Consider the following 115,343-nt stretch of genomic DNA (forward strand, 5'->3'; position numbering starts at 1 on the left):
GGAGTCCACCAGCCTCACACCGGGGATGGATTGCAGCCTTTCCTTGATATTGATATTGACAAAATCGGTCACGTCTTCGAGCGTCTTGGTTTTGCTCTGCACGGTAAGGAACACCAGGATATCCTGCGGACCGGCCTTTTCGACGATCGTCGGCTCGATGTCCGTCGGTAGCTGTTGGCGGGATTTGGAAACTTTGTCCCGAACATCGTTGGCAGCCGCTTCCAGATCCACATTCAATTCAAACTCGACGGTAATAATGCTTACCTGCTCGCGGGAGGTGGATGAGACCGAACGGATCCCGTTAGCTTCGGCAATGGCCTCTTCCAAGGGCTTGGTTACCTGGGAGGCAATAATATCGGCACTGGCACCCGGATACACCGTGGTCACCATCACGATCGGCGAATCGGTTACGGGATATTCCCGCGTTCCCAGAAAATTGTAGCCGACTATCCCGAAAAGTATAAGCAATACGGACATAACCCCGGCCAACACGGGCCGGGAGATACTAACTTGTGAAATCGCACTCATGTGTAGTAGTATAAATTTTTAATGGACTGAAACCAGCTGTACAGCCGTACCTGGGGCCAGACGAAGCATATTGCTGGTAATAATGGTATCACCGGGAGACAGACCTTTGGTCACATGCACCGAATAGGCATTCCGCTGCCCTACCTCTATGGACTTGAAAGCGGCTGCGTTGTGGTTAACCACAAAAACGCTGTACCCTTTCGAGGAGGGAATAAGTGCCTGGTTAGGCACCATTAAAGCGTTAACGGTGTTGCTTAAACGCAATTTCAGACGGGCGCTTTGCCCTGGTAGCAGCTCACGGCCCGTGTTGTTGGTCACCGCGCGCACCAGCAGCGTGCGGGTCTTCTGGTCGAGGCCGGCTTCATGAGCGATAATGCGGGCTTTATAGACTTTATCGTCGGATTCCACATTGTATTCCACCTCGTCACCGGGCTTCAATGTGTTGACGTGCTTTTCCGGAACTGCAAAGTCGATTTTCAACCGGCTGTTATCGGTGAGTAAAGCGAGGGGGCTGCCGGGTGTCACGTATGCGCCCGGATGCACGTTCACGATTCCGAGATTACCGCTGAACGGCGCCCGGATGCTGGTCTTGCTGATCGTCACTTTAAGTTGCTCAATCCTGGCCTGCAATACTTTCAGGTTGGTAAATGCCTGATCATAATCCTGTTGAATAGCGGCCTCCTTATCGATCAGATCCTTTAAACGCCTTTCGTTGAGCAGCGTTAGCTTTTCCTGTTGTTTCAATTGTTCGAGCTCTGCGAGCAGGTCGGCGTCGTCGAGCTTGAAAAGCAGCGTTCCGGTCGAAACGGCCTTGCCTTCCCTGGCATACACTGCCACCACTTTGCGGCTGAGTTCGCTGCTGATGCTCACTTCCTGGTAGGCCAGCAAAGTGCCTGAAACGGCCATTTCATCATCCAACGACTGAGAGCGCAGTACTTGTACGTCCACTGGAACGCCAGCGGGCTTGGCGGCCGCTACGGCCACTTTCTCGGGAGCTCCGTCTTTTCCATCCTTCGAAGTATATCCCTTAATAAAAACCGAAAGCAGGATAACCCCGGTGATCGCCAGGCCGGATACGATTTTAGCAGATTGGATTGTCTTTTCCATTATTTATTTATTTAAATATTTGAATATATTGATTTATCAAACTGAATGATTCCCAGAATTTCCTGATTAGCAGGTTACCATCGGACACATATTAATATATAGAAATGTATCGATGTTTTTAGGCAAAAAATTTTTTAGACTTTTAACGTATTCAGGAACTCCACATATTCATCCAGTACCGATTTATTCAGCTTGTATTTCACATTCCTGCCTTCTTTCTCCGTAATGATCAGATCCGCATCCGCCAGTTGCTTCACGTGATGCGAAATGGAAGGCTGAGTCAGGTCAATAAAATCCGAAATTTCGTGACAGTACAGGCAATCCTCTTTCTGTTTCAATTGCTGTAATATCAGAATCCGGCTTGGGTCGCTCAATGCCTTCGATATCCTCTCCACTCTCCTCGCCTCCATATCCGTGATATATTGATGAATTTAAATATATTGACTTACTGCGCAGTGCTGACATTACAAATGCTTTAATAAAATAATTCCGCGATCAGGAAATATTTTCTTGAAACCATTGCAGTGTCTTCAAAAGGCCAACTCTCATCTGCGCAGGCACAGTTATTTTGAAGTCGCATATGCAATACATATTTCATCAAAACAGCTGGAAATCATGGATATCTATCAAATGGCAAACGAGTACCAGGACATTGTACAGGGAGGCGGTGATCCTACCGGCCCGCGCGAAACACCGCCGTTCGACCCACGGCCCGAAGTCCCCGCACCGGACGTACCTGAGGAAACGCCTCCCTATGAGAAAGAACCGGAAACTCCCCCGGTCAAGCCGGAACCTGAACTGCCGGATGTGGAGCCGGTCGTCCCGGAAATAGAGCCCCTTCCTGGTGAGGAACCCGGAATTCCGGCATTCAAATGACCTGTTAGTCTTCGTCCCCATCGGCAACCGGCGTTCGTGCCACCTTCCCCGCATTAGTTTGGGAACAAATAGTCTGTAATTCGATCGCAGACCGATTCCTTATCGCATTACATTGACAGCGAGAAAAATAGCATGCTGAAAGCTTCGGTATGGAATCTTTTTGCGCCTATCTTTAAAATGTGTTTTATACAGGGGCGAACAAAAACGATGGCATTTTTGAAGTTATTTCAGGGCAGCGGGATTATCTCTCAATATCGACATCAAAAAGCTTCTACAAAATTTGTAGCAAACATTAAACTAGTTGTATCTTCCCTAAATTTTTGTAAACCCAGGGAATGAAAAAACTTTTAGCTCTTTGTTTCTTCGCATACTCCTTCTCCATTCACGCTCAATCTAATACGTTACTTCCCGGAAAGATCGAGGCAGAAAGTTATGCTTCCATGCAGGCCATCGCCACCGAATCCACTGCGGATGCCGGTGGTGGTCAGAATGTAGGCTGGATAGCGGATGGCAGCTGGATGGATTACGCGGTACAAACCCCATCAGCAGGCTACTACACATTCCGTTTCCGGATCGCCAATGGTTATAGCCCCGAAGCAACCCTGGCATTGAGATCGTCCGACGGCCATACGCTCGGGCGGATCGTTTTGCCTCAAACAGGTGGAATGCAGGGCTGGCAGACGGTTTCATTCGTTGCGCTCCTTCCACAGGGAAATCAGACCATCCGTATTTATGCCGAAAAAGGCGGCTGGAACTTCAACTGGTTTGAAGTATCCGCGTCACGGCCCGCATCGGGCAAAGTCGAAGCAGAAAGCTTCGATGCAATGTGGGAAGTCCGGACAGAGGAAACAGGCGACGAGGGTGGCGGGCAGAATGTTGGCTACATCGACGACAACGACTGGATGGATTACAATATCAGTCTGGCCAACGCCCGGGATTACGAAATCCAATTCCGGGTAGCCAACGCATATGGAAACGGAATCATCGAAATTCAGAACGCCGCGGGCACTGTACTCGGGCAAGTGAATGTACCACAAACAGGTGGCTGGCAAAGCTGGGTAACGATTACTACCACCGTTCCGCTTCCGGCAGGTAGCCAGGTACTGCGGCTTTTCGCCAAAAACGGCGCGTTCAATCTCAACTGGCTTGCATTTGTCGCAGCCAGCCAGCCCATCACCGGCGTGATCCTACCTGCGAAAATCGAGGCTGAAAACTATGACGATTCGTACAGTGTACAGCTTCAAAACACGGAAGACGCGGACGGCGGACAGAATGTGGAATGGATCGTCGATAACAGCTGGATGGACTATGACGTACATGTGCCAACAGCCGGGATATATACCTTCAGTTACCGCATTGCCAATGGGTTCAGCCCGGAGGCGACGCTGACGTTGAAAAACAGCGATGACCAGGTACTCGGAAGCATTCTCCTGCCGCAAACGGGCGGAATGCAGGGGTGGAAAACGGTGAGCATGCTTGTTCAACTTCCCGCGGGGAACCAGAGATTAAAAGTTTTCGCTACCAAAGGCGGCTGGAATTTTAACTGGTTAGAGGTAAAAGAATCCAGGCCATTGACGAGCCGCATCGAAGCAGAAACATTTGATGTGGCTACGGACGTTCGTACGGAAACGACGGGTGATGCAGATGGCGGCCAGAATGTCAATTATATCGACGATGGCGACTGGTTGGACTACAATGTCAATGTTCCGGACGCAGGAACCTACACTGTCAATTTCCGTGTCGCCAACAGCTGGGGCAATGGTCATATTCAGTTTAAAAACATCAGTGGCAATGTTCTGGGCAATGTAGACGTGCCGCAAACCGGCGGGTGGCAGAATTACACAACGGTACGCACTACCGTTCAACTCGACGCTGGCAGCCAGGTATTCCGTATTTATGCCCACCGCGGCGCATTCAATTTCAACTGGTTTGAAGTAATACCCGGTTCGGTTCAGGGACAATCCATTATTGCTTTCGACCCTATTTCGGACAAAACCCTGACCGACGGCACATTTAACCTTGCCGCAAGCAGCACCAACCCCGAGACACCTATAGCATTTGCTTCTTCCGACCCGTCGATCGTTTCGGTATCCAATGTAACCGGCATATGGAAAGCCTCCATTCATGCGGCTGGCCAGGTTACGATCACAGCTTCCCAGGCAGGAAACAATAACTACCTGACGGCGGAGAACGTGGCGCGGACATTTACAATCAGTGATAATTCAAATCCCAATAACCCCTCCCTCGGAACAAAAATCCCCATCGATCCCAAACGCTGGTACCAGCTTACCAATGCAGCCAACGGTCTCGACGGCCTGTTTGATGGCAACACACAAGAGGACGTGCTGACCGGCTGGGGCAAGGTTATCAACAATTACGAAGCCTATTATCCATTGAAAGAAGGGGAGCAGATCACGCTCAACGGTATTAAGCTCTTTGACTTCACCGGTACTGCCCAGGATTTTCCGCTCACGCTTTCCGTTATCACCGATCAATGGGAGCGTATTCCGGTCGCCACGTTTACGGGCGAAATCTACAATGGCTGGGTAGGCCCCTACCCCGGCCGCCAATTGTCTGGCGATGCCCAGTTTAAACTCGATCAACCTCTCAGTAACATCCGGTACCTGGTGATGACCATGTCGAACACCTTACCGACGGAAATCGAGTTTTACGGTAGCTATACACCCGGCACTCAAACCAGCAACCCGGCGCGAACAAAGCATATCAGGCTCAATGATATGCTCGGTATTAATGGTTACGAATGGAATTTTCAGGACGGCGCACATATCGAATCGCTGGTGGAAGCCAAGGTGCAGGCCGCCAAAAGTTTTACCGGCCTGCGGCATTACATGGACTGGGAAAAGCTGGAATCGTCGGAAGGCGTGTATTCCTACAATCCGACATTGAGCGGCAGCTGGAATTACGACCTCATTTACGAACGTTGTAAACAGGAAAACATTGAAGTATTGGCCTGCCTTAAAACACAGCCAGCCTGGATGAGGGAAACCTACCCGGAAGATCAGCGTGACCCTGAGAATGTGCCGGTGCGTTATGGAAAGAATTTCGCCGATCCGCTTTCTTACATCGAACAGGCCAAAGTCGCATTCCAGTATGCGGCGCGCTATGGAAGCAATACCAACGTCGACCCATCGCTTCTGAGCGTTTCGACCACGCCAAGATGGACCCACGACCCACCTAACACAATCCGGATCGGCCTAAACCTCATCAAATACATCGAATGCGACAACGAGCGTGACAAATGGTGGAAGGGACGCAAAGGCTACCAGACCGCACGCGAATATGCGGCCAACATGTCGGCATTCTACGACGGGCACAAAAACACGATGGGTGCCGGCGTGGGCGTCAAGAACGCCGATCCCAATATGAAGGTAGTAATCGCCGGTTTGGTTACCGGTTCCGATTTTGTGAAAGGAATGGTCGATTGGTGCAGGGAATTCCGCGGTTACAATGTAGATGGCAGCGTGAATCTCTGCTGGGACGTGGTGAATTTCCACCTTTATACCGACAATGCGTCGTCGAGCCAGAGCGGTACGTCTACCCGTGGCGCGGCACCTGAGGTTACCAATGCCAATCAAATTCTCGACAATTTCGTGAAAGTAACGAGAGAACTTTCCAATGACCTTCCCGTCTGGATTACCGAGGCGGGTTATGACGTGCATCAGGACAGCCCTTTGAAAGCGATCCCTGTTGGCAGCAAATCGGCATTGCAAACACAAGCCGACTGGATTCTTCGCTATTCACTGTTCTCGGCCCGTCACGGTATTGAAAAAGTGTTCTTTTATCAGATGTACGACGACAATGGCGGCGGTGGAATGTTTGCCTCCTCCGGATTTGTAAATAATGACCAGACACGCCGGCCTTCGGCGGATTACTTCCTGCAAACGCAGAAGCTGTTCGGCCAGTATGAATACAAGGAAACGCTTCACAACGACCCGATTGTGGACCGCTATGAATTGAATGGCAGGTCGCTGTTTATCCTGACCGTACCGGATGAAGTCGGGAGAACCTCAGCATATACCGTCGATCTGAACCAATCAGGTGTTGCGCAGATTTATACCCCAACCGCGGGTGCCGATAACATGGCTATGACCGAGCTGCCGATCGTCGATGGAAAGGTGACTGTGACGGCAGGGGAAACCCCGGTTTTCGTGATCGCAGCCGACGGCCAGAATGCGAGGCAGGCAGCCGTAGAAATGGCCCTTCCCGCATTATCCGAAACAGAAGTGCCCCTGCATGCCGATGTCAACGTGTACCCCAATCCAACTTCGGATTTCATCCGCATCGATCTTGCCAACAATCATATCGATCCGATCGAAATCCGCGTTTTCGACGCCAAATCGGGTACTCTTTTCAAAGATCTGCGGGTTATCAAAACTGCGAACCGTTTCTCGCACCAACTCAACATTACCCAGCTTCCGGCGAGTATTTATATTGTGGAGATCAAACAGGGAAATGACCGGGCGTTCCGGAAGATTGCCAAGGCTAATTAGAATATCATCAAAAAGCCCGGAGCACTGAGTTCCGGGCTTTTTGACAATTAATCCAGGTAAGAGGCTCCCGACATGCGCCGGTCGAGTCGTCCCCCGCTTTCCAGCCGGCCCATATTAAACTTGTCGCGATATTCTTTGGGAGTTACACCCGTACTTTTCTTAAAAAGCTGCCTGAAGGATTTCAGGTCGTTGTAGCCCGAGTTGAGCATGACTTCCAGCACGCTCTGATCCGTTTGTGCAAGCATTTTCTTAGCCGCCTCGATGCGCGTCCTCTGCAGGTACTCGATCGGCGTTACGCCTATGGCCTGTTTAAAGCGCCTCACCACATTCCGCCTGCTGGCCGGGATGTCCTGGATCAATACTTCAATGGTACTGCCTTCCTGATATTCTTTTTCGATTTTCTTCTGAGCCATATTCACCAGGCCGTCGCCGTGGTTTTGCGGTGGTGCAAATGTTCCGAAATAGGTCTGCTGCTCCCGATCCATGTCGATCGCAAACATCTTGGCGGTTCTTAATGTGAGGTCTTTGCCGCAAAAGCCCTGGATCAGATAGAGCATCAGATGAAAACTGCTGGTGGCCCCGCCGCTGGTATAAATTCCCTTATCCTCCGTTACCACTGCATTACTATTCATGATCACATCGGGGAAATTAGATGCCAGTGCCTCCGCCGCATCGATATGGGTGGTAGCGTGTCGTCCATTCAAAAGCCCTGCCGCGGCCAGAAGAAACGCTCCTGTGCAAAAGCTCGCCAGTTCGGCTCCGTTTTTATACTGTTCCCAAAGCCAGGGAATGCATTTCTGGTTACTCATAATGGAAAGCTGCAAATCGCCGGAGCCAAATGCAGGAATGAGTATCAGATCCTGTTTGACAAATTCATTGATCGATTGCATCTGATAGGCACCATAAAACTGCCCGGGCTCAGGGTCAGGGGAAAAAAGCGTAATCTTGAAAAAATGGGGCTGATCGGCCCGTTCGTAAAAGCTGTTCACCGATTCGAATACATCCAGAATCGCCGCGACGCTCAATAAACGGTGCCGGTTGCTAATTAAGAGACCTAATTGTATCATGTTGTTGATGGTTAAACCTTTGTCATTTGGACAAAGCGGCCACCAATATAGATATTTTTGTCCCAAATACCCCTCACATTTAGGATTTTAGCCCGTACTTTTCTAGTTACCGGATTCTTATTTTTGTTTAAAATTACAACCGTATATTACCAATACAGCTATTGCCGCGAATGCTCCGCAATAGCAGACCACGACTTTTCACAAATGCATTCGTCTTGATTCACGGACATTAAAAAAACGATTATGAGCCAGAGCAAATTTGAAGTATCTATGGAATCGGGTATCCATCATGAACTGCAGTCGCTGACCGGGACCTGGGAGGGAAAAACCAAAACCTGGTTCGAGCCTGATGTCCTTGCCGATGAATCCGATATGAAGGGCACGATCAGGCCGATTCTCGGAGGTCGGTTTCTACTACACGAATACCAGGGTAGCCTGAGTGGCAAACCTTTCGAAGGCGTTGCGATGATGGGTTTCGATATTCCCAACAATAATTTCCAATGCGCCTGGATAGACAGCTTTCACATGGGAACCGGTATCATGCTGTCCGGTGGGAGTCACGTCGGCAATGGCTTTTCCGTCTTAGGCAGTTACAGCATGCCCGAGTTCCCTGAACCGTGGAACTGGCGCACTGTCGTCAAACTGACCGACCCGGATACATTGGTCATTACAGCCTACAACATTTCTCCCCAGGGCCAGGAAGACAAGGCGACCGAAACCATTTATCGCCGGGTTGCAGAATAACGCTCCCCGGCTCTTTGTATACTTTATCAAAGAATAGGCCGGCGCTGTGGCATAACTTTATTACGCAGAGATCTTCAAACCACGCACACATGAAGACCCTGCAACAGATCACAGCAACGGCGTTTCTCCTGATTGCCCTGGCCGCGTGTAAGCCGGTGCCTGTCTCGCATTGGTTTCCGGCTACGCCGCAGGAGCATTATGAAAGAGCGCTGTACAAAGCAAAAATGGAAAAGACCTCCGCCGGACAAACCTGGCTACGAATGAGTACTGCCGTGCTTTCCGATTCAATAGCAGCTGCCGCGCCACATCAGGAACGGCTTTTCCTCGGTGATTCGATACCCGCACAAGCCTTCCGACTGACCGTTCCCGAAGGCCGCAGGCTGGTCATCTCTCCTAATCGTGCGAATGGGGACAGCACTTCGAGACTCTTTATGGAACTCTTCAAAATAAAGCGCAATGGAAAACCGCAGCGTCTGGAGTATTTAAAAGACAATGCATCTTCCATCACCTATGCCAACGTTCACCGGGATACGCTGCTGTTGAAAGTGCAGACCGGGCTTAGCGAAGTTGCAGCCGTTTCCATTGCCATATCAACCCAACCTACCCTGGCTTTTCCGGTCGCCGGACAAAGTATGTCGGGCGTGATCAGTTTCTGGGGCGCTGACCGGGATGCAGGCACCCGTTTGCATGAAGGCATTGACATCCGAGCTAAACGAGGCACCCCGGCCATCGCTGCCAGAAGCGGCTTCATCACGCAGGTAGGCACCAACAGCCTCGGCGGGAAAGTGATTTTTCTTTCAGCAACTGACAGTCCTTACTCATTTTATTACGCGCACCTCGACAGCCAGTTGGTCAGCACGGGACAACACGTAATGATGGGTGATACGCTCGGTTTGATTGGCAATACAGGTAATGCGAGCACCACTTCACCTCATTTGCATTTTGGAATTTATTCAAGAGGTTCCGGCGCTGTGAACCCGCTACCGTTTATTGATGACAGAGCAGAAAAATTACCGGGCATACCTGAACATTCACGATGGCTCGGCGACACCGTAATCATTAAAAAGAAAGCGAATCTCTATGCCTCTCCCCGATTCGACCCGGATCAGAAAATCGCTACGCTTTCGGCCAATACCGTGGTGCGCGTAGTGGGTGAAATGGCCAGAGGTTACCGGGTAAAAACGGCCGGCGGCAAAACGGGCTATGTTCCCACCGTGCCCCTGCAAAAGCACTCGGGGAAGCCAGTCGGTATCAGCCAGGTCTATTGATCAGGGATTGAACTTCGACTCGAAACCCTTTCCTTGATTGATCTTCGCCCAATCTTCCACGCCCACGCTTTTGGCCCATTGAGCATACAGATCTTCCAATTCAGCGGCGACGTCAGGATGCTGCGCGATCACATTATTCGTCTCCCCGCGGTCTGCCTCGATATCATAAAGTTCCCAGCGGTCCGAGCGAACGGAAATCAGTTTCCATTTGCCCTTTCTGACCGCCTTATTTCCCGCGCGCTCCCAGAAGATAGGTTTACTCCTAACCCATTCCTTACCTGACAAAACCGGCAAGAGACTTTCCCCCGCCAGCGGATGAATGGCGTTACCGCTATACTGCGCAGGATACCGGGCACCTGCAATGTCATACAATGTGGGCGCAATATCAATCAAATGGGCCGTGCCGTCTACCAATGTGCCAGGCGCAATTTTACCGGGAAAACTGGCGATGAACGGACTGCTGATACCTCCCTCGTATTGAAATCCTTTAAACGATTGCAACGGTGTGTTCGAAGCATAAGCCCAGTTCCGGCGATAGGAATCGTACGAACCGGCCGTCCCCAGCGGACCCCAATTCCGGACCGGCTGGTTAATCACTCCGCTGGTCACATCCTCTCCCGCTGCGCCATTGTCCGAAATGAAGATGATCAGCGTATTATCGAGTTTTCCAAGATCTTTGAGTTGTTGTACTACCCTGCCAATGTTCTGATCGAGATTGTCGACCTGCGCCGCGTAAACCTCCATTCGTTTGGCCCAGAGTTTCTGCTCTTCATATGTCAGGTTTTTCCAGGCAGGCAAATCCCTGTTTTTGATGCTGATTTGCTGGTCAGCACTTGCTATGTTCAGCTCCCGCTGTTTTTTAAAGCGAAGCGTCCGGAGCGAATCCCAGCCGATATCATATTTCCCTTCGTACTTTTTGATATCGACCGGCAGTGCCTGCAACGGCCAATGCGGAGATGTGTAGGCCAGGTACAGGAAAAACGGCTTGTTTTCAGCACTCTGTTCTTTCAGGAAAGCGGTGGCGTTCCTGGTTATTTCGTTGGTATAGTAAAAATCCGCGTCATCTTCCGGCCGGAACTTCGTGTCATCTTTCACAAAGAACGCCCGGCGGTTTTTCGGCTGCTGCTTCACGACATAGTAATCGCTGGCACCACCGATGTTTCCATAAAAGCGGTCGAAACCGCGCTGCCTCGGCCAGCGTGTGCTATCGTCTCCCACGTGCCATTTGCCTGACATCAGCGTGCTGTAACCCGCCGTTTTCAGGACTTCTGCCAGCGATACCGTTTGTTTGCTGAGATATCCCTGGTAGGCAGGGATGCCAAAATCAATATTGAAATAACCCATTCCGGCTGTGTGCTGGTACTGCCCGCTCAGCAGGCTCGCGCGTGTAGGCGCGCAAATGGCATTATTATAAAACTGCCGGAACCTGATCCCGTCCGCGGCCAGCTTGTCGAGATTTGGTGTTTCAATTTCCGACCCATAGCTGCCGATATCCGAGAAGCCGAGGTCATCGGCCATGATGAGCACAATGTTCGGTTTTGGGGCCGGAGTCGGAGACACTTTCCTCTTTTGGGCTGATAAAGAGATTGATATAAATAGAAACAGGAGCACAGCGCCCCAGGAAATTACAATTCGCATACGGTGGTTGACTATCAGATGGAAAATAAAAAAGATGACCATCGATTGAATCAATGGCCATCCCGATCTATTGAATTTTAAGCGACTGCAATGGTCGTAGCATTATCCGGTTTCAGGGTAATGGGCTCCTCCTCCGGCACGGCATCTCCTACCACCGGGCCATTGTGCGCCAATTCACTGCCCTCTTTCTTCGATTTAAAGATCGGCCACAAAAACTGCGCGTACCATTCTTCCTCTTTATAGTGTTTGATACCAAAAGAGGTGGGATACCTGCGGGTGATAATGCCTGTACCGAAGATAATATCCCAGATAAAGAACATGTTTCCGAAGTTGCCCTTGTAGTGACCTACCCCATCATCGCTGGTATCCGCATGGTGTGCATAGTGCGTGGCAGGTGTCGAAATGAGCCTTTCCAATACCCAACCGACCGGGTTAAGCCATTTGATCTCATACAGGGGCTTGTCCCAGGGAATACTCGAATGCGCCCCGGTCGTGATCAGGGATTTGATGACTTTCACAAACAATGCGGCATAGCCTAATCCCAGATAAGTCAATGCGACGGTCAGGTAAGTCTGCGAAAAGAAAAGTGTGTAAATGATATTCTGCCGTCCGGCCATGGCCATGCCCATGTAAGGTGCCGAGTGGTGCGTGCGGTGGAAGCGCCACAACCAGGGCACCTGATGATGTAGGCGGTGGTACCAGTACTGCGTCAGGTCGTCGGCCACGGCGATGATCAGGAACGCCCACCAGAACGGCACCCAATTGAAGCCGTCTTTGGCGTGGGGCAGAATGGCTGGCAGTAATTTCAGTCCGAAATAGGCTACGAAAGGTTTCACTACCAGCTTGGGCACCACGAAGCAAACGATATCCAGCGTCCGTTCGTTTTTGGTCCATTTGTTTTCATACAAACCCACCGCGAACTCGATCACCCCTAATACCAATACGATAACGGGTAATCCCCAACTGCTGAGGTTTTTGAAAACGGCTTCGATGAAACCCGGTGCCTTGAATGGAAATTCGTTACTGCCTTCCCAGGGGCGGTAGCCGAAAACCTGAAAGCTTGCGAACATCAACACAATGGGCGTAAGATACAGCAGAACGCTGAGCAGGCCGTCTCGGGAGATTTTCCGGGCCAATGCATTGTCCAGTTTCATGTATAAAAGGTTTTGAAGGTGAAAAAGAGACCGTTACCGGAATAGCTGCCACGCGAGCCAGATGCCGCCGGCGATCAGGACAAATGGGATCAGCGTAAGCAATATGCCGACGGCAATCTTACGAACCAGCAATACAACGTCCGAAAATGTGATCATATGGAACAGGAATTTATAAACCGGTTAGCTATAAACGCAGTGAGATTTTATAGTCCGGAAATACCCCGGGGCAGGACGGCCGGCACCTGAAATCGCCAACCACCGAAAATTTCAGACGATCAGCCATGACTGCCTGGCGGGATATTTCCGAAAAAGACTGAGGAACTTAGCCGTTTAACAACAGCTTTCGGGATGAAAACGGGAGACACAAAGCGAAGAAATGTCCGCTACCCTGCCCCTGTCTACCGACGGGACCCTACAAAGTAAATTAACCGCTCTCATATCAGAATGCCTTGGATTAATACTCAGCTCAGGGTGGTTCAGAAGCTTTGCTTAATAGTATAGTTATTTGATAGACAAAGTAAGTTTAATGTTTTTAAAAAAGCAATACGCCGCGGCAATTTTCTTAAAAATAAAAAAACGTGGCGACAGGAACACGCTGCCGGCCACGGAAACAGACAAAAAGGAGCCATTGACCCCTTCCTGTCGATTTGTATATAAACCAATTTATTTCAACTCGGTCAACCATTGCTGCGCGAAAGCGCGTGCTGCATTCGTGGGCGTTGCGCCCATGCGGAAGCAAAACTTCCAGACATCGCTTTTACCCTCATACCCTGCATTCACAAACTTCTTTCTCCCATTCGATTCCTTCGTCTGCGCCGCGAAGTCTACGCCCTTGCTCTGGTTCAAAAATTCCGTGAGGCGTGCAATCAAAACCTCTTTAGGATCTTTCCATTTTTCGTATTCAGCTGCATTCTCCTTATTGTGCCGGGCTACGGTCTCTTCCGACTGGCGGATCTCGTCATTGGCGAGATAGGTTGCATACTGTTTCTTAAACTCCTCCATATCCGTTTTCAGAAGCGGCTTGATCTTTTTGAAGAATGCGGCATTGCGTTTTCCTTCTTCGATCTGCTTTTTCAGTTCACCCCGCTGCTCGGCCGGAAGGCTGGTCAGCATACTTTCCATACCCGCGAATGTCTCGCCCGACTGGATCTGCATATCCACGACCGGTTCCATGTCTTTTGCATTCAATCCCTGTACTCCTTTCAGACGATTGGCGCGGATCTCTTCCTTCCTTTTCTCGCTCACGGTCTCGTCAGTCTTGCTAAAACTTTTCGTAAGCCAGTCGTTGTAACGCTTTTTAAAATCGTCCGAATTGAAGTAACTCTTTGCAAATGCACCGGTTTTCTTTATCGCCGCCGCCTGGCCGTCTGCCGAAATCGCCCGGCAAGCCGTTTTTACTGAACTACTGAAATAAGGAACGCCTGCTGTCTGGCTTTGCAAACTGTTCCAAACCCGGTTTTGGATGTCATTTTTTGAAATGCCATACTCCTCGAACTCATCAGAAAAAGTGAAATTCAGGAAGCAAATACAAACGACGTATAGCAGGATGGGTACTATTTTATTTTTCATGGCTGGTCATTGTAAAAAAGGCACAGTTATTGTTTTTCGGCTATTATTTCAAGATCTTCTCCTTCGTACACGACAAAAATGCTCATCTTGCCCGATTTGACATTCCCTACCTTCTCCGCGCCTTCGTAAATGTCGATGCCGGTGCTTCCTGCATTTTTGAGGTTCAGCGTTCCCAGGTTTTCATCCGGTTCCGAATCACCGTCAATCTTTACTTTCATCTTGCCTGTGACGGTTTCCGACGCGAACTTATTCAGTTGAACGATGATCACCGCGTCTTCCAGAGAGCGCTCTTCCCCATCGACTGTCAGCTTGGTAACCTTATAGCTGCCTTCCACCTGTGCGCTCAATTCCGGGGAAGGGTCCTTGTCCTTATCTTCGCAAGCGAACATAAAGGTTGCGAGGATCATCATAACGAAAATGTTTTTCAAAGCATTGATCTTTTTCATGGCTGTTTTTGATTTAAATGTTTTAAAACCGGATGTGATAATTTGCCTTTCGACACAACAAAGGTAGCCTGGTGAAGAAGCCGGGGGCAATCCTGTAAAAGCATGATTTTTCAAAAATCGTACTTTCATAGGATATTATTAAAAGGTTTTATTTCAGAGCTTTGCCACCGTAATTTTCCAGCCCATTCTACTCTCCGGATCCGATGAAGTTATTATTCAGAACCATTTTTCTATTCTTTTTACATACCCAGTTATTCGCCCAGAGCACCGATGTCCATGCAATCCTGGAACGTATCCGCAAAAGCAAACAGGACACCAACCGCGTGCTGGCTTACATTGAATACGGACAATACCTGGAAAACCAGAACCTCGACAGTGCCGCCAAGTATTATCTCAAGGCCGACGCACTGAGCGAAAAGCTGGACTACCAGATCGGCAAATTCAAGTTCCGGTCCAACTACACCTACATTCTGAATTTGCAGGGCAAATTTGAAGAAGGCCTGAAACTCAACCGGGAAAGCCTGGAAATCGCCAAAAAGCTCAACCACAGGGTCAACATTGGTAAAAGCCTGAACAACATCGCCGCCAGCTACACTTACATGGGCAACTTTACCGAAGCCATCAAGTACTTCCAGCTATCGGCCAGCGAGTTCGACAGATTGGGTATGAAAGAGTTCCTGCCGAGGCTTTACATTAGTATCGGCAGCGCATTCGAACAAGCCAAACTGTTCAACAAATCACTGATTTATAAACAAAAAGCACTGCAACTAACCCGTCCGATGAATGATAGCCTAACATTGGCCGACATTCTGACGAATATCGGAGGTTGCTATTTCAACCTCAAACGATACGAGGAGAGCCTGGCGCATTTCCAGGAAGGGCTGGTAGTGGCGGAAAAAATACATTCAGATATTTTCATTACACAGGCTTATGCCGGGCTGTGTCGTACAAACCGGCTTTTGAAGAACTTCGACGAAGCCTGGGGGTACGGACAGAAAGGATTGGTGCTCGCCCGAAAGTCGGGCAGCGTATTTCTGGAACTCGACTGTCTCCGCGCATTGATGTTCCTGGCTGAGGACAGTAAAAAGTACGATTTGTCGGCCCAATACACCAAAGAGGCACTCACTATCGCCGAATCCAATGACATGACCGACCACCTGGTGGAACTTTACGAGGATTATGCAACCGATCTGACCCGGCAGAACAACTATAAGGGCGCCTACGATTATCTGATGAAATACGTCATTCTGAACGACTCCATTCAGGGGATCGATGTTCAGAAGCAGTTACAGGAACTGGATACCAAATATCTCACGGCCCAAAAGGAAAAGCAGATCGTGACGCTTGAAAAAGAAAAACAAACCCGTAATACATTAATATACAGCCTGATCGCCGGCCTGGTCGGACTAATGGCCATTGCCATTCTGGCCTACCGGAACATTGCGTTTCGCAAACGTGTCGCCGAGCAGGAAGTATTGCAGCTCCAGCAGGAAAAGCAGCTGGTAGCGACCAATTCCATTTTGAAAGGACAAGAAGAAGAACGCACCCGCGTAGCCCGTGACCTGCACGATGGACTGGGCGGATTATTATCTGGTATCAAATTAACTCTAAATTCCGTGAAAGGAAACGTAATTCTGCCCGAGGAAAGCGCCAGGACGTTTACCAGGGCCCTGACCCAACTCGACGGTGCCATCAGCGAAATGCGCCGTGTAGCCCATAGCATGATGCCGGAAACACTTGTACGGTTTGGTCTGATCGACGCACTGAGCGATTTTTGCGAGGGGATCAGCGAATCGGGCAAATTGAAAGTGACAATGCAGGCATTCGGCTTCGACGAGAAGCGCCTCGACTCTCAGGTAGAAGTCGTACTTTACCGGGTTGTTCAGGAGCTTCTGAACAACGTGCTCAAATATGCAGACGCTTCGGAAGCGCAGGTACAGCTGACCTGGGTGGAAAACAATGTGAGTGTTACCGTGGAAGACAACGGAAAGGGTTTTGACATTAAAAACCTGGAACAAAGCAAAGGCGCAGGACTCCGTAATGTACAGGCGAGGGTGGATTACCTGAACGGAACACTGGATATCCAGTCCAAGCCAGGCGAAGGCACCTCGGTCCTCGTTGAAATCGTACTCTGACTTATTACGCCGCCGAGCGGCTTAACCTATAAAAAAGAACTTTATGAGTGTCAAAATTCTGATCGTAGACGACCACCCGCTGGTACTGGAAGGGCTGAAATCGTTGCTTGCGGATAGTGAAGGAGTACAGGTCGTGGGTACCGCCACGAATGCGATCGACGCCATTGCATTTCTCAAAGCCAACAAGGTAGATATTGCTTTCCTGGACATTAATTTGCCAGACATCAGCGGTATCGATCTCTGCAAAAAGGTGAAGGAACAGTTCCCGGAAGTAAAAACCCTCGCATTAAGCACATTCAACGAGCGTGCTTATGTTTCCCGCATGATCCAGAACGGAGCGTCGGGCTACCTGATCAAGAGTTCGGGGAAGGAAGATATCCTGGAAGCCATTCAGCAGGTTCAGGCCGGAGGCTATTTTATGAATGTGCAGTTTGATCAGGTAACGCCCACGGTAGCACCTAAATCGGTCCCCTTCCTAACCAGGCGCGAGAAAGAAGTGCTGGTACTCATTGCGGAGGGAATGACCAACCCGCAAATCGCCGAGCAGTTGTTTATCAGCGTCACGACTGTCAACAGCCACCGCCAAAATCTTTTAATGAAATTCGAAGTCTCCAATACCGCCTCACTGATCAAGCTGGCCGCCGGATTAGGATTGATTTGAACTGTTAGCACTTTTTAAGATGAATCCGGCAGGCCGGTAAGTGGCTGCCGGACTCGTTCGTCAATCAGTTTGTTGCCAGACTTCCAAACGGAAAAATTGCTGATGATACGTGTGCCCGATTCATGATCTGGCCGAGTTCTTTGGCTTTTTCCGGAAACTGGGGAGTCAGATTAGTCTTTTCTTGCGGGTCCCTGGACAGGTCATAAAGTTCAACCAATGCATCGGGGTTTCCCGCTGCTTTCAGTCGGACGGCCTTCCAGTTCCCCTGCCTTACAGCCTGCCTGCCGCCCTGCTCGTGAAATTCCCAATACAGGTAATCATGTTTCTTTTGAGACGGCCGGCCGCGTAATGCGTCGGTGAACGAGATACCGTCGATGTGCGCCGGGGCCTGCGCCGTGGCCAACTCGGCAAATGTGGGCAGGATATCCCAGAAAGCACCGATAAAATCGCTCTTGGATCCGGGTTTGATCCCCCCCGGCCACCTCGCCGCGAACGGTTCACGGATCCCTCCTTCATATAAATCCCTTTTGACACCACGGAAACCTGCGCTGCTGTTGAAAAATTGCGGGTCGGCACCACCTTCGATATGAGGACCATTGTCGCTCGTAAATATCACCAATGTGTTTTTGTCAAGCCCTTTTTCTTTTAATTTCTCCATAACCTGTCCTACATATAAATCCAGCCTTGCCACCATCGCAGCAAATGTCGCATGCGGGAACTCCTGAGACGTATAACCACCGCCCGTGGCATGGGGGCCATAATCGGCTCCCTTATATGGCTTTTCTTCAAATTTGCCTTTGTAATACCTGAACAGGCTGTCACCAGGAACGATCAGTTCGGCATGAGGCAAAATGTAGGGTAAAAACAAAAAGAAAGGCTGCTTGCCATCTTGCGCGTCTACGAAGCTTAATGCCTTTTTCTGGATCAGATCGGGCGCATATTCCTTATTGTGAATTAAATTCCGGTTGCCTTCCAGCACTACTTTTTGATTATTATCCCATAGGTGGTCCGGATAATAGCGGTGTGCCAGGCTCTGGCAGTTATAACCATAAAATTTATCAAATCCCTGCTTTCCGGGCTCTCCTTCGGATCCGACCGGCCCGAGGCCCCATTTACCAAATGCCCCCGTCACATAGCCCGCCTTCTTCAATACTTCGGCGATCGTCACCACCGAATCGGCAATGGGCTGCTGGCCTTCCGGCTCAACACCTTTGTTGCCACGAATGTACGTATGCCCGGTATGCTGCCCGGTAAGTAGCGACGATCTGGAAGGCGCGCATACCGAAGTGCCTGCATAAAACTGGTTGAATATCATCCCTTCCCGGGCAAGCCGGTCGATGTTAGGCGTCTTGATTAATTTTTGCCCATTGAAACCGACGTCGCCATAACCCAGATCATCGGCCAGGATAAAAACGATGTTCGGACGGGCAGGCTTGGGCGCCTGGGCTTGGGAACGGTGGGACAGGAACGAAGCGCTTAGGAGGGTAACCAGAAACAAATACTTTTTCATTTTTGTGGAGTAGGTTAATATACTTCAGAAAGACAATGCAACCCTCGGATTACTTGAATCTAACGAGGCCGGTGCCTTTAAAATTGGGAGAAAGTGCCTGCTAAGACCGTTTTAAGGGCAGATTTACAAAAACCGGGAGTGTGGAAGACAAAAAGCGAAATGCAGTGTATCTTTGTTCCCGATACCCTACGACAGCCCGGACGACCGGCATGAATTGACAACCACCGAAAATTCCGGCAAGTCGCGCCAGGACTGTCTTTTAGGGTATCGGAAAGCAGATACGTTCTGAATATTGCGAATCGGAAGACCGATATAATCTACTTATTTGATAGACAAAGTAAAGATAAAACGATTAAACAAACAAGTCCAAAATGAATTCGTTAAAAAATATTTATCGGGCACCGGCCGCGGGTGTAATTGGGTGAATGCCCTGGACCCGCCCGCTCTTCCTGACGCGCCAGATATCATACTTTTTCTGCATGTCCAGCCAGAATTCTGCACTTACCCCAAAGCCGCTTTCCAGCCTCACCGCCATTTCCGCCGATATCGCAGCTACTTCATTGACAACTTCCGAGAGCTGCTTACGACTAACATTCAGCTCCCTGGCCGCCCGCGTGACGGAGATATTCATTTCCTTCAAAATGTCCTCCCGCAAAACGGCACCGGGATGCACAGGTTTCATTTCATTTTCCATAGCTTAATGATAGCGTGTCACCCCGAGGGTTACAAATATTTTCAGCAGCAATACTTCCATTACTGCTGAAAATACTATCCGCTATTTTTTAACGGCCCGCCCGATCTCCCGAACGTTTTTCCCTGTCTTCTGCTGCAAATCATCCCCCATATCTTCCCGTGCCGCATCGGCAATTTTTTCGAGTTCGGCTACGATTTCCGGGTTTTGTTCCAGCACGTCGTAGCGCTCGCTTGGGTCGCGGGCGAGGTTGTATAATGCTTTGGGAAACTGATGGTCTTCCGGCGCCGGGCCAGGTTGACCGTTTTTGCCGGGCAACGAGCCTTCATAGGTGCGGCCCGGATGTGCGAATATGAGTTTCCAATTACCTTTACGGACGGCTTCCAGGTTGTTTTTGCGATAGTAGTACAGGAAACTTTCGCGTGGGGTCTGGCTTTCGTCGCCTTTGAGCAATGCGGTGAAATCGAGGCCGTCGATCTTTTCTTTGGGCAGTTTGGCACCCGTTAGTTTGGCAATCGTGGGCAGCACGTCGAGGTTGGAGAGCAGCTTGTTCGACACGCGTCCTGCGGGTACTACGCCCGGCCAGCGGATAATGCATGGCTCGCGCTGGCCACCTTCGAATGAGGTTCCTTTACCTTCCCTGAAACCGCCGGCTGATCCTGCATGGTCGCCGTAGTTGAGCCAGGGGCCATTATCGCTCGTAAAAATGACGAGGGTATTGTTGTCCAGTCCCTGTGCTTTCAGCTCTTTCATGATCTCCCCTACCGACCAGTCGAGTTCCATCATCACATCACCGAAAATACCACGCTGACTTTTGCCGCGGAATTTCGCGGATGCGGCCAAAGGCACGTGCGGCAGCGGGTGCGGTACGTACAGGAAGAATGGCTTGTTTTTATTTCTTTTGATAAATGAAATAGCCTTTTCAGTAATCACCGGCGTCAGTTCGCTGGCATCTTCGAGGTTCTTGATCTCTTTCACCTGCTTGTTGCCGTCGATCCAGTGCAATGGCGGGTATTTGGCGCGCTCCTGCCATGGATGCAGCGGCCACATGTCGTGCGAGTAAGGCACGCCGTAATATTCATCGAAGCCCTGTTGCAACGGCAAAAATGCTTCGTCGCTGCCCAAATGCCATTTCCCGAAAATACCGGTCGCGTAGCCTTGTGCTTTCACAAGTTCCGCAATCGTTTCTTCCTTAGGATTCAACCCAACACCCGCATTTGGCCCAAATGCCCCTGAAATACCCAAACGGTTGGGATAACAACCTGTAAGCAATGCGGCACGCGATGCGCTGCACACGGCCTGGGCCGCCATGAAATTGGTAAAACGCGTGCCTTCCGCCGCCATTTTGTCCAGATTGGGGGTCTTGTAGCCCAATGCGCCGTTGACGGATAAGTCGCCATAACCAAGGTCGTCGATGAAGAACAGGACGATGTTGGGTGTTTTTGCCGCCGGTTTTTCGGATTGGAAGGCCATCAACAGGCAAATGCCCATCGATACCAGCAACACAGAAAGTACTCGAAACATATCTAAAAGTTGGTTAAGGTAAATGATAGCGTCGCGATGGCGCCAGCGTTCCGCCGGCGCCATCGCGCTATTCCAAAAGTAATTACCAATTCGGATTTTGTTTCAGATTAGGATTCAAATCCCGTTCCTTTTGCGGGATGGGCCACAAATAATGACGGCTCGCATCAAACACACGGTCGGACGAGGCAGCCTGCACTGTAATCAGTTTACCGTCGGCCTCCGGGTAAGTAATGCCGAATACCGGCCCGTTCATCACCTGCTCCCCGATTTTCCAGCGACGGATATCGAATATCCGCTGCCCTTCAAATGCCAGTTCCACAGTCCGCTCGCGGCGCACGATCTCGCGCAATGCAGCCTGTGTGCCTGTTGCTACCGAAGGCTGTTTCACGTCCGAACGCCCGTTCCGTACCTGATTAATGGCAGCCAGCACGCTCGCGTCAATTTGCCCCAGCTCGATTTTCGCCTCGGCATAAGTCAGCAATACTTCCGCGTAACGGAGCAGGATGATGTTGATCCCGCTGTTGGTCGGGTTCGCAAAATCTTCGGTATTGATATACTTTTTAATGTTAAAACCCGTGGTAGAAGCAATGTAAGTACTCCCGATCGCATCGGCAGTTCCGCTCGTCGGGCGCGGCTGGAAGGTAATGCCGCTGGGCAATGCATCGCCTTCGAGGAAAACGGAAAATTTCAGACGCGAATCACGGTTCGCGTAAGGTTTCGCAGGATCGTAACCACTCGAAGGATCGGTGATTTTCTTACCAGCCAGCGTTTCGTAAGTATCTACCAATGTTTTTGTAGGAACATAAGTACTCTGCGCATTCTTCTGGCTGTAAGGTGCGAGCAAGTTGAAGACATTGTTTTGAGACACATCTTTCAAATACTGTTTGTCCATCAAAACCTCCTTATTGTTCTCCGCCGCATAGCTGAACAGTTTTTCATAGGAATCATACAAACCATACACCCCCAGCTTGATCACCTGATCGGCTGCGTCGGCGGATTTCTGGTAACGGCCCGCATACAGGTCTGCACGGGCGAGCAGGCCCAAAGCGGCACCTTTGGTAAAGCGTCCTTTGTCCGCAGCACCATAAGTAGCCGGCAGCAACGCCGCAGCTTCGGTCAGCTCTTTTTCCACAAAATTCCAGATTTCCTCCACCGGCGTGTTCGTCAGCGCGCGGCCTTCATCGATGCTGATCGACGACGTTACCAACGGCACCGGACCGAATAATCCGGCCAGTTTCAGATAATGATAGGCCCGCAATGCTTTCGCTTCGCCTTTCAGCTGATTAAGCAATGCGGTGTTGGTGCTAGGCACCTTATCGACGTTTTCCAGGAAATAATTCACGCCCCGGATGCCGCGGTAAGCACGTTTCCATTCATCATAAATCACAGAGCTCGTGGCGTCGTAGCTCCCTGCCTCAATGTAGGCGGCCACGTTGAAGCTCTGGTTAGTATGCGCCAGATCGGTAATGCCGTCCCAGGTAACGGCCGTCGTACTGTCAAGATCCGTGTAAAGTGAGTTGACGGCCAGTTTGGCATCATTCTCCGTTTTCCAGAACAAATCTTCCGAAAGGCGGTCGTTAGGCACAGTTTCGAGCAGGCCCGAGTCGCAGGAAGCCAGACTGAGCGTCAAAACAGCGATCCCTGCGTAAATGGTATGTTTGAATGTATTTGTTTTCATAAATGGGTCATAATGAGAGGTTCAAACCAAATGTGTACAAGGCCGTCTGCGGGAAATACACGGCACGGCCTGACGGAACTTCGGGGTCGAGGTTCCAGTCATTCAGCTTCGAGAATGTAAGCAGGTTGGTCGCCGAGGTATAAACCCGAATGCGGCTCACATGCAGCTTGTTCACGATTTCGGAAGGAATGTTGTAGGCCAGCTGCACGTTTTTCAGGCGCAGGTAAGAGCCGTCGATCACGAGCCGGTCCGAAGTAGCGACATTGCGCAGGTCAAACTTCACCGGGCGTGGGAAACGGGCACCGGTATTCTCGGGCGTCCAGTAATCGTTGGTATAAATCTCGTGGGTAAAACCTTCCTGGTTACCCATTTCGGCCAATGCTCCGGCCAGACGCGCATCCACTTTCGCTGCTCCCTGGAACAGAATGCTCAGGTCAAAACCTTTGTATGAAAAGTCGCCGTTCAGTCCGAATGTATATTTCGGGAACGAGTTACCGATTGCGGTCATATCGTCGGCGTTGATCTTGCCGTCACCATTGCGGTCCACATATTTCACATCGCCCGGCTTGGTATTGGCAATATAAGTCGCTTTGTATTCACTGATTTCCTGCTGGGTTTGGAACAATCCGTCGGTCTGGTACCCCCACAGCGTGTTGATCGGCAGCCCTTTGGCAATAATGTAGCGAGGGTCAATGTCAGAACCGGTAATGTACGGCCCGGTGCCTTTCAAATCCACGACTTTATTTTCATTAATACTCAAATTACCTCCCAGGCTGTACCGGAAACCCGACGAGCTGGCTGCGCCGCGGTAATTCAGGCTGAACTCCCATCCTTTGTTTTCCACCGAACCTGCATTCTGCGGCGGGGCTTTCAAACCGATCGTGGCCGGAATGTCGAGGTTCAGGAGAATGTCGTCGGTTAATTTGCGGTAGTAATCGGCGGTCAGGGTCAGGCGCTTGTTGAGGAATGCCGCGTCGAGACCGAGGTCAAGCTGCGTGGTCGATTCCCAGCCGAGGCCCGTGTTCGCCAAAGTCGTAGGGCGGTAACCCTGCACCGGCACGCCGCCGAAGCTGTAACCCAGGGAAGTCAATGCAGAATAATAGCTGTACAGATCCACCGACTGGTTTCCGGTGATACCCCACGAACCGCGGACTTTCAGATCATTCACAGCCTTTTCAAGCCCCTGCCAGAAGTTTTCTTTTGAAATACGCCATCCCGCCGAGAAAGAAGGGAACACGCTGTATTGCTTCGAACCGGTGAACTTGGAAGAACCGTCGTAACGGGCATTGGCTTCGAAAAGGTATTTTTCTTTATAATCATAATTTACCCGACCAAAGAAGGATCGCAAGCCATATTCTGCGTCATTTCCGCTGTTGCTCTTCGTGCCGTCATTTGCACCCTGACCAATCGAACCAATATCATTATTATAGAACCGCTCCCGGTAAGCAGAAAGGAAAGTTTGCGTATTCCCGATCTGCGAATAGCCTACCAATGCTTTCAAACCGTGATCACCGAAGCTTTTTTCGTAAGTCAGCAAGTTGTTGAGCGTGTATTCGCGCAACGTGTTGCGAACCTCGGTCAGCGAGTTGATCGCGACGGTTTTGGTGATGTTCGTATTCTTATCGGTGTTCGTGTAGGCGTTGGTATAATTTTTCTGATTGGTAAATGTTCCGCGGCCTGCGATCTGGGTCGAGAAGGTAAGGCCTTCTGCAATGTCGAAATCGGCTTTTACGTATCCTGCCAGGTAATCGGTCACCTGTCGCGATTGCCCGCCGATCTCATTAAACATCAATGGATTATTACCCTGCGTACTCAAACCGTAAGTACCGTCCGGGTATTTGGGAACCGCCCACAACGTACCGTGGAAGAAGTTATTCAGTGGCTGGGGGTTGTTGCCGGTGTTGTTGACCGTCGGGTTCAATGCACGGGCATAGCGGTAATTGATATCGCCGCTCACGCGCAAACGTTTGGAAACAGTATAGTCCGTGTTGAGGCGGAATTCGCCTATTTTATTGGAATAACCGTCAATGACACCTTTCTGATCCTGAAAACGGGCACTCAGCCTCGTCCGGATCACATCCGTGCCGCCGGCCACCGAAATGGTATGGTTCTGCTGGGGCGCCGAGCGAAGCATGGTCTCGAACCAGGTGTTCGGCATCGGGTATTTCTCCCGGTCGGTCGCATTCACGTACGCTTGTATGGACTCCTCCGTGAAGCGCGCCGGCACAGCCAGGCCCGCATTCGTGTACGCAGCCACCTGCTCGCGCATGTAAGCCTCTATACCCATCATTTTGGGCACATTATTGGATTTTTGAATGGCGTAATAACCGTGGTAATCGACTTGTACCTTGCCGCCTTTCGCACGTTTGGTGGTGACGAGCACGACCCCGTTCGTCGCACGTGAACCGTAAATGGCCGTGGAAGAGGCATCTTTCAAAACGGAGATGGATTCAATATCGTCCGGGTTAATGTCGCTCAAACGCTGCTCGATCCCGTCGACGATGACCAATGCATCGTTTTTACCCAGATCATATCCGCTCGTGCTGCTGCCATTGATATTGAATGTGGTAATACCCCGAACCCGGATATTGGTATTCGATTTACCCGGCGAGCCGCCCTGGTCGAGCACGGTTACACCCGGCATAAGCCCTTGCATTGACTGCTGAATATTCGATACAGGCCGTTTGGTAATCGCTTCCCCACTGATCTGCGACACGGAGTTGGTCATCGCATTGCGCTTCTGCGTACCATAACCGACCACCACGACTTCCTCCAACTGCTTCGTATCGGCAGCGAGTCTGATGTCGATCGTCGTGCGGCCCTTCACGGCCACTTCCTGGGTAACGTACCCGATTCCGGAGAAAACAAGGGTACCGTCGGACGGTGCATTGATTTCGAATTTCCCGTCCACATCGGTGGTGGTACCGGTAAGCGTGTTTTTAACAAGAATGTTGACGCCCGGCAAGGAGCCATTATCGGCAGCGGACGTGACGGTGCCCTTCACCGCGATGGTCTGGGCGTAGGCGCTGAGGCCAAAGAGCAGGAATGCCACAAGTAGCCGACCTCTGCTCACGAGAGAGTTTTTGGATAGATTTTGGAACATAGTATTAGTAAAAATGGGGCTGGGTTCTGGTAATCAGTGCATACAGCTGCGTTAAGCCATTCTTGACAACCGACCAGCGACCGCAAGAATGTTAGAACAATGGATCGCCGGATCGGCGGGTCGCGGATCGCCGGATCGTGACTGAAATCCTTAAAAGGAGAACACGTCGGGAAATAGTGCCGGCTAGCGGCGACAACAGCAAAAAGGGAATGTTTGGGAAAGGTTCATGGGGTAATTCGGGTTGTGGTTGTCAATGGGCTAGAAATACACTATAAATCCTATTAAATAAATAGGCAAAGTAAAATACAGAATTCTCAACAAGCAATCTGAGTTAACTTATTCTTAACAAATATGTCAAATATTAATATTTACTTATATTATTCATACAAAAAATCCAACAAAAGATTATCCCTGCCTGCCGTAGATCGTTTGAAGATATTGCCTCTGTAATGTCGAGAAATACAACACACCTCCTATGAGCGCCGCCCAAATCAGAAATAGCAATGTAGGATGCGGGAAATAGTGATAAGCCGTGATGAAGATCAATGCCCCGCGGGCAAATTCCAGGTAAAAAACCCAGCGGCGCTGTTCCATAATGGCCCCGCAGTTGATCAGCGTCACAAAAATGACCAGCGCGACCATGATTTGCAGGAAGGTTTCTTCCTGGTGTTCGAATAGCAGCAGAAAGAAGAGCGTGATTACGGTAATGGTGAACTGCACAAGCACGTACCTGCGGAACTTTTGCGATCGTACCCGCACTTTGTTTTTGGATAAAAAACGTTTCTCCACAATGCGCCGGACGGCCGGATCGAAATCGGACGGGCTCCCGAAAATAACCCTCAGCTTGGCCAGAATACCTTTTTTCTGTTGTGCGGAATACCATATTTCTACGAGGAAATGGAAATGCTGCCAGAGGAAACTGTAACTGTCGAGCTGCTTGGTGAGGCCGTAAACCGGTTCCTCTTTTTCCTCAGCGAAGGTTCCGAATAGCTTGTCCCAGATGATGAACATATCGCCGAAATTCTTGTCGAGGTACGCCTCGTTGCTCGCGTGGTGAACCCGGTGGTGCGAGGGCGTTACGAGGATGTATTCGAGAAAACCCAGCTTGCCGATCACCTGCGTGTGTGTAAAGAACGGATAGAGCCCGTGGACTATGAGCATGGTCGTGATCATCGGAGCGGGGAAGCCGATCAGCGGCAGCACCGACCAGAAGGCAGTCCTGACCACCGCCTGAAAGACCGTAATGCGCGTCCCGGCTGTATAATTGAACTCCTCGCTGGTATGGTGCACGACATGGAAACCCCAGAAGAGATTGATCTTGTGGCCCATCCGGTGATACGAGTACCAGACGAAATCGGTCGCGAGGATGAGCGCGATCCAGACCAGCAGGCCCGGCCGGATCTCAAACAGCCCGTAGTTTTTTTGCAGATAATCGTAAAAAAAGAAGAACGAACCGGCCGTAAACATGTCGATAAGCCGCTCTGCGACACCGACATTCATATTAGCAATGGAGCTGCTGAAATTGAACAACTGCCGCCCAAGACGCCTCGAAACCCAATATTCGATCCCGATCAGCAAAAGGAACAATGGAACGGCCAATGCCATGTAGTTCAGCGCCATAAGCGATTCTTTTACTATATTTAATTAATAGATTATATATACAAATATTGGATACGCGATTGTATTTGCCAAAAATTTGAGCGAAAACCGTTAAATAAAATCTAAAACCCTTTTATTCGTGGTTTTACAACGCAGGCACGTCCGCTTGCAGGATTTAGCTACTGATACCAAACCGCCCTTTTCCGGATGGAAAAAGAAAATATCTATTACGGGGTGAAAGAAATCGCCCGTCGTGCTAACGTCTCCATTGCAACCGTCGACCGCGTGTTACATAACCGGTCGGGCGTTTCGGAAAAGACCAAGAAGAAGATCAACGACATTATCAAGGAGCTGGATTACCAGCCTAATATCCTCGCCAGTCGGCTTGCTTCGAAGAAAATCATCTCGCTGGCCGTGCTGCTCCCGCGTGTTTCGGAGGAAACGGATTTCTGGGAAGCCCCTATGAAAGGCATTACCCGCGCCGATTCGGAGATCAAAAAATATGGCGTACAGGTCACGACTTTCTATTTCGACCTCAACGATCCGGCCTCATTCAACGGGCAGGCTGCCGCCATTCTCGATGGTAATTTTAAAGGTGTGCTGCTCGCGCCTTCCTTTATAGAAGAGTCCCGGAAGTTCATCCGTACCTGCCGGGAGAAAAAAATACCCTTCGTTTTCATAGATTCCGATCTGCCGGATGAAGATAACCTTTGCTACATCGGCCCGCATTTGTTTCAGAGCGGTTATGTAGGTGCCAAGCTGTCGACCTACCGATTGAAAGAGAAGCACAAAGTGGCCGTAGTGAACATTTCCAAAGAGACCGATAGCTACAATTACCTGCAAATCGAAGAAGGCTTTCGTTCCTATTTTAAAGACCATAACCTGCCGATCGAGATCGTCCGGATCGATATCAAAGACACCGACACCCTTTCCGTCACCCGCGACCTTACCCGCGCACTACACGAACACGATGATATTGAAGCAATTTTCGTCACCAACTCCCGCGTATTCTCCGTCGCCGCATTCCTCGAAAAAAGTAGGCGCACCGACATTTCGCTGATTGGTTATGATTACTTAAAAGAAAATATCGCCTACCTAAACAAGGAGGTCATCGATTTCCTGATCTGCCACAAACCCGAAGAGCAAGGTTATCGAGGGTTGATGGCACTTTACCAGACGCTCGTCCTCGGCGCGCCGGTAGAAAAGACGCATTTCATGCCGATTGACATTGTGACGAAGGAAAACCAGGCGTTTTATCAGAACTGATTTGTATCAAATGTTGCTCTGACACCAAAAAGCAGCATTTAATAATCAGATTCTTTTTCAAATCGAAATTTTTTGTAAACAATAACGCGGATTACTTGTAAATTAAAATATGTGTGTATATTTACGGGTACGTACCCGAAATCAAAATCGGATCGACTATTCCTGAACTCTTTTCCCCTTGTTTTATGCATTCGCTTAGTAGACGAAAGTTTATTCTCCAATCCGCAGCGACCGGTGTCGGTCTGGGTTTAATAGATTATTTGCCTGCACTGGCGCGGCCTGCGCTGGCCAAACCAGCCGATGGCAAAAGAGTCGGGATTATCGGGCTCGATACTTCACATGCCATCGCATTTACCAAAGCTTTGAATGCCGAGCAACCTAACGCGGTTTACGACGGTTACAAAGTGGTGGCCGCGTACCCCTACGGCAGCAAGGATATCGAATCAAGTACCAAGCGCATTCCCGGTTATATTGAAGAAGTAAAGAAAATGGGCGTCGAGATCGTCGGCTCCATTAAGGAACTGCTGGGCAAAACGGATGTCATACTACTTGAAACCAACGACGGCAGGCTCCATTTAGAGCAGGCGCTGGAAGTTTTCAAGGCGGGTAAACGGATGTTTATCGACAAACCGATTGCCGCTTCCCTTTCCGATACATTGAAGATTTACGAAGCTTCTAAAAAATACAACATCCCGATCTTCACGGCCTCGTCGCTCCGCTACATTAAAGGCATCGAAAGTATTGATAAGAAAAAGGTACTGGGCGCGGATACGTATAGCCCTGCCGTTCTTGAAAAAACACACCCGGATTTCTTCTGGTATGGTATCCACGGTGTCGAAACGCTCTATACGGTAATGGGCACGGGCTGCAAAAGCGTAACCCGAGTAAACACACCGAATACCGACATTGTGGTCGGCATTTGGGGCGACGGACGCACGGGCACGTTCCGCGGCACACGTACCGGCAAGCATGACTACGGCGGCACGGTTTTCACCGAGGATGGCAACAAAGTTCTAGGCCCTTATGGTGGTTATGAGCCGCTTTTAGTCGATATTATCAAGTATTTCAAAACCGGTGAAGTGCCGGTGACACCCGAAGAGACGATCGAAATTTTCGCTTTCATGGAAGCAGCCGATGAAAGCAAGCGCCAGGGCGGCAAGAGCGTGACGCTGGAAAGCGTGCTCAGCAAGGCGGGCAAAAAATAGGTTCCTGAAATCCAACCCAAAACCGATTGTTCCATGAAAGCATTCAGTTCCAAATTGTCGCGAAGAACGTTTCTCAAACAGAATTCAATGGCAGGGCTGGGTGTGGCCCTCGCTTCCTCATCGGTAGCAGCGCTGCCGGTGATCGGCTCGAAGGCCGCGCAAGTGCCGGCGATACTGGGCGGGGCTCCGGCCTGGGCGGCGGACAAATGGCCGATCTGGCCGCAATGGAACCCGGCAACGGATGAAAAACAGGTACTGGAAGTATTACGGAGCGGAATCTGGTCGCGGGCGGAAGTGGTGACGCAATTTGAAAAGGAATGGGCGGCTGCTTTGGGTGCGAAAAGGTGCCTGGCGGTTGTAAATGGCACAAACGCGCTGGTAACGGCCATTCATCAGCTCGGTATCGGGGCTGGCGATGAGGTGCTGGTGCCACCTTATACCTTCATTGCGTCGGTTTCTTCTATTCTTTCCAATGGCGCGATGCCGGTTTTTGTGGACATTGATGCGGAAACTTTCCAGATCGATCCCGCGAAAATCGAAGCTAAAATCACGCCGCGAACCAAGGCGATTCTGGCAGTGCATATTCTGGGGTTGCCCGTGGATATGGACCCGATTATGGTCCTTGCGAAAAAGCATAAGTTACTCGTGATCGAGGATGCTTGCCAGGCGCATTTGGCGGAATACGACAAAAAGAAAGTCGGTACGATCGGCGACGCGGGCTGTTTCAGTTTTCAAAATTCCAAAAACCTGCCCATTGGCGAAGGCGGGGCTATTGTGAGCAACAACGACCATTTTATTGACCTTTGTTTCTCCTACACCAACTTCGGCAACCCTTATGGCAGCGCGGTGGGCGCCGTCAGCACCGGGGCTGTGATGCAGGGCACTAAACTGCGGTTTTCGGAATACCAGGCGGCCATTGGCATTGCACAACTGAAACGCCTCGACGCCCAGACAACGACACGCAACGAAAATGCCGCGTACCTGAAATCACAGATCAAGGACATTCCGGGCATTGTTCCTTACAAATTATACGACAAAGTCACGCGCGGCGCGTTCCATTTGTTCCCTTTCCGCTATCAAAAGGATGGTTTCAAAGGTTTGCCAAGAGAGGCATTTTTAAAAGCATTGAAAGCGGAGGGCGTCCCCTGTTCGAGCGGGTATGCCACTTTAAATACACAACCCTATTTGAAAGACACCTTCGAATCGGAGAACTACAAGCGGATGTATTCGAAGGAAATACTGGACATTAACCGCTACAATGAAGCGAACAAATGCCCGGTCAACGATAAGGTTTGCAACGAAGAAGCCGTTTGGTTTACCCAAAATATGCTCCTCGGCACGAAGGACGATATGAAGTCCATTGCTTCGGCGATCGAGAAAATCCACCACAACGTCGACAAGATCAAAACTTTGGGACAGAAATGAGGATAGCTTTTGCATGGTCTTTGCTGCTTTTGTCCTTCCTCCCCGCACATGCGCAGGGCTGGAAAGCGGGCGTAGCCAAAGTGGCGATTACCCCGGCCGAGCCGATGTGGATGGCCGGTTTTGCTTCGCGCACGCATGCGTCCGAGGGCAAACTGCATGATCTTTGGGCAAAAGCATTGGCGATTCAGGATGCGAATGGTAAACAGGCCGTACTGATCACGACCGATCTGTTGGGTTTTCCCAAAGCAATGTCGGACGATATTCGTGCCAAAATCAATACGCGATACAAGCTGTCGAAAGCGCAAATTATCCTTAATAGCTCGCACACGCATTCTGGGCCGGTACTTGGCGCGGCATTGTCGGATATTTATCCTTTGAATGAAGGGGAACAAAAAAAGATCGACCAATATTCTGCTAAGCTCATTGAACAGATCGTGACGCTGACCGGCGATGCATTGAAGGCATTGCAGCCGGCGACGATCGAAGCGAAAAACGGCGTGACGCGCTTTCAGGTGAATCGGAGGAATAATGATGCGGCGACATTGGAAAGATTAACGGAAATCACCGGTCCCGGCGATCCTGCCGTGCCCGTACTGAAAGTCTCCGATGCAAAAGGTAAAATCATCGCTATTGCATTTGGTTATGCCTGCCACCCTACTGTTCTCGACGGCCTTCGATGGTCGGGGGACTATCCCGGCTGGGCGCAGATCGAGCTTGAAAAGCTGTATCCGGGCGCTACCGCATTGTTTTTTCAGGGCGCGGGAGCCGATCAGAACCCATTGCCACGGCACACGGTTCCGCTGGCCATTCAATATGGAAAAACACTTGCAGCGGCTGTGGAGCGTGTTTTGAGCGAAGAAATGAAGCCATTGGAACCACAGCTTGCTACGGCATATAGTGAAATTAACCTTTCCCTGACCACCGCTCCTACCCGCCAGCAACTTTCGGCAATGGCCGAAAAAGCAACCGGTTTCCAGCAGAAGTGGGCCAAACGGATGATCGCGCAGATCGACCAGGGCAAACCTTTTCAAACTTCCTACCCATTTCCATTGCAGGTGTGGAAGCTCGGCGACCGGGCCATTATGACTTTGGGCGGTGAGTTGGTCGTCGATTATGCGATTAATCTCAAAAAAATATTCGGTCAGGACACATTTGTAATGGGGTATTCCAATGATGTGATGACTTATATACCAAGCACGACCATTCTCCGCGAGGGTGGCTATGAAGGCGAAGTCGCGGCGATTGTGTACGGGCTGCCTGCAACCTGGGCATCCGATGTCGAAATAGAAATATTGAATGCGATGGTTCAACTCGCCAAACAGGCCGGGGTTGTCAAGCCGGAATCGCGGGTTATCAAGAATTAGCATTAATCAACATCAGCATTACCGTGAACAGTATCGATTATTCCATTGCTTTTGAAGCATTAACCGATCCGCAACCCTTGATTGCCAGGCATTATTATTCGGGCTTTTCGCGCGCGCATGACACCTACAACGCGCTGTCGGCCGCGAGCGACGGGAAGATTTACTACCTCCTGTCGTCGGACAACCATGAGATCGGCGGGCAGATGTTTGTGTACGATCCGGCAACCGACAGCACCCAACACCTCGCCGACCTGACCGACATTTGCGGTGAAACGCATTTAAAAGCCATTCCGCAAGGCAAAAGCCACGTCCGCTTTTACGAAAGAAACGGAAAGCTCTATTTTTCAACGCACGTTGGCTATTACCAGCTCATCGACGGCATGGATCGCCTTCCCGAGCAAGCACCGGAAGGTTACGCATTGTACCCCGGCGGGCATTTCCTTTCCTACGACCTGCAAACGGGCGCATTCGAGGACCTTGCATTGGTACCCAATGGCGAAGGCATGGTATCGATGACCATGGACCGCGACCGGGGGCATTTGTACGGCATTAGCTGGCCTTACGGCAACTTTATTCATTACGATACGGAGCAAAAAACCCTCAAAAACCTCGGCCCAATTTCCCACAAAGGGGAAGCAGGCACGCCGGGTTCTGATTTCCGGTCGCTTTGCCGCTCGCTGTTTGTGGATGCGGAGTTAGGCGATGTTTATTTCTCGGTGGCGGACGGTGATATTTTTACTTATAACCCTGAAACCCAAATCCTGCACAAACTCGAAAACGTAGACCTGCGCCTTGATTACTTCGGCAAATACGACCCGACCCGGCCTGGCAGCATGTGCTACAACTGGCGGAAGATTTTCTGGCATCCCAAAGAACAAGTGGCTTATGGTGTGCACGGCAATTCGGGTTACCTTTTCAGGTTTGATCCGCGAGCCGAGAAAATAGAGCTGGTCGAGCGCATTACTTCGGAGCCTTCCAGGAAAAGCGGCTTGTTCGATCAGTTCAGTTATGGTTATCTTGGCTTTCAGCTCGGGCCAGATGGGGAAACGATTTATTACCTAACCGGCGGTCCGATTTACGAGCATGGCAAGCGTGTGAAAGGGGCCAACACCATCGCCAAAGGCGCGGCGAAAGGGCTGGAAAACCTGCATTTGATTACCTACCATTTACCTACTAATACCTATAAAGACCACGGGGCGATTTTTTACGAAGACGGTGAGCGCCCGACTTATGTCAATTCCATTGCGGTAGGCGCCGACGGAGCAGTTTACACCCTCGCCCGCTTCGAGCATGAAGGAAAGATCATTCAAGACCTCGTCAAGATCCCGAACCCATTTTAATACTAAACCAGACATTAACTTTTTTCTTCATGGAAACTTCAAATCAAAATAACCAACCTGGCGGCCATAGTGGCAGCGACCATAATGGAAACAACCGCCGTGAATTTCTCAAAAAATCACTGGCCGGAAGCGCATTGCTGACTTTTGGCGGCGTATTGCCTGGTTTTAGTCCGAAAAGTTATGCCAAAATCATCGGTGCGAATGAAAAGGTACGCATAGGCATGATGGGCGTGAACAGCCGTGGGCTAGCGCTGGCGACGAACTATGCATTGCAGCCGAATTGCGAAGTAATATCTATTTCGGATGTCGATACCCGAGCCGCCGAGAAATGCATCGGCATCGTGACCGACACCCAAAAATCAAAACCCGCTAACATCCCCGACTTCCGCAAGGCGCTCGAAAACAAGGACCTGGACGCGCTGGTCGTGGCCGCGCCCGATCACTGGCATGCCCCGGCGGCCATTCTGGCTTCCAAAGCTGGCAAGCACGTGTACCTCGAAAAACCATGCAGCCACAACCCGCACGAAGGCGAATTACTGGTGGCGGTGGCTAAAAAATACAAGAATGTAATCCAGATGGGCAACCAGCGCCGTTCCTGGCCGAATGTGGCTGCTGGTATCAAGGAAGTGCATGACGGTGCCATTGGTCGGCCTTACTTTGCGAAGGGCTGGTATACCAATAACCGCGCTTCCATCGGCATCGGTAAAGAAACGGCTGTGCCCTCCTGGCTCGATTATGAATTGTGGCAGGGCCCCGCACCGCGCCGTGCATTCAAGGATAACCTCGTGCATTACAACTGGCACTGGTTCTGGAACTGGGGTACCGGCGAGGCGCTCAACAACGGCACCCACATGCTCGACCTCATGCGCTGGGGCCTGCAAGTCGATTTCCCGACCCGCGTAACATCCTCGGGAGGCCGTTTCCGCTACAAAGACGATTGGGAAACGCCCGATACGCAAGTCATCAACCTCGAATTTGCAAACAATACCGCCATGACCTGGGAAGGCCGCAGCTGCAATGGTCGGACGATCGAAGGCAGCAGCGTGGGAGTTGTTTTCTATGGTGAAAAAGGCTCGCTGCAAATCGGTGAAGGCAATAACTATAAGATTTACGACCTCGATAACAAGCTGGTAAAGGAGATAAAGAACGACCTGGTCATCGATCCGCGCAATAAAATGAACCCGTCGCAGAGCCTCGATGCATTTCACATCCAGAATTTCTTTGATGGTATCAAGAAAGGTGCGCCCCTGGCGGCTGAGATCGTGGGCGGGCACCAGAGTACGTTGCTCGCGCAGTTGGGTAATATCGCCATCCGTTCCGGAGAAACGCTGAATATCGATCCGAGCAATGGGCACATCAAAGGCAGCAAAGCCGCCGAGAGATTCTGGAAGCGCGAGTACCAGAAAGGCTGGGAGCCGACCATATAAGCCGTATCACCATAACCCAGGGTTTAAACCCTGGGTTCACAGCCAAACACTGAAAGCTCAATGAAAAGCGAAGCCATTGCCATCAAAGTACAAGACCTGACGAAGCGGGAAACGATGATCTCGATCTTCCTGATCGGGCTGATGTTCTTTATTTTCGGTTTTGTGTCGTGGGTCAATTCCATTTTGATCCCCTATTTCAAAATCGCCTGTGAACTCACCAGCTTTCAGGCTTACCTCGTCGCGTTTGCATTTTACATTGCCTATTTCGTGATGTCGGTGCCTTCGTCGTACCTTTTAAAAGCAGTCGGTTTCAAAAAAGGGATGATGATCGGGTTCTGGGCGATGGCTTTGGGGGCGTTTATTTTCGTGCCGGCTGCTTTGTCACGCACGTACGAGATCTTCCTCGCCGGCCTATTCACTATCGGCATCGGGCTTGCAATCCTGCAAACGGCTGCTAATCCATACATTACCATCCTCGGAGCCAAGGAACGTGCGGCGCAACGGATCAGTATTATGGGTATTTGTAACAAAGCTGCCGGGATACTGTCCCCAATTGTATTCGCAGCGGTGATCCTGAAACCCACCGACACAGACCTTTTCGCCCAGCTAAGCTCCATGACGGACGTGGAACGCAGCGCTGCCCTGGACGAACTGATCAGGCGGGTGATCAACCCGTACATTGGCCTTGGAATCTTTTTGTTCACATTGGGGATCCTCGTTTTCAAATCCCCGCTCCCCGAAATCGACACCGAGCATGAAAGCCAGGAAATAGCCTCTGCCAATGCAGGTAAGAAAAGCATTTTCGACTTCCCACACCTCATCCTGGGAGCGCTGGCGATATTCCTGCACGTAGGCACGCAGGTGATCGCGATCGATACCATTATCGGTTATGCCAATTCCATGGGTATTGATTTGCTGGAAGCGAAGGTCTTTCCCTCCTACACGCTTTTCTGCACCATTTGCGGGTATTTGATCGGGATTACGGTTATTCCAAAATTCATCAGCCAGGTAAATGCGCTGCGGATCTGCACGGTGCTCGGGACGATTTTTACACTATTAATCATCTTCACGCACGGTCAGGTAACCTTCCTGGGCCACACCACCGACATTTCCATCTGGTTCGTAGTGCTGCTCGGACTGGCCAACTCGCTCGTATGGGCGGGCATCTGGCCGCTGGCGCTAGATGATCTGGGGCGTTTTACCAAGCTAGGTGCGTCGGTGATGATCATGGGGCTTTGCGGAAATGCGATTATGCCCCTTTTCTATGGACATTTCGCGGATGTTGTGAATGTGAGAGAGGCTTATTGGGTGTTGTTACCTTGTTATTTGTATCTGGTTTTTTATGCGGTGAAGGGGCATAAGTTTCGGAAGTGGGGTTTTTAGGGGAGGAAGGGAGGATGGAGGAAGGGATCATTAGAAGTTGGATATGAAAAATATCAGTCTGAGCGCACGGGGCCACTCGGCGGTCGAAGACAGTCTGAGAATTGTCACCCTGAGAGATGTCAGCCTGAGCGTAGTCGAAGGCAGTCCTTACCGAGAAATGTAAGTGGCATCGTGCATGCGCTTCGACCGCCGGGCGGCCCCGTTCGCTCAGCGTGACAGTGCGGCCAATTTGGCAACATCAAACATTAAAAACAAGCATGAAAGTAAAAATCATAAACGGAACCATCATTACCCCGTACCGCTACATCCGGAATGGGACGGTTTTGGTTGAAGATGGAATCATCATCGGAATTGACACGCGGGATGTGGACTTTCCGGGGGCGGAGGTTATTGATGCGGGTGGACATTATGTAGCTCCCGGCTTTATCGACCTGCATATTCATGGCGGTGGCGGGCATGATTTCATGGACGGAAGCGTGGAGGCGTTTCTGAAAATCGCGGAAACCCATGCGCAGTATGGCACCACGGCGATGGTTCCTACTACATTGACGGCTGAAAAAGAGGATTTACTCGAAACGCTGGATTTCTATGAAAAGGCGAATGCGACCAACTTCAACGGCGCACAGTTTCTGGGAATGCATTTGGAAGGCCCCTATTTCGCATTGAGCCAGCGCGGCGCGCAGGACCCGCGTTATATCCGCAATCCCGATCCCGCAGAATATGAGGAAGTGTTGGCATATTCCTCTTCCATTACCCGTTGGAGCGCTGCGCCGGAGCTGCCGGGGGCTATTGATTTTGGGAAAAGATTAAAACAAAAAGGCATTCTGGCGGCCGTGGCGCATACGGATGCCATTTATGAAGACGTGCTGGAAGCCTACGAAAATGGCTACACACTCGCGACGCATTTGTACTCGGCCATGTCGGGCGTGACGCGCAGGAATGCATTCCGGTACGCGGGGACGATTGAAAGCGCCTTTTTGCTCGATATGGATGTCGAGATCATCGCCGATGGCGTGCATTTGCCCGCGCCGCTTTTGAAACTCATTTACAAAATCAAAGGCCCCGACCGCATTGCATTGATCACCGACGCCATGCGTGCTGCGGGTATGCCGGAGGGCGAAAGCACGCTTGGTTCGCTCAAAAACGGGTTAAAGGTGATCGTCGAAGATGGCGTGGCCAAGCTGCCCGACCGTACTTCGTTTGCCGGAAGCATTTCCACGGCCGACAGGCTGGTGCGCACGATGGTCAATATGGCCGATGTGTCGCTGCTCGATGCGGTGCGGATGGCGAGCGCCACGCCTGCACGCATTATGGGCGTACACGACCGCAAGGGCACATTAGTGGCGAGCAAGGATGCCGATATCGTCATTTTCGACGCCGACATTTGCGTTCAGAGGACCATGATTAAAGGAAAAACAGTTTACCATAACGCTATACAAAATTTAACTACCACATAAAATGAAAGTTGACCAGCTTGAAATAAAGATCTTCGAAACGCGCCAGGAAATGGGCGAAAACGCGGCCAAAGCCGTTGCCGACAAGATCCGCGAGATTCAGGATACCAAGGAATTTGTGAATATCATTTTCGCTTCCGCTCCCTCACAGAATGAATTTCTGGCCGCATTGAAAGAGGAAGCGGGCATTCAATGGGAGAAGATCAATGCATTTCATATGGACGAGTACATCGGCATCGCTGCCGATGCGCCGCAGAATTTCGGTTATTTCCTGAAAGTACGGCTGTTCGATCATGTGCCTGTGCGTTCTGTTTCGTACCTCGACGGTAACGCTACCGATCCGCAGGAAGAATGCGACCATTATGCGAAACTGCTCCGCGAGAACCCGATCGATATCGTTTGTCTGGGTATCGGAGAGAATGGACATTTGGCATTCAACGACCCGCATGTGGCGTTTTTCGATGATCCATTGGAAGTGAAAGTGGTGGAGCTCGACGATGCCTGCCGCCAGCAACAGGTGAACGACGAATGCTTCGATGCCTTCGGCGAAGTACCGCAAACGGCATTGACCCTCACCATTCCAACTTTGATGAAGGCCAAATATGCCTTCTGTATCGTGCCGGGCGAGAAAAAGGCGCAGGCGATTTACCATACCGTGGCCGAGGACATTCAGGAAGCATTCCCGTCGACAATCCTGCGCACGCACCCGAATGCGATCCTTTTCATCGACAAGGCAAGTTCAGGGAAACTCAAAGAAATTTCGTCATACTCGCAGGCATAGTTCCGCACCGGAGCTATCTTGCATGTATTACCTCAACCCATTCAAATGAGAAAAGAACTCTTGACAATCGCTTTATTGAGCGCAATGGTATTCAATCAGGGATGTAATTCGAAAAAGGAGGAAGCAAAGAATGAGGAGAAGAAACCGCTGAGCCTGATCGTGGTGGAACCCGGCCACTTCCATGCGGCGCTGGTCCAGAAATCCATGTACGCCGACGTTGATTCCGTCGTGCACGTGTACGCGTCCGAAGGCCCGGATGTGAAGGCTTACCTCGACAAGGTGGAGAAATACAACACCCGCCCCGAAGACCCGACGCATTGGAAAGAAGAGGTTTACACCGGCACCGATTTCTTTGAAAAAATGATTTCGGAGAAAAAAGGCAACGTAGTCGTGCTGGCGGGTAACAACCAGAAGAAAACCGATTTTATCAAAAAATCCGTCGACGCAGGCCTTAACGTCCTCGCCGACAAACCGATGGCGATCGATGCGGCTGGTTTTGATAAACTGAAAGAAGCATTCACGAGCGCCGACAAGAATAAGGTGCTCCTGTACGACATCATGACCGAGCGTTATGAGATCACCAATACCCTGCAACGCGAACTCGCATTGCTGCCCGACATTTTCGGCGAATTGCAAAAAGGCACACCCGGCAATCCCGCGGTATCCAAAGAGAGCGTTCACCACTTTTTCAAATACATTTCCGGCGAGGCGCTGGTACGTCCTACCTGGTTTTTTGACGTGAACCAGCAAGGCGAAGGGATGGTAGACGTAACGACCCACCTGATCGACCTCGTTCAATGGAGCTGTTTCCCAAATGTAGCGCTGGATTATCAAAAGGATATTCAACTACTGTCGACCAAACGTACTGCGACACAGTTGACGCCGTCACAATTCAAACTCGTCACCAAAAGCGAAACCTATCCTGATTTCCTCAAAAAGGACGTGAAGGACTCTCTGCTGAATGTGTATTCCAACGGCGAGCTGAACTACACCCTGAAAGGCGTGCACGCGAAGGTATCCGTGATCTGGAACTTCCAGGCCCCCGAAGGCACCGGCGACACGCATTACTCGATCATGAAAGGCTCGAAAGCCAACCTGATCGTCCGCCAGGGCAAAGACCAGAAGTACAAGCCTGTTCTTTACATTGAAACTACCGACAAAAGCAAAGCTTATGAAGATGCTGTTGCGGCCGCATTCAAATCCGTGCAGGAGAAGTTCCCAGGCGTAGAGCTGAAAAAGAATGCTGCGGGTTGGGAGGTTGTGATCGATGCCAAATACGATACAGGCCACGAGTCGCACTTCGCGCAGGTAGCTAATAAGTATATGGAGTATCTCAAAGTAGGGAAGTTGCCTGAATGGGAGGTACCTAATATGATTGCAAAGTATTGGTTGACGACGTCGGCGTTGAAGCAGGCGAAGGGCGGTAAATGATTTTAGCCGTCGTCTTAAGACGACGGGAATAGATTTGATTTGAGAAAAGACGAGCGGGATTTGCCGTTCGTCTTTTTTATATTTGTTGATCTCGCTCAATCCATGAAGCCAATTGCACTACGGGCAGCGGAACCCATTCTGATCGTTTGGATATTCCTCACCATCATTCTTATAGTCTCTGATTTGATGAACTTATCCGAGGCCAGCTTCCAGGATGACCCACTCAACGCTTACAGGAGCAACCCCGGAGTCATCAAGATTTCCATTGCATCGCTCCTTTCGAGGTTATTGTTTGTGGGTTGTCTGAGTCTTTTAAGATTCAAGCCGCAACACATAGGCAGGGTTCTCCTGTCAATATTCATCCTTTCGGGCCTCACTGCTGCCTTTATGCAATGGTACGAACTCTATTATGGCTCGACATTCTACTACGGCGAAGTCAGGGATAAACAGGGTTTGATGTTCCCATTGCTGGCATCCTCCATAGTTACGCTGATAATCTGGGAATGCTCTTACTCTTCTAATGAACGCAGAGACCTGCTGTTGAAAGCAATTTTGACCGTCCTTGTTAACCTTGGATTATATGTTCTATGGTTGAATGTTTATGAAGCTTGGAATCTATTTCAATCATGAAAGATTGACGTCCAGGGCAGCCATGCGAAACGCACTTCTCCCCCGAACGAACCGGGCGGCTAGGCGGTCGAACAGCATTCACCCGACGATTCTTCATCATTTCGCTTCCCTATCGATGACATTGCTCAAAGCTGCTTGAATCTCGTCGTTCCTCGCTCCTCCCGTCAAATCCAAAATGACAACCGTTTCGATCTCAAAATCATCATCATGCGCCGCGACGATTGAAAACCAGATTCCCTCGGCGAAATCATGGTGAAAAGTCGTCATAATATCGTGCTTCGGTAAATACAGCGGTTCAATATCTACCTGCCGATAAACAATCTCTTCGTCAATCAGGTCATGCACCCATTCACATTGGTTGCCGATTGTCGCGACCCAGCACACATCCTTCGCAATGATTTTACTGATTACCTCATCCAGATATCGCCGCTCGCGATCGTCGCTGACCAATACACAAAGCCAGTTGGCATGTGGAAGGTGGTCCGACCAGTTGGTTGCAGTATCGTATTCAACGAGCGTTACCTTTCGGCCGTGGAGAAAGTAGTCTGGTTGCATTGTTATACGTTAGCTAAGACTTGAAGTTCGTTCCCATCATGGGAAGCTCAGCAATGACATCGAACTGCTTTCTATCGTCGTTGAATTTTCGAATGGCGAGGGAATTGCACCAAAATTGGGCGTTGAAATCTTTAAAAAGCGAATATGCTATGTCGATCCAATGCGGTTGCAGCCGCCTGCCGATAGTCATGTGCGGTGTTTCGAACATGTCGGTCCAGCCTTCGGTGTGGATACTTAGAATCTCGGGACTGAATGTCTGCCGGAATTGAATGCACCGGTCAATAACCGAGCTCGACGATTCGCTGGTCAGATGCACGTAAAATGCTCCGCTCTTCAAGAAGTGATGAAAGCCCTGAAATTCCAGTTCGAATGGTTCCAGACTTCCAGCCGCCCTTGTACCTTCTTCCAGCAATGCCGGATATTGCTCGTCAAATGCATAAAACTCAAAGAGCGTAATGTGCGCTTCTGAATTGACGCTATTGTAGAATCCGCCAATGGCTCTCTTCAAAGCCAGCTTCATTTCTCTCACTTCCGCAATGATGTCCGCGGGCGGGCGAATGGCGATGATATAGCGGATCGGCTGGCTCATTTGTGAAAAACACTTATTTCTCGTGAAAAGTAATTATTTATTGACTGTTTTCTTGAAAAGTGATTATTTACACGCTGCCACGGATGTCCCGTCTCACACTTATGCCAAACAAGCACCTTTACATCATAGCCGGTTGCAATGGAGCGGGTAAAACAACCGCCTCCTTCACTATTTTGCCTGAAATTATTGAATGTAGAGAGTTTGTCAATGCCGATGAAATCGCAAAGGGTGTATCGCCATTTCAACCTGAAAAAGTAGCTTTCGAAGCCGGACGGATTATGCTGAACCGGATTAACGACCTGCTGGCCAGTGATGAATGCTTTGCATTTGAAACTACGCTGGCTACCAGAAGCTACAAATCCAAGATCGAAGAGGCAAAACTGAAAGGATACAGGGCCACTATGATCTTTTTCTGGCTAAATAATGTTGAATTGGCCAAAGACCGGGTAGCAATTCGTGTCTCAGAAGGTGGGCATAATATCGAGCCTGAAGTAATTGAACGAAGGTATCTTAAAGGAATCAAGAATTTGTTCGATATTTACCTACCCATTATCGACGTTGCACTCATCTTCGACAACTCTTCAGGAAACCACCAACTAATGGCACAAAAGATGTTAGACGGGAGTATGAATGTAGTGGACGATTCAAAATTCAATCAATTAAAGAGCTACTATGACCACGGTTAAAGAGCAATTGGAATTCAGGGACAAAATTATTGCTGGCCTTGAAAAGGCCTATGAGAAGCTCATCGAATTCAAGAAGCAAAAAAACAGCGTACTCGTAGTAATGCGAGACGGCAAAATCACGCATATCAAGCCCGAATAGAGCCCTCCCCTCTCCCAATCCGCTCCACCTCTGCAAAAAACGCAATCAACTCCTTAAACGAAAAGTAGGTATCACAAAGCTCCGGCGCGTGGCCTTGTTCTTTGAGGGAGATGATGTAGCCGGTAAAAATCGTCCAGAGTTCGTTGGACCAGCTTTCGGCGCTGCTGCTGCTCAGGAGCTTGCCTACTTCCCTGCCATAGGCCAGCAAGGTCGGGTCCGAGGGGGCGAGTGCGTGTGTTTCTGTGTTCATGGGGTTGGTTTCAGATGTGTGGGACAAAACTTGCCTTTACGTTTTCAGTAAAGCACGCATTCCCGCCAATTGTATTCAATACAGCGGCCCGGTAACTTACGCCGAAATACCTGTAAATTACCCGAAAACTTCCCGCCGGATTTATATAAATTGCCATTTCAACGAAATCGCTTTCTGTATGACACATACTACCTCCAACCCGAAGATCCACGAAGGCCGCAACGTTAAGCGCTTTCGAGAAATGCTCGGCATCAAACAGGATTTCCTTGCCTTCGAGCTCGGCAGCGATTGGAACCAGCAAAGAATCTCATTGCTCGAACAGAGAGAAAAAATCGATTCCGACATCCTGGAACAAGTATCAGCTATACTCAAAATACCCGTGGAAGCGATTCGGAACTTTGACGAAGAGTCGGCGATCAATGTCATTTCAAATACATTTCACGACGGCGCATTCATCAGGAGTTCTGAAATAACTTACCATAACAATCCTCTTGCTGAAATTACGAAGCTACATGAAGAAAAAATGGAGCTTTATGAGCGGATGTTGAAAGAGAAGGATGAGATGATGGGACGGTTGGAGAGGTTGATTGAAAGAAAATAACTATCCATAGCCAAACGCAACGCTTATACAATGAAATGCCCTTGAATGGCTTCTTGCCTCACAAGGGCATTTTTGTATCATGCTCCATATGGTCTACTCCTTCTGACAATCCAACCATATGACAAGCACCAAAATAACCATGAATCCTATATCAAAAATTAAAATTTGCCATTTTTTTGCAAATTTTAATTTTTGATATATATTTGCTATACCAAACGATCCAACCCATGCTTATTGAATTCCAAGTAGAAAACTTTCTTTCCTTCAAGGACCTTACGACACTCTCTATGGTAGCCGTAAAATCCTTCAAGGAGCACCAAGCGACGCACACCACAGTTACTCCATCCAAACTAACATTGCTAAAATCAGCCATAATTTATGGTAACAATGCCAGTGGAAAGAGCAACCTGTTGAAGGCTATGAGATTCATGAAGGCCGCAGTTCTGAACTCCTTTCGTGATGCGTTGGTCGATAAATCAGAGAAAAAATTCCCATTGGAGAAGTTTTCTCTTAGCACGGAAACTGATGAAGCTCCGTCATATTTTGAAGTATCATTTATTTTCGCAGAAACTAAGTACAGGTATGGTTTTGAGATTGATGCAGAAAATATAGTTGCTGAGTGGCTTTATCACACAACTTCGAAGGAAGTATACCTATTTAAAAGAGATCATCAAGACATCGAAGTAAACAAATCGGCGTTTAAAGAAGGTCTTGGCAAGGAAACTGATGTTAAGAATAACGTATTGTTCTTGTCGCTTCTGGCGACACTTGGCAAAGAAATCTCGTCCAACGTTGTGTCTTGGTTCAAAACATTTAACCAAATCAGCGGCATTTACGACAGCTCGCACAGGCGCTATACGATAGATAAGCTCAAATCAGACCAAGCATTTTCAGACTGGATTCTCTGCTTTATCAAATATTTGGAGATTTCGAACCTTTCTACATCCGAGGAAGATGTAAATGAAATTGATTTGGATTTACTGAGACAGCAAGAAAAAGATGAAGAAATTATAAACCTGTTAACTAGCATACAGAAAATTCAAGCTAAGCAACCCAAGCGAGACCGCTTAGTAACCTACCATAGAAAATATGATTCCGATCGTACATTGACAGATACTGTACCTTTCGATTTTGACACTCAGGAATCGGAAGGAACTAAAAAGTTGCTTTATCTACTTGGCCCTTGGTATGATACACTTCAAAATGGAAAAATCCTGGTTATAGACGAAATGGACTCGCGGCTCCACAGTCATCTAACAACAAGGCTTATCGACTTCTTTCACAAATACAATAAAAGAGGAGCACAATTAATCTGTGCTGTGCATGATGTAGCGCTCCTAAATAAAGATATATTTAGGCGTGATCAAATATGGTTTATTGAAAAAAACCAATTTGGAGCATCTGAACTAATTTCACTATCCGATTTTAAGACCGATAAGGTACGAAACAAATCGGCATTTGATAAGAACTATCTAGAAGGCAAATATGGTGGCATTCCTTACTTTGATCTTGATGAAAAACTTATAGACCTTTTATATGGGGCAGAGGAAAAATAACTTTAACGAGCGCACCTCCGCTTCATACAAAAGGTCGCACGGAGTAAGAGAAGTAAAAGAACCGAGAGAAACACTTATTGTACTAAGTTTTCGGAACTTTGACAGAAATCAAGGACAGAACTTTGAAGAATGGCAGCAGGACGAGCTCTTAGCTTTGGCCATAAGCAAATTAAGAGAAATCTGTAACCTCACCAGGATGGAGGCAACGAAGCAGCAGATTATCAAAGAGTACGAAAAGGGGCTTTTCCCTCCGAACTCCGACTTCTACCATCCAAAACACATTGCCAATGACATTGCATGGTGTTCAATGCATATTCAGGGCAAAGAATGTGTTATCGGCTTCTTCGAGGAAAATATCTTTCATATAGTTTTTCTCGACAAGGATCATCGTTTCTGGATAACAGAGAAAAAGAATACATGAATTCCTATATGGTTAGTTTACCCGTAAATCCACATAAAATTCTATCATTTTAAATCTGTTGCATGATGACTGAAAAAGAACGTGAACTCAAATCCTTTAACCAATGTGCTGATGCGCTAAGCGTTTTGGACAAACGCTCGATTCTGAAAGTGTTTCATATGCTTTCAATACACTTTGAAGTGGTTGATAACCTCACTAATCCGAGCATACTTGACAAAACTGAGACCAACCACTATACTGATCAAGATACATCTACCTCAACACCGCTCATTGATGAGCGTTCCAAACCAAAATTAATAAGCACTCCTAAAAGGAAAACTCCTGCACCCAAAAAAGGTAGAAGTACGAATGGATCCGAACCTATATATTTGGTAAATTTTGAATTTGCGCCGCAAGGGCATGAAAGTCTGCGAGACTATTACAAAAAATTTGCCGTTAAATCGAATTTCGAGAAGAATCTAGTTTTTGTACACTATTTGCAAGAAGTAATAAAAACGGAAAACATAAGTAAAGACCATATTTACAGTTGTTATCGCGAAGTCGGAGAAAAAATTCCAAACGTACCTCAAAGCTTGAAAGATACAAAACACAATAAAAGTTGGATAGACACATCTAACATGAATGACATAAAGATAACACGTGTAGGGTTAAATTACATATCACAAGATTTGCAGCGTAATGATTGACAGTATTGCAGACTACATTCAAAGGGTGGACAAGTTTAGCGACCTAAAAGCCTCGGAGATGATTGATCATTTTGTTTATTATCTCCAAATCCACAAAGCACAGGTCAGTGTATTCCCTAAGCAGATAGCAGAATGTTTTGATTGTTTGCATATTCCTAGATACTCAAATGTATCGAGTTATTTATCAGCTAATTGCAAGAAAGTCCGCGGCCAACAAAAGTTTATTAAAAATAAGGACGGAGGGTATAAGCTAACACGGAAAACACTTGATCAATTGGAGAAGAGCGCCTCAATTGACTCGCCGGTTATTGTGACTAATGTTTCACTTCGTGAACTCGCAGATAAAATCCAAAACCCAAGCGAGAAAGTTTACTTAGAAGAAGCTATCTTAACCTTTGAAGCCGGAGCATATCGAGCGTCCATATTAATGGTCTGGTTACTCGCAGTCGATCATTTATATGAATACATTCTCTCAGGAAGGGTGCAAATATTTATTAACGCGCTAAGGAAAGCCAACTTAAATAAGTCAATACATTCGAAAGATGACTTTGGAGAGTTAAAAGAGAGCCAGTTCATTGAAGCTTGTAAAAGCGCGGGGATAATATCGAATGATGTGCGAAAAATCTTGGATACTAAATTAGGTATCCGAAATTCGTTCGCACATCCATCTACAATTACGTTGCCGAGAAGCAAGGCCTTAGAATTTATCGACGATCTTATCGAAAACGTCCTGCTCAAATATTGAAGTAGGCCATAGGCTTTAACATCTTGGCTGCTAAATTTATTCTGGCATCACCCTGTCCACTCCAACTCAACCCCCTCCCCTCTAACAAACCCCTGAAACCCCGCCAACAACCCCTTATCCTCCCTAACACCCCGCGGAAGCACCTTCTTCTCAGAAGCATACTTCACCAACAACCCCACAGCCTCCCCAATGCTCCACTCCACCGGATGCAACCGATAACACCCATTCGTAATATGCGTAGTACCAATATTCTTGTTAGCAGGCAAAATATTCTCCATCCGCACAGGCAGCAGCGCGCCCAGGGGAATCTGAAACGGCAGTGACCCGAAATCAATGTAATTATCCCCGCCGGTACTCGGATGCAAATCAATGTGGTAGTAGCCGATGCCGACGCTGTCCTCAAACTTAGCAGCTTTCACGCCAGCAGATTGGCCGGTGATGCTCGCGCGCTGGTCGGCGCCTACGTGTTCCTCCTTGATAGTGAACAGGGCCTTGATGCGGCGGGATTCGCGGACGTAGGGGTATTTGGCGAGGCCGTCTTCGGTGCCCATTACGTCTTTGCGGAGGCGGATGCCGGGCCAGCCTTTGCCGCCGTCGGGGCGCGGGGCTTCGGTTTGGAGCCAGTAAAGGAGCGAGAGGCTGAGTTGCTTGCCGCGCTCGAAATGCTTGTCGAAATCCTTTTCGCTGGGGCTGATGAGGTTGCCGAGGGTGTAGTCGTTTTGCGGCCAGTTTACGATGGTAATGTCGCCGGCGTAGGTGCCGGGGGCGAAGTTGGCCTTGTTGATAATGCGGCGGTAGAGCCAGAGGTTCAGCTTGTCGCCCGTCGGGATACCCTCCGGGTGGAAGCCGAGCTCTTTCGGTTCCAGGGTTTTGGGGTTGGAATACGAGAGGTCGAGCAGCCTGCCCGACCATGGTTTGGCCATTTTGGGGACGTAGTTCTTCCAGAAATCATATTCGCGCGGCTTTTCGATCACGTGGTTTTCGCCCGGGCGGTAGTCGATCGCGTAGCAGACGGTGAATGCCTGCACGTTTTCGGGATCGGCCTTTTCGGGGGCGTGGAATTCGCCGGTTTGAGCCTTGGATTCGGCTCCGGTCACGTATTCGGTGCCGGTCATGGGCAGCAGGTCGCCGAGCTCGGTGGCGTCCGCAAAATAGGGCGCGGTGAGGGTTACCTGGGTTTTGTTGCGGCGGTTGAGGGCGGTGAGCGATTGTACTTTGTTGCCTTTTACGTCCGCGGAGACGATTTTATGTTCCAATAGCAATGTCAGCTTGCCGGAGCTGAGGTAGGGATTGAGCAGGTCGGTGAGCACTGCTACGGTTACGCGTGGTTCGTGGCAGAGCTTGGATACCGACCCGTCACCCGGATTGAGGTTTTTGCGGGTTTTGGCCTCGGCGGTGAGCGGGTAGTTTTTCTGGTAATATTCGCGCACAGCCGTGCGGAAATGCCGGTAAGCCTTCGTGGCGCCGTGCGTTTCGATCCACTGGTGCTCGTCGGGCGGGACGCCTTGCTGGGAAATCTGCCCGCCGATCCAGTCGGTTTCTTCGGTGAGGATTACCGACAGGCCATTTCGCAATGCAGCCAATGCGGCCGCGCAACCGCCGAGACCGCCACCGGCGATGACGAGGTCGGTATTGAGCGTGGCTTTGGCTTTGTTATCCGGACCGGGAGCTTCATCTACGGACTTTTTTGCATTCGAAGGTTGGGAAAGCAAACTGCCGCCGATTGCGACACTTCCCAGAAAATTACGGCGTTTCATAAGGGTTAAGATGTTGTTTAGGAATCAAAAAAGAAAGCTCATTGCAAGGCTTTTACCCCGCAATGAGCGTGTATTGTTTTACAAATCAAATCACTACACCACTTTCCCCATCACGTACATTTCGTCCATGGTCGGAGTTGGGTTGCCGCCTTCTTTTTCCAATGTAATGGCAAATGCGGCGGAACCGGCTTTGGTGTTTTTCATTTTCAAAACTTTACCTGTGAATGCATTGTCGATCATTCCAATGTCGACAGGCTTGCCATCCACAATGCTCCAAAGCTGGTATTGCTTTCCCTGAGGCGCTGCGGGCAGGTTTTGCACGTCGATCAGCACTTCATTCGTTTGCTGGTTCCAGAATGCGGATACCGCACTTTCGGGCGACTTCGGCAGACCGGCCAAATGTATGTGCTTATAAGTTGGGCTACGGAAAAGTGTGGCAAGTGCCTGGTTGTATTCAACCTCTTTGTCGAGACGAGCCATATCCAGTTTCATTCTGTTCGTTTCGGCTGCCAACTCTTCCTGATTGGCTTTCATATCGGACATCCTGATAGAGGACCATCCGGCGAACAGTGCCAGCAACACGGCGGCGGCTACGGCGAGCTTCGACCAGAAAGGCGTCACTTCCCTCGTTTCCACGCGCTCGAATGCATTATCGATCACACGGGTATTGCTATCCGCCGGCTGTACAACCGCTGTTCCATCAGCAAGCGGAACAATCGTTTCACCGGTCGTTTCGTAGGACTGAGTGTCTTCTTCCGCAGCAGCTTCGAAATCCATTTGTGCAAAAATCGACTCTTTCAAAGAAGGAGGAGGCAATGTCTGATGTTTCAGCGCATATTCTTCCAAAGCGCTTTCGGTACGCAATAACTCTTCCCTGATCTCCGGATAAATGTGCGACATACACTCCACTTCCTGCTTCTCCTGAGGAGAAACAGTGCCCAATACATATTCCTCTAATATACCGGACTCTATATAGGCTTGGATATTCATACTGCAAAGTATTGTTTTAACTCTTGTAATGCGGTCCGGATCCTAGATTTTACGGTACCCAGCGGGATACTCAGTTCCTCCGAAATTTCTTCGTGTGTATAGCCCTGAAAATAGGCCATATCGATGAGGATTTTTCTCTCAGGCCTGAGCATATCTACAATGGCCTTCATGTCCGAACTGACAGTCTGTGAATCGTCGTACGTATCCTTTTCATTCAGGACCACCGTGTTTTCAATATCATCCATTGCCGGTTTCCGGCCTTCCGCCCTGACTGCATCTATCGCGCCATTCCGTGCGATATTCATAATCCATGTAAACAGTCTTCCCTTTTCCGGGTTATAGGAAGCAATATTCTTCCATATTTTCAGAAAGGATTCCTGCAAAACATCTGCGGCCTTCTCCTCATCCTTCAGCGTTTTCGAAATGATATTAAACAAAGCTCCTGAGTAATGGTCGTACAGGAATTCGAAGGCGCTTCGCTCGTTTCTTTTTAGAGCTGACACCAATTCCTCTTCCGAGTATTTTACCTTGCTGGTAGCCAAGAGTCGCTTAACATTTAGTTGTAAATTACTTACCGGCAATCTAATGAAATTTCCCAAATACCGGGTAGAGCCATAACAAATTATTGGCCGGCTCCCAGGGGAGAAGGATATTATCAGAGAAGGGGGTATAATCGGCGCACCGAGCCGTCTGCCTGAGGTCTTCATCTTAGTGTGTTTTTTCAGTCATATACGACAGCCACACCCGATTGGATTGACAGACGGTTAGTTCACATTAGAAGCCGTTTTATTTCCGGAGGCCTTCTACACGCCAGAGTGTCAGGAAGATAAAAAATACAATGAGACTGAGCAGATAGATGACATTCCGGGAGTCGATGAGCCCTTTGCCCAACGCCTGGTATTGCACATCGAGTGCTACTCCGGACAGCAGATTAGCAGCGAAACCATCTCCAAACATCCCGGAAACAGCACTGAACCCGACATACCAGATAAAGGCCAGGAAAACGCCCAGTATAAAAGCTACGATCTGGTTGTCGTTCAGAGACGAAGCCCAGATTCCCATGGACACCAGCACGCCGCTGAAAAGCAGCAAACCGATGTAGGATCCCAGCACAGCGGCCGAATCGACGTCACCGACCGGGTTTCCGAGTTTGTAAACACTATAATAGTAAATGAGTGTCGGCAGTAAGATAAGGACTACCAGCACCCAGTTGGCAAAAAACTTGCCGAGAATGAGGTCGATGTTCCGGAGCGGCTTGGTGAGCAGTAGCTCCATGGTCCCGTTACGCATCTCTTCCGCCAGCGAGCGCATGGTAATGGCGGGAATCAGGAAGATAAGGACATAGGGTGCGAGACCGAAGAAAGAACCCAGGTCAGCATAGCCATAATCGAGGATATTGGAATCCGGAAAAACCCAAACGATCAACCCGACGGCAGTCAGGAAAACCGACATCACAATGTAGGCGATCAGGGAATTGAAAAAACTCGCTATCTCTTTACGGAAGATTGCTGACACTATCGGGGAGATTAAAAGTCCTTCGGGAATACTTATTCGAATACCGGCTTTTCCCGGCGCATAATAGCTGCGATGATCAGCGAGACAATGAAACCCATCACGAGATAACCCAGGATCACTGTTACAAACACAATACCGGGCGACATGAATTTTTGGGAGATCTCAATGGCTTGTTCGATCTGTGCATCATCCTTACCCTGCCTTTCCATGTCCTCCCGGACCTGGTCCAATCCCTGTGCAAGCAGGGTATTATCTATGAATTGGATATAAAATATCGTAAAAGCCGAGCTCAACACGCCCAGCACAGCCGAGGTGAGTGACCCGAGGCCGAGCCCTTCTCCGTAACTGATAAAGCCCTTGTTCTTTTCGCGAAAATCTTTCATTGCCCAAACGATGGCAACGATCATAAAGATGTACGATAGGGATGAGAGTATCCGGTTCTGTCCCAGCCCGGAAACATACAGGATCGTCGAATAGATGATGGTCACTACGGCGACCAGGACACCATATTTCAATGCAACGCGGGCGGTAGATGTTTTTTCTTCCATGAGTTAAGGTTTATTCTGGAATACGCTGTAATCCTGTTTTCTCAATATCAAAGAAATCACCAGGATCGGAATGATCGCCATGACCGTTTTCTTTCCCACTTCATCCATAATGATTTCAGAAGTTTTCATTTCTCCAACGCCGTTATACATTTTCTGGAATTCAGCCAGTCCGATATTTTTGACAAGCTCTGCTTTTCCTTGCAGCATCAGGGACTTCATTTGGGCAATATATCCGGCAAAAACCGATGGATCGATATAAGTCACAAAAAAGTAGATCAGCCAGCCGGCGATCAGCGCACCCACCGTATTCACCACGTAACCGATCGTCAATGCCTCCCAAAGGTGCAGAAACCCATTTCCTACTTTCTTCCTGAAATACCAGCAGGCTGTTGCAATCAGAATAATGTGGATTCCGAAATCGAGTATCTTATTGTTTCCGAGCGGCACGATCCCCATGGCATACAAGCACAGAAAGAATGCAAAAACCAGTATTCCCGTCGCTACACCAAACAGCAACGACACTTTCAATATAGGCTTATTAAAATATTCAATAATCGATTTCATCAGTACCAATCCTGTTTTCCGTTATTGATCACGCCTCTTACCCTGCCTTTCAACGTTTGTCCCAGGAATGGTGTATTTTTTGATTTGGAATAACTCTTCGTGAAAACCCATTCGCTATCGGGCTCAAAAAACGTAAGATTTGCCTCTGCGCCCTCTTCAATCCGGACTTCCGCAAGCCGCAGTATCCGTCGCGGTGTGTCGGTCAGTTTTTCAATCACATCTTCGGTACTCAGCCCGCTGTGCATCAATGCCAGCGAAAAAGCAGTTTCCAGACCGGTTATACCGAAATCCGCATGATCGAATTCCAGGTTCTTGCTTTCCTCATCCTGAGGGCTGTGGTCGGACACGATCGCGTCGATCGTTCCGTCGGCCAGGCCAGCCCGGATGGCGGCAGCATCGGCTGCTCCGCGGAATGGCGGGTTTACTTTCAGGTTCGTATCAAATCCGATCAGCTCCTTGTCTTCATACGCCAACTGGTGTGCAGCAACGTCGCAGGAAACCGGCAAGCCTTTCGCTTTGGCCTCCCGGATCAGTTCCACCCCGCGGACGGTTGATACCAGTGATATATGCAACACAGGAGAAGAGGTATCATAAGTATTCTTTTCCAATGCGTATTCCAGCAATTTCAGATCGCGGATCAGCATCATTTCTTCCGCCAGGGAAGGCATTCCTTTCATTCCGATCAGCGTGCTGGTAATCCCCTCGTGCATCTGACCATACAGTGTCAGTTGCCGGTCTTCCGGGCGGTTCATGAGGAGGGCATTCAGGGGCCGCAGATACAAAATTGTTTTCAGGAGCAGGTCTGCATTCTGTACCGGATGTTCACCATCTGTAAAAGCAATGGCTCCCGCTTCGTGTAAGTCCATCATTTCGGTAAAGTCGACGCCCTCCGTCTTCCTGGTGATCGCCGCCGCGGGCCGTAGCGTTACCAATCCTCCCCGGCCGCTATGCCGGACGTAATTCAGCGTATCCTTGCTATCGATGACGGGTTGCGTGTTCGGCAGCAGCACGACTTCCGTAAACCCGCCACGCGCCGCAGCCTCCCGTATCGATCGGAGATCCTCTTTGTGCTCAAAACCGGGGTCGCGTCCCTGGACACGCATATCGAGCCATCCGGCCGACACACTCAATCCTTCTCCGCTGATCTCTTCGGCATCACCGGTTTCCAGACCTTCACCGATTTTACTTATTTTGCCATCTTCGACCAGGATATCCTTCACCTGACCATGGAATGGCGATTTCTTATCAATTACCCGAACCGAGCGAACTAACAATTTCATATTATTATCACAAACTAAACGCCGGTATAAAGTTCATCGGACCGGCTTCAAAAAAAAAGCTCCGGATGGAGCTTCAACCTAATATCAGGCACCTATAAATTTCTCGTAGTCCTCTGCGGACAACAAGCCGTCTTCATCACCTGGGTTAGCCAGACTGATTTTAACCATCCAGCCTCTGCCATAAGGGTCGGTATTAACCAGCTCAGGTTCTCCGTCCAGTTCTTCGTTCACTTCCAGGACAGTTCCCGGTACCGGGATAAACAGATCCGACACTGTTTTTACTGCTTCAACAGATCCGAAAACGTCTCCTTTTTCAAGCGCGTCTCCAACCGTATTAATGTCCACATATACAATGTCACCTAATTCGTTCTGCGCGTGGTCGGTAATGCCGATAACCGCTGTATCTCCTTCAATACGAATCCATTCGTGATCTTCTGTGTATTTAAGTTCTGACGGAAAATTCATGATAAAATCAGGTAAGTAGTGAACATCTTTGAAGCGCAAATTACACGATGTAGACTGTATTTTCCAAATCAAAAAATTATTCAGCCAAATTGAACTTCAGCTGCACGCCTCCCGCTGTATTGGCCCGGTAAAAAGAGTTGGATACCAGCGGGTCATTGAATGTCCGGTCGAAATAAAACTGCACACTCAGACGATTGTTAACCATGTAGTTAATGGTCGGTCTCAACTGAAAATTGATATTTCCGGCAATAGGAATGTTTTCTCCGTCGAACTTCCGCTGGATCGACCGGGTGTCTCTGAAGGTCATCGCCAGTTGCATGGTCATATCATTCTTGAGTTTCTTTTTTACCCCGTTGAGCTTGAAGGGAAGCGGCACATTGTTTTTTGTAAAGCCGATATTGACAGTAATGTCCTGGTTGAATAGCTCCGCGAGCTGTGAATTGGAAAGGTTCAGCGCAACGGTGCGATCCCGGTTATACTCGATCCTGGCGGTAATGCGGCTTTGCGTGCGCATTTCCACACCGACCAACGGCTGGAATTTCTCAGAAAGCGTGATCGTACTCATCGCGAAAACAGGAATGTATTGCCCCAGGTCGTTTAACCTCGACGATAAAGGATAACCCGTTACTGCCAGATTTACGTAAAGGGCCTCATAGTCGAGCGAAGAGGTGAAATTCCCTACGCTGTAATTAGACATATATTTATGCCTCAATGTGAACGAGCTGAAAAGTCTTTTGAATGCCGGTATATTGGAAAGACCGGTATAGCTCAGATCCCAGTTCGGCATCGGGAATTTCAGGAACGGATTGGTCCGGACCGTTTTGGGGTCCTTGCCCGTGTAGGCTGCGAAAAATGACGAGATCAATACATCCTGAGATGTCTCATTGTACTCTCCACCGCTCGGATTCTCTGCATTCAGGCGGTCTCTGAGAATAGCACGATAAGCGCGGAACTTGTCAAATACCGGCGAAGAATTATCACGCCGCATTTTGGCAAAAGCCGTCCGGAAAGACATAAACGACATGCTGAATTGGCCGTTCCTCAGCGGGCTTTGCGAAACAAAATTCCCGGTGGAATCGGGCCGGTAAAATTCCTGATAAGCGTCCTGGCGGGTCAGGCGCGCTTCGATGATCAGTCTGAAATCTTTGAACGGCTCCAGAGTGGTGTTGGCAGAAAAGTTCTTGGCGATAGTCTGCTGGAAAGGCATGTTCTGCTGCTGGCTCCTGGTGATCCAACCCTTCTCGGCCGCCTTCACCTGGAAGTTCCTATCCTGCTGACCGAGTACAAAACCGAGCCCGGGTGCATTCGCATTGTCCAGGCCAAAGTATTTCGGGGCACGCAGGTAACCTGGCAATGCCGTAGTTTCAAGAACCGAATAACTCACATTAATGCCTCGCACGGTCATCAGCACACGGGTAATGTTCTTGACTATGTCCGTGGTCCGCATATCGATCTCCTCGATATCTCCCGGGCTCCTCGCGAAATTTTTGCGGGCTGCAGAGGGGGTATTGGCGAATTTCAGATAGCGCAGCTTGTTATAAAGCAACACAAAGTCGACTTTCCCGGTTACTCCCCGTTCGCGGCTGTTACGGATGATATCCCCGAATGGCAAGCCGGTAGTGTCTTTCAACCCCAATGCATTGGCCTGGTATTGATAGGCGACCGAATGTTTATAATCCGCCGACATCCAGTCTAAAACAGGAATTTTGTCCAGCGGCAAACGATAGGTCAGGTCAATCTTCTGATCGAAGTTTTTGATACGTCCCAGTTTTTTGAAGTTATTCCAGAGCGAATCTTTCTTTTCACCTGTATTGATATCTCCCTCGGGCTCATCCACAATGGAATTCGCAGAAGCAGCGTAGGTCAGCGTCATGTTACGCGTCAGGTTCCATCCAAAATCGTAATATCTGTTAAACCAGAAATACTTTTCATAAAGCGGTTGGATACCGTCGGTTGTCAGGTCGGCATTCCTGAGCTGTGTTTTAAGAAAACGGCGGTCCACATCGGTCCGGAGCGCCACCATATTCGGCAGCAGGGTTACGTTAAACTCCTTGATGAATTCTGCCCAGCGGCTGGTGGCCTTCCATTTTTTGAATGGCTCGAATGCCTTGGGCTGGCTGCTGTACATGTAAGAGATCCCCGCCTTGTACATCCGCTGGTTATACTCCTGTGTCAGAACGTTTCTCCGCTTGTCATCACTAAATGCGTAGGTAAAGGAGAAGTTCTCGAAATCATAGAAGTGGTTTTTGGCACCCGGCTTGGTCTTGATCTTTCTGACATTGGAAAAGTTAAAGCCTCGTTTGACCGCATTCTCTTCCACCATTCGCCTGTATCCGTCCCGCTCCTCGTCCGTTAGCAGATTGTCCAGTGAAGTGTTCAATGGCGTATCCGGATCCAGCGGATTGAAATGGGGCTTCACATTGCGACGGTCATAGCTTACAAACAGCGGAATCTGGAAACCCCAGTTGGCGGGGAGCAGCTTATCCAGTGCGATGTTGGACGATACCCCGTACTCTGTAGTGAAATTACGGGAGCGCTCTCCGATTCGCTGCTGTACGGTTCCAAAACCAAAGGTCTCTAGCCTGCCCGACGCGGTGACGGTCGCGAAATCGGCCAGCTTCGCGTTCAGCTGAGCAATGGCCGCGATTCCACCTTTATCGTCAAAACCTTCGACGTGCATTTCATCCACCCAGATACAAAACGATTTCGAGCGTTCATCCGCCGATTTCGGGTTGCGCATACCGATCATCATTACGCGCACGGCGCTGAGATCCGGGTTACCGACGACGGTCAGCTTGAAGCGCCCGTCGGCTGTTGTAATCGTATAAGGTACGCTCAGATTCTTGTCGAGCTGCCTGTTCCGCAGCGCTTTTGCCTGTATCAGGTCATCCAAAGCGATGTTTATTTCATTGCTTTCAGGCCACACTTCCTCGGCAAGGCTGGCCGTCGGCCTGGTCGCTTTCAGGCCCGATAAATCGATCTCATAATAATTCTGGGTAAGATCTGTACCGATACGCATGAATGCACCCACCATATTATCCTCGCTTTGCTCGTTCTGCATGTGTACATACATACGCAGGCGCTTGCGGAAAAGCATGTCGAGATTTACGTTTTTGAAAACGGCACGAGAATCACCATCGCGCAGGTCGGTTACACAAAGGCTCATGGACTGTTCGTTCAGCTGCAACGGAGGACGCTGCGTATTATCCTGATCCCGTTTCCAGCCTGGTGGAATCGTGTAAACATATTTGTTCCCATCGTTATTAGCCTGGCTGTTTTCCTCAATACTTACCGTTCCTACCGTAAATTTTGCGTCATAAGGCTCGGGCACCTCCTGCAAACCGGGAGCATCGAGGTTGTATGTATACTTGCGGTATTGCTGACCTACCATCTGCAGTTGCGCGAAGCGAAGGACTACCGGTTGCTGGAAGTCCGTCATATACATGCGCATGAAGCGGATGGATTTGAATCCATTCATGTTCCCCACGACCCCTGAAAATTCCTTGATTGGAATTCTGAAAAGGTACCAGTTCTGTTTGTCTTCTGTATTTACGGTTTTATCGACGATGTAACCTTTACCGACGGCGAGCTGCCCGGGTTTCAGATCGATTTCATATTCATAATAAGATTCATTATCGTTGATGGTGTTATCCACATTCATATCCTCTCCGTCGGGAATATTGGTCGAGGCGGGTGTCACGTCCACCGATCTTCCCTGACTTTCGGGAGAGTTGTTCTCCATCCCGATATAGTTTTTGTAACGTTCCAGTACTTTGAGCCTCGCGCTGTCAGCCTCGGCGCCCAGGAAGAACTTGAAGTCATCTCCTGAAGGGTCGGCAAGGATCTTCTCCTTGGCTTCCGCGGTAAGGTTAGCCGGCAGGCGATCCAGGTATTGCTTGAAGAACCTGCGCTCTTCTTCATTTGACAAACCGTCGAGGCCGACGTCCTGTTTTTGCCGCGCGCCCGATTCATTGCTGAATGCATTGATCAGGTATTGCGATTTGGTCGCATACCCCCAGGCAGTCGAATCGACATTCACGCCTACCTGCTTAGGCACAAGCGGAAGTCCGTTTTCGAAGTTGTAACGTTCGTCGGGAATAACATCCTCTGAAATATCTCCCAGGTTGAAGACAAGTTTACCTCCGGTAGTGTTCGGAACACCTGAGAAACCGTCCCTCACTGCTCCGTATTTCTCATCATTGATAAAAGGATCCAGCATCCAGAACTCGATACTTTCAATATTCGCATTATCGAAGTCGTTGTCCGAAGTAATGGCCCTGCTGATAGCCCCGAAGTTAGTACGCGGCGTTTTCAAACGACCATTGACGTCAAGATCGGTGTTGTAGTTGTACATACCGCGCTCGCTGGGGTAGTACGCGATGTCCAAAACCTGTTGCGGATAAGTTACCAAACCCGCGATGGCCCTGTTCGGGAATATCTGGTTAGGGAGATAGAGTCGCTCGTAATAATTTTTCCGGTCGTCATCGTCGAAATTCGCCGGTGGCTGATACCCCCCTCCCAGCCCCTGGGATCCTCCGAAAATATTGTCTACGGTATATGCCGAAATTTTGGCACGCTTATAACCATAATTCAGATTTTTGCCGTCGAAACCATCCCGAAACTTGGTTGGAACCGCAGCCAGACGCCATTTCTGAGGCTGACGTGCCAGGTCGTATACAGTACGGGCGGCCTCAAAGTCGTCGACCAGCGACCGGTTGTTAACATCCTTCGTTACGCCCGGAAACAGTTTTGCAACCTCACCTTTGAACTGAATGCTTGACATTTCCTTTGTCTGCAAAAGCGGTAATGCGTCAAGCCATTTTGTAAGGAATGGGACATCTTTGCGCAGGTTGACGTCGAAGCCCAGCATGGTATTGTTCACAGGTTCATTACCTATTGATACCCGGGAAAGAAATCCTGCTGTACGTTCCTTGTATTTCATCGCAGTGAACCCTATGCTCAGGTCACGGTTCACCACGTAGTCGAGGCGGGTTCCGAGCAAGGTCCTGATCTGGTTCTGGAACATATCCGGACGCTCATATTCGATCACGATTTCTCGCCCTGAGTTCAGCACACTGCTGTTCAATATACGTACTCTTCCTATTTGTGCCTCTACAATATAATCCGACCCGGGCGAGAGCGGGACGCCACCAGAAGTAACGGTTACCGAAGTCTCCAGGACACCAAATGGCAATTGTACCTCAGCGCCACCACTGGATTGGTAAGCCCCTTTGATAAAAAACTTATTGCGCTCCGACACCTGTTGTGCGTCGATCATCGTGGTCCGGTATAGTTCATTGAACACATACTTGTTACGATACTGATCTTCGCCCGGCCCGAATTTTTTTGAGAGATTACTACCAAATGGCTCCAAAACCGGAAAAATAATCCGTCCCGTTTTGCTGTCTACTGTAATACCTTCTACAAAGTCAAAGTTGCCATCCGGTTGCAGATCATTCACCGGGTTCAAACGGTCGAGACCCGAAAGGCGGATGAGAGGAATGTTGGCAATGCTACTTTCCTGCAAATTAGGGTTATCGATACCGGTCTGGTCATCTTTGTAAATAATTCTTAACTGAAATCCCTGCTTATCGATCTGGCTGGTTCCAAGCGAGTAGACGTTCTTCATCATCAAGTCCCACATCGGCAACTTTGTGTTGTTCCGGATGGTCGACGACTTCAGCAATTTCAATGCAATCACTTCATTGTCCTTCCTCGCCTGATAGTCTTCTGTCAGCTCCCCTACTTTGAACGCCCGGCCATTGAGCGTATATTCATAGGATACCGCCAATACCTCGTCATTCCGAAGGGCGTTCGTCAATGAGATGTATCCCAGCTGCGGGTGGAACGTATAATCCCTGTCCGCGATCAGGCGCTTCGCGCCACGCAACAACTCATAATCAACAGCCCTTTCCAGTCCCAATCCCGTGATGGAGCTGTTTGTATTGTCGACCTGCCGGAATGCATCGCTGCTGGTAAGTGTTTTGTAAAGACCGTTGGCCGCATTGTCTGCCGGAGAAGTGGAACGCACCGGCTGCAGGTTGGGATTTCCGGCACGATAAGGCGCCGGCTCCCCAAGATCCGCAAACCCAACTACGTTTCGTAAAGATTCGGTAGTTGTGGTTCTGTTAGTAACATACACTTCAATACGCGTTACCGTTACACCGGATGTAATGGTAGGTGTATTCTGAAGAGAGCTTTCGTAAATATTTCTGAAATATTGGGAGAGGAAAAAGTTGCGGTTCTCATCATAGGTGTCGGCCCGCAGTTCAAAATCCCTGCTCTGCGCGCCGCCCCGCAGCGTGATCCTCTCCTTGCTTGATTTCTGCTGAGAAGCAACGAATGTGGCACTGAGACGACCAAACTGAAAATCCGTTTTTAAACCAAACAAATTCTGGACACCGGGTATGAGCTGACTGTTAATCGCCCAGTTAATATTACCGGCCTCTATTTTCCGGATAAAGCTTTCCTCCGGGTTTTTGTAGTTCAGCTTGATCGCATTCTCAAAGTTGAAGTTAGCCTTGGTATCGAAATTCGTTTGAAAGCCCAGCATGTCACCAAGCTTTGCATCGAAATTGATATTGATCTGCTCGTTGAAAATAAATTGAGTGTTCCTGCGCTGACGAATGGGAATCGACGGGTTGTCCAGGAACTGATGCATCAGTCCCAGGTCCAGCGACACGAAACCGGTTGGCTTGAAGTTCACGAAATCGTCGCCGAGCAATTTGGACAAGCCCGGAGGCAGATCCAGCTTGGGAAGCAATCCGCGTGCACCCATCGCACTGTTTCCGTCCTGCCTGCCTGCATATTCCCTCAGAAGGCTTTTGAATGCCCGGTCTTCCTGAATTTTGTCATAGGTTTCCAGGTCCATCCTCTCCGGCGCACGGTAATTCAGATTCCCGGTCGGTGTCTGAATTTTTTCCGTTACCGCAACTTTACCCGCACTGTCGAGCGTAATGTTAGTGGAGATATTAGAAGGATCTCGAAGATAAAAAGGCGAGCGCGGACGGGGTTCGGAAATACGATTGGAATAATAATCCTTCCATCTCATGATCAGCTGGCTACCCGAGCGATCGATGTTTTTCTTGGTGGTGTCCTCTCTGAGTGTGTCCGCAAGCATGGCCCATTCCTGCGCTTCACCTGAGTATGGCTCATCCCTGTCAGCGGAAACGTTTACGAGTAAAACCGCTCCTGCCGAAATGCTTAATACCTTAAAAAGGAAAGAGTAAATCGTTGATGACAAGGTAATATACTTATTTAGAGAAGGTTGTATTTACAAAAAAATCCATCAACACGATTTTACTATTGTAAAATTTTTCACCCGATATCATTTTGGTTCCGGTTATCGTAATGCCAGTTTAATCAGATTTTCAACGGAAATAGATTGCCCTTCGCGTTTGATAATCACATCCAGGCTTTTCTCCGCCGTTGCCTTCGGTATACCCAAGGTTACAAGGGCAGCCAGTGCTTCACTCCTCAGTGTACCAGACGACGTTTCAGCAGTTTTTGTCCCTGTTGAAACCAGTTCTTCCTTCCGAATTTTATCTCTTAGTTCGAGGATTACGCGTTGAGCCGTCTTTGACCCGATGCCTTTAATCGACTGAATGAGGCGAAGGTCTTCGTCAATAATTCCTTGCCGTATTTCCGAGGAGGATAGTGAGGAAAGCATTACGAGCGCCGTGGAGGGCCCTATTCCCGAAATCCCGACCAGGTCCAGGAAAAGCTTTTTTTCATCACTTCCCCAAAAACCGTAAAGGACATGGGCATCTTCCCGTATATTGAGATACGTTACCAGCTTGCAACGTGCACCGAGTTCGGGCAGGGAAGTATAGGTTTGCAATGATATACGAACCTCATAACCGAGCCCATTGACATCGATGATAGCGTACGCTGGGTCTTTATAAGTTACAATCCCGTTAACGTAGGCAATCATAAAAATAGTATGTGTATGTTAAAGCGTTAATTTTTAGGTAGAAATGATCAGTTTCTGACCAGGCTTGATTGAATTGCCCCTGATTTTGTTCCGTTTTTTCAACTGACCTATTTCCAGACCGTAGCGCTGCGAAATAATCCATAATGTATCTCCTTTTTGTACGGTATGATAACGTTTCCGGGTGTGGCGCTGCTGTTTCGCCAATTGCTCCTCGTCCTGCCGCGGCCGCGCTTTGACTGCTATACGTGTCGCTGGTACGGTCTCCTTCACCTCTTTGTAGATCACCAGGCGCTGTCCCCTGCGGATATTGTTGCGGCGGATGCGGTTCCATTTGCGAAGCGACACTACCGATACCCCGTATTTTCGCGCAATCCCGACTACATTGTCACCACGGCGTACGGTGTAGGATACGCGTTTGGTGCGGTTACGTTGAACCACTTCTTCTTCGCCGTCTTCTTCATAGCTTTCGTCGTCCGATACATTCTGCACGTTCGACGCGAGCACGTAAGGGAATGAACCGGTGCCGCCCAGCGAATCCGTTTTGGTGCTGTCGGCTTTGGCCACCATTACCCCGGAAGAAAGATATTTTCTTGTGCAGGAGTCCATGATTGATGCGCGATTGCTCATCAGGTAGGTGAACCGGACACTTGGTACCTTCAGCACAAAATCACGGGTCTGATCCGGAAGGACCGTTTTAGTGATCTGCGGGTTCAGCTTTTTGAGGACTTCGAAATCGATGCTTGCATTGTTACAAAACGTCGCGAGATCGATATAGCCATTGATATGAATGGTGTCGTTCGGAATCTGGAACTCCGTGTTTTCGGGAAAAATACCGTGATCGTAGCCGTAATTCATCATGTAGTTCATGGCTACATACTGCGGCACGTAAGAGCGGGTTTCGCGGGGAAGGACATTGTAGATCGTCCAGAAGGTAGTCCCGCGGGAGCGGCGCATGGCGCGTTTCACATTGCCGGGACCCGTATTATAGGATGCCAATGCAAGCTCCCAGTCACCGAAGATATTATAAAGTTGTTTCAGATAAAGACAGGCCGCCTCGGTTGCTTTGGCAGGCTCGAAGCGCTCGTCGATGTATTTGTCCTGATAAAGACCGAATTCCCGTCCGGTAGCAGGCATAAACTGCCAGAGACCGCCTGCGCGTGCATGGGAAATAACGGTGGGGTTCAGCCCCGACTCAATCATTGAAAGGTATTTCAGTTCGGTAGGCAGCCCGTGTTTCGCCAGCGCTTTTTCAAAGAGCGGGAAATAGATCGGCATGCGCTCCATCATGGTTTGCGTGAACTTGGCTTTTTTGTAGATGAAATATTCTACAAATTCATGCGACGATTTGTGGTAAGTAAGCGGGATTGCTTTTTCAAGCTTCGCAAACCGTTCTTTCAAAAGCCTCTCCGGCACAGCGGGGTTAGCTCCGATTTCCTCCACTTCCGGAAGCGACGGCATCAAATCATCTTCTTCCTGAGCAATAGTCTCAACTGTATCCTGCCCGGACATCAAACTCTCCTGTGGAATCATCGCCCCAACAGGCGCATTCCAAAACCCTGCACACATGGCTCCGAGCCACAATACTCTTTTCGAAATCCTCATTAATAAATGTTTTTTGAAGGTTAATCAATTCACGGTTTTCAATGGCTTATACCTGTTGATGATGGTACTGACAGATAAAAAGGTCCTTTTTTGCTTGAATTGCCCTGATGAATCAGAATAATCTCTAACACATTTTTTTAATACTCACACAACTCCCTCATTCAGAATAACGTAACATGTTGCCTGTTATTCTGGCATGATAATTTCCTTTAAAACATCGGTTGTAAATACAACTCATGCCATCTTGTTAGGCTAAAAATAGGGACCTAACGGCTTTCGCTGTATGCTACGGCATCTTTCCCATTCAGTTCTGTCAGATAACTGGCAAAAGCCAGCATCTTTTCCTCACCGAAATAAGGCGCCATGATTTGAATTCCGATAGGCATCCCCTGACCGTCCAACCCGTTCGGAATTGAAACCGCAGGATTACCCACGACATTCGCCTGCACCGTGAAAATATCAGCCAGATACATTTGCAACGGATCTTCCGTTTTTTCACCAATCGTAAAAGCAGTGGTAGGTGTTACCGGGGAAATAAGAAAATCAAACTGTTCAAAGAATTTGTTCGTTTCTTCCCGCACCAATCTTCTAACGCGTTGCGCCTTGGTATAGTATGCATCGTAATAATTTGCACTTAATACGAAAGTACCCAATAGTATTCTTCTCCTTACCTCATCCCCAAAACCTTCCGTACGCGTTTTTTTGTACATGCTTTCCAGGTCCGTCGATTCCGGGCTGCGGTAACCGTACCGAACACCGTCGAAACGCGACAGGTTGGAGCTTGCTTCCGCAGTGGTAAGGATATAATAAGTAGGCAAAAGCGAATCCAGCAATGGCATATCGATCGGAACGACCTCGTGCCCTTCCGCCCGCAGGCGGTTGAGCAGATCGGAAGTTTGCCTACGGATTTCCGGCGCAATGGCTTCGTTTTCTACCGCATCACGAATGTAACCGATTTTGGCTTTATTTGTCCATTCTAATTTTTCAGAATAGGCCGGAACTGCCCGTTCGGACACCGTACTATCGAAATCATCGGCACCCGCCATTACTTCCAAAATCAAAGCAGCATCTGCCACGCTCTTGGTAATCGGGCCAATGCAGTCGAAAGACGATGCATAGGCAATGAGACCATAGCGGGACACACGGCCGTAAGAAGGTTTCACACCGATTACACCGCAGAATGCAGCTGGCTGACGCACGGAACCACCCGTATCGCTTCCCAACGAAGCATGACAAAGTCCTGCCTGCACGGCTACAGCCGAGCCGCCCGACGAGCCGCCGGGGACTTTAGCATTGTTAATGGCATTCAGCACCGGACCAAATGAGGAGTTTTCATTGGAAGAACCCATCGCAAATTCATCACAGTTTTGCCTGCCAATAACAATGGCGTCCTCATCGAGCAATCGCTGAACGGCCGTTGCGGTAAAAGGGGCCTGGTATGATTGAAGGATCTGGCTTCCGGCCTGCAGACCATGGCCTTTCAGGGAAAGCACATCTTTAAGCCCGATTACCAATCCGGCCAGCTTTCCGGCAGTTCCATTGGCAATCCGGGCATCTACGGCCAGAGCGGCCTTCTTTGCCTCTTCGATATATACTTCGACAAAAGCATTAAGATGCTTGCCCAACTCTATTTGCTGCAAATAGTGGTCTACCAACTTGACGCACGTCAAACCTTCTTCACGTATATCTTTCTGAATTTCGGCCAGCGTCAGATACTCTTTCAAGGTAATTTCTTTGTGGGGTTGTAAATAAAGAATCAGAGCCGCTAAGTGGTAGCTTAATGGCTCTGGGTCAGACCTTCGATAAGATGGAAGCGTTATTTGGGGTCCTCCATGCTTTTTTCAATATTTTCCTTAACGTCCTTAGTAGCGTTCTTGAATTCATTGATACCTTGCCCCAAACCGCGCATCAACTCAGGAATTTTCTTCGCACCGAAGAAAAGTAAAACGAACAAGGCAACCAAAAAGATCTCTTGTCCACCCAATCCCATAAATGCCAAAACGGTTACTGATTCCATATCTGTTTCTTTTTTAATGTTTACAAAAATAATTATTCTTTTTTACAAGAACTAGACCTGCCTCCGGTTTATCCTATATTAATTGTCTTCGTAGCCTTTTCCCACTCGGCAAATTTTCGCACATCGTCACCCAGGGTCTTGACGAGCCATACAACCAGCGCCACATCGTCGGTGATACCGATAACCGGCAGAAAGTCCGGGATCAAATCAATAGGAGATACGAAATAAATAAGGACAGCGATGATCGAAACCAGACTTTTCCAGGGCAAATCCTTATACTCGCCCGACGCGTAGGCTTTCACCATCCGGATGAGCAACTGCACGCTGGCCTGAAACTCGCCCAGATTACCTTTGAAACCGACGGTCTGCAGCTTCCCTACCACGTCCTTGACCAGCTCAAACAACCGGGTCGAATTCCGTGCATACCGACCTGCTTTTCCCTTAGCATTTCTAAAAAAAATGGATTGTAGGATCCGAGAAATCATTGACTCATCATTCATTATACAAAGCAGGAAAAAGTGGTTTATAACGCCATTATAACTATCAACTTACAGAAAAAATTGCATTCGGGATGCCTCCCCGGACATTTGCGGCAAAAAATCAAATTCCGCTTGGTTTAAACAAATTATGTATCATACTTTTAGGGGAAAATATAAAAAGCATCAATTTCTATACAATTAACCATATTTCCCTATGAAGATTACTGTTGTAGGTGCGGGTGCGGTAGGCGCAACCACTGCCGATAATATCATTCGTCGTGAGCTGGCAGAAGAAGTGGTGTTACTGGATATTAAGGAGGGCGTCAGCGAAGGCAAGTCTTTGGACATGTATCAGACAGCCGCTTTACTGGGGTTTAACACCAAGCCCATCGGCTCGACCAATGATTACGAAAAAACCAAGGGATCGGATGTGGTTGTGATCACTTCCGGATTACCCCGTAAGCCCGGCATGACCCGTGAAGAGTTAATTGGTATCAATGCAGGAATTGTCAAGGGTGTTACTGAAAACATCCTGAAATACTCGCCCAAAGCGATTATCATCGTCGTTTCCAATCCAATGGATACAATGACGTACCTGGCGCTGAAAGAATCGGGTATTCCCAAAAAGCGCCTTATTGGTATGGGAGGTGCATTGGACAGCGCCCGTTTCAAAACTTACCTGGCCCTGGCCATGGACGTATCCCCCCTCGACATCCACGGAATGGTTATCGGCGGACACGGTGACACGACCATGATCCCGCTTACCAGGCTGGCAACCTACAACGGCATTCCCGTTAGCCGTTTCTTGTCCGCTGACCAGCTCGAAAAAGTTGCTGCCGATACGATGGTAGGGGGTGCAACCCTCACCAAACTGATCGGAACCTCCGCTTGGTATGCGCCCGGCGCCGCAACCCTGCTGCTTGTAGAGAGCATTGTCCGTAACCAAAAACGCATCGTTCCCTGCAGTGTTTACCTGAATGGCGAGTACGGCCAGAAGGATATCTGTATGGGTGTCCCCGTCGTGCTGGGTCGCGGTGGCTGGGAAAAAATCATTAACCTGCGCCTGAGCGATGCCGAAAAAGCTGCGTTTGAAAAGTCAGCCGAAGCCGTTCGCTCTATGAATGCGGCATTGAGCTTGTAAGCGTTTCCTAATTGATTAAAATACAGGCCGGTCCGGTTATCCCGGGCCGGCCTTTTGTTTGCCCTGATATTTGGTTTTAACCATTGCTTGTTTTAATTTAAGTATATATAGTACAATAATTAGTCAATATTATACTATCTAAGCAAACTATTCACCTTTAAACACACTGTTATGAGAAAAACACTATTACCACTGCTCTTCATTATCGCCACAATCCAGGCAATCGGGCAATCCATTAAAGGTCACGTAAGCGAAGAAAAAAATGGTACTGCACTGCCGGGCGTTTCCATTCTCGTCCAGGGAACCAACACCGGAACCGTAACCGATTCGGACGGAAATTTCGCTCTGACGATGCCAGACGGCAACTACAATATTGTGGTTTCATTCATTGGCTACACGTCAAAGATCATTCCGACAGTCGTCAGTGCGGGTCAGTCGCCAATGCTTAACGTAGGATTGAGCGAATCCTCCGAAGTGCTGGGCGAAATCGTAGTCACCGGGTCGAGAAGCGGCGGCCGGTCCCGCATCGATTCCCCCGTGCCGGTCGATATCATTCCGGTTTCGCAGATCACTAATAGCGTCGGGCAGGTGGATATCAACCAGATACTGACCTATGTGGCGCCTTCCTTCCAATCATCCCGTCAAACGATTTCGGACGGCTCGGACCACATTGATCCGGCGCAGCTTCGTGGTCTCGGGCCCGATCAGGTGCTGGTGCTCGTGAACGGTAAACGACGCCACCAGTCATCCCTGGTGAATGTGAATGGTACGGTCAACAGGGGCACCGTAGGGACAGACCTGAACGCGATCCCGGCGACTGCAGTTGAAAAAATCGAAATACTGCGTGATGGTGCTGCGGCCCAATATGGTTCCGACGCCATTGCCGGCGTGATCAATATTATCCTGAAAAGCCGGACAGGATTTAGCGGCAATGTTTCGTACGGCAGGAATGTAACAAGCTATGACAAAAACTACATCATCAACCAGAACAAAGACGCTTCCGTACACATTTCTGACGGCGGTACCGCCCAGGTCGGGCTCAATTACGGCTTAAAAATAGGCCAAAAAGGATTTATCAATATCACGGGTGAGTATGTCAACCGGGAAGCTACAAACCGGACCGGGACATACACGGGCCAGATTTTCCCTTCCGTGGACGGTACGGTAGTGGATGAGGAACTTCTGAAACAGAAAAACCTCACCCGCAACGACTTCGACATGCGCATTGGTAACTCGGAGGTGAAGGGAGGAGGCGTGGTCCTCAATGCAAGCATTCCTCTGAACCCGCAACTCGAACTCTACGCATTTGGGGGTTACAACAACAAAAAAGGCAATGCGGCAGGTTTTTACCGCTATCCGAACTCGGTACCCGCGGCGGTGAGGCCCAATGTATTCGCTGTATATCCCAATGGTTTTCTACCCGAAATCAACAGCGACGTTACGGATATCTCGGCGGCGGTTGGGCTTAGGGGAAAATTGGGCGAGTGGCGGTATGACCTCAGCAACACTTTTGGCAAGAATGATTTCGACTACATCATCAGTAATTCCGTCAACTACACGCAGGCCATCTCCAATGCTGCTTTTCAGCGGAAGTTCAGGGCAGGCGGAAACGCATTCATGCAAAACACGATCAATCTTGACCTCGGCAGAAAATTCGATGTGCTGTACGGATTGAATGTTGCACTCGGCGCCGAACAGCGTACGGATAAGTACACGATCACAGCCGGTGAAGAAGCCTCTTACAAAAACTACGACGTGGCGGCGGGTGTTGCCGCTGGGGCGCAGGTTTTCTCTGGCTTCTTTCCCCAAAATGCCGGATCACATTCCCGGAATAGCGTGGCGGGGTACGTTGATCTGGAACAGGACTTTACCAAATCATGGGTCCTGAGCGCGGCGCTACGTTTTGAGAACTATTCCGATTTTGGAAATACCCTCAATTACAAAGTGTCGACGCGTTACAAGCTGACCGACGGAATCGCCCTGCGGGCGTCCGCCAGCAGCGGTTTCAGGGCACCGTCGTTGCAACAGCGTTACTATGCCAAAACCAATACACTGTTTGTAACACAGAACGGCCAACAGGTAGCCCAGGAAAGCGGCACATTCACCAACGACAGTAAGCCAGCTGAAATTCTCGGTATTCCGAAACTCAAACAGGAAACATCACAAAGCTTTACGGTCGGGGCCACGATTCAACTTGGCAATTCATTCGAACTGACTGCGGATGCCTACCAGATCGACATCGACGACCGGATCGTGCTGACCAATAATTTCAACGACGGTGGCAACGCAAATCTGAAAGCGCAGCTGGCCGCAGCGAATGCGACCACCGCCAACTTCTTTTCCAATGCAGTAGATACCCGTTCGAAAGGAATAGAAGGAGTGCTATCGTATAATACGAAATTTGGCAGAAACCAGTCGTTGAGAGCAGTACTGGCCGGGACTTTCATTCAGAACAAAGTCAAAAAGGGGCCTGACGGAAAACCGATTATCCACGCGTCCGAAATTTTAATCCAAACCAATCAGGTAAATGCTTATTTCAACCGGGAAGATTTAAGCCGCTTCGAAATAGCCAGCCCCCGCAACAAGCAGAGCCTGACCATCAACTATAAAGCGGGAAAATTAGGGGTAATGCTTCGCGGTGTGCGGTTTGGAGAAGTTACCTACTGGGATCCAACCATTGACCCTACCAAGCCCGATTCATGGCCAGTCAATGCATTGACCGGCCAGAAAGAGTCTCTTGACCAGACTTTCGGAGCCAAACTGGTAACCGACCTGGCCATCAGCTACGATGTGATAAAAGGCATCGGGCTAACCATTGGTGCGAATAATGTGCTCGACGTTTATCAGGACAAGCATACACACTCAGGAAATGTAAGCTTCGGCCGGTTTGTTTACTCACGTCGCGTCCAGCAAATGGGTTTTAATGGACGTTACTTGTTTGCCAGGGTCAATTTTAACTTCTGAACCGAAGATCAGCCGTTGCAGATCGTAAGGCTGCAACGGCTGGTTATCATATCGAAATCTGGTATTGCAAAGTCCAGGAGCCGCGTCGGCCATTTTTCTCAAGTTCGTTAACAACGGAACTTGCACGATACACAGGACGATTCTCGTAGTTCAGAGACATTTTACCATTGTGGCCTTTGATCAGCCAGTTAACTCCTAAATTGTAGACACTAGCCGCGTCCCTTAGCCGATCGTAATCGCCGCGCTGCAGTGAAGCATAGGGCATCAATGTTCCCTGGCTACCCAGCAAGCCATCCTTCAACTTGTATCCCGCCTGCGCATACACTACACTACCCGTGCCGAACATCGGATACGCATTACCATGCATTCCGCTCACCCCGGAAATGGGTTGTGTTGTCCCGGTTGCCGGGTTCATAATCCCATTGTAGCGGAGGTAGCCTTTTCCGTAATTAGTATCAAAATAACCCAGGTAAGCCGACAAAGCCGTTCCTTTATCTTTATTGACCGGCATATCCAGATACGCTGCGACCGACCACAGGGACACATTGCTGTAAAGCGTATCGACCGCTTCCTTCCGCCAGGTTGCGTCTTTTTGGGAAGTGATACCGGCTTCGATATTCAGGACTTTCCGTTTGCCAAGATAAGTGCCGGTCATGTAGCCAGGTGTAGTGTTATCCTCCGTATCGAAGAAATTATAAATGAGCAGTCCTTGGAACTGCTTATGGTTCTTGCGCTGGGCAAATACCGCATTCTGATTGAGCGCCGGTGGCGTCGCACCGTTCGTCTCGATCGGGAATGGATCCGAAACACCCAGGCGATAGTTCAGCTTTCCTACCTGTCCCCGGCTATACACGGTGAGTTTCCTGGCAAACTGGTCCGTCTGATCTACGGTTGCCTGGGCAAATACCGGCACATCCATCGTCAGAATAGTACCGATACCTGGCTGCGAAAATCGTGAAAATCCATTGATAATCGTTAGTCCTCCCCCGAAACGGACAAAGCTCGTCCCTTTACGCTGGATTTCATATTCTCCTACCGCATCATGGAAAAAAGCCGCTACTTTCCGCTGGCTGTGGGTTCCTGCCGTATTGTACGAGGGTGACGCACTGGCCTTGTTGAAATTGTTCATTCCAAACTGCGTGTAGAAAAAGATACGGTCTGTGAGCTGTCCAAAAAGCTGGACCCGCGTACGCCTCAAACCAATATCGAAAGTGTTCGACTCCGGATCGCTCAGAACGGTAGTTCCGGGATTGTTTTCATTCAGCCGTAGCCAGACCTGATTGGTGAAGGTGAATTTTACATAATGTGAACCGGATTCATTAAGATTGTACCGGATATCATTCCTGGTGTTATCGTCTGAGGGTTTCACCTGCGCACATACCAGCGATGTTCCCAGGATGATGAGGGAAAGGATTTTAATCATTGAGAGTACTATTGAGTTATACAAACTAATATCGCGATAAACCCTTCTGAAAGAGCTAAACACGACATTAACACTTAATTGAAAATGATATTGAATGCGGGAGAAGAACGACTTGCAATAAGTCATTTTCCAAACCTTGCCTCCAAATATAAGGCCGGTTACGGTGTCGCCATACTCTTTTTTCTGACAATCTTCTTCCCCGCATTTGCACAGGAAACCCCTCCTTTGATCAATTATTCCTCTTCATTGTACAAAGCGCACAATCAAAACTGGGATATCTGCCAGAGTACCGACCAAATCATCTATTCCGCCAATTCGGACGGTCTGCTCGAACATGACGGCGCTTCCTGGAAACTCTACCCCCTGCCCGACGGCCAGATCGTCCGGACTGTTTTGTACGATGAACAGGCCACAGACGCCGTAAAAGGAAAGGTGCTCAACCGCCAGGCGCAGCCGGAAGAGAGGGTCTACGCCGGTGGATTTTCAGAATTCGGCTACTGGAAGAAAGAGGCCGACGGCCAATTGAGATACTATTCGCTGAGCAAGAAAGCCAACCTGCCTACACTGAAGACTGAAGAGATATGGCACATCCTGAAAACGCCACGTTATGTCTACTTCCAGTCCTTCTCCATTATTTATCGCTACGATGGTAAAAATCTGGTCGAGATCAAAGGCCCCGGCAACTTCATGTTCATGAGGTATGTACAGGACCGTGTGCTGGTGCAGCTGATAGGTAAGGGCCTGTACGAACTGAAAGGGGAGAAATTCGAACCGTTACCCGGGACAACTTCCCTGTCAGCGGCGATCGTGTCGTCCATTCTGCCTTTTTCGGGCAACCGCATTCTCATCACAACCACCAAGCATGGGCTGTTTACGTGGCAGAACGGCCTCCTCACGCCCTGGAACATCAGTATTTCCGAAGAGCTGAAACGGAACATTATCAATCGGGCCATTGTCGCGCGAAGCGACAGCAGTCTTGTTTTCGGGACTATTCAAAACGGCATATATGTCGTTTCCAAAAACGGAGTATTGCGTTATCAGTTCAATAAGGAGACCGGATTACAGAACAACACAGTCCTGGCATTGGAAGAAGACAGCCATCAGCAACTCTGGATCGGTCTCGACCAGGGTATCGATATGGTCAAAATGTCGTCACCCATTATTGCCTACCAAACCAGCGATAATCCCCTGGGTTCCACGTACGCAGCTGCCATCTGGCGCGATAAGCTGTACGTTGGGTCCAACAAAGGAGTATTTGTAAAGAAATGGCTTTCACCCGAGCCCTTCCGGCCTGTCAGGGGACTGGAAGGGCAAACCTGGACGCTCAAAGTAATCGACGATCAATTATTGTGTGGTCACAATGACGCCACGTATCGGATTGGCGAGAACGGGATCACGAAACTATCGAACATCAACGGAGGGTGGGTCCTGCTACCGATCCGAAACGGTAAGGATACTTTGCTTCTGCAGGGCGCGTACGTGGGCCTGCACGTGTACAGGAAGGATGCGAGTGGCGCGTGGACCTACGCTTACCCCGTGAAGGGAGCAGCCCCTATTCCGATCCGGCAGATCGTCCGTGACAAAAACGGACTGTTTTGGTTGGGGCATGCCTACAAGGGGTTATTTCAAACAAAACTTACGCCCGCACTGGACTCAGCCCTGACCTGGCGGGAATTCAAAGCTCCGGGTGACTTGCCGAGTGAGTTTTCGGTGGAGCTCATGCAATGGCTCAACGGACAGGTTCGCGTCAGGGCTGGCAATGCTTTTTTTCAACCAGACCGTTCCGGCAATCTCGTGTCCAGCAGCGATTTCCCTCCGGAGGAGGAAAATTATAAGGTACGGGCCGGTCTTCCGGGTGATTGGTTCAAAGTGTTTATGAACCACGTATCGTATTATTCCCTTGGAAAAGAACCTAAAAACCTGGCTCTGGCCTTGGTGAGAAATAGCGAAACGATCGTGCCATTATCAGAAAAATACTATTTTTTCTGTCTCGACAATGGATACGCCCTGTACGACCGCACGTCTCCCGACGAGCACAATGAAGCCATTGGTACGCCCATTATCCGGAAAGTAGCAAACCTGCGTAACCTGAACGAGGCTTTCAGTATTTCCGGCAGCCCTTCACTTCCCTCCGAAGTCAGGTCGCTTCGCATTGCCTTTGCATTACCCGCGTACGGTCAGAATGTTCAATACAAGTACAGGCTTAAAGGACTAACCGACCAATGGTCGGAATGGACGGACCAGAGTTTTGTCGAATTTACCAACCTGGAATCGACCGATTATATTTTCGAGATCCGAAGCAGCCTGAACGACACCGTTACGGCGTATCATTTTAGCATAAAACCTTACTGGCGCGAGACCCTCTTTGCCAAAATTCTCTTCGCTATCATGGTTGCACTGGTTTTTGCAACCCTCATCATTTATCAGGAAAAACGTCTGGCACGTCATCGGCGGAAACTCATCGAAGAGCAGGAGGAGAAGCTCCGCCAACAACGGCTGTCGAGCGAGCGGCAGATCATGCAAATCCAGAACGACAAATTGCAAAGTGAAATCCAGAGCAAGAGCCAGCAGTTAAGCAACGTCGCCATTAATGTCGTCCGTAAAAATGAAATCCTGGAAGAGATCCGCGATGAACTCAAACAGGTAAAAGCCGAAATGGGTCAGCAACTTCCGAATATCCATTATCAAAAACTGCTGCACAGCATAGAACGCAACGTGGCGGGCAAGGACGACTGGATATTGTTCGAACAAAACTTTGACGAGGTACATGAACAGTTCTTCAAACGCCTGAGGCAGATTTACCCCACCATCTCCCCTTCCGAGCTCCGGCTGGCGGCGTGCCTTCGCATGAACCTCTCTACCAAAGAAATGGCCCCAGTGCTTGGGATCTCCGTCCGTGGGGTGGAAATCAAGCGCTACCGGCTAAGAAAAAAGCTCGGACTCGGCGTAGATGCCAATCTGGTACAATTTATGATGGACATCTGATGCAGTTGCATTAATCCGCTAGTAACCCCTATTTTATTCAAGTAAACCTTGCATTATTCTCATTGATGTAGTGGTGATGTAGTGCTTTTTTTGATTCCACCACCCCTTCGAACTTAACTTTGAAGTCAATAAAATCTTATAATAATTCAATCAACTAATTTATAACTGATGAAAACTACTGTACGATTACTGTACATGCTCGTTTTCCTGACATTAGGGAGTGTCTCTTACGCACAGGAAATAAATGTGACCGGCAAGGTCACTTCGAGTGCCGACAATTCGGTGCTTCCGGGCGCCAGTGTGCTGATCAAGGGGACCACCAGCGGTGTACCCACCGATGCAGAAGGTAACTATTCCATAAAAGTCCCCTCGTCCCAGTCCGTACTCGTGTATTCCATGATCGGGATGGCAGCCCAGGAAATTACCGTCGGAACCCAAACGGTAATCAACGTAGCATTGCAAGAGGATGCAAAAGCATTGACCGAGGTCGTGATCACGGGTTATGGTTCTCAAAACAAGCTCGACGTTACAGGTGCTATTGCGCAGATCAAAGGCGCGGAAATTGCCAAACAACCTTCGATGAATGCTGTTTCAGGTTTGCAGGGAAAAGTTGCGGGGGTTCAGATCAACAATTCGGGTAAACCGGGAGAAGCACCGCAGATCCGGATTCGCGGTGTTGGTACGGCTTACGGTAGTGCCAACCCGTTATATGTGGTCGACGGGGTATGGTTCGATGACATCAGCTTCCTGAACTCCGGGGATATTGAAAACATGAGCATCCTGAAAGATGCATCCAGCCAATCCATTTACGGGGTGCGCGCCGCGAACGGTGTCGTTCTGATCACTACCAAAAAAGGAAAATCAGGCACACCGGTTATCGATTATAATGGCTTTGTCGGTTATCAGAAAGTGACCAACCAGATCAAAATGGCCAATGCGCAGGAATATGCGACGATGACCAATGAGCTGAGCAATATCAACGGTAAAGGCAATGTCCTCGACCCGAGTCAATACGGCGAAGGAACCGACTGGTACCACCAGATCCTCCGCAATGCATTCGTGACCAATCACCAGCTTTCGATCAGCGGAGGCGGAGAAAAATCGACCTATAACTTCTCATTGGGTTATCTCAATCAGGATGGTATCGTTGAAAAGAACAACTTCAAGCGGTATACCGCCCGTGTTCAGAACGATTTCCAGGTATTGAAAAACCTGAAAATCGGATATACCGCAACGGGATCGTTCAGCAAATCGAAAGATGAGGCCGGTGGTATCTTCAGACAACTATATGCGGCGGGCCCGGTCGTGCCGGTGTATTATGCCGATGGGAGCTATGGTGACCCGACCGACTACAATCTGGGTGATGGCAATAACTTTAACCCGCAGGTTACCGTCGATTTCTACAATCAGAACACCAAGAAAACCCTGCTGACCGGCAATGCTTACGCCGAGCTCTCCCTTTTCAAAGGCCTGACCTTCAAAACCAGCCTTGGGGGGCGCTACGGACAGGATGAAACCCGTACCTATGTGCCGCAATATGTAGCGACATTCAAACAACGCAATACTACCAGCTTCCTTGAATTCGTCCGTCCGCAAACAAGGTATTGGATTTTTGAAAATACATTGACCTACACCAAAGATTTTGGCAAGCACAGTCTCACCGCTCTTTTAGGACAGTCGGCGCAGCGCGACCAATCTTACAAACTGACTGCGAACGCATTGAATGTACCATTCAGCAGTGAAGGCGACCTTTACCTTGCATTGGGTAGCGCCGATGGCCGTAACGTGAAAGACGAAGGCGACCTGGGAACTTACGCTTCCTACTTCGGCCGTGTCAACTACTCGTTTGATGACCGTTACATGCTGAATGCGTCCCTGCGGGCAGATGGTTCTTCCAAATTTTTCCAGGGAGGCAATGCCTGGGGTTACTTCCCGTCGATCGGAGCTGGCTGGGTGATCAGCAATGAGGCATTCATGAAAGGGCAAACGATTTTTGATAACCTGAAAATCCGCGGTAGCTGGGGTAAGATCGGTAACGCATCTGTGCCTTCCAACCTCTCCACATTAACCGTTGCCACCGGTGGCGGACTCGCGGCAATTTTCGGCGGCCAGCTCAATACAGGAGCCAGCATCAACACGATCATCCCTCCTACCACTTACTGGGAGCGTGGCGTGGGAACCGACGCGGGTGTCGAAGCTTCCTTCCTGAAATCAAGACTGACGGTCGAGTTGGATTATTATGTTAAGAAAACTGAGCGTGCGATCTTCGATATTCCTGTGCTAACGTCCATTGGTACCGAATCCGGACGCATCGTGGGGAACCAGGCTGATTTCCAGAACAAAGGTTTTGAATTTGCACTGAACTGGCGCGATGATATCGGCAAGGACCTTTCTTACAGCATCGGCTTCAACGGGGCTGTGAATAACAACACCGTTCTCGCCGTATCATCCGGGGCCAACCCGATTTACGACGGTGGCGTGGGGCTCACGAGCGGCGCATTGGCGACCCGTACCCGCGTAGGCGACCCGATCGGCTCATTCTATGGGTACATTGTCGACGGTATTTTCCAGAATCAGGACGAAATCAGTAAATCGGCCCAGCCTAATGCAAAACCGGGAGATTTCAAATACCGTGATATCAGCGGAACCAATGGTACACCCGACGGCACGATCTCAGGTCTTGACCGCCAGGTACTCGGCAATCCAAACCCGAAATTCACCTACGGGATCAACACCAGCTGGAATTACAAGAACATCGATCTCATGCTCGACTTCCAGGGTGTAGCCAAAGTCGATATTTACAATGCCAACATGGGATGGCGATATGGCAATGAAAACTTCACCAAGGACTTCTACGACAACAGGTGGCATGGTGAAGGAACTTCCAACACCTATCCTTCGGCCAACATAGGCGGCGGCCAGAATTACCTGCCCAACTCGTTCTTTGTACAGAGCGGCAGCTACTTCCGGGTGAGAAATGCACAGATCGGCTACACATTCCCGCAGGCATTCAATGAAAAACTGAAAATCCGCAAACTGCGCTTGTATGCGAATGCACAGAACCCTTTGAATTTCTTCAAATACAAAGGCCTGTCCCCTGAGGTAAGAGCCAATGAAAACAAGCCTACGCAGGCAGGAATCGACGCCAACGTGTATCCGCTCTCAGCGACCTACAACTTTGGTATTAATGTCACTTTCTAAGATCAGAACCGATATGAAAAATATAAGTATTAAAAACAACTTGAAGCAGACAGGTCTCTATCTGGGGCTCGCAGTGCTCCTGGTTATCCCTTCATCCTGCAGCGACAGTTTCCTGGATACAGATCCGCAAGGCAAGCAGGCCGGTACCGTTTTCTGGGAAAGTGAGGCGGACGCGACCAAAGCGGTGAATGCAATGTACGCTAACCTCCGCGGCTGGAACAATACGGCTTTTGCAGCCATTGCGGTAGAAAGCGTCGGTTCGGATGATGCCGAAAAAGGCAGTACAGCATCGGATGCGACTTTCTTCAACCAATATGATAATTTCTCGGTAGGCTCAACCGATGGGCAACTCGGCGGCTTCTGGCAGGGACAATATCAGAACATCAATTACGCAAACCAGGTACTCGACAACATCCCTGCCATCAGCATGGATGAAAACCTGAAAGCCAGATATCTGGCCGAAGCTAAATTTGTACGTGCCTATTCGTATTTCAGGTTAGTGCGGGCATTTGGTGACGTCCCTTTGAGGTTGAAACTCCCCAAGGACGCAACGGAATATAACCTCCCTCGCACGCCGAAAGCCGAAGTGTACACGGCCATTGAAAAAGACCTCGTAGATGCCGCCGCCGTACTGCCACAGAACTATGGTGCGGCGGACCTCGGCCGGGTTACCAAGGGTGCCGCATTGTCGTTGCACGCCAAAGTTTCCATGTACCAGCAAAAATGGCAGCAGGTTTTCGATCTGACCACACAAGTGATCAATTCCGGTCAGTATTCCCTCTTTGCCGACTACGAATCGCTGTTCCGGATACCGAATGAAAATTCGACGGAGTCAATCTTTGAGATTCAAAATGAACTGATCCCTTCCAACAAAGATGCTTCCAACTCCCAGTACTCACAGGTACAAGGTGTGAGAGGAGTAACCGGGGGAGGCTGGGGTTTTAATGTTCCCACTGAGGAGCTCTCAAAAGCCTACGAAGCCGGTGACCCCAGAAGAGATGCTACCATTATTTTCCGCGGTGAAACCACGCCCTCCGGCGATGCCATCGCAGCAACAGGAGATAATCCGATGTACAATCAGAAGTCATATGTACCCTTCAAACTTTACATGACGGGATTCAATGAAGGCTCTCAGCAGAATGTTCGCGTGATCCGCTATGCCGATGTGCTGCTGATGAATGCCGAAGCTGCAAACGAAATCGGTAACTCCACAGCAGCACTTGCTTCATTGGAGTTGGTCCGTGCGCGGGCAAGAGGCGCGAGCAAAACCATTCTTCCGAAAGTGACCACCACCGATAAAGTCGCATTGCGCACAGCTATCTGGAATGAACGCCACGTTGAGCTGGCCATGGAATTTGACCGCTACTTCGATGTAATCCGCCAGGGACGCGGTACCGCAGTATTCGGGCCTAAGGGCTGGAAAGCCGGCAAAAACGAAGTATGGCCAGTCCCTCAGACTGAAATCGATCTCAGTGCAGGCGTCCTGACCCAAAACCCAGGCTACTAATTTCAAACCGCGATCTATCGATGAAAACTTTAAAGAATAAACTGACCGTAGCATGCTGCGCATTGACGGTTATCGGGGTAAGTTCATGCTATGAAAAATTCGACCCGGAAAGCTATGCTCCGAGTGTGACTATCGGGGGCTATACGAGCTCCGATGAAATCGCCAAAGAAAATCTGGTGGCATACTTCCCATTCAACGGCGATTACATGGACGCTGTGTCAAAAACGGCAGGCGCCAATACCGGCACCACTTTCTCAAACGGACTGAAGGGGCAAGCCATGAAAGGGGCTAAAAACGGCTACGTTCTGTTTGACCCTACTGCCCCGATTCTCGGTTTGAAAAGCTTTACGCTTACCTACTGGGTAAACAGTCAGTCGACCAAAGCGGCAGGCGGCATTATCGGACTTGTGGGACTTTCGCAAAAGGACGGCTTCTGGGGAAACATCGAAACTTTCTTCGAAAACGGGGGTACCGAAACGGATGGCATTTTCAAAGCCCATATCCAGAATGACAAAAACGACACCTGGGTTACCAAGGAGGGGATTGTCAATCTATATAATTCCTGGACCCACATTGCATTGGCTTACGACGCCACTTCATCCACTTTCTCCGTTTACGTGAATGGCTCTAAAACCGCTACCAGCACGGTAGCCAAGTTTGGCGACCTGAAATGGAAAAGCCCCGGTAAAATGGTCTTCGGTACGGTACAATTCCAGACCACTCCCAGCCTGACGTCTGAGTCCGAAGCGCAATCCTGGGCCACTTATCTGACGGGATTACTCGATGAAGTAAGGATCTACAACATCGCCCTGAAAGACGCGGATGTCGATGCACTGGTCAAACTGGAATCAAGAGGGAAATAATGCCATTCCATTACCTTCTTTGTCTTTGTTCATTTATCTGGCTCGGGGTTTCCTGTCAATCCGGCAAGGACCCCGGGCCATCCAATCCCGGGGTACCGTCATCCTTTGGCTTTAACAGTCTGAAAGTTAACGACAGCTATTCCGGCTTTAACTATACCGATGTAAACCTGAAACCGAAGGTCAGGTTTACATTTTCTGCCCCGCTAAACACCGCCTTGGCCGCAAGCGGCATAACATTCAAGTCTGCCTCGGGGCAATCCATTGCTTTTACAACTGCTTGGGAGAACGGCGACAGCTCGGTAGTGGTTATTCCTTCTGCCAATTTGGATTATCTAACCAACTACTCAGTTGTTGCCACCAAAGCATTAAAATCCAAAGCAGGCGGAATGTTGCTGAACGAAGTCAATGTCAGCCTTACCACTGCGCTCGATTCTACCGACAAATTCCCTGTCATTTCAGACGAAGCCCTGCTTACGCTTGTTCAAAAACAGACATTTAAATACTTCTGGGACTTCGCCCATCCAGTAAGCGGCCTGGCCAGAGAGCGAAATACTTCCGGCGATGTCGTTACTTCGGGTGGCAGCGGTTTCGGAATTATGACTATACCCATTGCCGTTGAGCGAAAGTTCATTACACGGGCCGAAGGATTGGAAAGAATGCAAAAAATAGTCGGCTTTCTGAAAAAAGCGCAGACATTCCACGGAGCATTTCCCCACTGGCTCAATGGCGCTACCGGGGTCGCAGTGCCTTTCAGCACGAAAGACAATGGTGCCGATTTAGTCGAAACTTCCTACCTGATCCAGGGATTGCTTACGGCCCGCCAGTACTTTCAGGAGAATAGTCCGGCCGAAACGGCTCTCAGGTTGGATATTACAACTATCTGGGAAGCAGTGGAATGGGATTGGTTCAAAAAAGGAGAAGGGAACATACTCTATTGGCACTGGAGTCCGGACTATAACTGGGATATGAACCTGCCAATTAAGGGATGGAATGAATGCCTGATCACCTATGTGCTGGCCGCGTCTTCCCCAACGCACGCTATCAGTAAAGCAGTGTACGACAATGGCTGGACAGATAATGGGGCTTTTGTCAATGGAAAAGAATTTTACGGGATCAAATTGCCGCTTGGTGAAACAATGGGCGGCCCGCTGTTTTTCTCTCAATATTCCTTTCTTGGTTTGAACCCAACCAACCTGACCGACCGGTTTACCAACTACCTGACCCAGAACCGGGCACATACTTTGATTAACTACAATTACTGTAAGGCCAATCCACATTCACACGACGGATACAGCGACCAATGCTGGGGGCTTACCGCCAGCGACATCCCTAACGGATACAATGCCAACTCCCCCACGAACGACCGTGGGGTCATCACGCCAACAGCGGCATTATCCGCTTTCCCCTACACGCCGGTAGAATCGATGCAGGCATTAAAATTCTTCTATTATAAACTGGGAGATAAGCTGTGGGGAGACTATGGCTTTCACGACGCGTTTTCCCTAGAAGACCTTTGGTTTGCGGATTCGTACCTCGCGATTGATCAGGGACCTATTATAGTAATGATTGAGAATCACCGGAGCTCGTTGCCCTGGAAGCTTTTTATGAGCAATCCCGAGGTCAAAACCGGGCTAAAAAAACTTGGATTCAGTAGTCCTGAAATCCAGTGAAACTTATCCCACCATTTAAATTTTACTCGACTATGAAGCTATCCTTCCACTCCATACTATGCCTGCTATTGCTCCTTTTTTCAGTGCATGTAGATAGTGAGGCACAAAAAAAGAAAGCTGCCAGTATGAAACCTGCGGCATTCAACCCGGCCGGCCGACCCAAAAATCTTTCAGATACTGCATTACTTGAACTGGTGCAGAAACAGACTTTCAGGTATTTCTGGGAATTTGGGCATCCTGTAAGCGGCATGTCGCGGGAGCGCAGCAATGTCGCCTACGACTATGGCGACGAAGTGGTGACCACCGGAGGAACCGGCTTCGGCATCATGGCAATGATTGTCGCTGCCGAAAGAAAATGGCAACCCCGTGATTCTGTGGCTGCAAGGCTCCTTAAGATGGTCAAATTTCTTTCAAAAGCGGATCATTACCACGGTATATTTCCCCACTGGCTAAATGGCGCTACGGGCAAGATCATCCCGTTTGGCCGCAAAGACGATGGTGGTGACCTGGTAGAAACTTCATTCCTGTTCCAGGGATTGCTCGCCGCCCGGCAGTATTTCGACAAAGACAATGACCTGGAAAGGGACCTTCGGAACCGGATCCAATGGATATGGAGCGAAGCGGAGTGGGATTGGTACACCCGAGGTAATCCCAATCAGCTTTACTGGCACTGGAGCCCCAACAACGGCTGGGCTATGAACTTCGAGCTGCGCGGTTACAATGAAACGCTTATCACTTACATCATGGGAGCCGCGTCGCCCCGCTATCCTATCACCTCGCAGGTTTATCATAAATGCTGGGCCCAGAGCGACCACTTCAAAAACGGAAAGGAATACTACGGCATCAAACTGCCATTGGGATTTGAGTACGGCGGGCCATTGTTCTTCACCCATTATTCATTTGTAGGTTTGGATCCAAGAAATCTGAAAGATCAATATGCGGATTACTGGGAGCAAAACGTGAATCATTCGTTGATCAACTACAAACATTGTGTCGCAAACCCGGGAAAATTCAAAGGCTATGGAGAAAACAGCTGGGGCCTGACCGCCAGCGATACCTACAATGGCTACAATGCGCACTCCCCTACCAACGATTTTGGTACGATCACACCGACGGCTGCATTGTCTTCCTTTCCCTATACGCCCAAAGAATCTATGAAGGCCCTGAGGCATTTCTATGATGACCTGGGTGATAAAATCTGGTCGGAGTATGGCTTTACCGATGCATTTAACGAATCACAGAACTGGTATGCCAAATCACACCTGGCTATTGACCAGGGGCCGATTATCGTGATGATCGAAAACTACCGTACAGGCTTGTTATGGAAGCTGTTCATGAAAGATCCGGACGTTCGGAACGGGTTGAAAAAACTCGGTTTTGAAAGCCCTGCGCTGGAATTATCGAGCAAAAATTAACAGCTGTTTGACAAAAATTGGCAGAAAGACCGGCTCATGACCGGTCTTTCTGTTTTATAGAATATAATTGTACCTTGATATCGTTTTTGAAAGTGATTTGTGCGTATCCAGCCATTCTAAACGTAATCAACATGAAACCTCTCTATAAAAAGGCAGCATTACTGATTGCACTTCAATGGGCCGCAATGCAAGGCTTTGCTCAAATATGGACGGTGTCGGAACCTGAAAACCTTCCAGAAAAACGACATGAAAACGCAATGGCAACGGCTAATGGGAAATTGTACCTGCTGGGCGGCCGTGGCATCAAAGCCGTTGATGAATACGATTTCAAAAAAGACGCATGGAGTGCATTGGCGCCATCACCGATAGAGATGAGCCATTTCCAGGCCGTCACCTATAAAAACGAAATATATGTCCTGGGCGCATTCACAGGCGGCTACCCGCATGAGGTTCCCATTCCCGACATTTATATATTCAATCCCGTCAAAAACGAATGGCGGAAAGGGGCTCCTATCCCCGAAAACCGTCGCCGGGGTGCGGCCGGCGCATTTGTTATGAGTGACAAAATCTACCTGGTCTGCGGCATACAGGACGGGCATTGGGACGGGCAGGTAAAGTGGTTTGATGAGTTTGATCCTGCCACAGGCATCTGGAAAACTTTGAGCGACGCGCCCCGCCCCCGGGATCATGTACAGGTAGCGGTACTGAATAACAAACTGTATGTAGCCGGAGGCCGCCTCTCTACCGCACGCATTAATCAGGTTCTGAACACCGTTATCAAAGAAGTGGATATGTATGACTTTAAAACAGGCACCTGGTCGACCCTGGACGCGTCCAACAATCTGCCAACATTACGGGCTGGCAACACTACCGTAGTCTACAATAATAAGATTCTGGTGATCGGGGGCGAAAGCGATGCGCACGTAGAAGCGCACAACGAGGTAGAGGCTTTTAATCCCCAAACTCAGAAGTGGGAGCGACTGCCTTCCCTGCACCAGGGACGGCACGGCACGCAGGCAGTTTCTCTCAATAAGAAAATTTATATAGCGGCCGGTTCAGCCAACCGCGAAGGTGGTTCGGAGCTGAACGACATGGAAATTCTGGATAAATAGTACACTTCATTTAACAAAAGTCAAATGCTCAAGGTAATCGCAAGCATCTTTTTACTGACCATTTCAATACATTCTTTTTCGCAAAAGAAGGAATTTACTCACGCTGACACGCTCAGAGGCTCCATCACCCCGGAAAGAGCCTGGTGGGATCTCAGTTATTACCATCTCAATGTCAGACCGAATGAGAAAGACAGTACTCTATCGGGCAGTACGCTCATTGCCTACAAGGTTATTAAACCTCACCAAATAATACAGGTGGACTTGCAGGAGCCCTTACTGATCACTAAAGTAGTTCAGGATGGGGAATCACTCTCGTTCCGCCGGGATGGCAATGCTTTTTTTATCACCTTAAAAAAGAAACAGGAAACCGGCAAGGCAGAAGCCATAGAAGTGTTTTATGCCGGACGGCCAAGGCTTGCGAAACGTCCGCCCTGGGACGGCGGCGTGCAGTGGGTTCCGGACGGCAAAGGGAACACGATCATATCCACCTCCTGCCAGGGACTGGGCGCCAGTGTCTGGTGGCCCTGCAAGGATCATATGTACGATGAACCAGACAGCATGCTGATCAGCATCACCGTTCCCAAAAAGCTCATGGATGTATCCAATGGCGTATTGAGGTCAGTAGTTGAGAACAGTGACGATTCCCATACCTTCAACTGGTTTGTTAAAAATCCGATCAACAACTATGGGGTAAATATGAACGTCGCCAATTATGTGAGCTGGAAAGAGACGTTCAAGGGAGAAAGAGGCGATCTGCAATTGAGTTACTACGTACTTCCTCAGAATCTCGAAGCCGCCAAAGAACAGTTCAAGCAGGCGCCAAGTATGCTGAAAGCCTTTGAGCATTGGTTTGGCCCCTATCCGTTTTATGAAGACGGGTACAAGCTCGTGGAGGTCCCTTACCTGGGGATGGAACACCAGAGCTCTGTGACTTACGGAAATGACTACAAAATGGGGTACCGTGGCCGCGATCTTTCCAATACCGGCTGGGGATTAAAATGGGATTTCATTATTATCCACGAAAGCGGTCATGAATGGTTTGCCAATAACATTACCTACAAGGACGTGGCAGATATGTGGGTACATGAGAGCTTCACCAACTATTCAGAGAATCTGTATACGGAATATTACTTCGGGAAACAGGCCGGTGCCGACTATGTAATCGGAACAAGGGAGCTGATCGCCAACGACATTCCCATTATCGGAATTTATGGGGTTAATCAGGAAGGGTCAAAGGATATGTATTACAAGGGAGGGAACATGCTCCATACTATCCGGCAGGTCATCAATGACGACGAAAAATGGCGCCAGATCCTCCGTGGCCTGAACAAAACATTCTATCACCAGACCGTGGACGGCTCGCAGATAGAGCATTATATCAGCGAACATGCCGGAAAAGACCTTTCAAAGGTATTTGACCAATATCTGAGAGATGTCAGGATTCCGGTCCTTGAATATGCATTCGGGAACAAGGGGCTGCGGTATCGCTGGCTCAACACTGTCGAAAACTTCAGCATGCCTGTCAAGGTTAAGCTGGCCAGCGGAAAAGAGGAGTTTCTGCATCCGACCAACGATTGGAAAACACTGAAAGTAAAAGGAGAAAAGTCACTGACGGTCGACCGGAATTTTTACGTAGAATCGAAAGAAGTTAATTCGACCTCATTATAAATCCCAGCATTCCATAATCAGAAGATCTCCTTTTTGAGCAGAAATCCAAACCATTCCATCAGTTTCGGCCTCATTGCTGCTGCCGGTTCTATATCCCATTGTTAGCGTTTCGTTATTTAAGTTGTATTTCAAACCTCGTGTTTCAATACCTTCGACAGTTCCAATGGGAATCAGGGAGATTGGGGTACCGGCCGTGTACCACTTTTCAAATGAGCCTGTTAGCGGAAAAATTTTGGAGTAATCGTCAAGAAGAACAAGCTTAATTTGCTCCTTGTACCGTACCAGATCCGTAATATTGGTAATGGCGTGATCCGCACGGCGGCCTGTTGCCCAAACAACATTGGCCGCCGGGAAGCCTCTCTCGATCAGAAACTCGATCGCTTTATTAAGATCCGTCTTTTCCTGATCGGGGGTATTGATGATTTCCAACGGATGCTGGCGGACCCGGATCGCTTCGACATCATGCGGTTGATCAAAATCACCCATCCATACGTCAATTTTAATCCCCAGGTCCAGTACACGATAAATCGCGTGGTCGAGTACTACAATAAAAGGGCTCCATTCCAGCAACTGCCCCAATAATTCCGAACCGCATGCTTCACCGTTGGCAATGATTAACGCAGGCTCCTGTTTTTCCTTAACGATATGATGGGAAGACATTAATTCTATTTACTTCTTAGCAGTGTTACAAGATTTCAACGCCCTGACTCATTTTAACGAATTGTGCATTCAGTTTCTCAGCCGTATATGGAACGTAACATTCGTAGTCGGATTACGCAGAACCGAAAGTTTTATACACCCAATGCCTTCGCCTGGTTCCAATAAAAATCCATTTCATCGAGCGACATATCCGACAGCGATTTACCATCGGCTTTGGAAGCTTCTTCGAGATACTGGAAACGTCCGATGAACTTTTTATTGGTCCTTTCCAGAGCAGTTTCCGGGTTAATGTCTACAAACCGCGAATAATTGACCAATGAAAATAACAAATCGCCAAACTCGCCTTCGGCAGCTTTCTGGTCAATTACATCGGCAGTTTCTATATTGAAGTTGTCCTTGAATTCCTTCAACTCCTCCTCCACCTTTGCCCAGACCTGCTGTTTCTCGTCCCAATCGAAACCAACCCCACGGGCCTTTTCCTGAATTCTCATGGCCTTCACCAAGGCAGGCAACGATGTCGGGACCCCAGCCAGTACCGATTTATTCCCCTCTTTCAATTTCAGTTTCTCCCAGTTCTGCTTGACCGCCTCCTCAGAGTCGGCCACGAAATCGCCATATATATGCGGGTGCCTGGAAATCAGTTTATCGCAGATGCTATTCAAGACGTCCCGGATATCAAACTGATAGCTTTTTCCTTTCTCCTCCTCTGACCCTATTTTGGCATAAAATACGATATGTAATAAAACGTCGCCCAACTCCTTCTGAATTTCACGCAGATCATTGTTCAATATGGCGTCGGACAACTCGTACGTTTCTTCTATGGTCAAATGCCTCAGACTTTCCATGGTTTGTTTCCTGTCCCAGGGACATTGCTCGCGCAACTCGTCCATGATGGTCAACAGCCGGTCAAAAGCCATCAGTTGTTCCTGACGACTCTCCGGCAGGTCATTAAATTGTTTTTCCATATTGCAAAGATAAGCCGAAACCCTTTAACGCCCGGGAACTTCGGGCAATTTAAAGCCTGTCTGAATGAGGTTGCTGGTGCACTTGGCAATGATACGTCCATCACAGATAAGCCGGCCTTCCACGTGAATGATATTCTTCCCTGCTCTGATGATGGACGATTTAGCCCGTAAAATGTGTCCGGTGAGGGCAGGGTTCAGAAAGTCGCAGTTGAGATTAACCGACGTGTAACCAAACTCGCGCCCTAGTGCATAGACCATCGTTCCGACCACGTCATCCAAAATAGTAGCGGCAATACCTCCGTGCAGCGTTCCCATCGGATTACACATATCTTCCCGAACCTCGTACTCCACTTCCATTTCGCCTTCCCCGATTGAAAGCAGTTTCCCATTCAACCACTTTGCTACCGGTGAAAAATGCTGGCTCATCGGCTTACCTACCAACTCCTGAAGAAAAGTGAGACGGGTGTTTTCCGTGCGGGGATCTGCATTTGTGTGTGTGTTCATGGTGCTGCGCTAATTTGGAAAGACTGAAAGTGATTTTTTAAAAATAGTAATTATCGTAGAAAAATATACGTCCGACAGGCAATGCTATGGATTTTATTGTTACGTATCGAAGGTTATTACTACCTTTACCGGAGTTTTTGCCAGAGATAAAAGTGTACTCTTATATGAATTTTACGTTATCGCAGGTCCCCGATCGCTCCCAGAAACCCAGATCAAAAGGACTCACCATGGTGATGGACAAAGGGCTCAGTGTTAGGGAAACAGAAGACATGCTCTCCATTGCGGCGCCTTACATTGATATCGTAAAACTTGGTTGGGCTACGTCGTTTGTAAGCCCCAATTTGGACGAAAAGCTTGCCGTTTATAAAAGTGCCAATATTCCGGTGTATTTCGGAGGTACATTGTTTGAAGCCTTTGTAGTCAGAAACCAGTTTGACGACTACCGCAAGTTGCTCGATAAATATGAGCTGAGCCACGCCGAGGTTTCCGATGGCTCTATTGAAATGCCTCAGGACGTCAAATGCGAATATATTCATACGCTGTCCAAGCAGGTAATAGTGCTGTCGGAGGTAGGTTCCAAAGATGAGAACAAAATTATCCCTCCTTACAAATGGATACAGCTGATCAAATCTGAATTGCAGGCCGGCGCGTGGAAGGTAATTGGCGAGGCCCGGGAATCAGGGAATGTGGGGTTGTTCCGTGCAAGCGGCGAGGTACGCCAGGGACTTGTGGAGGAAATACTTACAGAGATCGCATTCGAGGATATGATCTGGGAAGCTCCTCAAAAATCACAACAGGTTTGGTTTGTGAAGTTGCTGGGCGCTAATGTCAACCTGGGCAACATCGCCCCGAGCGAGCTCATCCCGCTCGAAACAATCCGTCTGGGACTCAGAGGAGATACCTTCAATCACTTCCTGAATGCTAAAACCAGGCAGAAGTGGAAAATCGATTCCAAATAATTTCAGATTACCAAAAATAGATTTGTCAACTTAAAGATTAGCTATGGAATTTTTAACGCAGTTCATTGACTTCTTCCTCCATTTAGACAAGCACCTGTTTAACATTGTGGAGGAGTATGGTACACTCACTTACGTTATTCTGTTTTTAATTGTTTTCACTGAAACAGGCCTCGTCATCATGCCTTTGCTTCCCGGCGACTCGCTTCTGTTCGCTGCCGGTGCCATTGCCGCTAATGAAACCACGGGCCTCAATGTGTGGCTGATCATCATTATCCTCATCATCGCTGCTCTGCTCGGGGATAACGTCAACTACTTTATCGGAAAAACCTTCGGCGGGCAGATCAAGAAACGGGAGAAGATATTGTTTCTGAAAAGAGAATATCTGGAAAAAACCGAAGCATTCTACGAAAAACACGGCGGCAGCACGGTGATTATGGCACGATTCATCCCTATCGTTCGCACGGTGGCTCCTTTCGTGGCTGGTGCAGGAAGTATGAATTATTCGAAATACATTATTTTCTGCATTGTGGGAGCATTGCTCTGGGTACCTACCCTCACTTTGCTCGGCTATTTCTTCGGAAATATGGAAATTGTTAAAAAGAATTTCGAGCTCGTTATTTTCGGTATCATCGGCATTTCTATCCTTCCGATGATCTTCCAGTACTTGAAAAGTAGGTTCGCAAAACCAAGTGCAGCATAGGTAAGGGCTTTCGGCTTTCGGCTTTCGGCTTTCGGCTTTCGGCTTTCGGCTTTCGGCTTTCGGCTTTCGGCTTTCGGCTTTCGGCTTTCGGCTTTCGATAGTGAATTTTATAAATGACAAAGGCGTTGCAAGTTTTTGCAACGCCTTTGTCATTTATTTTCTAATTTAAACAGAGCCGACTGCCATTAGCCGAAAGCCTCCTCAGGATCTCGAATAGTTTGGAGCTTCCTTCTGGATCATGATGTCGTGAGGATGGCTTTCCTTAACACCCGCAGACGTGATCTTGACAAACTGTGCGTTTTGAAGCGATTCAATATTGCTTGCACCGCAATATCCCATTCCAGCCTTCAAACCGCCTACCATTTGATAAATGATCTCGGACACTTTTCCTTTGAAAGGAACTCGTCCTACGATTCCTTCCGGAACCAGTTTCTTCACATCGTCCTCGGCATCCTGGAAATAACGATCCTTCGAGCCGTCTTCCATTGCTTCTACCGACCCCATACCACGGTAAGCCTTGAACTTCCGTCCTTCGTAGATAACAATCTCTCCGGGAGCTTCATCGCTACCGGCCAGCATCGAGCCGATCATGATGGTACTCGCACCACCAGCCAGGGCTTTTGTCATATCGCCTGAGAAACGGATACCTCCGTCGGCGATAACAGGAACATCCGTGCCTTTCAAAGCTTCCGCAGCCCACATAACGGCTGTCAGCTGAGGTACACCAATACCTGCGATGATCCGCGTTGTACAGATACTGCCGGGACCTACACCCACTTTCACACCATCCGCGCCGGCATCGGCAAGTGCCTTGGCGGCTTCGCCCGTGGCCACATTACCGGCAATCACATCGAGTTTGGGGAACTGGGCTTTGATCGACTTCAATGCATCGATCACACCCCTTGAATGTCCGTGTGCAGTATCGAGGCTCACAACGTCCACACCTGCTTTAACCAATGCCTCTACCCGTTTCAGCAAATCCGGGGTAACGCCTACCGCAGCGCCTACACGAAGGCGGCCATATTCGTCTTTACAAGCATTGGGGTGTGATTTACGTTTCAGGATGTCCTTGTAGGTGATCAGTCCTGTGAGGCGATATTCCGAATCGACGATCGGAAGCTTTTCTATCTTGTATTCCTGTAAAATCTTCTCCGCATCGTCAAGGGATAACCCTTCGGAAGCGGTGATCAGTTTATCCTTGGTCATGATCTCCGTTACCGGTTTCGTCATTTCCCTTTCAAAACGTAAATCCCGGTTGGTAAGAATACCGATCAGTTTGTGATCTTTGTCAATAACCGGGATGCCCCCAATTTTGAACTCACGCATGATCTGGTGTGCGTCACCCAGCGTTGCTGAGTCCAACAGTGTAATCGGGTCGAGGATCATACCGCTCTCCGATCTCTTTACCTTTCTCACCTGCTCAGCTTGCGCTTCCAGGCTCATATTTTTATGGATTATTCCGAGACCACCTTCCTGCGCCATGGCAATGGCTAACTCAAACTCCGTAACCGTGTCCATCGCAGCTGAAACAATAGGAATGTTCAACTCGATGTTGCGGGTAAGCTTGGTTTTAGTTGTTGTGTCACGAGGCAGGACTTCTGAGTAACCTGGGATTAACAGAACGTCGTCGTAAGTGAGTGCCTCGAAGAGGACTTTGGATGGGTCTGTGCTCATAGCAAATAAACGATTGTTATTTGCCGGGCAAAATTAAAAATAAGTTTGGAGGAAATAAAATAAATTGCACTTTTTTTATGATACCAGCACCCTTACCTTCTTAATCCGCTTCTTATCTGCGGATTGTACTTTAAAGGTAACCTCTCGATGGGTTGCAATTTCACCGGTACGAGGCAAGCGCGAAAACAATTCGAGGAGTAATCCTGCGAGCGATTCGCTATTCCCCCTTACTTCGTCGAAATAGTCGGTTTCAATGTTCAGAATGCGGCAGAGGTCATTGATAAGCACCTTTCCCTCAAATACATAGGTATTCTCATCCACCTGCGTATAGTTGACCTCCTCGTCTTCATCATATTCATCATTGATGTCTCCGAAAATCTCTTCAATAATATCTTCGAGGGTAATCAGTCCGCTGGTACCGCCATATTCATCCACTACAATGGCCATATGGACGCGCCGGTTCTGAAAGTCCTTCATCAAGTCGTCCAGGCGTTTGCTTTCCGGAATGAAGTAAGCTGGGCGCAGCAATTTCTGCCAGTTAAAATGTTCGTCGAGGTGAATATGCGGAAGCAGGTCCTTCACATTCAAAATACCTTCAACGTGATCCAGGTCGTCCCTAAAAACCGGGACACGGGAGTAACCCGACTTATTGATCCGGTCCATCAGCTCGTGAAAATCCAGTTCGATGTCGAAGGCTGTAATCTGCAACCGTGCCTGCATAGCTTTACGCGCATTCGTCTGACGGAAGTTGGCCAAACCTCGTAACAGGTCCGTCTCTTCCTCACTCTCCGCCTTTGCCTCCAGCATCTCTGTTGTGATCTCGGCCCCTTCCGGTGTCAATATGCCTAACGAATACCCCAGCTTCATGATCGGCTGCGTGAGCGGTTTGCAAATCCGGATCAGGAATTGGGTTAGCCCGGCTATTCTGGGAATAAATTCGTGTGCTTTTCGGGCGCTGTTATAACGAACCAACGCATCGAGCCAGATCCAAACTACCAGAAAAGCCAACACGGCCCAGCGAACCACGTCCAGAGATCCTGCCTGCATGTGCAACCAGGCAAATCTCGCAGCGAGCAACAGTGTCATTAAAGTAATTCCTCGCTGTACCAGAGAGAGTGCCAACTGTTGTATGCGGGTAGGCAAATGGCTTTCCCCCTCCTGCTTACGATCCCAGGGATTTTCCATTGCACCGGAAGCAGCATATGCAGCACGGACACCCGATAAAAAAAGGGAAATTAAAAAAAGAAATATGACGAGAATAACGTCGTATGGTGCAAGGAAGTCGACCGGTAAAACTGCCCCGGCCAGCGCTATGTGCGTACTTTTCTGGGGAAAAACCATCCCCTTACGCGTTCGGGAAAGGGGGTCTTCGCTGTCTTCGGTTTCTTTCACGAAATTTCAGGAAATTTTCACTTTTGGATTTCAACAAGTTAAATGTAGCGAATCCCACTTAAAAACAGCATCAATTTAACAATAAATCCATTTTCAACGCTGATTCGCTACATAACTGTTGGAATACATCAGAACGGCAGATCGTCGTCGTCGTTACTACCGGCCGCCATCGATGGAGGTATCGGGTCCGATGGGCGCGGCGCATTGCTGCTCCTTGGTGCATTACCAGGTTGCTGGTAACCCTGATTGTCACCTCCCGAACTTGCGCCCGAAGGTCCGCCGAGCAGTGTCATGCTGTTCGCGCGAATGGTTACACCTGTCCTTTGCTGTCCTTCCTTATCCGTCCAGGTGTCGGTACGGATACGTCCTTCGATATAAACCTGGTTTCCCTTTTTCAGATATTTCTCGGCCACTTTGGCCAGGCCTTCCCACAGCTCAATGCGATGCCATTCAGTGTTGTCGACCCTTTCGCCATTTTTATTGGTATAAGTCTCTGTGGTAGCGATGTTAAATTTCGCTACCGCCGATCCGCTTTCCAGATAACGCACTTCCGGGTCGCTTCCCAGGTTACCTATCAATATAACTTTATTAACGCTTCCTGCCATGATTTTGTAATGTGGATATTGTTTGTTGCAGTTTTAAATATAGGAATATTAAATGAAATGCCTCCCCTAAATATCCTGCTCCGTAATTTTCCCTGTGGCCTTATCTTTCAATATCAGTTTATTACGGCCATCGTGGGTTACTTCCTGCTTAATGAGGTAATGCGTTTCGTTGTAGGAAACATAGTTAGAAGGTTTGGTAACGCCTTCCCTGCCGCGCCAGACCGGCAATTCAACTTTCTCCCAAAGTTTGGACTTCGCAGATTTATATGCCGCATCGATCACTGCATTGACGATATAGCCATCGTAGAACGTCTCTGCGGGCTCTGTTCCTTTTTCAGCGGAGTTGAACATATCCGTAAACATGTGATTATAACCCAGATCGTTCACTTCGTCTCCCACCGGAAATAGCCACCCTGTGTTGCTTTCTGCCTTTTCAGCGACATATTCTTCTCCGGCACCATCCGGATTTTGTCCGGTTGTAAACATTTCAAAACCGGTACGGAGAAAGTTATTGATCCAGATGGTCCCTTCGGTACCCATTACTTCGTCCCGTAAATCCATTCCTCCCCGAAAGGTCCAGCTTACTTCAAACTGCCCGATCGCACCATTCTCGTACTTGACCAATGCGATGGCGTGGTCTTCTGCATCAATTGGCTTCACCTGAGTATCCGCCCAACACATTACTTCCACGGGCCTGATGTCCTTTCCGATAAAATTCCGTGATATTTCAATGCAATGGCAACCCAGGTCCAGAATGCAGCCACCGCCTGCCTGCTCGATATCCCAAAACCACTCGCTGTGCGGGCCCGGGTGCGCTTCCCGCGACTTAGCCCAGATAATACGCCCTAATGAGCCGTTTTTCACGCTTTCCAGGGATTTCAGAAACTTCGGCGTGTAACAAAGGTCTTCGAGATAGCCCGCAAATATTCCTGCTTCTTCGACGGCCTTCATCATACGCAATGCTTCCTCGCCGTTGCGGCCCAGCGGCTTGGTGGATACCACCGCCTTCTTGTGTTTCGCGCAAAGCAGAACTGCCTCCTCGTGGACGTTATTGGGCAATGCAATGCAGACCATATTCACGTCGGGATGTGCGATGACCTCTTCCATATCCGACGACCAAAAATCGCAACCGTAGTCGGTTGCAAACTTCCGGGCGCTTTCCTCCCGCCGCGCGTAAATGGCAACCACCCGGTCGCGGCCTCGCTGCCCGTGAATGGATTCCGCATAAAAACGTCCGATAAAGCCGGACCCAAGCATTGCGATCTTCTGCATAAAGTGTTTTAAGATTAAGGTTGTTCAGGATATTGTTCTATCGCTACTTGGTTTTCACCTCATTCTCCCAGCCGGTAGTCTTCAAAGCGGGATCGTCTTCTTTTTTAAGGAAGTCGGCATTACCAAATGCGTCTGCGTTCCATTCCATCAAAGCATGATCCGGCACAATGGACACGGGCACGCGCCAGGAATTGGAGGTTTCGCTGTAAGCAATATTTGATTGGGAATTGTAACAGGATATAAGCGACCACCTCGGGTTCTCCGACAAATTGGCCTCGGAGCGATGCATTAAATTGCTGTGGAAAAACAGCGCGTCACCCGGCTCAATCTCGCAGTAAACCAGGTCCATAGTTGTCAATGCATGATTCACCATTTCCATATCCGCGCCTACCTGTTCGCCGGCAAAACCGTGATTGACCCGTCCCATTTTATGAGATCCTCGGATTACCTGCAAGCAGCCGTTTTCCCTATTGGCCGGTGTAAGCGCAATCATCACGCTCATGAGCTGGTCCGGAAAAATAAATTGATTCTTGTACCAATAACCGTAATCCTGATGCCATTCCCAGGCGCCACCCACTTTGGGCTCCTTCTGCATGAGTTTGGTGTGGAAATGGCAGACCGGACTTTCCTGCTGTAAAAGCTGCCACACAGAATTCACCATCCGTTCGCTCCGGATCAGATAGCCAAACACATCATCACCAGGTGTAAACCACAGAGACAGTTTGGTTTTCTTCCCAGACTGATCGTTCAGGTCCATCGCATTCTTCTGCATGACCGAATTTTCCAGTGCGGTGCGATACAACTTGTCTATTTCCTCGGTTGAAAACAGGCTTTTAACAATCAGATAACCATCACGATTATAGTCTTCAACCTGACCCGAATTTAAATTGAAATTGCCCATGACCTGTTATAGTTAAGTGTTTAGTACAAAAATATATTACTTAAAACACAATTCAAGCCAATCCGTTTCACCACGCTCAAAAGGATTTGAGACTAATAATCTGGCTGTCAGAGATAGCCTTCCTCGCGCAGGACCGTGTCGATCAGAATTGGCTTGGGAAGAACTTCAACCTGTTCGTGACTGTAAAAAGCCATTCCTTGCGGTAAATCTATCGCCCCGGTTTCGGGAATTTCGAGCCACCAGAACCTGACATGCAGTCGCTGGTGTGTGAGAATATGGGAATAAACTTTGCTAATTTCGGCCAGACGCCCTTTTAAAAGCAGATTTTGGAAGATCGGGTCAGATATTGTCAGATGGTCGGGTGTCATGGCGGGAGTTTTGGATTCGAAAAGGTAAAAGTCAAAAAGACCTTCCCAAATGTCACGCCCTCTTCGCTCGCGCAGGGCCAGTCTGTCACCTTGTTTAATAATAATGTAGTTTAAAAAGCGATGCTTGACAGTCAATTTCTTGATTTTCAACGGCAATTGACCCTGCATTTGATGTTCCAACGCAAAACAGCGATCGTTGAAAATACAAACAGTGCAGTTAGGCGACGCAGGTAAGCATTGCAGTGCACCGAACTCGATCATAGCCTGGTTATAGGTCGCAGGGTCTTCCCGCGACACCAGCTCTTTTGCCAAACCCGCAAACTCCTTTTTGCCCTCATTGCTAAGCATATCGGACTGTACACCGAAAATGCGCGCCATAACCCGGTACACATTACCATCTATGGCGGCAACCACCTCGTCAAAAGCAAAAGAAGCGATGGCAGCAGCGGTGTAATGCCCCAGTCCTTTCAGTTTCGAAAGCTGCGCGGCGGTTTCAGGAAATTTCCCGTCGAAATCGCTCACAACCTGTCGGGCGGTGAAATGCATATTCCGGGCACGTGAATAATACCCGAGCCCCTGCCAGAGCCGGAGCACATCCCGCTCGTCAGCCGCCGCCAGGTCAAATACCGTCGGATACTGATCGACGAAACGGTTGTAGTAAGGCATTCCCTGAGCGACGCGTGTCTGTTGCAGAATTACCTCGGACAACCAAATTTTATATGGGTCTTTGGTTTCCCGCCAGGGCAAATGGCGGTGGTTTTCGAGATACCAGGATTTCAGCTTTCTGTTAAAATCAATCACCTCAAAATGATCCGGTATCATATTATTTTCACTTATGTACACTGTTTTTTAACGAATTATATAAAAAAGGAACACCTCATCCTTTTAAGTTTTAGTAAAATTACCGTACCTTTGTGTTCCCAAAATTTACAGGAGTAAGTAAATTAATGAAATAATATCCACTTAAAGTAAACAATCAAAGTGACTAAGGCAGACGTAATCGCACAGATTTCCGAGAAAACAGGCGTAGACAAGGGCGACGTTCAGCAAACGCTAGAATCGTTTTTTACCGTGGTAAAGGACTCACTTTCTGATGGTGAGAACCTTTATGTTAGAGGTTTCGGTAGTTTCATCAACAAAAAACGTGCGCGCAAAGTAGCCCGCAATATTTCAAAGGGAACTTCCATGATTATTGACGAGCACTTTGTACCAAGCTTCAAGCCTGCAAAAGTTTTTGTTGAGCAGGTAAAAGAAAGTGACAAACTGAAAGCGGTCGCTGAAAAGTAATTTACCTGAAAAGGTTGGGTTATAAGAGTATGAAAAAGTCCATTCTTCTTTCTTGTGTATTTGCGGTCGCATTGGTCGGAACGCTTTTCAGCCTCCCCAAAGTGGTCGTCAACAACAAGGGGAAGGAAATGGAAAAGGAGGGAAGCCAGTCGGCTGCTGCTGCACCCGCAACAGCTTCCGCACCTGAATCCTCTCCCAAATCGCATGATGGAGCCGTTTTGTCCCCTGATCAGCAGAAAATGATTGATCAGCTGAGAAACGGCTTCAATCAGGCGGTAGAAAAAGAAAAGGTTAATGCAGGAATCAAGCTTTCCGATGAGTTTGCGAAACTTCAGAAGTTAGACAGTGCCGCATTCTACGCCGAGAAAGTGGCGATCTTGTCACCTTCCGTTGACAATCTCGTAAGAACGGGTGACCGTTACTATGAAGCCTACGGATTTGCGGTAGACGAGCAGAAAGCAAAAAACCTGGGCATCAAAACCCGCGAATATTATCAGAAAGCAATTGACCAGAATCCCGGACTATTGGCTGCAAAAGCTAATATGGCAATGACGTACGTAAACACCGAGAACCCCATGCAGGGAATCCTGATGCTACGTGAAGTGATTGACGCGGATCCTACCAATGAATTGGCATTGTTCAATTTAGGGATCTTGTCCATGAGGTCTAATCAATATTCAAAAGCTGCTGACAGGTTCAGACAGATTTTAACCAACAATCCTGCCAATACGAAGGCCAAGTTTTATCTGGGTCTTTCGCTGGTGGAATTGGGTGACAAAGAACAAGCAAGAAAGGTTCTGTCGGAGGTTAAAAAAGAGGAAAAAGATCCGGTGATCCAACAAGCCATCGGCGAGCTGGAAGACCGTCTGAACAACTGATCACCAGATCATTAAAGGAATTAATTTTTATTTATAAACGACATAATCATGCCTTGCGGAAAAAAGAGAAAAAGACATAAGATCTCCACTCACAAGAGAAAGAAAAGACTTAGAAAAAACAGACATAAGAAGAAATAATTGGTCATGACCGGATTTTAATCGTAAGATCCGGTCATCCTTATTCCCCACGTTTGTATCCCGCTGACAATCAGAATGCGGGAGGTTAAGTATCAACATTATCGAGCCATTCAGTTGGTTGAACATTGAGTAACGAATTACTAATCAATTCTACTCAAAAGGGAGAGCGTATAGCCCTTTTGCAGGATAAACGTCTTTTAGAATATCACGTAGAAACACCGGATCAGAGCTTTACCGTAGGCGATATATACCTGGGTACTGTTCGGAAGCTGGTGGCAGGGCTCAATGCTGCCTTTGTAGACGTTGGTTTTGAAAAAGATGCATTTCTGCATTACCTCGATCTGGGGCCCAATATCAATTCGCTGAACAAGCTCACCAAGGACGTTATCGCCAAACGCGGACATTCCGGCAAATTGAATAATTTCAAGATGGAGCCGGAAATCGAGAAGCTTGGCAAAATCGATAAGGTTCTCTCCAAAAACCAACCTATCCTGGTTCAGATCGTTAAGGAACCTATTTCTACAAAAGGTCCGCGACTTTCCTGCGACATATCGATTGCCGGGCGTTACATTGTCCTCGTTCCCTTTTCGAATTCTGTAAATCTTTCGAAGAAAATCACTGACAAACAGGAAAGAAACCGCTTGCAGCGACTGATGTCTTCCATTAAGCCTCAGAATTTCGGGGTGATCATCCGTACCGTTGCTACGGGCAAGGATGTGGATGAACTCAATAAAGACTTGCAGGATTGCCTGGACAAATGGGAGAATGGTATCAAAGCACTTCGCGATGCCAAGCCCCGTGACCGGGTTATCGGTGAAATGAATCGCGCATCCTCTATTATTCGCGATATGCTGAACGAGTCCTTCGACAGCATTACCGTAGATTCCAAGGAAGTATACGACGATATCAAAGCTTACATTCACAACATTGCGCCGGAAAAGGAAAACATCCTGAAATTGCACAATGGCAAGAACAAGCTGTTCGAACAATTTGGTCTGGAAAAACAGATTAAATCATTGTTTGGACGCTCGGTAAGCCTTCCGAATGGCGGTTACCTGATCATCGAGCACACGGAAGCGTTGCACGTGATCGACGTCAACAGCGGAAACAAATCCAACTCGGAAGAGGACCAGGAAGCGACTGCATTGAGTGTCAACCTGGAAGCGGCGAAGGAAATTGCCCGCCAGTTGCGTCTGCGCGATATGGGCGGCATTATCGTCGTGGATTTCATCGACATGAAGAAAGCGGAGAACAAGCGCACGCTGTTCGATGTCATGCGCGACGAAATGAAGGGCGACCGTTCTAAATACACGGTTCTCCCACTTTCAAAATTTGGCCTGCTGCAAATCACACGTCAGCGTGTAAGGCCTGAAATGAACATCGTTACCCGTGAAACCTGCCCTACCTGCGGCGGTACGGGCACGATCCAGGCGAGCATTCTCGTTTCCGACGTGATCGCCAACAACCTCGATTACATCCTCACAAAGCAGAACGAGCGCGGTATTACCATTTCGCTCCATCCGTTCCTGCATTCCTATTTCACAAAAGGGTTGATTTCCGAGCAGGTTAAATGGTTTTTCCATTACAAAACCTGGGTGAAACTGATCAAAGACTCGTCGCTAGGCGTGGTTGATTTCAAGTTCCACAACCGTTATGGAGAGGAGATCGAGATTGTGCCAACGAACTGACTAGTCAGGTCTGGTCTATTGTAGTCAGGAGTTGTCATTGCGCATTATTTCCCCTTCCAGATCGGTTCTCTTTTTTCTTTGAAGGCTAATGTTCCTTCTTTGGCGTCTTCTGTTTGAAGCAGTTTGTCCAGTTCGCTGTTTAGAAATGCATGCTGTTCGCTTTGAGGTAGGTTTTGTATTTTTTGCAAACCTCGTATTCCCGATTGTATGGCCAGTGGCGCGCTATTGCAAATCTGCGCGGCCAATGCAATCACTTCCGCTTCAATATTCCCTTTGTCGGCTAAATGGGTGACCAGGCCCATTCCCAGCGCTTCCTGCCCGGAATATGCTTTGCCTGTTATCGACATTTCCAGGATTTCTCTTTGAGAAATAATCAGGACAAGCGACGCCATTACCTGCATCGGCCAAATGCCCCGTTTCACCTCTGGCAAACTGAAAGTAGCCTCAGGAACACTGAAAACAAATGTGCAACCGCATATCATCAGAAAACCACCGGCCAGTACCGGTCCTTCTACCTGCGCAATGCAGGGTTTCAGTAATTCATTGAAAGCGTCACCAAGAGTCACCTCTTCGCGAATCGTCGGGAGTGTTGGATTTACCGTATTAGCTGATGCTTCATGAAATGCATTTAAATCCGCACCGGCGCAGAAAACGGGACCTTCTGCTTTTAAAACAACACAGCGAATGTCAGCCTCGTAATGTGCATAGGCGAGCGCGAAGATGATTTCCTCGGCCATTGTCGGCGTGAAGGCATTTCGCTTTTCAGGCCGGCTCAATATGATGGTAAAAAGATGTCCGGCTTTTGCAGTTTTAATGTGCAAAAACCGGACATTATCGAAAGACTGAATATCCTCTTCGGTGTAGAATCGCATGCCAAAACGTGGTTAGTTCCCTTTGGCAAGTATAGCAAATTATCGGGTTACAACGCCCTCCACCATTTTAATATACTGGATGATACCCTCTTCGATCTCATGCAGATAAATGAATTCATCCGCGCTATGCGACCTGGCAGAGTGCCCGGGACCCATTTTCAGCGAAGGACAGTCGAGCAGCGCCTGGTCGGAAGTAGTAGGCGACCCATAAGCATTTCGGCCTAATTTCAACCCCTCGATCACAATCGGATGGCCCATCGGAATGCTCGACGGCCGCAGACGAATCGAACGCGGCGTTACTTCCGACTGAATATTTGTCCTGATTTCAGTAACCACCTCTTCCAAAGTATACTGATCCGTCACACGCACGTCGATCGTGAATGTACACGCGTCGGGCACTACATTATGCTGCGTACCCGCATTAATGATCGTCACCGACATCTTGATCGGCCCGAGCATCGGGGAAACTTTTGGGAACTTATATTCAGTGATCCATTGAATGTCCTTCAATGCTTTGTAAATGGCATTTTCGCCCTCCTCACGCGCAGCGTGCCCGGAGACTCCTTTTGCCGTGCAATCCAGAACGAGAAGCCCTTTTTCAGCCACCGCCAAATGCATTTCAGTAGGCTCGCCGACAATGGCAAATGCAATTTCGGGCAATTCCGGCGCGACGATTTCCAAACCTTCTTTCCCTGAAATTTCTTCCTCGGCAGTCGTGGCGATGGCCACATTATAAGCGAGATCTTCCCTGTCGTAGAAATAACAGAAGGTTGCGATCAGCGAAACGAGGCAGCCTCCGGCATCATTACTTCCCAAACCATACAACTTTCCATCCTGCTCGATCGCCTTGAAAGGGTCGAGCGTCCAGGATTTGTTTGGCTTTACAGTGTCGTGATGTGAATTGAGCAGCATGGTGGGTTTGCTTGCATCGAAATGCTTGTTATAGGCCCACAGGTTATTCTTTTTGGTATGAAAAGGGATACTCTTTCTCGTAAAAAAGTCCGCGATCAGCTTGGCAGTGAGCTCCTCTTCCTTGCTGAAAGAAGGCGTTTCGATCAGGCTTTTCAGCAATGCAATGGCCTCGGTGGACAGCATTTGTATGTTTTCCAAAGTATTTACCATCTTACCTGTCCGTCACCTTTAACAATCCATTTTTCGGTTACCAATTTCTCCAATGCGAATGGGCCCCTGGCATGCAGTTTTTGGGTCGAAATGCCGATTTCTGCGCCTAATGCGAATACACCGCCATCCGTAAAACGCGTCGACGCATTCGCATACACCGAAGCCGCATCCACTTCTTTCAGGAATGTTTCGATAGCCTCCTCGTCGGTCGAAATAATGGCTTCCGAATGCCTGGATGAATAGTTTTCAATCTGTTTCAAAGCATCTTCCAGCCCGTCGACCACTTTTACCGAGCATTTGAAATCGAGAAATTCCTTTCCGAAATCGTCCTCACTTGCTTTTTGCAGATAGGGATACTCTGCCCTTTCAAGGATCACGTAAGATTCTTCATCCGCGAAAACCTCGACATTCCATTTAATAAAATCCTCTTTCAGCTTTGGCAAAAACTCGCCAGCTATCGCCCTATCGACGAGTACCGTGTCCAACGCATTGCAGGCAGCTGGTTTTGAGACCTTCGCATTCACTACAATTTGTGCCCCTTTATCCAGGTCGCCCGTTTTTTCAATATAGGTATGACAAACACCCGCTCCGGTTTCGATCGTAGGCACCAAAGAATTCTGACGCACATATTTGATCAACCCTTCCGAGCCACGTGGAATAATGATATCCACATATTGAATGGCGGTCAAGAGTTCGCCAACGAACTCCCGCCCGGTTGGCAGCAGGGTAGCCGCCGCCGCAGGTATACCGAAATCAGCCAGCGCTTCATGGATGAGACTCACCAGGTAAGTATTGGAATGCTGCGCTTCCTTTCCTCCTTTGAGCACGCACGCATTCGCGGAGCGCAGGCATAATGAAGCTACGTCGATAGTCACGTTGGGTCGCGATTCATAAATAACGCCCACCACGCCTAGCGGCACAGCTATTTTTTTCAGGGAAAGCCCCTGTTGAATGATTTTCTCTACAAAAATCTCCCCCGTCGGGTCCGGGAGTTCGGCTACCTCAATCAGGCTTTGCGCCAGTTCGTTGATCCGCTTCTGGTTCAGGAGCAAACGGTCCTTTTTCGGGTCGGCATCATCCATCAGATCCAGATCTTTCCGGTTTTCAACGATGATGTTTTCGGCATTTGCCAGCACTTTGGCCGAAAGACTGATCAGCAGATCCGCCCTTTGCCTGTCTGACAGCCTGCGCACCGCGGCAGATGCCTCGCGCGCTTCCTTTAACTGAGGTGCTATCGATTCCATTATAATAAAACTATATCATTGGCATGCGCCACTTCGAAATTCAGTGTTTTCAGATTCGCACGTATCGCGGAAGAGGTTTCCCGCGCACGCGCCACCGCGATCATTTCTGCTTCAGGTGAATAAATTTCAATGATCTCGCCGGTTTCAAAATCGCCCGTCACTTCGGTGACTCCCACCGCCAGCAGACTTTTTCGTTTGAGCAACGCCTTCGACGCCCCCTCGTCAATCTGTAAGCTGCCCGAAACCAACCCGCCGCTCCCCAACCAACGGTTGCGGGCTGACAACGTACTTTTCCCGGGTGTAATCAATGTCCCGGCATTCCCCCTCAATGCTTCCAGCAGTTCGTTGGGCTGATTCATTCCGAAAATCACCACGCGGATAGCCATTCGGGCGGCCAGCTTCGCAAAAGTCAGTTTCGAAGCCATTCCGCCGAGTCCGAGAAAAGATTTATCGGTCTTGACAAACTTAAAAACCTCATTCACATTCGATACGTTCCGCAGGATCTTCCCATCCTCATCGAGCAACCCTCCCACCGAGGTGCAAAACATCAGCGACTCAGCACCAAAACCGACAGCCAGTAATGTAGCCAGCTCGTCGTTATCTGAAAATTTTAGCTCACGATCACTCACGACATCATTTTCATTGACGATCGGAATAATGTCATTTGCCCACAGTTCCTGAAAGGTTTCTTTCAGTTGTAAAAACTTGTTCCTGTTGGCAAAATGCTGACGCTCGCACAAACTCTGTGCGATGAAAATGTTGTTCGGGGCAAAATAGGACGCATACAAACCGACCAGCAACGGATTACCCACCGACGCCGCGGCCTTGCGCTGGGTCATTGTGCCTTTATAATCGTTGATATAGCCTTTACCCGCCCCTACCGCTCCGGAAGAAACAATGATAATGCGATGTTGAGAATGTATTTCCGAAACCTGCCGGGCTATTTCCGAAATGATCCTGACATCAGGTTCACCGGATGGAAGCGTGATCGAAGCAGTTCCAAACTTTATGACGAGAATAGGTTTTGACACTTTGGTATTCTGGTAAGCGGCATGATAGCGAAGACTTTTTATGCCCGGTAATCAATACAATGCCCAAAAATACGTCATTTCAGATGAAAATGAATGCATGATGCAAAGACTGCAAGGGATCCTTCACAACGGCTCATCTAAAACCGTCCCGGTGAACCTCCTTTTCAGCTTTAGTGCTTTCTGAAGCCGATCGAGATATTCTTCCCTTGGAATCTCGATGGCTCCGTAACGCAGGACATTATCATTGATAAACTGTGTATCCAGGAGTGTGAAACGGTTCAGCCGGAGTATCTGGATCAGGTAATGAAATGCTACTTTCGAAGCATTGCTTTCAATGGTAAACATGGACTCTCCGAAAAACACACCGTTGATAGATACGCCGTACAAGCCGCCTACCAGGCGCTCCTCGCGCCACGCTTCCACACTGTGCGCATAACCCAAGCGATGGAGCGCCGTATAGGATTCGATAATCTCCTCGGAAATCCAGGTCCCCGGCTCCGCCGTGCGCGGCAATGAACATCCACGCATGACCCCTTCAAAATTGGTGTTAATTCTGATCTCGAAATGCCTTTTATTGATCACCGGCCTCAGTGACCTCGAAGGTTTGTAAGTATCGATGGGTATAACGGCCCTCGGATTGGGCGAATACCAGTAAATCGTACCGTCCGCCTCCGCCATGGGAAATATTCCGTTGATATATCCGTTAAGCAGATCGTCGGTGCTAATTGCAGACATGAAAGCCACTGAATTAAGATATTGTTGTTGATCGAAGGGTTAATGGCACAACTTGATACCGTGCGTAAGTTCCATCTTAAAAACTTTATAAATGTAAACGAACCATAAAAATATATCTTCTGTTTCTTTGGAGTAACATTTTTTTTTCCAAAATTTGCAGCCTCTTAGACGCACAAGCAAGTCAATGAATCACAACGGCATACATACTGTTCTGCATACTACGCCTTTCCGATTCAGGTCCCCCCGGACCGCATAATTATCTTTTACCTACGTGGTAAATCTTTCATACCCCCTTTTTCTTTCTTACAGTACTAGACGTCCCATCGTTTTTCTCTGGGTGTAGTTAATTATTGTCTTGAACATTTTGTCAGCATAGTCATCAATGAAAAATACCGAAGTAGTGGGCAGTAAGTTTATCGTACAAACTGCCAATGAAAATCATCTCCATTACGCCGAACAGATTTGCGCGGAAATGGAGGAGAGCGCCAAAAAGCGTGGTACCGGTATAGCCAAACGTTCTCCGGTTTATATTATGGAGAAAATGGTGGAAGGAAAAGCCATCATTGCTACTACGGATACAGGAGAATGGGTGGGGTTTTGTTATATAGAAACCTGGGAGCATGGAAAATTCGTTGCTAATTCGGGACTAATCGTACATCCTGATTTCCGCAACAGTGGCATGGCGAAGGCAATTAAAATGAAAGCTTTTGAACTGTCACGTCAAAAATATCCTGATGCCAAAATTATCGGTATTACCACCAGCCTTCCGGTGATGAAAATCAATTCCGACCTGGGCTATGAACCGGTTACATTCAGCGAATTACCTGCTGACGACGCTTTTTGGAAAGGCTGCGCGAGCTGCGTGAATTACGATGTACTCACCCGTACCGGCAGAAAGCATTGCCTTTGCACGGGCATGATGTACGATCCGGAAGATAAGAAACCCGCTGCAACCCCGACCAACGGAACGGAAGCAGTGGTCGAAAAGCATTCCTGGGATTTCCTGAAAGAATCCAGTCTTTACGAGCGCTGGATGCGAATCAAGCAACGCATTTTATTGCGAAGGGAAGAACGTGCCAAAAAGAAAAACGCCGGGGCCTTGCTGGTACACTAATGTACAGCACACTTTTATAGATTTTATATCTCTTTTTAATACCCCGCCCGGCAGCTTTTATAGGCCCGAAGCGGGGTATTTTTCGTTACTTTGCACTCTCAAATCAAGCATTTATCAGAATCAGATTCAATACATAATGTCACAGCCCAAAGTAGTATTAGCGTTCAGCGGGGGATTAGATACCTCCTTTTGTGTAAAATATTTAGCCGAAGACAAAGGTTACGAAGTCCATTCGGTTTTGGTTGATACAGGTGGTTTTTCTGACGAAGAACTGAAAACCATTGAAACGAATGCCTATGCTTTGGGCGTAAAGAAACATGCGACCATTTCGAAAACCAGTGACTATTACAATGATTGCATTAAGTACCTGATTTTTGGAAACATCCTTAAAAACAACACTTACCCGCTTTCTGTAAGCGCAGAACGTGTTTTCCAGGCTGTTGCGGTAGCGGAATATGCCAAAGAGATCGGAGCAAGCGCGATCGCTCACGGGAGCACAGGTGCAGGCAACGACCAGGTACGTTTTGATATGGCTTTCCGGATCATCATCCCGGAAGCGGAAATCATCACCCCTATCCGCGACCTGAAACTGTCCCGCGAAGCTGAAATTGAATACCTGACCAACAAAGGCGTGGGCCGCGAATGGGCGAAAGCCGCTTACAGCATCAATAAAGGGCTTTGGGGCACATCGGTGGGCGGCAAAGAGACGTTGACTTCCGAGCAATATCTCCCTGAATCCGCATGGCCTACCCAGATCACCAAAACAGAACCCGAGCGGATCACGCTGGAATTTGTAAACGGTGAGTTGAAAGGAGTGGCAGGCGAAACTTTTGAAAATCCGGTGGGCGCTATCCAGAAACTGGCTGCCATTGCACAGCCATTCGGGATCGGTCGTGATATTCACGTCGGCGATACGATCATTGGGATCAAAGGCCGTGTGGGCTTCGAAGCCGCCGCTCCGCTGATCATCATCAAAGCACACCATACCCTCGAAAAACATGTGCTGAGCGAACAGCAGCTTTACTGGAAAGAGCAACTTTCGAACTGGTACGGCAGCCTGCTGCACAAAGGGCAATTTGTGGAACCGGTTATGCGGAACATCGAGACGTTCCTCACCGACACGCAAGCCCATGTTACCGGCAAAGTCCATGTATACCTGGCGCCTTACCGTTTCCATGTGGAGGGGATTGAGTCACCATTCGACCTGATGTCGTCGAAATTCGGCAGCTATGGCGAAATGAACAATGCCTGGACCGGCGACGACGTAAGAGGCTTCTCCAAAGTAGCTTCCAACCAGGTGATGATTTATCAGAAGGTGAGCGAATCTGTTGAAAGTAAATGAGTTCAAAGTTCATGAGTTAACCGCATGCAAAATTATCAGGACCTTAAAGTCTGGCAGAAGTCTCATCCACTAGTGCTTGAAATTTATAAACTGACTGAATTGTTCCCGAAAAAAGAAACGTTTGGTATAATATCTCAGATGCGGCGATCCACTGTGTCCATTGCGGCCAACTTAGCCGAAGGTTGCGGCAAAAAGGGAACACTTGATATCGCAAACTTCTTTCAAACATCGTTAGGTTCCCTTCATGAAACGGAGTACTACCTGTTGTTATCAAAGGACTTGCAATACATTTCAGACGATGTATTTGAAAGGCGAAACCGGGAAATCAAAGCAATGCTTATATCACTAATTAAAACAATTCGCTCCTCGCAGTGATATTTTACGAATATGGACCCATTAACTCATAAACTCATAAACTCTGTAAACGTAGGCGTCATCGGTGCGGCGGGGTATACGGGAGGAGAGCTGATCAGAATACTGATTAACCATCCCTATGTCAGCATCGCTTTCGCACATAGTAAAAGTCAGGCTGGGAAGCCGGTACATGCAACCCATACGGACCTTCTGGGCGATACAGATCTGGTATTTTCGGGAGACGATATTCAATTGCTGCTGGATCAGGAAGGCCTGAATGCGATATTCCTTTGCTCGGGTCACGGTGAGTCGAAGAAATTTCTGGATGAATATAACCTTCCAGAATCCATCAAAGTGATCGACCTGAGTACTGATTTCCGGAACGAGTCCAACGGATTTGTTTACGGGTTGCCCGAATTGCAGCGGGATACCGTCAAGACGGCGACGAAAATAGCGAACCCCGGCTGTTTCGCCACCAGTATCGAGCTCGCTGTGTTGCCGCTGGCAAGTGCAGGATTGATTAAAGATGACATTCACGTCAGCGCGGTAACCGGCAGCACCGGTGCCGGACAGGCGCTCAGTGCCACAACGCATTTTACGTGGAGAAACAATAATATGTCGATCTACAAGGCATTCAGCCACCAGCATTTGACGGAGATCAAAATGTCTTTCGGGAAATTGCAGGCCGGGTTCGACAAGGCTGTGAATTTTGTCCCTTACCGCGGAGATTACACACGCGGCATCATGGCCAATGTGTACACGAAGTTTGCAGGAACCCTGGAAGATGCGAAAAAGATTTATCAAGACTTTTACGCATCACACCCGTTCACGCACGTAAGTGAAGCGCCGATCGATCTGAAACAGGTTGTCAATACCAACAAATGTTTTGTGCATTTGGAAGTCCATGACGGCCAGTTGCTGATCACCAGCATTATCGACAACCTCACAAAGGGTGCTTCGGGCCAGGCGGTACAGAATATGAACCTCGCATTCGGCTTACCGGAGGACGCAGGATTAAGGTTGAAAGCGCCTGCTTTTTAATGCATTTGGTTAAATTTAACGACATCTTAAAATAATCAGAAATGTCACATTTATTTGATGTTTACCCTATTTACGATATAGAACCGGTGAAGGCGCAGGGGAGTTACCTCTGGGATCAGAACGGCACCAAATACCTCGACCTTTACGGGGGTCACGCGGTGATTTCCGTCGGGCATGCGCATCCGTATTATGTGGATATGCTGACGAAGCAACTGAATGCCATCAGCTTCTATTCCAATTCGGTAAAGATTTCATTGCAGGAAGAACTGGCTGAAAAACTGGGCCAACTCTCGGGCTACCCCGACTACAAGCTTTTCCTGTGCAACTCAGGCGCCGAAGCCAATGAAAATGCATTGAAACTGGCGTCTTTCCACAATGGCCGTACGAAAGTTATTTCATTTACCAAATCATTCCACGGTCGCACGGCCGGCGCAGTAGCCGCGACGGACAATCCTTCGATCGTCGCGCCGGTTAACTACAATAAGCATGTGACATTCCTCCCCTTCAATGACGCGGCTGCGGCAGAAGAAGGCATTACGGACGAAGTTTGTGCCGTCATCGTAGAAGGTATTCAGGGTGTAGGCGGAATTAATGTCTGCACCGACGAGTTTTTACAGACATTAAGACGCAAATGCGACGAAACGGGCGCTGTCCTGATCCTCGACAGCGTGCAATGCGGCTACGGACGAACCGGCAGGTTCTTCTCTCATCAATTCAGCGGCATCGAGCCTGATATCATGTCGATGGCGAAAGGTATGGGCAACGGTTTCCCGATCGGCGGGATCCTGATCTCTCCGAAATTCAAGGCGAGCTACGGATTACTGGGCACCACTTTTGGCGGGAACCACTTGGCTTGTGCGGCAGGTGTGGCCGTTCTTGATATCATGAAAGAAGAAAACCTGATCGAAAATGCAGCGCAAATAGGTGAATACCTGTTCAATGGCATTCGCGAAATTGGGGGCTATAAAGAACTGAGAGGACGTGGCTTGATGATCGGGATTGAATTTGATTTCCCGGTAAAAGACCTGCGTAACAAGCTTTTATTTGAACACAAAATGTTCACGGGGGTTGCCGGGACAAGCACAATCCGCCTATTGCCCTCCCTGGCCCTGGGTAAAACGGAAGCAGACCAGTTCCTGCAAGCATTAAAAAAAGAAGTGGCACTTGCCATCGCTTGATATTTTTTGAACTATTACCATCCCTGCCATAGTTGAGAGAAGGAACACCTATCTCCGAAATAACCTAATTGAATGAAACACTTTCTTTCCATTGAAGACGTCTCCGACCTCCCCCAACTCATTACCAATGGCATCGCAGCCAAAAAAGATCCGTTTGCGGACCGTGAGCTCGGGAAAAACAAAACGATAGGCCTCCTGTTTTTCAATTCCAGTTTAAGGACCCGGATCAGCACGCAGAAAGCGGCCCAGAATCTCGGCTTGAATGTGATTACGATGAATGTAGGCCAGGATGGATGGGGATTGGAAATGGAGGAAGGTGTGGTCATGAATGGCGACAAAGCGGAACACGTGAAAGAAGCGGCGGCGGTGATCGGAAGCTATTGTGACATCATCGGAATCCGCTCGTTTGCAGGACTGAAAGACCGTGAGAAAGACTATTCGGAACTTGTTTTCCAGCAGTTCAAAAAATATGCACAGGTTCCCATTGTGAACCTGGAATCTGCTACCCGGCATCCGCTTCAGTCCCTCGCTGACTGCATTACAATTGAAGAGTTCAAACTAAAAAAACGGCCGAAAGTAGTTTTGACCTGGCTGCCGCATTTCAAGGCATTGCCTCAGGCCGTAGCGAATTCGTTCTGTGAATGGATGAACCCGATGGACGTGGAACTCGTGATCACCCACCCCGAAGGTTACGATCTCTCCCCTGAATTTGTTGGTAAAGGACAGATCATTTACGACCAGGACAAAGCACTGGAAGGTGCGGATTTTGTATATGGTAAAAACTGGTCGTCGTACAATCAATATGGCCAGGTACTGAACACCGATCCTTCATGGATGATTACCGAGGCTAAAATGGCATTGACCGACAATGGCAAATTCATGCATTGCCTTCCGGTTCGCCGGAATATGAAGGTGGCCGACGAAGTACTCGACGGTCCGCGTTCCCTGGTGATAGAACAGGCCGCCAATCGCGAGTGGTCCGCGCAGGCTGCATTGAAAGAGGTCTTGTTAGGAATGTAATTGCTATTTTTGCAAGACTAAAATACCGGAGAAAGGAGCCGTATCGCGGCTGCTTTCCATCATGAAACTATGAATGAAATGAGTACAACCACATTGGCTCAACCCTCTGATTCAACAACCCTGGATTCCATCCGTAAAACCGGCGTTCTGATCGTTAACCTCGGTACCCCGGACAGTCCTTCAGTACCCGACGTGCGCAAATATCTCCGCCAGTTCCTGATGGACGAAAGGGTGATCGATATCCCCTATCTTAACCGCTGGTTCCTGATCAATCTGATCATTGCGCCGTTTCGTGCTCCCAAGTCTGCAAAAGTGTACAAACAACTTTGGCGCCCGGATGGCTCACCGCTCAAAATATATGGCTACTCTGTAAAAGATAAGTTACAGAAAGTGCTGGGCGCTGATTATGTCGTGGAATTGGCTATGCGGTACCAGAGCCCGAGCATTGAAAATGGCCTGAATGCATTACGCAAGGAATGCCTGACTGATATCATCGTCGTGCCCTTCTTCCCGCAATATGCTTCCGCATCGACGGGCTCTGTGTATAAGGAAGTAATGCGGGTGATCAAGGATTGGGAAGTATTACCGCAAATCCGTTTTGTGAACCGCTTTCTCGAACACCCGAAATTCATTCAGGGGTTTGTTGATCTTGGTAAAAAATACATGGCACGGCACGACTACGATCATTTCGTATTCAGCTATCACGGCCTGCCCGAGCGACAAATCACCAAGGGCGATGTAACCGGCAGCTTTTGTCAGTTCGGCAGCTGCTGTGACCAGCTCGATCATCGCAACCAGCATTGCTACCGCGCACAGTGCTTTGAAACAACTCGCTTACTGGTGAAAGGCCTGGGAATACCCGAAGGAAAATATACCACCTGCTTCCAGTCAAGGCTGGGTAAAAATCCCTGGATCAAGCCTTACACCGACGAAGTAATACCCGGACTGACCAAAAAAGGCGTCAGGAGTGCATTGGCTTTTTCGCCCGCGTTCGTGGCAGATTGCCTTGAAACGACGATCGAAGTCGGTGAAGAATATAAAGAGTTATTTGAGAAAGAAGGCGGCCAGCATTGGCAGCTGGTCGAAAGTCTCAACGACAGTGACATCTGGGTGGAAGCCCTTGAAGATATGATTAAAAACCCGGCCACCTGATTCAGGAGCCGGGTTTTGGCTTTTATAAGGTAATGCTCTCTTTCTTGTACAAACCGATCAACGTCTCTGCCGCGTAATCGATCTCGGCTTCAGTATTGTATTTGCCGAATGAAAAACGGACGTTGGCCCTGTTTTCATCGATTCTGAGCTCATTCAATACGTGAGAGCCGATGTCTGTCCCGCTTGAACATGCACTACCGCCTGAAACGGCGATTCCCGCGATATCCAGATTGAACAGCAACATGTCGCTGATATCCGAAGGCGGCAGGCTTACACTCAAAACCGTGTAAAGGCTTTTGCCGATCTCCGCGGAATTGCCGTTGAAGGTTACCCCTTCTATTCCCTCACGAAGTTTCCCGACCATGCGGCCTTTCAGTCCCTCGATATGTTGTTGATGAGCGTCCATATCGCGGTAGGCAATTTCCAAAGCTTTCGCCAGCCCTACGATACCGTAGATATTCTCGGTTCCCCCGCGCATGTTACGTTCCTGCGCCCCGCCGTGTACGAATGGGTTAATTTTAATGCCCGGACGGACATACAAAAATCCAACTCCTTTCGGACCGTTAAACTTATGCGCAGCCCCCACAATGAAATTCGTTTTCATCTTTTGCAGGTCGTGGCGGTAATGCCCCATCGTCTGCACGGTATCGCTGTGGAAAATAGCGCCGTATTTTTCACAAAGGTCACCTACGGCTTCCAGATCGAGCAAATTACCGATCTCGTTGTTACCATGCATGAGCGATACCAGCGAACGTGGTTTCGACGCCAGCAACGATTCCAGGTGTTCCAGATCTACCTCGCCCCTTTCATTGAGCTTCACAAAACTCAGCTCGATCTGTCCGAGTTTCCTAAGGTGTTCAAGTGTGTGCAACACGGCGTGATGCTCGATGCGGGAAGTAATGGCGTGTTTCAGGTCGTAGGTCTCGATGCTGGAACGGATGGCAGTATTATCCGCCTCAGTGCCACCGGATGTGAAAAAAATCTCGGCGGGCGCTGCATTCAATATGCCGGCAATACTTTTTCTGGCTCGCTCGATAGAAGAGCGGACGGCACGACCGTAGGAGTGAATGGAAGAAGGATTGCCGAATTGCTCGGTCATCAGCGGCAGCATGGCTTCCAGTACCTCAGGGTCCAGTTGCGTCGTTGCCGCATTGTCCAGATAGACTTTCATAGGGATATAAAATTAGAAAGATCACTCATTGTCCAATTCCGACAACGAGTGACCCAATGACTTATGCAACAGCTTTATTACTTCTTCGGTTCCGAGATAATTTCCTTGATGTCCGAGATGATCTTGTTGGCCAGACTTGTTGCCGTTGTTTGCGTTTCCGATTCGGAGTAAATGCGGATAATCGGCTCGGTATTGGATTTTCTCAAATGTACCCATTCCCTGTCAAATTCGATTCTTACACCATCGATCGTATTCAGGGGCTGCTTGGAATAGCGTGTCTGAATGCGGTCCAGGATGTTATCCACATTGATGTCCGGCGTCAGCTCGATCTTGTTTTTCGAGATATAATAATTCGGATACGATCTCCGAAGGACCGAAGCAGTCTTCCCGAACTTTGCGAGGTGCGTCAGGAACAATGCGATCCCCACCAGCGCGTCACGACCGTAGTGGCTTTCAGGGTATATCACTCCTCCGTTGCCTTCACCGCCGATGATCGCATCGTTGGCCTTCATCATATTCACGACATTCACCTCTCCTACCGCTGACGCAAAGTATTTACCACCTGCCTTCACGGTTACATCGCGCAGGGCGGCCGTGGACGACAGATTGGAGACGGTATTTCCAGGTGTATTTTTCAGCACATAGTCGGCTACTGCCACCAGTGTATATTCCTCACCAAACGGCGTACCGTCTTCGCACATCAATGCAAGCCGGTCGACATCCGGATCCACCACGATCCCCAGGTTAAAGGATCCATCGTTCAGTTCCTTGCTGATCTCCCGCAAATGCTCTGGCAATGGTTCCGGATTATGCGCGAAATTACCGGTTGGTTCGCAGTTCAGCTTTTTGATATTCTTGGTAGCGACGCCTAACGCTTCCAGCAACATAGGCACCACGATGCCTCCGGTAGAGTTCACAGCGTCGACAACGATCCGAAAATTGGCATTTTTGATGGCTTCCACATCTACAAGCGAAAGCGAAAGCACGTGATCAATGTGTTTTTGCAGGTAGGTATCGTCAGATGTGTAACTACCGAGTTTCTTGACGTCGGTAAAAATGAAATCCTCCTGATCAGCAATTCTCAAAACCTCTTCACCCTCTGATTCGGAGATAAACTCCCCTTCATGGTTCAGC

General features: G+C 48.9%; 95 protein-coding genes (2 of these 95 running past the window's edge). 46 read left to right on the forward strand and 49 right to left on the reverse strand.

The features are described 5' to 3' along the window. The 3 genes from BP71_RS13550 to BP71_RS13560 all read right to left on the reverse strand — a co-directional run. A protein-coding gene (locus BP71_RS13550) for an efflux RND transporter permease subunit (protein WP_496380003.1) crosses the window boundary here: on the reverse strand, positions 1-528 show its 5' portion. It extends 2,598 nt beyond the left edge of the window; 528 of the gene's 3,126 nt are visible here — the first part of the coding sequence; it begins with the start codon at positions 526-528; the stop codon falls past the left edge of the window. Between the two features lie 18 nt (positions 529-546). Next, positions 547-1,635 (reverse strand): efflux RND transporter periplasmic adaptor subunit, encoded by a 1,089-nt coding sequence (locus BP71_RS13555; RefSeq protein ID WP_496380005.1) that lies wholly within the window; start codon positions 1,633-1,635, stop codon positions 547-549. Between the two features lie 134 nt (positions 1,636-1,769). Continuing rightward, positions 1,770-2,045 carry an ArsR/SmtB family transcription factor gene (locus BP71_RS13560; protein ID WP_496380006.1) on the reverse strand — a complete coding sequence of 92 codons (276 nt, stop codon included), beginning with the start codon at positions 2,043-2,045 and terminating at the stop codon, positions 1,770-1,772. A gap of 205 nt (positions 2,046-2,250) precedes the next feature. On the opposite strand from BP71_RS13560, the gene BP71_RS13565 reads away from it, so the two are divergent. Then, positions 2,251-2,511: a filamentous hemagglutinin gene (locus BP71_RS13565; RefSeq protein WP_496380008.1), complete on the forward strand. Its 261-nt coding sequence runs from the start codon at positions 2,251-2,253 to the stop codon at positions 2,509-2,511. 335 nt (positions 2,512-2,846) lie between these two features. Next, positions 2,847-7,022 (forward strand): carbohydrate-binding protein, encoded by a 4,176-nt coding sequence (locus BP71_RS13570; RefSeq protein WP_496380010.1) that lies wholly within the window; start codon positions 2,847-2,849, stop codon positions 7,020-7,022. A 47-nt stretch (positions 7,023-7,069) separates the two neighbouring features. On the opposite strand, the gene BP71_RS13575 is transcribed toward BP71_RS13570, so the two are convergent. Further along, a complete protein-coding gene (locus BP71_RS13575; protein ID WP_496380012.1) occupies positions 7,070-8,089 on the reverse strand; it encodes a GlxA family transcriptional regulator in 1,020 nt (339 codons plus the stop codon). A gap of 243 nt (positions 8,090-8,332) precedes the next feature. Here BP71_RS13575 and BP71_RS13580 point away from each other — a divergent pair, with 243 nt between their 5' ends. Beyond that, positions 8,333-8,833, forward strand: a complete 501-nt coding sequence (locus BP71_RS13580; protein WP_496380014.1) for a DUF1579 domain-containing protein — start codon at positions 8,333-8,335, stop codon at positions 8,831-8,833. An 89-nt stretch (positions 8,834-8,922) separates the two neighbouring features. Continuing rightward, on the forward strand, positions 8,923-10,101 hold the full coding sequence (locus tag BP71_RS13585; protein WP_496380016.1) for a peptidoglycan DD-metalloendopeptidase family protein: 1,179 nt from the start codon (positions 8,923-8,925) through the stop codon (positions 10,099-10,101). Here BP71_RS13585 and BP71_RS13590 read toward each other — a convergent pair whose 3' ends face one another. The 5 genes from BP71_RS13590 to BP71_RS13610 all read right to left on the reverse strand — a co-directional run bounded on the left by BP71_RS13590 (position 10,102) and on the right by BP71_RS13610 (position 14,908). After that, on the reverse strand, positions 10,102-11,781 hold the full coding sequence (locus BP71_RS13590; RefSeq protein WP_496380018.1) for an arylsulfatase: 1,680 nt from the start codon (positions 11,779-11,781) through the stop codon (positions 10,102-10,104). It lies immediately after the preceding gene. A gap of 35 nt (positions 11,782-11,816) precedes the next feature. Further along, complete coding sequence (locus BP71_RS13595; RefSeq protein WP_496380020.1) at positions 11,817-12,893, reverse strand: sterol desaturase family protein; 1,077 nt, start codon at positions 12,891-12,893, stop codon at positions 11,817-11,819. Between the two features lie 33 nt (positions 12,894-12,926). Continuing rightward, on the reverse strand, positions 12,927-13,049 hold the full coding sequence (locus BP71_RS13600) for a hypothetical protein (RefSeq protein WP_496380021.1): 123 nt from the start codon (positions 13,047-13,049) through the stop codon (positions 12,927-12,929). Positions 13,050-13,556: 507 nt separating this feature from the next. Beyond that, a complete protein-coding gene (locus BP71_RS13605) occupies positions 13,557-14,462 on the reverse strand; it encodes a hypothetical protein (RefSeq protein ID WP_496380023.1) in 906 nt (301 codons plus the stop codon). 26 nt (positions 14,463-14,488) lie between these two features. Continuing rightward, positions 14,489-14,908 (reverse strand): hypothetical protein, encoded by a 420-nt coding sequence (locus BP71_RS13610; RefSeq protein WP_496380025.1) that lies wholly within the window; start codon positions 14,906-14,908, stop codon positions 14,489-14,491. Between the two features lie 203 nt (positions 14,909-15,111). Between BP71_RS13610 and BP71_RS13615 the strand changes: the two genes are divergently transcribed. Together BP71_RS13615 and BP71_RS13620 are read left to right on the forward strand one after the other, a co-directional pair. Then, on the forward strand, positions 15,112-17,043 hold the full coding sequence (locus BP71_RS13615) for a tetratricopeptide repeat-containing sensor histidine kinase (protein WP_496380027.1): 1,932 nt from the start codon (positions 15,112-15,114) through the stop codon (positions 17,041-17,043). 43 nt (positions 17,044-17,086) lie between these two features. Then, positions 17,087-17,704, forward strand: coding sequence for a response regulator (locus tag BP71_RS13620; RefSeq protein WP_496380029.1), 618 nt, complete (start codon positions 17,087-17,089; stop codon positions 17,702-17,704). A gap of 64 nt (positions 17,705-17,768) precedes the next feature. Here the strand turns inward: BP71_RS13620 and BP71_RS13625 are convergent, their stop codons facing one another. The 6 genes from BP71_RS13625 to BP71_RS13650 form a co-directional block, all read right to left on the reverse strand. Further along, positions 17,769-19,214, reverse strand: coding sequence for an arylsulfatase (locus tag BP71_RS13625; RefSeq protein WP_496380031.1), 1,446 nt, complete (start codon positions 19,212-19,214; stop codon positions 17,769-17,771). A gap of 391 nt (positions 19,215-19,605) precedes the next feature. Beyond that, positions 19,606-19,908, reverse strand: a complete 303-nt coding sequence (locus BP71_RS13630) for a HigA family addiction module antitoxin (protein WP_496380033.1) — start codon at positions 19,906-19,908, stop codon at positions 19,606-19,608. 81 nt (positions 19,909-19,989) lie between these two features. Continuing rightward, positions 19,990-21,429, reverse strand: a complete 1,440-nt coding sequence (locus BP71_RS13635) for a sulfatase family protein (RefSeq protein WP_496380035.1) — start codon at positions 21,427-21,429, stop codon at positions 19,990-19,992. An 82-nt stretch (positions 21,430-21,511) separates the two neighbouring features. Further along, positions 21,512-23,107: a RagB/SusD family nutrient uptake outer membrane protein gene (locus BP71_RS13640; RefSeq protein WP_496380037.1), complete on the reverse strand. Its 1,596-nt coding sequence runs from the start codon at positions 23,105-23,107 to the stop codon at positions 21,512-21,514. A 7-nt stretch (positions 23,108-23,114) separates the two neighbouring features. Next, entirely contained in the window at positions 23,115-26,210 is a 3,096-nt protein-coding gene (locus BP71_RS13645; RefSeq protein ID WP_496380039.1) for a SusC/RagA family TonB-linked outer membrane protein, read from the reverse strand. Positions 26,211-26,615: 405 nt separating this feature from the next. Beyond that, positions 26,616-27,830: a sterol desaturase family protein gene (locus BP71_RS13650; RefSeq protein WP_496380041.1), complete on the reverse strand. Its 1,215-nt coding sequence runs from the start codon at positions 27,828-27,830 to the stop codon at positions 26,616-26,618. A 186-nt stretch (positions 27,831-28,016) separates the two neighbouring features. On the opposite strand from BP71_RS13650, the gene BP71_RS13655 reads away from it, so the two are divergent. The 11 genes from BP71_RS13655 to BP71_RS13705 all read left to right on the forward strand — a co-directional run bounded on the left by BP71_RS13655 (position 28,017) and on the right by BP71_RS13705 (position 41,515). Further along, the gene (locus BP71_RS13655) at positions 28,017-29,075 is read left to right on the forward strand and encodes a LacI family DNA-binding transcriptional regulator (RefSeq protein ID WP_496380043.1); all 1,059 of its coding nucleotides are present in this window, start codon (positions 28,017-28,019) and stop codon (positions 29,073-29,075) included. A 185-nt stretch (positions 29,076-29,260) separates the two neighbouring features. Next, the gene (locus BP71_RS13660; RefSeq protein WP_496380044.1) at positions 29,261-30,280 is read left to right on the forward strand and encodes a Gfo/Idh/MocA family protein; all 1,020 of its coding nucleotides are present in this window, start codon (positions 29,261-29,263) and stop codon (positions 30,278-30,280) included. 33 nt (positions 30,281-30,313) lie between these two features. Beyond that, positions 30,314-31,705, forward strand: a complete 1,392-nt coding sequence (locus BP71_RS13665; protein WP_496380046.1) for a DegT/DnrJ/EryC1/StrS family aminotransferase — start codon at positions 30,314-30,316, stop codon at positions 31,703-31,705. Further along, positions 31,702-33,069 carry a neutral/alkaline non-lysosomal ceramidase N-terminal domain-containing protein gene (locus BP71_RS13670; protein ID WP_496380048.1) on the forward strand — a complete coding sequence of 456 codons (1,368 nt, stop codon included), beginning with the start codon at positions 31,702-31,704 and terminating at the stop codon, positions 33,067-33,069. Before BP71_RS13665 ends, BP71_RS13670 begins: the two co-directional genes overlap by 4 nt. Before the next feature lie 23 nt (positions 33,070-33,092). Continuing rightward, positions 33,093-34,409, forward strand: a complete 1,317-nt coding sequence (locus BP71_RS13675; protein WP_496380049.1) for a hypothetical protein — start codon at positions 33,093-33,095, stop codon at positions 34,407-34,409. A gap of 29 nt (positions 34,410-34,438) precedes the next feature. Then, the gene (locus BP71_RS13680; protein ID WP_496380051.1) at positions 34,439-35,836 is read left to right on the forward strand and encodes a Gfo/Idh/MocA family protein; all 1,398 of its coding nucleotides are present in this window, start codon (positions 34,439-34,441) and stop codon (positions 35,834-35,836) included. 60 nt (positions 35,837-35,896) lie between these two features. Continuing rightward, positions 35,897-37,219, forward strand: a complete 1,323-nt coding sequence (locus tag BP71_RS13685; RefSeq protein WP_496380053.1) for a sugar MFS transporter — start codon at positions 35,897-35,899, stop codon at positions 37,217-37,219. A 257-nt stretch (positions 37,220-37,476) separates the two neighbouring features. Then, positions 37,477-38,676 (forward strand): N-acetylglucosamine-6-phosphate deacetylase, encoded by a 1,200-nt coding sequence (gene nagA / locus BP71_RS13690; RefSeq protein WP_496380055.1) that lies wholly within the window; start codon positions 37,477-37,479, stop codon positions 38,674-38,676. Position 38,677: 1 nt separating this feature from the next. Next, positions 38,678-39,454 (forward strand): glucosamine-6-phosphate deaminase, encoded by a 777-nt coding sequence (locus tag BP71_RS13695; RefSeq protein WP_496380057.1) that lies wholly within the window; start codon positions 38,678-38,680, stop codon positions 39,452-39,454. A 45-nt stretch (positions 39,455-39,499) separates the two neighbouring features. After that, entirely contained in the window at positions 39,500-40,885 is a 1,386-nt protein-coding gene (locus BP71_RS13700) for a putative oxidoreductase C-terminal domain-containing protein (protein WP_496380059.1), read from the forward strand. 102 nt (positions 40,886-40,987) lie between these two features. Then, positions 40,988-41,515 carry a hypothetical protein gene (locus tag BP71_RS13705; protein WP_496380061.1) on the forward strand — a complete coding sequence of 176 codons (528 nt, stop codon included), beginning with the start codon at positions 40,988-40,990 and terminating at the stop codon, positions 41,513-41,515. A 96-nt stretch (positions 41,516-41,611) separates the two neighbouring features. Here the strand turns inward: BP71_RS13705 and BP71_RS13710 are convergent, their stop codons facing one another. Both BP71_RS13710 and BP71_RS13715 read right to left on the reverse strand, forming a co-directional pair. Continuing rightward, positions 41,612-42,070, reverse strand: a complete 459-nt coding sequence (locus BP71_RS13710; RefSeq protein WP_496380063.1) for a DUF7684 family protein — start codon at positions 42,068-42,070, stop codon at positions 41,612-41,614. Between the two features lie 13 nt (positions 42,071-42,083). Further along, positions 42,084-42,659 carry a 2'-5' RNA ligase family protein gene (locus BP71_RS13715; protein WP_496380065.1) on the reverse strand — a complete coding sequence of 192 codons (576 nt, stop codon included), beginning with the start codon at positions 42,657-42,659 and terminating at the stop codon, positions 42,084-42,086. A 59-nt stretch (positions 42,660-42,718) separates the two neighbouring features. Between BP71_RS13715 and BP71_RS13720 the strand changes: the two genes are divergently transcribed. Then, positions 42,719-43,345 (forward strand): ATPase, encoded by a 627-nt coding sequence (locus tag BP71_RS13720; RefSeq protein WP_496380067.1) that lies wholly within the window; start codon positions 42,719-42,721, stop codon positions 43,343-43,345. Then, positions 43,332-43,484 (forward strand): DUF8506 family protein, encoded by a 153-nt coding sequence (locus tag BP71_RS13725; protein ID WP_496380069.1) that lies wholly within the window; start codon positions 43,332-43,334, stop codon positions 43,482-43,484. Before BP71_RS13720 ends, BP71_RS13725 begins: the two co-directional genes overlap by 14 nt. Here the strand turns inward: BP71_RS13725 and BP71_RS13730 are convergent. Further along, the gene (locus BP71_RS13730; protein WP_090380330.1) at positions 43,471-43,734 is read right to left on the reverse strand and encodes a hypothetical protein; all 264 of its coding nucleotides are present in this window, start codon (positions 43,732-43,734) and stop codon (positions 43,471-43,473) included. The two genes, BP71_RS13725 and BP71_RS13730, sit on opposite strands and share 14 nt — an antisense overlap. A gap of 178 nt (positions 43,735-43,912) precedes the next feature. Between BP71_RS13730 and BP71_RS13735 the strand changes: the two genes are divergently transcribed. The 5 genes from BP71_RS13735 (at position 43,913) to BP71_RS13755 (ending at position 47,743) form a co-directional block, all read left to right on the forward strand. Beyond that, positions 43,913-44,335 carry an XRE family transcriptional regulator gene (locus tag BP71_RS13735; protein WP_496380071.1) on the forward strand — a complete coding sequence of 141 codons (423 nt, stop codon included), beginning with the start codon at positions 43,913-43,915 and terminating at the stop codon, positions 44,333-44,335. Positions 44,336-44,562: 227 nt separating this feature from the next. After that, on the forward strand, positions 44,563-45,891 hold the full coding sequence (locus BP71_RS13740; protein ID WP_496380073.1) for an AAA family ATPase: 1,329 nt from the start codon (positions 44,563-44,565) through the stop codon (positions 45,889-45,891). Next, entirely contained in the window at positions 45,872-46,312 is a 441-nt protein-coding gene (locus tag BP71_RS13745; protein WP_496380075.1) for a hypothetical protein, read from the forward strand. Before BP71_RS13740 ends, BP71_RS13745 begins: the two co-directional genes overlap by 20 nt. Positions 46,313-46,377: 65 nt before the next feature. Further along, on the forward strand, positions 46,378-46,998 hold the full coding sequence (locus BP71_RS13750) for a hypothetical protein (protein WP_496380077.1): 621 nt from the start codon (positions 46,378-46,380) through the stop codon (positions 46,996-46,998). Beyond that, on the forward strand, positions 46,991-47,743 hold the full coding sequence (locus BP71_RS13755) for a hypothetical protein (protein WP_496380079.1): 753 nt from the start codon (positions 46,991-46,993) through the stop codon (positions 47,741-47,743). Before BP71_RS13750 ends, BP71_RS13755 begins: the two co-directional genes overlap by 8 nt. 47 nt (positions 47,744-47,790) lie before the next feature. On the opposite strand, the gene BP71_RS13760 is transcribed toward BP71_RS13755, so the two are convergent. From BP71_RS13760 to BP71_RS13825, 14 genes are all read right to left on the reverse strand, one after another. Then, the gene (locus BP71_RS13760) at positions 47,791-49,500 is read right to left on the reverse strand and encodes an FAD-dependent oxidoreductase (protein ID WP_496380081.1); all 1,710 of its coding nucleotides are present in this window, start codon (positions 49,498-49,500) and stop codon (positions 47,791-47,793) included. Positions 49,501-49,593: 93 nt separating this feature from the next. Beyond that, complete coding sequence (locus tag BP71_RS13765; protein ID WP_496380083.1) at positions 49,594-50,490, reverse strand: anti-sigma factor; 897 nt, start codon at positions 50,488-50,490, stop codon at positions 49,594-49,596. Further along, positions 50,487-51,032 carry an RNA polymerase sigma factor gene (locus tag BP71_RS13770; protein WP_496380085.1) on the reverse strand — a complete coding sequence of 182 codons (546 nt, stop codon included), beginning with the start codon at positions 51,030-51,032 and terminating at the stop codon, positions 50,487-50,489. The genes BP71_RS13765 and BP71_RS13770 overlap by 4 nt, the downstream gene beginning before the upstream one ends. Before the next feature lie 244 nt (positions 51,033-51,276). Next, entirely contained in the window at positions 51,277-52,005 is a 729-nt protein-coding gene (gldF, locus tag BP71_RS13775) for a gliding motility-associated ABC transporter permease subunit GldF (protein WP_496380086.1), read from the reverse strand. Between the two features lie 32 nt (positions 52,006-52,037). Next, on the reverse strand, positions 52,038-52,553 hold the full coding sequence (locus BP71_RS13780) for a DUF4199 domain-containing protein (RefSeq protein WP_496380088.1): 516 nt from the start codon (positions 52,551-52,553) through the stop codon (positions 52,038-52,040). A 3-nt stretch (positions 52,554-52,556) separates the two neighbouring features. After that, positions 52,557-53,117: a DUF4199 domain-containing protein gene (locus tag BP71_RS13785; protein ID WP_496380090.1), complete on the reverse strand. Its 561-nt coding sequence runs from the start codon at positions 53,115-53,117 to the stop codon at positions 52,557-52,559. Beyond that, positions 53,117-54,397 (reverse strand): dihydroorotase, encoded by a 1,281-nt coding sequence (locus BP71_RS13790; protein WP_496380092.1) that lies wholly within the window; start codon positions 54,395-54,397, stop codon positions 53,117-53,119. The genes BP71_RS13785 and BP71_RS13790 overlap by 1 nt, the downstream gene beginning before the upstream one ends. 84 nt (positions 54,398-54,481) lie before the next feature. After that, on the reverse strand, positions 54,482-54,862 hold the full coding sequence (gene gcvH / locus BP71_RS13795) for a glycine cleavage system protein GcvH (protein ID WP_496380094.1): 381 nt from the start codon (positions 54,860-54,862) through the stop codon (positions 54,482-54,484). Between the two features lie 76 nt (positions 54,863-54,938). After that, positions 54,939-62,105: a T9SS outer membrane translocon Sov/SprA gene (gene sov / locus BP71_RS13800; protein ID WP_496380096.1), complete on the reverse strand. Its 7,167-nt coding sequence runs from the start codon at positions 62,103-62,105 to the stop codon at positions 54,939-54,941. A 99-nt stretch (positions 62,106-62,204) separates the two neighbouring features. Then, positions 62,205-62,795, reverse strand: coding sequence for a Holliday junction branch migration protein RuvA (ruvA, locus tag BP71_RS13805; protein ID WP_496380097.1), 591 nt, complete (start codon positions 62,793-62,795; stop codon positions 62,205-62,207). A gap of 33 nt (positions 62,796-62,828) precedes the next feature. Next, a complete protein-coding gene (locus BP71_RS13810) occupies positions 62,829-64,397 on the reverse strand; it encodes a lytic transglycosylase domain-containing protein (RefSeq protein WP_496380099.1) in 1,569 nt (522 codons plus the stop codon). A 266-nt stretch (positions 64,398-64,663) separates the two neighbouring features. Then, positions 64,664-66,121, reverse strand: coding sequence for an Asp-tRNA(Asn)/Glu-tRNA(Gln) amidotransferase subunit GatA (gatA, locus tag BP71_RS13815; protein WP_496380101.1), 1,458 nt, complete (start codon positions 66,119-66,121; stop codon positions 64,664-64,666). 92 nt (positions 66,122-66,213) lie between these two features. Next, on the reverse strand, positions 66,214-66,414 hold the full coding sequence (locus tag BP71_RS13820; RefSeq protein ID WP_026631334.1) for a Sec-independent protein translocase subunit TatA/TatB: 201 nt from the start codon (positions 66,412-66,414) through the stop codon (positions 66,214-66,216). A 68-nt stretch (positions 66,415-66,482) separates the two neighbouring features. Further along, the gene (locus BP71_RS13825; protein ID WP_496380104.1) at positions 66,483-66,899 is read right to left on the reverse strand and encodes a YkvA family protein; all 417 of its coding nucleotides are present in this window, start codon (positions 66,897-66,899) and stop codon (positions 66,483-66,485) included. A gap of 208 nt (positions 66,900-67,107) precedes the next feature. On the opposite strand from BP71_RS13825, the gene mdh reads away from it, so the two are divergent. After that, on the forward strand, positions 67,108-68,034 hold the full coding sequence (mdh, locus tag BP71_RS13830; protein WP_496380106.1) for a malate dehydrogenase: 927 nt from the start codon (positions 67,108-67,110) through the stop codon (positions 68,032-68,034). A 171-nt stretch (positions 68,035-68,205) separates the two neighbouring features. After that, positions 68,206-70,998, forward strand: coding sequence for a TonB-dependent receptor (locus tag BP71_RS13835; RefSeq protein ID WP_496380108.1), 2,793 nt, complete (start codon positions 68,206-68,208; stop codon positions 70,996-70,998). A gap of 46 nt (positions 70,999-71,044) precedes the next feature. Here the strand turns inward: BP71_RS13835 and BP71_RS13840 are convergent, their stop codons facing one another. After that, a complete protein-coding gene (locus BP71_RS13840) occupies positions 71,045-72,421 on the reverse strand; it encodes a hypothetical protein (protein ID WP_496380109.1) in 1,377 nt (458 codons plus the stop codon). Positions 72,422-72,505: 84 nt separating this feature from the next. On the opposite strand from BP71_RS13840, the gene BP71_RS13845 reads away from it, so the two are divergent. The 8 genes from BP71_RS13845 (at position 72,506) to BP71_RS13880 (ending at position 86,842) form a co-directional block, all read left to right on the forward strand. Next, positions 72,506-75,406, forward strand: a complete 2,901-nt coding sequence (locus BP71_RS13845; RefSeq protein WP_496380111.1) for a triple tyrosine motif-containing protein — start codon at positions 72,506-72,508, stop codon at positions 75,404-75,406. A gap of 168 nt (positions 75,407-75,574) precedes the next feature. Further along, the gene (locus tag BP71_RS13850) at positions 75,575-78,607 is read left to right on the forward strand and encodes a SusC/RagA family TonB-linked outer membrane protein (RefSeq protein WP_496380113.1); all 3,033 of its coding nucleotides are present in this window, start codon (positions 75,575-75,577) and stop codon (positions 78,605-78,607) included. 13 nt (positions 78,608-78,620) lie between these two features. Then, on the forward strand, positions 78,621-80,114 hold the full coding sequence (locus tag BP71_RS13855; RefSeq protein ID WP_496380115.1) for a RagB/SusD family nutrient uptake outer membrane protein: 1,494 nt from the start codon (positions 78,621-78,623) through the stop codon (positions 80,112-80,114). A gap of 20 nt (positions 80,115-80,134) precedes the next feature. After that, a complete protein-coding gene (locus BP71_RS13860; RefSeq protein WP_496380117.1) occupies positions 80,135-80,977 on the forward strand; it encodes a LamG domain-containing protein in 843 nt (280 codons plus the stop codon). Continuing rightward, positions 80,977-82,647 carry a glucoamylase family protein gene (locus BP71_RS13865; protein WP_496380119.1) on the forward strand — a complete coding sequence of 557 codons (1,671 nt, stop codon included), beginning with the start codon at positions 80,977-80,979 and terminating at the stop codon, positions 82,645-82,647. The genes BP71_RS13860 and BP71_RS13865 overlap by 1 nt, the downstream gene beginning before the upstream one ends. Positions 82,648-82,679: 32 nt before the next feature. Beyond that, positions 82,680-84,062 carry a glucoamylase family protein gene (locus BP71_RS13870; RefSeq protein ID WP_496380121.1) on the forward strand — a complete coding sequence of 461 codons (1,383 nt, stop codon included), beginning with the start codon at positions 82,680-82,682 and terminating at the stop codon, positions 84,060-84,062. Between the two features lie 131 nt (positions 84,063-84,193). Then, complete coding sequence (locus BP71_RS13875) at positions 84,194-85,174, forward strand: Kelch repeat-containing protein (protein WP_496380123.1); 981 nt, start codon at positions 84,194-84,196, stop codon at positions 85,172-85,174. 24 nt (positions 85,175-85,198) lie between these two features. Next, positions 85,199-86,842: a M1 family metallopeptidase gene (locus BP71_RS13880; RefSeq protein ID WP_496380125.1), complete on the forward strand. Its 1,644-nt coding sequence runs from the start codon at positions 85,199-85,201 to the stop codon at positions 86,840-86,842. Here the strand turns inward: BP71_RS13880 and BP71_RS13885 are convergent. The 3 genes from BP71_RS13885 to BP71_RS13895 all read right to left on the reverse strand — a co-directional run bounded on the left by BP71_RS13885 (position 86,837) and on the right by BP71_RS13895 (position 88,971). Further along, entirely contained in the window at positions 86,837-87,502 is a 666-nt protein-coding gene (locus BP71_RS13885) for a thiamine diphosphokinase (protein ID WP_496380127.1), read from the reverse strand. The genes BP71_RS13880 and BP71_RS13885 overlap by 6 nt on opposite strands. A gap of 131 nt (positions 87,503-87,633) precedes the next feature. Continuing rightward, positions 87,634-88,467, reverse strand: coding sequence for a nucleoside triphosphate pyrophosphohydrolase (gene mazG / locus BP71_RS13890; RefSeq protein WP_496380129.1), 834 nt, complete (start codon positions 88,465-88,467; stop codon positions 87,634-87,636). Between the two features lie 24 nt (positions 88,468-88,491). Beyond that, complete coding sequence (locus BP71_RS13895; protein WP_496380131.1) at positions 88,492-88,971, reverse strand: PaaI family thioesterase; 480 nt, start codon at positions 88,969-88,971, stop codon at positions 88,492-88,494. Positions 88,972-89,135: 164 nt separating this feature from the next. On the opposite strand from BP71_RS13895, the gene BP71_RS13900 reads away from it, so the two are divergent. Together BP71_RS13900 and BP71_RS13905 are read left to right on the forward strand one after the other, a co-directional pair. Further along, entirely contained in the window at positions 89,136-89,930 is a 795-nt protein-coding gene (locus BP71_RS13900) for a phosphosulfolactate synthase (RefSeq protein ID WP_496380133.1), read from the forward strand. Between the two features lie 43 nt (positions 89,931-89,973). Next, positions 89,974-90,630: a DedA family protein gene (locus BP71_RS13905; RefSeq protein ID WP_496380135.1), complete on the forward strand. Its 657-nt coding sequence runs from the start codon at positions 89,974-89,976 to the stop codon at positions 90,628-90,630. A 201-nt stretch (positions 90,631-90,831) separates the two neighbouring features. Here the strand turns inward: BP71_RS13905 and guaB are convergent, their stop codons facing one another. The 6 genes from guaB to mutY all read right to left on the reverse strand — a co-directional run bounded on the left by guaB (position 90,832) and on the right by mutY (position 97,664). Further along, positions 90,832-92,304, reverse strand: a complete 1,473-nt coding sequence (gene guaB, locus BP71_RS13910; protein WP_496380137.1) for an IMP dehydrogenase — start codon at positions 92,302-92,304, stop codon at positions 90,832-90,834. A 75-nt stretch (positions 92,305-92,379) separates the two neighbouring features. Continuing rightward, positions 92,380-93,696, reverse strand: coding sequence for a transporter associated domain-containing protein (locus BP71_RS13915; RefSeq protein ID WP_496380139.1), 1,317 nt, complete (start codon positions 93,694-93,696; stop codon positions 92,380-92,382). Positions 93,697-93,824: 128 nt separating this feature from the next. Continuing rightward, positions 93,825-94,301 (reverse strand): single-stranded DNA-binding protein, encoded by a 477-nt coding sequence (locus BP71_RS13920; RefSeq protein ID WP_496380141.1) that lies wholly within the window; start codon positions 94,299-94,301, stop codon positions 93,825-93,827. A gap of 66 nt (positions 94,302-94,367) precedes the next feature. Further along, a complete protein-coding gene (locus BP71_RS13925; RefSeq protein WP_496380143.1) occupies positions 94,368-95,573 on the reverse strand; it encodes a Gfo/Idh/MocA family protein in 1,206 nt (401 codons plus the stop codon). Between the two features lie 43 nt (positions 95,574-95,616). Next, a complete protein-coding gene (locus BP71_RS13930; RefSeq protein WP_496380145.1) occupies positions 95,617-96,474 on the reverse strand; it encodes a phytanoyl-CoA dioxygenase family protein in 858 nt (285 codons plus the stop codon). Between the two features lie 107 nt (positions 96,475-96,581). Continuing rightward, on the reverse strand, positions 96,582-97,664 hold the full coding sequence (mutY, locus tag BP71_RS13935; protein WP_496380147.1) for an A/G-specific adenine glycosylase: 1,083 nt from the start codon (positions 97,662-97,664) through the stop codon (positions 96,582-96,584). Positions 97,665-97,823: 159 nt separating this feature from the next. On the opposite strand from mutY, the gene BP71_RS13940 reads away from it, so the two are divergent. The 3 genes from BP71_RS13940 (at position 97,824) to BP71_RS13950 (ending at position 100,833) form a co-directional block, all read left to right on the forward strand. Next, complete coding sequence (locus tag BP71_RS13940) at positions 97,824-98,129, forward strand: HU family DNA-binding protein (protein WP_015813879.1); 306 nt, start codon at positions 97,824-97,826, stop codon at positions 98,127-98,129. A 29-nt stretch (positions 98,130-98,158) separates the two neighbouring features. Beyond that, positions 98,159-99,007, forward strand: coding sequence for a tetratricopeptide repeat protein (locus tag BP71_RS13945; protein ID WP_496380150.1), 849 nt, complete (start codon positions 98,159-98,161; stop codon positions 99,005-99,007). Between the two features lie 263 nt (positions 99,008-99,270). Continuing rightward, positions 99,271-100,833: an Rne/Rng family ribonuclease gene (locus BP71_RS13950; protein ID WP_496380152.1), complete on the forward strand. Its 1,563-nt coding sequence runs from the start codon at positions 99,271-99,273 to the stop codon at positions 100,831-100,833. 44 nt (positions 100,834-100,877) lie between these two features. Here the strand turns inward: BP71_RS13950 and BP71_RS13955 are convergent, their stop codons facing one another. From BP71_RS13955 to aat, 5 genes are all read right to left on the reverse strand, one after another. Beyond that, positions 100,878-101,705 (reverse strand): enoyl-CoA hydratase-related protein, encoded by an 828-nt coding sequence (locus tag BP71_RS13955; protein ID WP_496380154.1) that lies wholly within the window; start codon positions 101,703-101,705, stop codon positions 100,878-100,880. Positions 101,706-101,744: 39 nt separating this feature from the next. After that, positions 101,745-102,827 carry a M20 family metallo-hydrolase gene (locus BP71_RS13960; protein ID WP_496380155.1) on the reverse strand — a complete coding sequence of 361 codons (1,083 nt, stop codon included), beginning with the start codon at positions 102,825-102,827 and terminating at the stop codon, positions 101,745-101,747. Next, positions 102,821-104,071, reverse strand: coding sequence for a glutamate-5-semialdehyde dehydrogenase (locus BP71_RS13965; protein WP_496380157.1), 1,251 nt, complete (start codon positions 104,069-104,071; stop codon positions 102,821-102,823). The genes BP71_RS13960 and BP71_RS13965 overlap by 7 nt, the downstream gene beginning before the upstream one ends. Next, complete coding sequence (proB, locus tag BP71_RS13970; RefSeq protein WP_496380159.1) at positions 104,071-105,102, reverse strand: glutamate 5-kinase; 1,032 nt, start codon at positions 105,100-105,102, stop codon at positions 104,071-104,073. The genes BP71_RS13965 and proB overlap by 1 nt, the downstream gene beginning before the upstream one ends. A 123-nt stretch (positions 105,103-105,225) precedes the next feature. Beyond that, positions 105,226-105,837, reverse strand: a complete 612-nt coding sequence (gene aat / locus BP71_RS13975) for a leucyl/phenylalanyl-tRNA--protein transferase (protein WP_496380161.1) — start codon at positions 105,835-105,837, stop codon at positions 105,226-105,228. A 382-nt stretch (positions 105,838-106,219) separates the two neighbouring features. Here aat and BP71_RS13980 point away from each other — a divergent pair, with 382 nt between their 5' ends. The 7 genes from BP71_RS13980 to hemH all read left to right on the forward strand — a co-directional run bounded on the left by BP71_RS13980 (position 106,220) and on the right by hemH (position 113,038). After that, entirely contained in the window at positions 106,220-106,951 is a 732-nt protein-coding gene (locus BP71_RS13980) for a GNAT family N-acetyltransferase (RefSeq protein ID WP_496380163.1), read from the forward strand. A gap of 136 nt (positions 106,952-107,087) precedes the next feature. Then, complete coding sequence (locus BP71_RS13985; RefSeq protein WP_496380165.1) at positions 107,088-108,293, forward strand: argininosuccinate synthase; 1,206 nt, start codon at positions 107,088-107,090, stop codon at positions 108,291-108,293. A gap of 24 nt (positions 108,294-108,317) precedes the next feature. Continuing rightward, complete coding sequence (locus tag BP71_RS13990; RefSeq protein WP_496380166.1) at positions 108,318-108,668, forward strand: four helix bundle protein; 351 nt, start codon at positions 108,318-108,320, stop codon at positions 108,666-108,668. A 12-nt stretch (positions 108,669-108,680) separates the two neighbouring features. Next, complete coding sequence (gene argC / locus BP71_RS13995; RefSeq protein WP_496380167.1) at positions 108,681-109,688, forward strand: N-acetyl-gamma-glutamyl-phosphate reductase; 1,008 nt, start codon at positions 108,681-108,683, stop codon at positions 109,686-109,688. 41 nt (positions 109,689-109,729) lie between these two features. Then, on the forward strand, positions 109,730-110,866 hold the full coding sequence (locus BP71_RS14000) for an aspartate aminotransferase family protein (RefSeq protein ID WP_496380168.1): 1,137 nt from the start codon (positions 109,730-109,732) through the stop codon (positions 110,864-110,866). A gap of 72 nt (positions 110,867-110,938) precedes the next feature. Further along, a complete protein-coding gene (locus BP71_RS14005) occupies positions 110,939-111,886 on the forward strand; it encodes an N-acetylornithine carbamoyltransferase (protein ID WP_496380169.1) in 948 nt (315 codons plus the stop codon). A 78-nt stretch (positions 111,887-111,964) separates the two neighbouring features. Beyond that, entirely contained in the window at positions 111,965-113,038 is a 1,074-nt protein-coding gene (gene hemH, locus BP71_RS14010; RefSeq protein WP_496380171.1) for a ferrochelatase, read from the forward strand. 22 nt (positions 113,039-113,060) lie between these two features. Here the strand turns inward: hemH and BP71_RS14015 are convergent, their stop codons facing one another. Continuing rightward, positions 113,061-114,209 (reverse strand): cysteine desulfurase family protein, encoded by a 1,149-nt coding sequence (locus BP71_RS14015; protein ID WP_496380173.1) that lies wholly within the window; start codon positions 114,207-114,209, stop codon positions 113,061-113,063. Positions 114,210-114,286: 77 nt separating this feature from the next. After that, on the reverse strand, positions 114,287-115,343 hold the 3' portion of the coding sequence (gene glmM / locus BP71_RS14020) for a phosphoglucosamine mutase (protein ID WP_496380175.1). Its footprint extends 347 nt past the window's final position; the window shows 1,057 of its 1,404 coding nt (coding positions 348-1,404); its start codon lies beyond the right edge, outside the window — the gene reads right to left on this strand; the stop codon is at positions 114,287-114,289.

The sequence above is a fragment of the Dyadobacter ginsengisoli DSM 21015 genome (assembly GCF_059568735.1).

What these genes read in the sequence shown, in the direction of transcription:
- BP71_RS13555 (WP_496380005.1), bottom strand. Translation starts at nt 1,635, where the DNA reads ATGGAAAAGACAATCCAATCTGCTAAAATCGTATCCGGCCTGGCGATC.
- BP71_RS13560 (WP_496380006.1), bottom strand. Translation starts at nt 2,045, where the DNA reads ATGGAGGCGAGGAGAGTGGAGAGGATATCGAAGGCATTGAGCGACCCA.
- BP71_RS13565 (WP_496380008.1), top strand. Translation starts at nt 2,251, where the DNA reads ATGGATATCTATCAAATGGCAAACGAGTACCAGGACATTGTACAGGGA.
- BP71_RS13570 (WP_496380010.1), top strand. Translation starts at nt 2,847, where the DNA reads ATGAAAAAACTTTTAGCTCTTTGTTTCTTCGCATACTCCTTCTCCATT.
- BP71_RS13575 (WP_496380012.1), bottom strand. Translation starts at nt 8,089, where the DNA reads ATGATACAATTAGGTCTCTTAATTAGCAACCGGCACCGTTTATTGAGC.
- BP71_RS13580 (WP_496380014.1), top strand. Translation starts at nt 8,333, where the DNA reads ATGAGCCAGAGCAAATTTGAAGTATCTATGGAATCGGGTATCCATCAT.
- BP71_RS13585 (WP_496380016.1), top strand. Translation starts at nt 8,923, where the DNA reads ATGAAGACCCTGCAACAGATCACAGCAACGGCGTTTCTCCTGATTGCC.
- BP71_RS13590 (WP_496380018.1), bottom strand. Translation starts at nt 11,781, where the DNA reads ATGGTCATCTTTTTTATTTTCCATCTGATAGTCAACCACCGTATGCGA.
- BP71_RS13595 (WP_496380020.1), bottom strand. Translation starts at nt 12,893, where the DNA reads ATGAAACTGGACAATGCATTGGCCCGGAAAATCTCCCGAGACGGCCTG.
- BP71_RS13600 (WP_496380021.1), bottom strand. Translation starts at nt 13,049, where the DNA reads ATGATCACATTTTCGGACGTTGTATTGCTGGTTCGTAAGATTGCCGTC.
- BP71_RS13605 (WP_496380023.1), bottom strand. Translation starts at nt 14,462, where the DNA reads ATGAAAAATAAAATAGTACCCATCCTGCTATACGTCGTTTGTATTTGC.
- BP71_RS13610 (WP_496380025.1), bottom strand. Translation starts at nt 14,908, where the DNA reads ATGAAAAAGATCAATGCTTTGAAAAACATTTTCGTTATGATGATCCTC.
- BP71_RS13615 (WP_496380027.1), top strand. Translation starts at nt 15,112, where the DNA reads ATGAAGTTATTATTCAGAACCATTTTTCTATTCTTTTTACATACCCAG.
- BP71_RS13620 (WP_496380029.1), top strand. Translation starts at nt 17,087, where the DNA reads ATGAGTGTCAAAATTCTGATCGTAGACGACCACCCGCTGGTACTGGAA.
- BP71_RS13625 (WP_496380031.1), bottom strand. Translation starts at nt 19,214, where the DNA reads ATGAAAAAGTATTTGTTTCTGGTTACCCTCCTAAGCGCTTCGTTCCTG.
- BP71_RS13630 (WP_496380033.1), bottom strand. Translation starts at nt 19,908, where the DNA reads ATGGAAAATGAAATGAAACCTGTGCATCCCGGTGCCGTTTTGCGGGAG.
- BP71_RS13635 (WP_496380035.1), bottom strand. Translation starts at nt 21,429, where the DNA reads ATGTTTCGAGTACTTTCTGTGTTGCTGGTATCGATGGGCATTTGCCTG.
- BP71_RS13640 (WP_496380037.1), bottom strand. Translation starts at nt 23,107, where the DNA reads ATGAAAACAAATACATTCAAACATACCATTTACGCAGGGATCGCTGTT.
- BP71_RS13645 (WP_496380039.1), bottom strand. Translation starts at nt 26,210, where the DNA reads ATGTTCCAAAATCTATCCAAAAACTCTCTCGTGAGCAGAGGTCGGCTA.
- BP71_RS13650 (WP_496380041.1), bottom strand. Translation starts at nt 27,830, where the DNA reads ATGGCGCTGAACTACATGGCATTGGCCGTTCCATTGTTCCTTTTGCTG.
- BP71_RS13655 (WP_496380043.1), top strand. Translation starts at nt 28,017, where the DNA reads ATGGAAAAAGAAAATATCTATTACGGGGTGAAAGAAATCGCCCGTCGT.
- BP71_RS13660 (WP_496380044.1), top strand. Translation starts at nt 29,261, where the DNA reads ATGCATTCGCTTAGTAGACGAAAGTTTATTCTCCAATCCGCAGCGACC.
- BP71_RS13665 (WP_496380046.1), top strand. Translation starts at nt 30,314, where the DNA reads ATGAAAGCATTCAGTTCCAAATTGTCGCGAAGAACGTTTCTCAAACAG.
- BP71_RS13670 (WP_496380048.1), top strand. Translation starts at nt 31,702, where the DNA reads ATGAGGATAGCTTTTGCATGGTCTTTGCTGCTTTTGTCCTTCCTCCCC.
- BP71_RS13680 (WP_496380051.1), top strand. Translation starts at nt 34,439, where the DNA reads ATGGAAACTTCAAATCAAAATAACCAACCTGGCGGCCATAGTGGCAGC.
- BP71_RS13685 (WP_496380053.1), top strand. Translation starts at nt 35,897, where the DNA reads ATGAAAAGCGAAGCCATTGCCATCAAAGTACAAGACCTGACGAAGCGG.
- nagA (WP_496380055.1), top strand. Translation starts at nt 37,477, where the DNA reads ATGAAAGTAAAAATCATAAACGGAACCATCATTACCCCGTACCGCTAC.
- BP71_RS13695 (WP_496380057.1), top strand. Translation starts at nt 38,678, where the DNA reads ATGAAAGTTGACCAGCTTGAAATAAAGATCTTCGAAACGCGCCAGGAA.
- BP71_RS13700 (WP_496380059.1), top strand. Translation starts at nt 39,500, where the DNA reads ATGAGAAAAGAACTCTTGACAATCGCTTTATTGAGCGCAATGGTATTC.
- BP71_RS13705 (WP_496380061.1), top strand. Translation starts at nt 40,988, where the DNA reads ATGAAGCCAATTGCACTACGGGCAGCGGAACCCATTCTGATCGTTTGG.
- BP71_RS13710 (WP_496380063.1), bottom strand. Translation starts at nt 42,070, where the DNA reads ATGCAACCAGACTACTTTCTCCACGGCCGAAAGGTAACGCTCGTTGAA.
- BP71_RS13715 (WP_496380065.1), bottom strand. Translation starts at nt 42,659, where the DNA reads ATGAGCCAGCCGATCCGCTATATCATCGCCATTCGCCCGCCCGCGGAC.
- BP71_RS13725 (WP_496380069.1), top strand. Translation starts at nt 43,332, where the DNA reads ATGACCACGGTTAAAGAGCAATTGGAATTCAGGGACAAAATTATTGCT.
- BP71_RS13730 (WP_090380330.1), bottom strand. Translation starts at nt 43,734, where the DNA reads ATGAACACAGAAACACACGCACTCGCCCCCTCGGACCCGACCTTGCTG.
- BP71_RS13735 (WP_496380071.1), top strand. Translation starts at nt 43,913, where the DNA reads ATGACACATACTACCTCCAACCCGAAGATCCACGAAGGCCGCAACGTT.
- BP71_RS13740 (WP_496380073.1), top strand. Translation starts at nt 44,563, where the DNA reads ATGCTTATTGAATTCCAAGTAGAAAACTTTCTTTCCTTCAAGGACCTT.
- BP71_RS13745 (WP_496380075.1), top strand. Translation starts at nt 45,872, where the DNA reads ATGGGGCAGAGGAAAAATAACTTTAACGAGCGCACCTCCGCTTCATAC.
- BP71_RS13750 (WP_496380077.1), top strand. Translation starts at nt 46,378, where the DNA reads ATGACTGAAAAAGAACGTGAACTCAAATCCTTTAACCAATGTGCTGAT.
- BP71_RS13755 (WP_496380079.1), top strand. Translation starts at nt 46,991, where the DNA reads ATGATTGACAGTATTGCAGACTACATTCAAAGGGTGGACAAGTTTAGC.
- BP71_RS13760 (WP_496380081.1), bottom strand. Translation starts at nt 49,500, where the DNA reads ATGAAACGCCGTAATTTTCTGGGAAGTGTCGCAATCGGCGGCAGTTTG.
- BP71_RS13765 (WP_496380083.1), bottom strand. Translation starts at nt 50,490, where the DNA reads ATGAATATCCAAGCCTATATAGAGTCCGGTATATTAGAGGAATATGTA.
- BP71_RS13780 (WP_496380088.1), bottom strand. Translation starts at nt 52,553, where the DNA reads ATGGAAGAAAAAACATCTACCGCCCGCGTTGCATTGAAATATGGTGTC.
- BP71_RS13785 (WP_496380090.1), bottom strand. Translation starts at nt 53,117, where the DNA reads ATGAAATCGATTATTGAATATTTTAATAAGCCTATATTGAAAGTGTCG.
- BP71_RS13790 (WP_496380092.1), bottom strand. Translation starts at nt 54,397, where the DNA reads ATGAAATTGTTAGTTCGCTCGGTTCGGGTAATTGATAAGAAATCGCCA.
- gcvH (WP_496380094.1), bottom strand. Translation starts at nt 54,862, where the DNA reads ATGAATTTTCCGTCAGAACTTAAATACACAGAAGATCACGAATGGATT.
- ruvA (WP_496380097.1), bottom strand. Translation starts at nt 62,795, where the DNA reads ATGATTGCCTACGTTAACGGGATTGTAACTTATAAAGACCCAGCGTAC.
- BP71_RS13810 (WP_496380099.1), bottom strand. Translation starts at nt 64,397, where the DNA reads ATGAGGATTTCGAAAAGAGTATTGTGGCTCGGAGCCATGTGTGCAGGG.
- BP71_RS13820 (WP_026631334.1), bottom strand. Translation starts at nt 66,414, where the DNA reads ATGGAATCAGTAACCGTTTTGGCATTTATGGGATTGGGTGGACAAGAG.
- BP71_RS13825 (WP_496380104.1), bottom strand. Translation starts at nt 66,899, where the DNA reads ATGATTTCTCGGATCCTACAATCCATTTTTTTTAGAAATGCTAAGGGA.
- mdh (WP_496380106.1), top strand. Translation starts at nt 67,108, where the DNA reads ATGAAGATTACTGTTGTAGGTGCGGGTGCGGTAGGCGCAACCACTGCC.
- BP71_RS13835 (WP_496380108.1), top strand. Translation starts at nt 68,206, where the DNA reads ATGAGAAAAACACTATTACCACTGCTCTTCATTATCGCCACAATCCAG.
- BP71_RS13840 (WP_496380109.1), bottom strand. Translation starts at nt 72,421, where the DNA reads ATGATTAAAATCCTTTCCCTCATCATCCTGGGAACATCGCTGGTATGT.
- BP71_RS13845 (WP_496380111.1), top strand. Translation starts at nt 72,506, where the DNA reads ATGATATTGAATGCGGGAGAAGAACGACTTGCAATAAGTCATTTTCCA.
- BP71_RS13850 (WP_496380113.1), top strand. Translation starts at nt 75,575, where the DNA reads ATGAAAACTACTGTACGATTACTGTACATGCTCGTTTTCCTGACATTA.
- BP71_RS13855 (WP_496380115.1), top strand. Translation starts at nt 78,621, where the DNA reads ATGAAAAATATAAGTATTAAAAACAACTTGAAGCAGACAGGTCTCTAT.
- BP71_RS13860 (WP_496380117.1), top strand. Translation starts at nt 80,135, where the DNA reads ATGAAAACTTTAAAGAATAAACTGACCGTAGCATGCTGCGCATTGACG.
- BP71_RS13865 (WP_496380119.1), top strand. Translation starts at nt 80,977, where the DNA reads ATGCCATTCCATTACCTTCTTTGTCTTTGTTCATTTATCTGGCTCGGG.
- BP71_RS13870 (WP_496380121.1), top strand. Translation starts at nt 82,680, where the DNA reads ATGAAGCTATCCTTCCACTCCATACTATGCCTGCTATTGCTCCTTTTT.
- BP71_RS13875 (WP_496380123.1), top strand. Translation starts at nt 84,194, where the DNA reads ATGAAACCTCTCTATAAAAAGGCAGCATTACTGATTGCACTTCAATGG.
- BP71_RS13880 (WP_496380125.1), top strand. Translation starts at nt 85,199, where the DNA reads ATGCTCAAGGTAATCGCAAGCATCTTTTTACTGACCATTTCAATACAT.
- BP71_RS13885 (WP_496380127.1), bottom strand. Translation starts at nt 87,502, where the DNA reads ATGTCTTCCCATCATATCGTTAAGGAAAAACAGGAGCCTGCGTTAATC.
- mazG (WP_496380129.1), bottom strand. Translation starts at nt 88,467, where the DNA reads ATGGAAAAACAATTTAATGACCTGCCGGAGAGTCGTCAGGAACAACTG.
- BP71_RS13895 (WP_496380131.1), bottom strand. Translation starts at nt 88,971, where the DNA reads ATGAACACACACACAAATGCAGATCCCCGCACGGAAAACACCCGTCTC.
- BP71_RS13900 (WP_496380133.1), top strand. Translation starts at nt 89,136, where the DNA reads ATGAATTTTACGTTATCGCAGGTCCCCGATCGCTCCCAGAAACCCAGA.
- BP71_RS13905 (WP_496380135.1), top strand. Translation starts at nt 89,974, where the DNA reads ATGGAATTTTTAACGCAGTTCATTGACTTCTTCCTCCATTTAGACAAG.
- guaB (WP_496380137.1), bottom strand. Translation starts at nt 92,304, where the DNA reads ATGAGCACAGACCCATCCAAAGTCCTCTTCGAGGCACTCACTTACGAC.
- BP71_RS13920 (WP_496380141.1), bottom strand. Translation starts at nt 94,301, where the DNA reads ATGGCAGGAAGCGTTAATAAAGTTATATTGATAGGTAACCTGGGAAGC.
- BP71_RS13925 (WP_496380143.1), bottom strand. Translation starts at nt 95,573, where the DNA reads ATGCAGAAGATCGCAATGCTTGGGTCCGGCTTTATCGGACGTTTTTAT.
- BP71_RS13930 (WP_496380145.1), bottom strand. Translation starts at nt 96,474, where the DNA reads ATGGGCAATTTCAATTTAAATTCGGGTCAGGTTGAAGACTATAATCGT.
- mutY (WP_496380147.1), bottom strand. Translation starts at nt 97,664, where the DNA reads ATGATACCGGATCATTTTGAGGTGATTGATTTTAACAGAAAGCTGAAA.
- BP71_RS13945 (WP_496380150.1), top strand. Translation starts at nt 98,159, where the DNA reads ATGAAAAAGTCCATTCTTCTTTCTTGTGTATTTGCGGTCGCATTGGTC.
- BP71_RS13955 (WP_496380154.1), bottom strand. Translation starts at nt 101,705, where the DNA reads ATGCGATTCTACACCGAAGAGGATATTCAGTCTTTCGATAATGTCCGG.
- BP71_RS13960 (WP_496380155.1), bottom strand. Translation starts at nt 102,827, where the DNA reads ATGGTAAATACTTTGGAAAACATACAAATGCTGTCCACCGAGGCCATT.
- BP71_RS13965 (WP_496380157.1), bottom strand. Translation starts at nt 104,071, where the DNA reads ATGGAATCGATAGCACCTCAGTTAAAGGAAGCGCGCGAGGCATCTGCC.
- aat (WP_496380161.1), bottom strand. Translation starts at nt 105,837, where the DNA reads ATGTCTGCAATTAGCACCGACGATCTGCTTAACGGATATATCAACGGA.
- BP71_RS13980 (WP_496380163.1), top strand. Translation starts at nt 106,220, where the DNA reads ATGAAAAATACCGAAGTAGTGGGCAGTAAGTTTATCGTACAAACTGCC.
- BP71_RS13985 (WP_496380165.1), top strand. Translation starts at nt 107,088, where the DNA reads ATGTCACAGCCCAAAGTAGTATTAGCGTTCAGCGGGGGATTAGATACC.
- BP71_RS13990 (WP_496380166.1), top strand. Translation starts at nt 108,318, where the DNA reads ATGCAAAATTATCAGGACCTTAAAGTCTGGCAGAAGTCTCATCCACTA.
- argC (WP_496380167.1), top strand. Translation starts at nt 108,681, where the DNA reads ATGGACCCATTAACTCATAAACTCATAAACTCTGTAAACGTAGGCGTC.
- BP71_RS14000 (WP_496380168.1), top strand. Translation starts at nt 109,730, where the DNA reads ATGTCACATTTATTTGATGTTTACCCTATTTACGATATAGAACCGGTG.
- BP71_RS14005 (WP_496380169.1), top strand. Translation starts at nt 110,939, where the DNA reads ATGAAACACTTTCTTTCCATTGAAGACGTCTCCGACCTCCCCCAACTC.
- hemH (WP_496380171.1), top strand. Translation starts at nt 111,965, where the DNA reads ATGAGTACAACCACATTGGCTCAACCCTCTGATTCAACAACCCTGGAT.
- BP71_RS14015 (WP_496380173.1), bottom strand. Translation starts at nt 114,209, where the DNA reads ATGAAAGTCTATCTGGACAATGCGGCAACGACGCAACTGGACCCTGAG.